Below are 115,343 nucleotides of genomic sequence, written 5' to 3'. Positions count from 1 at the left end.
AGTAAAGCCCAAAGCAGAAATAACTGATAACTGTCAGCACCGGTCTGATAAATCTGTCCAATCACGGCCAGACTTAAGCCGAGCATTAGACCCGATACAGTATCCAGACTTTGTCTTAACTTTTCCCGTGCCGCGAAACGCACACTCAACAATGCCGAACCCAGCAATAAAATTTGAGGAATAAACAGCTGGACAAACTTGGGCAACATCCACCAGTTTGCTGCCAGCAGATACACGATACTGACAGCGATCAGCGCCAGCCCAATGATTTGAAGAATTTGAATCACAGCAGGTTGAATAAATAACAGCGGGGAAAATGGACGATCTGGCGATGGTACTGTTCTGGACATGCTAATCTGTTCAATTTTTATTTGATTTCACCTTAGCATGATTTTTGCAGGATATGCCAGGCAGGAACAGTCCAAGTATGCTGTACATTTTTAAATCAGGATTTGATAAATTCCGTACCCTGCAATCATGAGCAGAATCATGCCGCACAATGCCAGCAAATGTGGATAGAGTCGAGAATGGGATAAGTGGTTGAAACCCAAATACACCACAGACAAAGTCAGAAAATCCAGGAGAATCCAGCTCAAAGTCAAAATAATTAAACTTAAATCAAGATCAGGAGTAATCCCGATAAACTGCGGGAAAAAAGCCGCAAAGAAAATAATGTCCTTCGGATTAGAAATACCAACCAAAAAACCTTGTCGAAAACCACCATGCACAGGAACTAGATTCTCCTGAGCTTGCTCCTGCTGCTTAAAAATAACTTCACGGAAAATCTGCCAGCCCAGATAGCCAATATATAAACAGCCCAGCAGCTTGATCGCATCCAGCCATTGCGCATTGATAACCAGCAAACCTTTCAAACTTAATATAGATAAAGCAATTAAAACTAGGGAGGCAAAATTGGTACCAAAAATGGTTCTTAAAGCTGCCGTATAGCCACCTTTTAAACCGGCGCTAGCAACCAGCAACATCACTGGGCCAGGTGTAGCGATCATCACCACAACAGCCAGACAATATAAAAAATATTCACTAATATTCATGCCACCCCTCAGCTATTGTTATTTTTATGCATAAAAAAAGAGGACTTAGTCCTCCTCTTGTATATGAATCAGATGCTGACTGATACCGTCTGCCCGCAGAAAAGCCAGATCATAGCTAGCGGTGGCCAAGGCCAAGATCCGGCGCTCAAACTCATCCCAGAGTGGGCGCACCTGCTTATAATGAATACCCAAACCACTATCGTCGGTAAAATGCCGATTTTTCTCACACAGCTTTAAAGCATGATACAGCTTGCGCCCTTTGGAAGCATCATCACGCAAGCGCACCCGTTTCGACAGTATAAAGGACTGTACCTTGACAAGATCGGCATGCGGTAACAGCGGCAACAGAATCTGATCCAGCTGTGCATCCAGACGCTGCCACACAGCTCGATGCTGCTCAGCACTATACGTATTCCAGTGAATCACTTCATGATTAAAACGGCGGCAACCACGACATACCGCATCACCAAATACGGTCGAGCAACGCCCTGCACATGGGGTTAAAGACGCAATACGACGATCTGAACTCAAAACACACTCCAAAGATACTGCAACTTTCAGTATCTGCATCACTGCACAAAATCCTGGGTCGGGCATGACTATACACGCTCTCCCCCATGAATTGAAGCCTGTTAAAAGACTTGCGTTTTACTCGCTTATTCACTCGAATCAAGCTAAAATATGCGCCTTTCAAATTATCATGCTACGTTGGAGTATTCCATGAACGCTACTGTAGAACAGCTTGCACCTGTAGAACAGCAAGCGACGACTGGTTGGGTTGTTGCCGCACTTTATCAATTCAAAGAAGTTCAAGATCCTGCCGATCTTCAGCAACGTCTTTTGGACCTGGTAAAATCCATCAACCTTTGCGGTACTCTAATTGTGGCAGGTGAAGGCATTAACGGTACGGTTGCAGGCGACCGTGCATCGATTGATCAAATTCACCAGTTCCTTCTAAATGAAGGTTTTAACGAAATGGAATACAAAGAATCTGACAGTTCTGAAAAGCCATTCCGTAAGATGAAAATTAAATTAAAAAAAGAAATCGTGACTTTAGGCGTGGAAGTAAAACCGCGTGATTTAGTCGGTCACTATCTTGATCCAAAAGAATGGAACGAACTGATTGCACGTGATGACGTGATTCTGGTCGATACACGTAACGATTACGAATACAAAGCCGGCACTTTCAAAGGCGCAATTGACCCGAAAACTGAAAGCTTCCGCGAATTCCCTGAATACGTGAAAAATAATCTGGAACAGCACAAAGACAAGAAGATTGCGATGTTCTGTACAGGTGGTATTCGTTGTGAAAAATCAACCTCTTTACTTCTTCAAGAAGGCTTCACTGAAGTTTATCACCTGAAAGGCGGTATTTTGAAATACCTGGAAGAAACCCCGGCTGAAGAAAGCATGTGGGAAGGTGAATGCTTCGTGTTTGATGGTCGTACTGCCGTAACGCACGGTGTTGAAGAAGGCCAAAATACCAAGTGTCATGCGTGTGGCTGGCCTTTACTTCCAGAAGAAGTTGCCCTCCCAAGTTATGAACATGGTGTCTCTTGTGTGTACTGTATTGACAAAACCTCGGAGAAACAAAAAGAAGGTTTCCGTATGCGTCAATCACAAATTTTAGCAGCAAAACGCAAACGCCTCTAATTTGGCCTTTTGTAATGAAATATATAAAAACCCTCTCCGGAGGGTTTTTTGTTTACATAAAAATCACAACAGTAATAAAACTCTTACCAATTCCTTACCAAGAACCTCATTTTTTTCCAAACAAGATTGTTAGTCTAATGATACGGTGATTTACAAGCTAAGTCTTTCATTATTAACTGAAATTTTTACTTGAAAAGGAATATAAAATGGCAGGCTCACTTGCTCGAGATTCAGACAATCTGGTTCAATTTCAACCAAAAGAAAATATAAAGCTGCAACGACTTCATCAAATTTCTGAAGAGCTTGAACAGCAGTCACATCTGTTCGTAGTTATCTTGGGAACCATTATTGGCGCAATCTTGGCGCTGTTCATTGGTTACCATATCAATACCAGCATCATGCATTTTATCCTGTTGAGTATTTTGCCGATCTGCTTGGCCTATTTCTTACGTAAAGTTTATATTTATACCCTGACACATAGCTGATTCTGTCTGATCATTTATATTCCAAGACTTTACCGCACAAAAAATACTGCTTAGGATACAGGCAGTATTTTTTATTTTGCCAATCATATGAATCTGACCGAATGGATTATTTCCGTCATGGAGCAACTGGGCTACTGGGGCATTGCCCTGCTCATGTTCCTGGATAATGTCTTCCCGCCAATCCCTTCCGAAATTATTATGCCTTCCGCGGGCTATTCCGCCTCTCAGGGCGAGTTAATACTCTTCGGGGTCATCATGTCCGGCTGTATCGGCTCTCTACTAGCAGCCGCCTTGCTATACTGGATTGGCTATAAATTTAACCATGATTCTATTTTTAAATTTGTCGATCGTTATGGCAAATATTTATTTATTAAATCAGAGGATGTGAAAAAATCACTCAGTTGGTTTGAGCATTATGGTCACCGGATTGTGTTTTTTGGCCGCATGATTCCTGCCGTCCGCTCGCTGATCAGCATTCCTGCCGGCATGAGTCATATGCCCTTCTGGAAATTTATGTTCTATAGCGCACTTGGAACCATCATCTGGACTACATTTTTGGCCTGTGTCGGATTTTATTTTGGCGAAAACCAGCAGTTGATGCAGCAAATTTTCAGTAAAGTCAGTTATGTGATTATTGCCATTGTTGCGGTAATTATTATCTGGATTTTCTACCGTAGACAGCAGCGTAAAAATCGTCCATCCTGAGGAAGATCCCTTAAGGAGATTAAAACGATGTCGCATTATCTTAAATATTTTGCCACCGTTTATCTGACCTTGGTTCTATTGGTAGGCATATTCATCTATGTATTCAATCTGGGCGCCATTCTGCTGATTCCTGCCCTGATTGCTTCTGCCTTTCTCAGTGCCCGATACTTTGTTAAGAAAGAACTTCGTTTGCCGACTCAGCAAGAGAAAAGCAAACTGGTCTGGGGCTCCACTATTATTGCCATGACATTCGGGTTTATCTTTTTAGTTGTGGTCATTTGGATGAACCCGCAGACAGATGAGATTTATAGAACCATCACCTATACAGGAAGAGGAACAAATTCATTCCTGGTGGCTGCAAGCATTGCCTTACATGCCTTGCTGTTTCATATCGCCTACAATGCTTATGCACGCTATAGTCTGGCGAAGCGTACAGGCTTGAAAGAAAATAGGGTCGAGTAGATCTCAAAGATGCAAAAAGGCCAAAGCTAAAAAAAGCACCCTGCGGTGCTTTTTTTATGAATTATTCTGGAGTGTGATACATCAGATACAATTCATTTAAGTTTTCTGGAATTTCTTCTGCAAGTTCATCCATTAACTGACCATTGCGACGGAAAGTTTCCATTTGTGGATCTTCATCATCAATGCCACTAAAGACCATGATTGGCAGAGTTAAATCCACCAGTTGCTCTTCAAATTCTTCAGTAAACCAAGCGTCTTCGTTCAGGAACATGGCATCTACAAAGCCCACACTCCAGTCACCCAGGCTTGATTCAGTGTCTGCTTCTTCAATTTCAAACGGGAACGTAATCCCTTCTTCATTGGCTAAGCTTTGACGAATAGACTCTAACCATGCTTGCACCTGAGTGATGATTTCTGCAGGCACTTTCTTTTGGTTACTATCAAAAAGTTCGTCTAACCATTTGTCGAATTTTGGGCCTACTGCAATAGCACATAAGAAACCATGGGTTGCCGCGAAATCTAGACCATGTTCATTTTGGTCACCATCTAGATATTCACTCAACAGGTCTAAATCTAAAGCACTCATCTAACATCCAAACTTAGAAAACCGAAAGGTTTAGCATAGCATTTATTCAGACTATGCTAAATCCGAATTCGTTAATCTTCGTCATCAAAATCGTCGTCATCGTCGAAGTCATAGTCAAAATCTTTGAGTTCGCGCTCTAAACGACGTTGGGTCAGTAGATCATCGATCAGACGACGTTTTTCCAACGACTCTTTAGCACTGAGCTTGCTAGAAGCCTCATCGAAATTAACATCATCTTCACCGAAGTTATCATCTAGTTCAAAATCTGTAGAAGACACTAAAACTTCCTCATGAGTGAAAAATGTAAAAGGATTTAAGCGCTATTTATCGTGCCTAAAATAACAAGTCAAGTTTTATTTGGATTTTCGTATTTTTAATTTGTAATTAGGGGTTTTTTCTGTCTCAATTGTGTGCCATGATATAATCCACCCTGCGTGCTTATGTTTTTTGATTCTCCTTTTTTGAGTCATAAACAGACACGCATGGGATGAACTTGAAAACAACAAATTCACCCCCATCTTAAATTACTGAATTTCATTTTAAATATTTTATCAGACAGCTTTCATGCTGAATTCCCTGATGAAATATGTAGGCTATTCACTAAATTTAACGAGCTTAAATCGTGCAGCATTGTACGGTTTTTTACTGCCACAGATTCAACGAAGAGTAAGCAAAAGATGAGCGATATGACTTCCCCTACTTCTCAAGTAGCGGCTCTGATTAGCCGAGGCAAAGAACAAGGTTATTTAACCTTCGCTGAGGTTAACGATCATCTGCCGGACTCCATCACAGAAAGCGAGCAGATTGAAGATATCATTCAGATGCTGAATGATGTCGGTATTCCGGTACATGATCGCGCGCCTGAATCTGATGATACGATGTTCGAAGATACTGCAGAAGCGGCGGATGAAGTTGCAGAAGAAGAAGCTGCAGCCGTACTTGCATCGGTAGAAAACGAGCCAGGTCGTACCACTGACCCTGTACGTATGTATATGCGTGAGATGGGTACAGTAGAACTTCTGACTCGTGAAGGCGAAATCAGCATCGCAAAACGCATCGAAGAAGGTATTCGTGATGTTTTGCACTCGATTGCTTACTGGCCGAATGCGGTAGAAGTGGTACTGCAAGAATACAAAGATTATGAAGCGGGCGAACGCCGTCTTGCTGACCTTTTATCAGGTTATTTAGATCCTGAATCAGATGAAGAAATTCCTGAAGTTCTAGAAGAAGAAGCGGTTCTTGCTGAAGATGAGACTGACTCGAAAAAATCGACCAAAGACGTAAAACTGGACGATGATGAAGAGGAAGAAGAAGCAGATTCTGATGATGAATCAGAAGCAGATTCTGGTCCAGATCCTGAAATTGCTAAAGCGCGTTTTACTGAACTGGAAAATGCGTGGCTGAATACCAAAGCAACTATTGAAAAACATGGTCGTGACAGCAAACAGGCTGAAGAAGCTCTTCAGGCACTTGCAACTGTATTCATGATGTTCAAATTTACCCCGCGTCTATTCGATATCATTTCTGAAATGATTCGTGGTACCCATGACCAGATTCGTGGTGCAGAACGTGAAGTGATGCGCTATGCAGTACGTCGTGGCCGTATGGATCGTACCCAGTTCCGTACCAGCTTCCCGGGTCAGGAATCGAATCCAGCCTGGTTAGATGAGCAGATTGCGAAAACACCTGCAGACCAGAAAGCTTATCTGGAAAAAGTACGTCCAGACGTATTGGCCTTCCAGCAAAAAATTGCCGATATCGAGAAAGAGCTTGGCCTTGATGTAAAAGGCATTAAAGACATTGCTAAACGTATGGCCGTCGGTGAAGCTAAAGCGCGTCGTGCCAAGAAAGAAATGGTTGAAGCGAACTTGCGTCTGGTCATTTCGATTGCGAAGAAATATACCAACCGTGGCTTGCAATTCCTGGATCTGATTCAGGAAGGTAACATCGGTCTGATGAAAGCCGTAGACAAGTTTGAATACCGTCGTGGTTATAAATTCTCGACTTATGCGACTTGGTGGATTCGTCAGGCAATCACACGTTCGATTGCGGATCAGGCACGTACCATTCGTATTCCGGTACACATGATTGAAACGATCAACAAGATCAACCGTGTATCTCGTCAGCTTCTACAGGAAATGGGGCGTGAACCGACGCCTGAAGAACTGGGCGAACGTCTGGAAATGGACGAAGTTAAAGTACGTAAAGTACTGAAAATCGCCAAAGAACCGATTTCGATGGAAACACCGATCGGTGATGATGAAGATTCGCATCTGGGTGATTTCATTGAAGACAGCAACATCACGTCACCAATTGATGCTGCAACGTCTGAAGGCCTGAAAGAAGCAACACGTGAAGTTCTGGAAAACCTGACTGAACGTGAAGCCAAAGTCTTGAAAATGCGTTTTGGTATCGACATGCCGACCGACCATACTTTGGAAGAAGTGGGCAAACAGTTTGACGTAACACGTGAACGTATTCGTCAGATTGAAGCCAAAGCACTGCGTAAACTTCGCCATCCATCGCGTTCAGAACACTTACGTTCATTCCTTGAGAATGATTAAGATTTGATACTTGATGTGGAGACTTGAAATTTGATCATCAGTCTCCATTTAAGTAGCCAAGACAGACCCAAACGCCTGCATGATTGCAGGCGTTTAAAATTAGGGGGACTACCATGTTAGACCGTACACCATCTCGTGAACTTCAAGAACATCTTTGGGTTTTCCCTATGGATTATCCGATTAAACTGATTGGCCTTGCGGGCGATGAATTGCGTCACGCTGTCATCGACATTTTTCTAAAACATTTTCCAGATTTTGAAGGTGATAGCGTAAGTATTACACCATCACGTACTGGCAAATATCACTCCATTACCGCACAACTGCGCTTTCTGGAGCTGGAACAGGTGCATGCAGTGTATGCAGATTTGGCCGCCTGCCCGCTGATTAAAACTGCATTGTAATCGAAAATACAAAAGACACGCTTCCGGGCGTGTTTTTTTATGCCTGTACAATGACTGAGCTAGCGCTTAAATATTGCAGATCTCGCCCCTATTTCATGCCGAAGCCATTATAATTATGATCAGTTTTTATAATTACTAAGGACACTCCCTGTGACTGATGTGCTGCAAAAGCCCGAGCTGATCATTCGTCAATATCACGACCTCACACCTTATGAAGATCGTTTTCTGGAAATGAAAACATTTACGGAAACCCGTGATGAACATAGCCCGGATCAATTGTGGATTTTGCAACATCAGGATGTACTGACTCAAGGTCAGGCAGGCAAACCGGAACATATTCTAATGCCGAGCAATATTCCGGTGATTCAGACCGATCGTGGTGGTCAGGTGACCTGGCATGGTCCCGGTCAATTGGTGGCTTACTTCATGTTTGACTTGAATCGTCTGGGCTGGAATGTGCGCACGCTGGTGTCTTATGCTGAAAACCTGATGATCGAATTGCTAAAAAAATATGGCATTAATGCCTATGCCAAACCGGATGCCCCCGGGGTTTACGTCGCTGAACGCAAAATTGGCTCACTTGGTTTTAAAATTCGCAAAGGCCGTAGCTATCATGGTTTGTCCCTAAATCTGGATTGTGACCTAAGCGGATTCAATACCATTAACCCTTGTGGCTATGCAGGACTGGAAATGGTACGCATGAGTGATTTGCTCGAACAACCACCCCAATTCAGCCAGTTGTGCACTGAAATTATTGAAACTTTGCGTCACAGCGGGTACTTTAAGCAAGTAACTGTCGAGCAAAGATAAAGCCTTTGCATTTCAACCCCAAATAAATTAGAGTATTTACTCTAAACTAATAATATTGAGATAGGGATCATCACGTGATTGCGACTAAATCCGTAAAACCCGCTTTGCAGCTTGCCTATGTCAAACTCATGATGGATGTGATTGGCCGAGGTCTGGTCATGGCAAGTCAGGTGGATGAAGAAATCAAACAGGAAGTAGCCCATTTTCCAGAAAATTTTACTCTTTCCATGAAAGTCTTTCCGCATGGTCCGGCCTTTGTGGCGCGGGTCACTGAGGACAAACAACTGGAACTGGTCAAAAATCTGGAAAAAGCACCTGATTTGATTATTACCTTTAAACATCTGCACCATGCCTTTTTGGTGTTTTCTTTTCAGGAAAGTACTTCACAGGCTTTTGCCCATGACCGTATGATTGCTGATGGCGATATTTCCAATGCCATTCGTCTGGTACGCTGCCTGAATAAAATGGAAGCACTGATTTTGCCAAAAATGGTGGCACAACTGGCAGTTAAAGAATATCCAAGCAATCTAAGCCTAAAAGAAAAACTAAGCGAAGCGAGCAGCATTTATCTGAAAATCGCTCAATCCTATTTGAAACGGAGTGTATAACATGGCTAAACCTTATTATGAATTTTTCTGTCCGGTCAAAGTAATTGCCGGTCATGCCGCGTTAGAACATATTCCGTTTGAACTTGCGACTTTAGGGGCAAAACGTCCGCTGATCATTACCGACAAAGGTGTACGCGCCAACAATCTGCTAGCGCCAATTGAAGCCGCATTTGAAATGGCGGATGCTGCAATTGTAGCGATTTTTGATGACGTCCCACCCGACTCTAGCTTGGGTACAGTACGCAGTGCAGCAAAACTGTATCGCGAAAATCATTGTGATGCGATCATTGCTGTGGGCGGTGGTTCAGTCATTGATACCTCTAAGGCAACCAATATTCTAGTCTCTGAAGGCGGTGATGACCTGCTGAAATATTCAGGTGCTCACAACCTGCCTAAACCGCTGAAACCGTTTTTTGTGATTCCAACCACGTCTGGTACAGGTTCAGAAGTGACCATGGTCGCTGTCGTGTCGGACACTGAAAAGAACGTCAAAATGCCGTTCGCCTCTTATTATCTGATGCCGCATGCTGCAATTCTGGATCCACGCATGACCCAGACCTTGCCGCCGCATTTAACCGCCATGACCGCAATGGATGCGATGACCCATGCGGTTGAAGCTTATACCTGCATGGCAGCCAATCCAATTTCGGATGCTTATGCGACTGCAGCAGTCAAGAAGATCAGTACCCATCTATTTAATGTACTGGACAATCCTTCCGATGCACAAGGCCGTCTGGAACTGGCTCAAGCATCGACCATGGCAGGAATTGCATTTTCCAACTCGATGGTTGGCATTGTGCATTCACTGGGGCACTCATTGGGTGCAGTGGTACACCTGCCGCATGGTTTATGCATGAACTTATTCCTGCCTTATGTGCTGGAATACAACAAAGAGGTCAATGGCGATAAAATCGCAGATCTGCTCCTGCCTTTGGCGGGTGCCGATATTTATGCACAAACGCCGGCGCATCTACGTGCTGACAAAACTATTGCAACGATTCTAACCATGCGTGACCGGATTTACAGTCTCACCAAATTACCGCGCACATTACGTGAAACCGGTAAGATTTCTGAAGCCCAGCTCGATGAAGTGGCAGAGAAAGCCCTGAATGATGGTTCCATCATTTATAACCCGAAAGAAGCTACCCTGGAAGATTTAAAATCTATCTTAAAAAAGGCTTGGTAATTACTGAAAAATAAGCCAATATAGCCGAAATTCTAGCCTGATGTTTTTTTAAACATCAGGCTTTTATCTTGCATAAGAAAAAATTCGATTTCTATTTTTGAATGGCACATTTTATGCAGGACAAAAGTCAAAAAATAGCTAGCAAAAGCCGTTCTTTTCAAGTAGATTGGCGGACTTTTATAGAAAACTGTAGGGGGGATCGTTCGTCTCAAACGATCCTTATAAATATGACTGATCCTTGATCAACGATTAAGAGGATAACGCCGTTGACTAATATCTCTGGGACTCAATCGGCAGCTAAACTGCAAAAAACGCTGGGACTCTGGCACATCATTATTATTGGTTTAGCTTATATTCAACCCATGACCTTGTTTGATACATTTGGTCTGGTATCTGAAGAAAGTAACTTCCACGTTCCCACCTCTTACATTTTTGCACTGATTGCAATTTTGTTAACCTCCTTGAGCTATGGTCATATGATTCGTCGCTACCCTTCTTCGGGTTCGGCCTATACCTATGCGCAAAAATCCATCCACCCGAACGTAGGTTTCATGGTGGGTTGGTCATCCTTGCTGGATTACCTGTTATCGCCAATGGTCAATATCATTCTGGCGGTGATTTATCTGGAAGCACTTTTCCCAGACATGAACCATTGGGTTTGGGTCATTGGTTTAACCGCCTTTATGACCGCGATTAACCTTCGTGGTGCGAGATTTGTTGCCAACTTCAACAGTATGATTGTATTCGTACAATTGGGCGTCATTGCATACTTCACCTGGATGGTTTACCAACTTCTGGAAGGTGGTGTAAATGCAGACGGCACACTGGTCAATGCAAAGTATCAATTGTGGAGTTTAGAGCCATTCTGGAATGAGTTTACGTCTGTTGCTGCCCTGATTACCGGTGCAACCTTACTGTGTTTCTCATTCACAGGTTTTGACTCCTTAAGTTCTCTTGCTGAAGAAACCAAAGATACTGAGAAAACCTTACCTAAAGCGATTTTCTTGACTGCATTATTGGCAGGTATCATCTTCATCATCAGTACTTACTTTATGCAGATCTTCTTCCCGAATGATCCAAAAACTTACTTTGAAGATATCGCTGCAACACAGCCGGATATTTTACAAGCTGTAGGTGGCGTGGCGTTTAAGACAGTCGTACTTTACTTCGCAATTGTGACAGTCATGGCTTCTGGTATTTCAGCACATGCGGGTGTATCACGTCTGATGTATGTAATGGGTCGTGATGGCGTAATCAACAAGAAGATCTTCGGTCATATTAGCCCGAAAAACTATACACCTTCATACAACATCTTAATCGCTGGTGCAGTGGCTTTAACTGCTGGCTTTATGGATCTTGATTTTGTGGTGTCGTTGATCAGCTTTGGTGCCTTAACTGCATTCAGTTTCGTCAACTTGTCGGTGATTTCACGTTATGCATTACGTGATGGTCGTACCAAGAGTGCTAAAGAGATCATGAACTTTGTCGTGGTTCCTTTACTTGGCTTCATTTCAGTCTTTGCTCTGTGGCTAGAAGTCGATGAAGCTTCGCTTAAATATGGTCTGATCTGGGCATTTGGCGGTATCTTGTACTTAGGTTATAAAACCAAAGGCTTCAAGCACCCTGCTCCTCAGCACAATGAATTTGACGATAAATAATATCGTTTTGCTTCAAATAAAAAAGGCGCTTCATGCGCCTTTTTTATGTCTGTCATGTTTTGATTTTACTAATGCAGATAGCAATCAAAACCCATCTGGGTATTGACCCGATTATTTTCATAACCCAGTTTCTCAATAAACAGACTGCGATTAGACAATAACTTTTGCTCTTCCGGACCTAAACGGGCTTTATTCTTGACGGCCAGTTGATACATTTCATCCACGACATCCTGAAAAATATCACAGACTTCCTCACGCTTGGCGGGCTTTAATTTACGCCCTCGCCAGGTCCATTGAAAATCATCTGCATCCAAGCTCTGCCCCCATTTTTCAATACGCGTATCTAAGCGTTTTTGCATGTTGAGCAAACCCTGCTGTATTTCCGCTTGAGTAATGGGTTGAACTTCCTTTGTTGCCGATGTGGCAGCACTGCCCTCTTCCGCATTCACGGAAGCCGCAACAGTTCCAAGACAACATACGATGACAAGTTTTACTAGAGGCTTCAAAGCTGCACCTTTTGTTATATTTGATAAAGTTATAAATTCAAGCATACAACGAAGTGAAAAGCAGTTTATCTATTTGTTACACAAAATAAAAAAGCCACCCAAAGGCAGCTTTTAGAATCATCACAAATTTCAGCTTAAAGCGTTTTAAAACCTTGCTGACGCCAAGCTTCGTAGACAATTACTGCAGTGGCATTCGACAAGTTCAAACTTCGGGAGTTTTCTGCCATCGGTAAACGAATCCAGTGCTTTTGCGGAAACATCATACGAACATGTTCAGGCAGACCACGAGTTTCCGGACCCATTAACAAGGCCACAGGACGGTTTAAATCCGAAGTATGCGGTGTTTCAGAACCTTTGGTGGTCAATGGATAGATTGCATCCAGCCCAATGCCTTTGCTTGCCAAATCGGCCAGACAGTCTTCGATGTTTTCCCAAATCTGCATATTGGCATATTCGTGATAATCCAGACCGGCACGTTTCAGCTTTTTGTCATCCAACTCAAAACCCAGCGGCTTGACCAGATGTAACTGTGCTCCTGTATTGGCACACAGACGAATAATATTGCCTGTATTTGCAGGAATTTCAGGCTCATATAAAACAACGTGGATCACAACTTACTCACTCAATATATTTAATTCAGACACAACATTCGTCTTGCGCTCGGGGCAAAGCAGTGCTTTGCTTATCCTCGCTCATGCCATTGCAATTGTTCACGTAAGCGTACAACTTCACCAATAATGGTCAAAGTCGGGGCTTGAATCTGATGTTCGGACACTTTGGATGCAATATCAGCAAGCGTTCCTACTACAACTTTCTGTTCAGGCGTCGTACCTTTAGAAACCAAGGCCACTGGCATGTCGGCTCGCTGACCATGAGCGATTAATTCTGCACAGATTTTCTCCAGTCCCACCAACCCCATATAAAGCACTAAGGTCTGGTTTTCATAGACCAACTCACTCCAAGGCAATTCTGGCGAACCTTCTTTTAAGTGACCGGTCAGGAAACGCACACTTTGCGCATAATCACGATGGGTTAATGGAATACCGGCATAGGCTGAACATCCTGAAGCTGCGGTAATCCCTGGAACCACCTGGAAAGTAATCCCAGCAGCGAATAGCTCTTCAATCTCTTCACCGCCACGCCCGAATATAAATGGATCACCGCCTTTCAGACGACATACCCGCTTTCCTTCACTGGCGTATTTGACCAACAAAGCATTAATCCCATCTTGCGGAACCGCATGATTGGAACGTGCCTTACCCACATAGATCTTTTCCGCGTCGCGACGGCACAGCTCCATAATTGGTGCTGAAACCAGTCGGTCGTAAATCACCACATCGGCTTGCTGCATCAAACGTAAGGCTTTTAAGGTCAACAACTCCGGATCACCCGGACCCGCACCGACCAGATAGACCTCTCCTTTCGGCTGTTGCCATTCTTGTAATGCTTGCTCGATCAGGCGATCTGCTTCCGCGATATTGTCGTTAAACACTTGCTCTTTTAGCGGACTGGCATATAAATCTTCCCAGAAAATACGGCGTTCATCCGGATTGATAATTTTAGCCTTAACCGCACTGCGCCATTTTCCTGAAAATTCAGCCAGCTTGCCCATACCATGCGGAATAGCGGCTTCTAACTGAGTACGGATCTGCCGCGATAACACGGGCGACGTACCATTCGATGCGACCGAAATGACCAATGGCGAACGGTCAATAATCGCTGGCACCATAAACCGACAATGCGGTGGATCATCGACGCTATTGACCAGGACATTTTCCGCTTCACACAGTTCAAAGACCTGACGATTGGTCTCTGCATCATCAGTCGCCGCAATCACCAGTCGATATGAACGTAATGCAACTTCAGGATGAAAAGCGGCCTGGACATATTGCCCTTGGCTATTTTGCACAATTCGCAGCAGACTCTCTTCAATTTCAGGCGCAATCACATGAATGATCGCACCCGCTTTTTGCAGGAGAAGTGCTTTACGGTATGCAATATGTCCACCACCGACAATCAGACAAGGTTGCTGTTGCAACTTTAACGAGATTGGAAAAATATCCACGAACTACCTCAAAATTTTAAATCTGACTGTCTATGCAATTTTCATGCACATTTAGGAATGCTGAGATCGACAATTAGTCGATATAAGTCGCCCCACCCATATATGGACGTAATACTTCAGGAATCTCAATCGAGCCATCAGCGCGTTGATAGTTTTCCATTACTGCAAGTAAAGTACGACCCACGGCCAGACCTGAACCATTCAAGGTATGCACAAATTCAGTTTTCTTCTGATCAGCACGGTAACGCGCTTTCATACGACGCGCCTGGAAATCACCCATGTTTGAACAAGATGAAATTTCACGGTAAGTATTTTGGCTTGGTACCCAAACTTCCAAGTCATAAGTCTTGGTCGCACCAAAGCCCATGTCACCACCACAAAGTAAAATTTTACGATATGGAAGTCCAAGTGCCTGCAAGATGCCTTCAGCATGGCCAGTCAATTCTTCAAGCACTTGCATCGAAGTTTCAGGCTTCACAATTTGAACCATTTCGACTTTGTCGAATTGGTGCTGACGGATCAAACCGCGGGTATCACGACCATAAGAACCTGCTTCGCTACGGAAACATGGCGTGTGCGCTGCATATTTCAGTGGCAGACGGTCTGCATCAATAATTTCATCACGTACGAAATTCGTCACTGGCACTTCAGCAGTTGGAATCAGATAAAACTCTTTTTCGCCCTGCAGCTTAAACAGATCTTCTTCAAATTTAGGCAGCTGACCAGTCCCACGCAATGAATCTGCATTGACCAGATAAGGCACATAGGCTTCGGTATAACCATTTTGATCAGTATGCGTATTTAGCATGAACTGGGTAATGGCACGTTGTAAACGCGCCAATGGACCTTTCAATACACTGAAGCGTGAACCAGTTAATTTGGTCGCGGTTTCAAATTCAAGACCGCCCATCATTTCGCCCAGATCCGTATGGTCTTTGATTTCGAAATCAAATTCACGCGGTGTACCCCATTTCAGGATTTCCACGTTATCGCTTTCGTCTTTACCTTCAGGCACAGCTTCATCTGGCAAGTTTGGAATAGATAATAATTTTTCTTCAAGCTCAGCTTGCAGTTCAGCCAGTGCTGCTTCAGCCGCTTTGATTTCATCACCAATCGCAGACATGCGAGTCATGATTTCAGATGCGTCGCCACCTGCTTTTTTAATTTGACCGACTTGTTTGGCACCGGCATTACGTTCAGCTTGCAGTGTTTCTGTCTTGGACTGAATCTCTTTACGGCGTGCTTCTAGGGATGCCCACTCTTCAACATTGAGTTGAACACCACGTTTTGCCAAGGCTACATTTACAGCCTCAATATTATTTCTGAGTAATTTCAGGTCGATCATAATCAATCTTTGCAGAAGAAAAAAAACTGGCTATAGTGTAAGCTCTTAACGTCAAAAAATACAGTGACCATGACCCTGGCTGCGTCCTATTAGCACAATATTTAGGAAGCTTCTTACTGCAAAATGGCTAAATATTCAGGCTGAATCACTTCATTTAAATCCGCATAGGACACTTTTAATTCAGGCATTCCTGTTGCTGCGGGAGCTAGTTCGCCTGCCGGATACACCATCACCAGACCTGTTGTATCAAAATAATAGTTATCACTCAATTTTAACTGCTGTTGTTGAATCCCTTGCGTATTCAGCCATTGAGTATTAGCCTGATACATTGCATTCAGCAATTTCTGCTCACCGCCATTTAATAACAGTTGAGACAAGGCCAAACGTTTTTTCTGTTTTAGATCAAAATTGATATATTCCACATGTTTCAGAGAAGCATTTTTGTTCCTCGCCAGATTGGAACTTTTTAAGGCAAAGGTCGCCAGATGAGCGTGCTGACCAACAAATTCCACCTTGATAAAGCGCTGATCCAGATAATGCGGCTCATCGGCTTTTTTAGGATTTTTCTGGGTAACTTTGGTGAATGCAACAGGTTCGGTATGCTGAATGCGCTCAATAAAATATTGATTAATCCAGTCAATATTGCTGTCCACCGTTTGTAGATCAAAGCGTACACAACCTTCTATTTCACATACCACTTTGGCTGCCCCTTTCACAGGAACGGTCTTGCCTTCAATCTGCACAACCCGATCTGTTTGCGCCAGCGTTGCCACTGAGCTAGATTGAGGCTGACAACCCAACATACCTACAGTGAGTAATAAAACAGCGTAAATTTCAGCAGTTTTAAATAGATTAATCTTCATCCTGAGCTCCCAAAATTTTGCAATTTCATTGACTCGACTTTTATTTATTCTAAGACGCTCTCCTGTCTAGATATAGCTGAACCTTGTAGCCTGTCCAAAACAATCCCGATGATTGGCAATAAAAAAGCAACCTCGAAAGGTTGCTTTTTCAGTTGGTTCATATTGATGCTTATTGATCAATGATGTCCGTACCTTTTGGTGGGGTAAAATTAAAGGTAGAGGCTGGAATACTGTTATTTACTTTTACATTGCTAAATTTGATATTGGTGGTTTGTCCCAATGAATCCTGCAAGATCATCAAGCTTGGTGCTTTGTTCGCGCCAAAGCTAATGGTCAGGCTTTCAAACACACCATCGGTATTTTTAGGATACAGCGTGTAATAGGTTTTACCTTTATTTGGCTGAGTCACCCGATAAGACTGCATAATCTGGCTGGTGTTTCCTGACAGCAATAAGGCCGGCGTATTGGCAACCTGCTCATCTAAGCTTTGACGAACAGCTTGCTGCAAGTCCGGATCATAAATCCATACGGTTTTACCCGTGGTTGCAATGACTTGCTTCGACGGTGCGGTCGTTTCCCAATAGAATTTACCTGGACGCGCGACTTTCATCACCCCTTTAAAGGTTTGATTCATATGTTGTGCAGTCAAACCTTTTTTCTGGGTCGCTCTCGGATTGGTCACCTTGGTGCTTTGCTCGAAATTTGCCGTCATGCTACGCACATGATTGAGTTGCTTGACCAGACTGGCTGTTGCCTGTTGCTCCGAAGCTGCCACAGGTGCAGCAAACACGGTTGTACTCATCACCGGTGCTAAAGTCACTGCACCCAGAGCCATAGCACAGACGGTTTTACGAAGCATATTCATAATTTCACCTTTATATTTTGCGTGATCGCAATTTATTTGATAGCTCATCTTAAACGAAAATTAAAAGCTAAAATGATAGAAAATAAGAACTTTTGTATTGTTATTAATTCGAAACCGGTTTTTTTGTTCATCATTATGAAGATTTCAGGACAATTTTTACATTATGGAATGTCGCTTAATCTGCCTATTAATTTTCAGGCATAAAAAAACCCACAATAACTGTGGGCTTTTTTCTATCTCAGCGAATTACGCGTCAACAGATACGTAGCGACGGCCAAATTGACCTTTCACTTCGAATTTTACTACGCCATCAGCAGTAGCAAATAATGTATGGTCACGACCCATACCAACGTTTTGACCAGCGTGGAATTCAGTACCACGTTGACGAACGATGATGTTACCTGCAGTTACAGTTTGACCACCGTAAACTTTAACACCTAACATCTTAGGATTCGAATCACGACCGTTCTTAGTCGAACCACCGGCTTTTTTAGTTGCCATGTCTATTTACTCCTCGTAATTAGCCTGAAATAGCTGTAATTTTCAACTCAGTGAACCATTGACGGTGACCTTGTTGTTTACGGTAGTGTTTACGACGACGCATTTTGATGATGCGGATTTTGTCGTGACGACCATGGCTAACTACTTCAGCAGTTACAGTAGCACCAGCAACAACTGGAGCACCGATTTGAATGCTTTCACCGTTAACAAGCATCAATACGTCATCAAACGTAATAGTCGCGCCAGTTTCAGCTTTCAATAATTCTACTTTAAGGGTTTCACCCTCAACTACACGGTGCTGTTTACCACCGCTTTGGATTACTGCGTACATAATGTACTCCAAACAAGCCCGTGTCGTCGTGCCGATAAAGGAATATATCGAACTTAAGACGTACGCCACTGGGGGGATATCTAAGGGCGAGGATTTTAAGGGATATTCAAAAAAACAACAAGCCATTTTACTGAAATAATAATGAGCAGGATGCGCTAATTATTTAACTATTAAATAATTTCTATCAAATCAAATACTCAAGATATATTCAGCAACAAAATAATACAGCAGAAATCCGGCTAGTTTGATTAATATACTCAGCCTGAAGAATAGGGCCACGCCCCCTGACCTTTCCTGATTTTTATGGCTCGAAATATGGATCGAATCTACATAAGATCTATAAAAAGCTGATTTTTAGTGGAGTTTATGCATTTCTTAGGTTTCACTCATGTTATAAATTGTTAAACTACGCCCAGCGATTTACCAGACTAGAGGTTTTCTTTCACATGACCATCGACTTTAAGCAAGACATTCTCGCTCCTGTTGCTAACGACTTTGCTGCGATGGACACATTCATTAATGAAGGAATTACCTCAAAAGTTGCATTAGTGATGGCCGTCAGCAAACACGTAGTGGAAGCGGGTGGCAAACGTATGCGCCCGATTATGTGTCTTTTGGCCGCCAAGGCGTGTGGTGCTGAAAATTTAGAACCGCACCGTAAACTGGCTGCAATTATTGAAATGCTGCATACCGCAACACTGGTGCATGATGATGTGGTAGATGAATCCGGTCTGCGTCGCGGCCGCCCGACGGCCAATGCTACCTGGAATAACCAGACTGCGGTTTTGGTGGGTGACTTTCTGATTTCACGTGCTTTTGATTTGCTGGTCGATCTGAACAACATGGTGTTGCTCAAAGATTTTTCGACCGGTACCTGTGAAATTGCTGAAGGTGAAGTGCTGCAACTACAATCCCAGCATCAGCCGGAAACCACTGAAGCGACTTATTTGAATATTATTCATGGCAAGACCTCGCGCCTGTTTGAACTGGCAACAGAAGGTGCTGCCATTTTGTCGGACAAAAACGAATTCCGTCAGCCTTTAAAAACCTTTGCCGGACATTTCGGCAATGCTTTCCAGATTATTGATGACATTTTAGATTACACCTCCGACGCGGACACGCTCGGCAAAAATATCGGTGATGATCTCATGGAAGGCAAGCCTACCCTGCCATTGATTGCGGCACTGAAAAACACCACCGGTGAGCAACATGAAATCATCCGTCGCAGTATTGCGACTGGCGGTACGGAACATCTGGAACAGGTCATTCAAATTGTCAATGAATCTGGTGCGCTGGATTATTGCCGTCAACGTGCCACTGAAGAAACTGAAATTGCAATTGATGCCTTGCAGGCATTACCTGACTCCGAATATCGTCAGGCCCTGATTAATCTGGCCAAACTGGCCCTACACCGAATTCAGTAACTTTTAAACTCGCCTATGCATATCAATTTTCTAGATCTTTTCCAAAACATGCAGCACCAGCTTGAACAACCTCGGGCGGTGCTGGATGAAAATCTTCTGATTGAACTGGTTGAAAGAATCAGACCTGAAGACAGCAGAAATACCGAAGAGATCGAAGCGAAATTCAGTGCATTTATTCGGGCTTTATTACTCACCCCGAATGCGGTTGCCACGCTTCAAACCTTTACTCTGCGGATCATTAATCGCTATAAACAGACCGGCCTCTTTTCCGATACCGGCATTTTATCTCTGGATGGATTCTGGAACCAGCTAAACCAGCGCCTTGGTGCACATGTCTTGCCGCTGATTCCTGACCATCAACAACTCCAGGAATTATTTCGCAAGGTTTTTTATCAGCGTACCGATAAATACTGGCTGGATTATTTTGATGAAGATGACTGGCAACGTTTATTTGCAGTCCTGAATCAGGGACATTCCAATCAGCCTGAAAAAACCCGAATCAAAGACCAGCTAATCAAGGCACTGACTATTTTGTCTTACCGGATCAGTGGTATTGGTCTGCACCCTGAATTTATTAATGCCCAGCCTGAACTGATGGAATATGAATCTCCTTTTCTGGTACAGAATCGTGAGATTAACGAGTTTATTCAGGAATATAAAAAACGCTATAACACAGTCACTCTAGTCGATTCGATCACGCCCCCCGATGCGTCGCAAGCGCTGGTGATGCTGGAACAATGTCATGATGTCGTGGCCAAGATTCGCCGTTCTACCAAGCGGACTGGTGTCAGTGTCAGCCTGACCTATATGCTGGCACTGCTGGAACAGTGTCTGGAACGGGTCGAAATTCTGCTGAATATGGTCATGGATGACGATGATCTGCGTTATCAATCCATTGGCCTGTTTATGGCGGACATTACTGAAGCAATTTATAGTGAACGCAGTGTGCGGGCCCTGCTGGCCACCAATAGTGAACTTTTGGCTTTACAAGTGACTGAAAATGCCAGCAAGACCGGTGAACATTATGTAAGTACCGACAAGCAAGGCTTTCTGGCCATGTACAAATCGGCTGCAGGTGCTGGTGCCATCATCGCGACAATGGCCACCTTAAAAGTTCTGATGACACGCCTCACCATGGCCCCTTTGATGCAGGCCTTTAGCTATAGCATGAACTATTCGCTGGGCTTTATGCTGATTCATGTGCTGCATTTTACCGTGGCGACCAAACAACCGGCGATGACTGCTGCCGCACTGGCGGCTACTGTACAGCAGCGTAAAGGCTCGAAAATGGCTCAAATTGCCGAGCTGGCCGCGCTGATTGTAAATATCATCCGCACCCAGTTTGTCGCCATTTTGGGCAATATTTCGATTGCGATTCCTGTAGCAGCATTGATTACCTTGTTGTGGGATTTTGCGCTGCATGAACCTTTAATGAATCATGCCAAGGCGGCCAAAACCTTGCATGACCTGAATCCTTTTACTTCGTTGGCAATTCCGCATGCAGCAATTGCCGGAGTATGTTTGTTCCTGTCCGGATTATTGGCCGGTTATTTTGACAATATGGCCGTTTATCGCAAGGTCGGCCCGCGCCTGAAAGCCCATGTGCGTTTATCGCAGCTGATGGGGCAAGAGCGTCTTTACCGTTTTGCTGACTATATCGAACGTAATCTGGGTGCATTGGCGGGTAATTTTATTTTCGGGATCATGCTCGGCAGTATGGGCACCATTGGTTTTATTCTCGGTCTACCGTTGGATATTCGCCATATCGCTTTTGCCTCTGCCAACTTTATTCAGGGCCTGATTACCATCAATGGCCCTGATATCGGCTTGATCGTGGTGTCTTTTCTGGGTGTGTTACTCATTGGCCTGACCAACTTGTTTGTCAGTTTCACTCTGACAATTATTGTAGCCTTACGCGCGCGCCGGGTGCGTTTTGAACAGTGGAAACCTTTGGCAAAACTGGTCATGACTCACTTCCTGACTCGACCTAGTGATTTCTTCTGGCCACCCAAGCAAAGCATTGAAATTGACGAAAATCATACATCGACAAAAACCCAAAACTGAGATAATTACAGTATATTTAGCAACAAATTCCTTACGAAAAAAATGGAATTCGCATTCCTTACGAAAAAAATGGAATTCGCATTCCTTACGAAAAAAATGGAATTCGCATAAAATACGCACACTTGAAAAAAAGTGTACTGACAAGTACACTTTGCTTCAGACAATTGGCCGATCTGCGAACGGTTAAAAGGACAAGGATTTTTGGCATGCATTACTTGTTACTTTTTGTCGGTATTTTATTTTTAATTTTCAGTGTGTTCATCCTGAATATTCCCGCTTTAAGCAAGCTCGACTTGCAGGCTGTGGAATGGATGAGTCTGTATCGCACCGAGTTTTGGAATCAAATTACTCAGTCCTTATCCCTAATAGGTGGCATGCCATTTGTATTATTTTTATCCACACTATGGTGTATTGCATTGCTGTGGTATAAAAAGTATACAAACGCAATTTTTATATGTATCGGAATTATCGGAGGAATTCTCCTAGCTTGGCTGTTGAAATTTGCAATTGCCCGACCCCGACCACCAGAATCCTTGCATCTGGTTGAAAGCTTTGGAAGTTCCTTTCCAAGTGCCCATAGTCTATATGCGGCTTGTCTGGCTTGTTTGGCAATTTACATCCATCGGCAACATTCCCGTTATACCCTCATCGTGATCGGTGCAGTGGTATGGATGCTGATGATGGGGATCTCAAGAGTTTATCTGGGCGTACATTTTCCTTCAGATGTCATATCCGGCTGGAGTATCAGTTTTATTTGGATTTCGTTGTGGTATATGGTCTGGATCAGATATTGCGCGGCTCACAAATAAGAAAATTTAGATATAAATCTAATTAGAGGTGGAATAATGATGTCTGCAAAGCTTTGGGCACCTGCCCTGACTGCTTGCGCATTGGCAACAAGTCTTGCACTTGTTGGTTGTAGCAAAGATCCTAAAGAGGGCCAGCAAGCTGGTGCTCAACAACAAATGCCACCGACTGAAGTCGGTGTTCTTGTTGCACAACCGCAAAGTGTAGAGCAGTCTGTAGAGCTCTCAGGTCGTACAACAGCATTTGAAATTTCAGACGTACGTCCACAAGCCAGTGGCGTGGTGCTTAAACGCTTGTTCACGGAAGGCAGCTATGTGCGTGAAGGTCAGGCCTTATATGAAATCGATTCAAGCACCAACCGCACTACAGTAGACAATGCCCGTGCAGCGATTGCCCGTGCTGAAGCCAATCTGGGCGTATTGCGTGTGAAGGAAGGCCGTTACCGTCAACTGGTCGGTACCAATGCCATTTCCAAACAGGAATATGATGACATCGCGGCACAGGTCAAACTGGCTGAAGCTGATTTGAATGCCAATCGCGCAACTTTGCGTAATGCAGAAATCAACTTGGGCTATTCGACTGTACGCGCGCCGATTTCAGGCCAGACCAACCGTTCGTCTGTGACGGCGGGTGCTTTGGTAACAGCGAATCAGCCAGAGCCATTGGTAACGATTCAGCGTCTAGATCCCATCTATGTAGATATCAACCAGTCAAGTGCCGAGCTTTTACGTTTACGTCAACAGCTTAATCAAGGCAGCTTGAACAGCTCTAACAATACCAAAGTCAAGTTAAAGCTTGAAGATGGCAGTATCTACCCGGTTGAAGGCCGTCTTGCATTCTCTGATGCTAGCGTGAACCCGGAAACAGGTACCGTGACTTTACGTGCGGTATTCCCGAACAAAAATCATCTGCTTCTTCCAGGTATGTTTGCCACTGCGCAAATCGTACAGGGTGAAGTACCGAATGCTTTCCTGATTCCGCAAGCAGCTTTGACTCGTACCCCAACAGGTCAGGCAATGGCGATGCTGGTCGGTGCTGACAATAAAGTGACGCCACGTCCAGTGACTACCGTTGGTTCTCAAGGCAGCAACTGGATTGTGACTGAAGGTCTGAATCCAGGCGATAAAGTAATTGTAGATGGTATTGCGAAAGTAAAACCTGAACAGCAAGTTGTACCAAAACCTTATCAACCTCAAGCTGCTGCGCCACAAGGTGCTGCACCGCAACAGCCTGCAACGAGCGAGAAAAAGGCAGATGATGCTAAAGAGAAACCTGAACAAAAACCTGCTGCAAATGCATAAGGAGTAATGGTTCATGGCTCAATTCTTTATTCATCGCCCGATTTTCGCTTGGGTGATTGCATTGGTGATTATGCTGGCGGGTATTTTAACCATCAGCAAAATGCCGATTGCACAATATCCAACCATCGCGCCACCGACCGTGACGATTTCTGCGACTTATCCGGGTGCATCTGCTGAAACTGTTGAAAATACAGTGACCCAGATCATCGAGCAGCAGATGAACGGTATGGATGGCTTGCGCTATATCTCGTCTAACAGTGCGGGTAACGGCTCTTCGTCTATTTCCTTGAATTTTGACCAGGGTGTCGATCCTGATATCGCACAGGTTCAGGTTCAAAACAAATTACAGTCTGCGACTGCCCTGCTGCCTGAAGATGTACAGCGTCAGGGTGTGCGGGTGACCAAATCGGGTGCCAGCTTCCTGCAAGTTTTGGCATTCTATTCGCCTGATAGCAGCCTGACCGCAGATGACATCAAAGACTATGTTAACTCGAATATTGCTGAGCCTTTAAGCCGTGTGGCCGGGGTCGGTGAAGTTCAGGTCTTTGGTGGTTCTTATGCGATGCGTATCTGGCTGGATCCAGCCAAGATGGCCAGCCTGCAAGTAACGCCAAGTGATATTGCTACTGCAATCCGTACCCAGAATGCACAGGTTGCGGTAGGTCAGTTGGGTGGTGCGCCTGCAGTTCAAGGACAAGTGTTAAATGCGACGGTAACGGCTCAAAGTCTGTTACAAACGCCGGAACAGTTCAGCAATATCTTCCTGAAAAATGCCACTTCAGGTGCGCAGGTTCGTTTAGGTGATGTTGCTCGAGTTGAACTTGGTGCAGACAACTATCAGTTCGATTCTAAATTTAATGGCAAACCAGCTGGTGGTGTAGCAATTAAACTTGCGACTGGCGCCAATGCCCTGGATACCGCACAAGCGGTTGAAGAGCGTTTAAAACAGTTACGTCCGAACTATCCGCAAGGCATGGTCGATCAACTGGCGTTTGATACAACACCATTTATTGAACTGTCGATTAAGAGTGTGGTTAAAACCCTGATCGAAGCGATTATTCTGGTGTTCCTGGTAATGTTCCTGTTTCTGCAGAACTGGCGTGCCACCATCATTCCAACCATGGCGGTTCCAGTCGTAGTATTGGGTACATTTGCCGTCATTAACATCTTTGGTTTCTCGATTAATACCCTGACCATGTTTGCCATGGTATTGGCGATTGGTCTTCTGGTCGATGACGCGATTGTTGTAGTCGAGAACGTCGAACGGGTCATGGTGGAAGAACATCTGGATCCGGTTGCTGCAACTGAAAAATCGATGAAACAGATTTCTGGCGCATTGATTGGTATTACCTCGGTGCTGTCGGCAGTATTCGTTCCAATGGCTTTCTTCGGTGGAACCACCGGGGTCATTTATCGCCAGTTCTCGATTACGCTGGTCACAGCGATGGTCTTGTCACTGGTGGTTGCCTTAACCTTTACCCCTGCCCTGTGTGCGACTCTGCTGAAACAGCATGATCCGAACAAGCCAGAAAGTAATGGTATTTTTGCGCGTTTCTTCCGTTGGTTTAATAGCAGTTTTGACAAGGTCTCTGTGAAATATCAGGGCGGCGTCAACCGCATGACCCACAGCAAGATTTTCTCTGGTGTGGTGTATGCCGTGGTACTGGGTATTATTGTGCTGTTGTTCCAGAAACTGCCTTCTTCGTTCCTACCGGATGAAGACCAGGGCGTGGTCATGACGCTGGTTCAGTTACCGCCAAATGCAACTTTGGAACGTACCGACAAAGTGGTCAGCACTATGACCAACTATTTCTTGGAAAACGAGAAAGAGCATGTCGAGTCTGTCTTTAGTGTGGCAGGTTTCTCCTTCACGGGTGTTGGACAAAACGCAGGTCTGGCATTTATTAAACTGAAAGACTGGTCAGAGCGTCACAGTCCGGAATCTCAAGTCGGTGCCATTATTCAACGTGGTATGGCGCTAAACATGATTGTCAAAGATGCGTCTTACATTATGCCACTGCAATTACCTGCAATGCCTGAACTGGGTGTGTCGGCTGGCTTTAACTTACAGCTCAAAGCTGCAAGTGGTCAAAGTCATGACCAGCTCCTTGCAGCACGTAATACGATTCTCGGTCTAGCAGCACAAGACTCGCGTCTGGCTGGTGTGCGTCCGAATGGTCAGGAAGATACTCCACAGTACCGTGTCATTGTCGATCATGCACAAGCCGGTGCATTGGGCGTGAGTGTTGCTGAAATTAACAGCACCATGGGTATTGCTTGGGGCGGTTCGTATATCAATGACTTCATTGATCGCGGTCGTGTCAAGAAAGTCTATGTTCAGGGTGAAGCTGGCTCGCGGATGATGCCGGAAGATCTGGACCAATGGTATGTGCGTAATAACCGCGGTGAAATGGTGCCATTCTCGGCGTTTGCCACAGGCGAATGGACCTACGGTTCACCACGTCTTGAGCGTTATAACGGCGTATCGTCCATGAACATTCAGGGTACACCTGCTCCGGGTATCAGCTCGGGCGATGCAATGGTGGCCATGGAAGAAATCGTGGCGAAATTACCAGAAATGGGCTTGCAAGGTTTCGACTATGAATGGACTGGTCTGTCTCTGGAAGAACGTGAGTCTGGCGCACAAGCACCATTCTTGTACGCGCTTTCACTGTTGATCGTGTTCCTGTGTCTGGCAGCCCTGTATGAAAGCTGGTCGATTCCGTTCTCGGTTCTACTGGTGGTGCCATTGGGTATTGTGGGTGCATTATTACTCACCTTTGGTGGAATGGTGCTGCTGCAAAACCCGAACCTGTCGAATAACATTTACTTCCAGGTGGCGATTATTGCCGTAATTGGTCTTTCTGCGAAAAACGCGATCTTGATTGTCGAGTTTGCGAAAGAATTGCAGGAACAAGGTGAAGAGTTATTTGAAGCGACCTTGCATGCGGCAAAAATGCGTTTACGTCCAATTATCATGACCACATTGGCCTTTGGTTTTGGTGTATTACCGCTTGCTCTGGCTTCAGGTGCGGGTGCAGGTAGCCAGCACTCAGTCGGTTATGGTGTACTTGGCGGCGTGATCAGCTCGACCTTGTTAGGTATCTTCTTTATCCCGGTATTCTACGTGTGGATTCGAAGTGTCTTTAAATACAAACCAAAACAACAAAATCAGGAGTATAAGTCGTAATGCAAAATGTATGGTCTATTACAGGTCGTAGCATTGCGGTATCTGCCCTTGCGCTTGCTTTGACGGCTTGTCAAAGCATGCGTAGTCCAGAGCCGGTTGCGCAGGCAGATATCCCGAGCAGCTATACCAATGCGTCTGGTACTTCTGTAGCAGAACAAGGTTATAAAAACTTTTTTGCCGATCAGCGCCTGTTACAGGTGCTGGATCTGGCATTAAACAATAACCGTGATTTGCGTATTGCTGCCCTCAATATTCAACGAGCTCAGCAACAGTATCAGATTACTGAAAACAACCAGTTACCGACGATTGGTGCCAGTGGTAGCGTATTGCGCCAGGACACCATGAATTCCCAGAATCGCGGTGCAGTGACGACTTATAATGTCGGACTGGGTGTAACTGCGTATGAACTAGATTTTTGGGGACGTGTCCGCAGCTTGCGTGACAATGCACTGGATAGTTTCCTGGCAACCCAAAGTGCTCGAGATGCGACGCAAATTGCCTTGATTGGTCAGGTGTCTCAAGCTTGGCTCAGCTACTCGTTTGCCAATGCCAATCTGGCTTTGGCTGAGCAAACGCTGAAAGCTCAGCTTGAATCTTTTAATCTGAACAAAAAACGTTTTGATGTCGGGATCGACAGCGAGCTTCCAGTGCGTCAGGCGCAAATTTCGGTTGAAACAGCACGTAATGATGTTGCGAATTACCGGACTCAGGTGGCACAGGCACAAAACCTGTTAAACCTGCTGGTCGGTCAGCAAGTGCCTGCGAATTTATTACCAGCACAACGCGTGACCCGCATCACTTCCAATACTGCATTGGGTTCAGGCTTGCCAAGTGATCTATTGATCAACCGTCCAGATGTTCGTGCAGCAGAATACCGCCTGTCTGCGGCAGGTGCCAATATTGCGGCAGCACGTGCACGTCTGTTCCCGACAATTAGTTTGACCGGTTCAGCAGGTTATGCCTCTACTGATTTAGGCGACCTGTTTAAATCAGGTAGTTTTGCCTGGTCATTTGGTCCGAGTCTGGATATTCCAATTTTTGATTGGGGTACCCGTCAGGCCAATATCAGTATTTCTGAAACCGATCAGCAAATTGCCTTGTCAGATTACGAAAAGTCGATTCAGACTGCTTTCCGTGAAGTAAATGATGCCTTGGCAGTACGTCAGAATATTGGTGATCGTCTGGCAGCTCAGCGCCGTCTGGTCGAAGCAACCAACACCACCTATCGCTTGTCTCAGGCACGTTTCCGCGCCGGAATTGACAGCTATCTGACTGTACTGGATGCACAGCGTGCGTCTTATGCAGCAGAACAAGGTTTGTTATTGCTTGAACAGGCCAATCTGAACAATCAGGTTGAAGTCTACAAAACCCTGGGGGGCGGCTTGAAAGTCAACACGACGGATACCTTGCCGAATACCCCGTCTGTGTCTGAACAGCGCCGTGCGGCAGAACAGCCAGCGCAATAAATTCTAGACAGATCAAGAAAAGCTCACTTCGGTGGGCTTTTTTTTATTGCATTTTCAAGGCAGTTTTCCTATTGTCATAGACCAGCAATTTATTTAGAAAACATGCACATGTTACTTAGCAATCTGGAATCTGTACCGGGTCATACCATTCGCCAGCAAATTGATGTGGTGTATGGCAGTACCGTACGCAGCAAACATGTCGGACGTGACTTACTGGCCGGCCTGAAAAATATTGTCGGTGGTGAGCTTACCGCCTATACCGAACTGCTGGAAGAATCCCGTCAGGAAGCCATGAACCGCATGATTGAAAAAGCCCGTAGTATGGGTGCCAATGCGATTGTCGGCATTCGTTTCTCGACCTCTAATATCGCCCAAGGTGCTTCTGAACTCTTTGTTTATGGGACAGCCGTAGTCGTTGATCCGATCATGCCGAAATTGCCCGACCCTTTTCCGCAGGCAGATTAAAGCATGGATGGTTTAATTCTCCAGATCATCATTTTTGCCATTCTGTTTAGTGTTGGTTTCGGTTTTGGACGTTATAACGAAGGTAAACATTTTCGTTATCTGGATGAACAGGAACAACGTCTGGCCTATATCCGGGTGAACAATAGCCGCTTCGTTGTGTCTGAATATTCCGGACAGATGATCAGCAGCAATGTGGTCATTTCCCATGATTATTTTAAATATGCGATTGCCAATGTGCAGAATATGCTGGGTGGCCGTCTGACCAGCTATGAAAGTGTAGTAGAACGCGCACGACGTGAAGCGATTGTACGTTTAAAACTGGAAGCCGAAAAAATTGGTGCGACTCAGATTATGGGCATTCGGCTCAGCACGACTGAACTCGGTATGCAAGGTGGCATGGTGGAAGTCTTTGCTTATGGCACTGCAATCCAACAACCCGCTCAATCCGTTTAAACATCAGTTCAGAAAAAATCTATTGAGATAATCACGCCTGCTACGCGATCCGCGCAGTCAAATGACTCAACTCGAATCAGTTCGACACCTTTAGGATGAAATGTCGTAGAGGAAATAACTCAGACCGTTGCAATCTTCTTTATTGCAAACGGTTCTGTGCTAGGATCTTGAGAAGTCAGCAAAATAAATATAAATGACATGATGCAGTTTCTTCAGTCTATAAAAACGGCACTTCAATCCCGTCTGTATTTCTTTATTATTTTCCCAGCCATCATTGGATTTTATCTGATTTTACAGACCCTTACCCCTTTGAGCTGGTCAAGCTGCCTATTGATCAGCTGGAATATCGCGATTTACGCTTATTTATTATTGACCATAAAAAAACTCTGGCTTATTGATCATGCTCATATTCTGCAACGCGCCATGCAACAGGATGCCAGTAAATGGATCATTCTGTTTCCGGTGATCATCACCCTGATCATGTGTTTCATTGCGATTATTATTGAAATTAATCATTTACCCAAAGATACCACCATCCGGACCGGCCATTTAATCTTGTCAATTCTGACCATTATTTCAGCCTGGTTCTTGATACATACGGTTTTTGCAATTCATTATGCGCATGACTTTTATTTGGCACTCGACAAACAGCAACAAGGTGGTCTAGATTTTCCCAATACCACCAGACCGACTTATCCAGACTTTCTATATTTTAGTTATATCATCGGGACTTCTGCGCAAACTGCAGATGTATCCATTACTTGCCAATCCATGCGGGTTTTAAATACCCTACATTTGCTTTTGGCTTACGGATTCAATACCACCATTCTGGCCATCAGCATTAATGTAACGGCAAACTTTATCAGCACTTAAAAAGTTTTTTGGATAGTGGCAGTACCCTGAAAATAGCGATCTACCGCCCAATCAGCTACCACTACCCTGCGTCTAACCTGACCAGTTTTTAAATTAGGTCAATCACAGTATTTGATTGCTTCAAGCGGTGAGACCTTTACGCAATTCATCTTCGACGATGCTGAGTTCAATTTCACTAAATTTACGAATCTCACCTTCAGCATGCTTTTCTAGCATGCCACCCAGCAAAGGCACTTTGACTTTGACTGTCCAGTTTAACTGGAACTGGATCTGGTCTTCATCTCCAGTGACTGCACGCTGACAGATGGCCTCGATCGGCAAGTTCGCACCGAGTTGTACCGTCGAAGTCATTTCATTCAGATCACTGACATCGGTACGCTGCAAACGGAATGCATCTTTGAGTAATTTTTTTGCGATATCCGGAATATTAACATCCAGATTATAAGCGCGTTTCAGGGTATACATATGCCCCTGCTTTTCCGAAACCAGGATTTCCAAGTTTTGCGCAGGAATTCGATGGCAAACTGCCTCATGCAAACGAATATCATTGGCCAAACGCTTAAATTCATCAATAGACACGCCATTGATAATTGCTTTCACGGTGAACTGATGTGCCATGCTATTTTTTCCTTATTTTTATTACGATATTCGCCTATGCCACTCTCGGCTGATGCGAATAAAAATCAGATACAGAGATGACTCTGCAATTTATATCAACTTTATAGCGGATGTCATTATTCTTTTATCGGGAAATACCGGCAATCCGGTCAATGTTTGCAACATAGTTTTACTGAAAGCTGTGACTGTTCACAGCTGATCTGTAGCTGCGCTTCGCCATAATAGATCACGGCATGAAACTCATCAGCACCATCATCCAGACCGGAAACATAGTATTCTGTACCAACCGGGAAAGCCTGCAGCCAGTCAGCCTTATAAAAATCCGAGACCGAATCAAACTGTAAATACTGTTCAGGCTCAGCTTCGATCTTCATCGCCAGAGCAATAAACTTCTGTAATTTTGCTTGATGAAAATCAATGATCATAGCGCTCCTGCCTTTTTAGTCCGGATCATTGCTCGCCAGACTCCGTACATTCTAAACGACTATTTCAAGAATAGGACTCGCGAGTCTTGAGGTTTTTCTAGCGCAAGATTATGGCTTAAAGGAGATAAATTATATGGGCTATTTCCGCCAAGAGGCAGAAAAAATCTGAGCTAAGGCATGAGATACCTTTTCTGAATTATAATGGCTTAAGTACGTAGCCTGAGATCTTCAATCGTAGAAAATGACTGAAAGTTGTGTTCTAAGCACAGTCAGAATGCAAAAGTTCCCTGCGAATTTCATGCCGGTGCTCTTCTCCAAAACGGTCGACATGTGCATAGAATACGCCATAGCGACCGACATAATATTCCAGTGACTGATCATAAAAATTCCAGAAAATAGACCATTCACCTAAATCCATCTGACGAATCTGAGTGCCACTGTGCATCGGCATTTTTTGTAATAGTTCTTGCTGTAACTGTTCGGCCTGTGCCCGATTCTCAATATGCACCTCCCGTTGAAAGAATAGCTGTGCCACATCATCAAACAGTTCCACTTCATAAGCATCCACCAGATATACTTGCTGTTCTTGCTCGATGACCTCTTGCTCTGTCATGCTGGAAATCTGTGCCAGTTTTTCCGGACGCTGACGCGCCAGATGGCGCTGAGCTTTATAGATCTTTCTGCCTACGATCCAGGCAGCATTCAACATGAATAAAACACATAACAAGAGCAGTAATTTCAGCATGGTTAATGATCTCATGTGACTAATTTTATTTTTATGGTTATAGGATCAAGATTCATTTGCATAGTCCCTTTTGACTCAGCATACGTCTATTTTTTGTACAGTGCAAACTTGAAGCTTATTTTTACTATTTATCCTCTCTGTTTGCTCATTTTTACCCAGATTCGAACTTCGATTTATTTAAAAATTGATTTACTTTGATTTGTTATTTTTAACTCTGTAATGAGATTTAAGAATTTAAGATAAACAAACAGGACAAATCAGCAACAGAACCAATCTTCACATTGATAAATCACAGCAAAGATGCTCAAAAAACTACAATATTGTTCTGTTTTTTACCCTCTTCTTTTTTATCAAATAAACCTTCACTATAAATGTTGGAGAAAATGAATAATATTATGATTCGTGAAGGGAAGGTCGAAGATATACCTCAAATTATTCAGGTCATTCACGACAGCATTCAGTCCTGTGTACTGGATCATCAGCGTGAAGAAAGCAAAATTCAAACCTGGCTAGAAAAATTTGATCATGCCAGCCTGATTGTCGATATGCTGTATAACGATTGCTGGGTTTATCTCATCTATGACAAGGTCGTCGGGTTCTTATTGGTCAGTGATACTGGAGAAATCCGGATGCATTATGTGGCCCAACACTGCCAAAGACTGGGATTTGGCACCGAGTTATTTCAACAAATGCATCGCGCTTTATTAAAGAAAAAAATTCATCAGATTGAAATACAATCTACCCAAACTGCCTTAAGTTATTATCAACACTGCGGCTTTCATCCCCATTCTGCCGAGCCAGAAGATGAATCGCGTTATCTGTATAAATATGTTTTTTAATCGGCCTCTTTTTCAATTTTTAACTGATCACGTCCGGCCTGTTTGGCGGCGTAGAGCTGCACATCTGCCGCTTTCATCAATTCATGAATATCTGCATAGCCATGTTTTTGTTCAACCCAGGCCGCGCCCATACTAACCGTAACATAATCTTTTTCATCTGGCCGATTCAGATGTTGCATACGCTGTTCCCGAATATGGTTTAACACATTTTCCAGATTTTTAAGGGCAGTTTGAACCGGCATTCCAGTGAGCAGAATCGCAAACTCTTCACCACCATAACGTGCCAGATAGCCAGACGGTGGCAAAGTGCCTTGAATAATCCTGACCAGATTTTTCAGGATTTCATCGCCTTTTAAGTGGCCATAGTAGTCATTATAATTTTTAAAAAAATCGACATCGAGCATGGCAAAAATCAAGGTATGTTGCGGCTGTTGTTGGGTCTGTATAAACTGCTGCTGGATTTCATGATTTAAGGCACGCCGGTTAAAAGCTCCGGTCAGTGCATCAATATTCATCTGCTGTTCCAGTTTGGCATTCACTTCACGCAGCTGCTGGGTACGCTCTTTGACTTTTTGATCGAGCGAATTATTGAGTGCGATCAGGTTCAGGTTTAGCTGTTCAGTCTCATAAGTTTGATGTGCATAATGTCTGGACTGCTGAAACATGATTAATAAGGCATAGATACTGGTTGAGATAAAGAACAGATGCGTGGTTTTAATTACATTGATCAGCAACAGATAATCATTCAAAAAAGTGACACAAAGGAAAATAATTGCAATCAGATTTAAACGCGAATAATGCTCTTTATAACGTAGGGTCTGATAAAAGCCATAAATAAAATTACCGATGATGACCAAGGCGAAAATCGCACTAAATAGGGCTACTCGTTCAGATATCTCAGGAGGTGAAAATAGGGTGAAAGTAATGTTAAAAACCAGTAATGCCACAGCGATATAATAAATCACCGGATTTAGATAACGTCGGTTAAACAGATGCATATAACTGAGAAAAAAGAAGGCAGCAATAAAAGTAAACAAATACTCTAAGCGGGTTCCCCACAGCCAATTAATATTGGTAAATACCGAATAGGCATAAGGTGCAGAAAACAGATTATGCAGGGCCAAAAAGACAATAAACCAGCCAAAAACAAAGATACTTTTACTGTTACGTTCTCGTGATCCCCGGAATATCGAAAATAGAATGGTAAACACCCCCACCCCAAGTACCGCGCCGCACACCATGGCAATACTCATCATGAGCTGCTGGAATTGGCGATTGATGGTAGCTGCAACGCCGATCTGCATTGGTCGTTCGAGACCGCCATGCAAGTGGGTATAATTGGAAGCCTGAATGCTTAAGGTAATATACTCAGTGTCTGGAACAAAATAGCCAATACGCGGTGCTTTCTCAGTCACCTGTTTGTCAGGTGTGGTACTGATTTCCCCGAGACGGACAATAAACTGTCCATTGACATATACCCGATAGGCGCCGTATTGGGTTGGAATCCGAATCGCGATGCGTCGCCCGAGAAATTCTTTCGGAATTTTAAAATAGCCAATAAAGGTACCGTAGCCAGAGTTTGAACCCGCTAGAGTTTTAAAAGAGGCTGGCAATTCAACTGTTTTTGACTGGAGTACGGGGCTGGGCTGAACAATAAACTGACTCGGATAAAACAGCCATTTTCCCTGCAAGGCACTAGTGCTATGTTCGGTAAAATGAACTTCAGTAATATGGTCGTGAGATTGCTGCTGAAATGACGGCGAAGGGAGTTCATCCTGAGCGATTGCTGAACTTATGATGCAAGTCATCCAGCTCAAGGCACAGACAAATACGAAAAAACAGACATTCCTTATCAAGTTATGCAAATACGTTATATCTCAAAATAATTCTTTATTATTCTTATAATCTACAAGGAATATTTTTGATTTCAAATCTTTTTAGATGTTTTTTGTAGCGTCTCCGGCACAGTCTATTTTGAAGCGACTGTACCAGAACCTTCATACATTTTTGAATAAAAAATATATTTTACATTCAGCAAGTTAAATCATTTTAATCACGTGTTTTTACATCAAACAGTTCAATTTCAAAAATCAGGTTGGAATTGGCTGGAATGACTTTACCCATTTTACGTTCGCCATAGGCCAAATGTGCAGGCACCATCAGTTTACGCTTGCCACCAACTTTCATTCCCAGAATCCCCTGATCCCAACCTTTGATCACACGACCGGTACCAATGACAGTTTCAAAATAATTACCACGGTCAATAGAAGAATCAAACTTGGTTCCATCTTCCAGCCAGCCGGTATAGTGCGTGGTAATTAAGGCACCTTTTACCGCTTCTTTACCTTCGCCTACTTTTAAATCAATAATTTCAAGTTCGTTGATCATGGTTATTTACCTGAGAGGAGCATAAAATTCAAAGCTCAGTATAAACTGGATTGCTCTGTTTTTTTAAGCTTGGGACATTGATGGGTTAAAAGCTGAGTTCCTGAATATTCTTATCATTGAGTAAATACTGGGTTAATTCTTGATGATTCTTGGCCGATCCCATCAGAATCCAGCGTCCGACAATCTGTTGATCAATTTTTTTTTGTGAGGAATGCACCACTTTTAACTCATAACGTTTAAATAACATTTCGTAGTGATCGGAATCATTCTGATCGAATGGGCAGACGATTTCATAGCTGCGTTCCTGATTCAGAGATTCAATGCCACGCTGAACATACATTAATAGAACCAGCACCGCCATGACAATAAAAGTAGCCCAAATACTTAAGAGTTCATAGCCAGCACCGACTGCCATGCCGAGTGCTGCCGTCATCCAGATGGTAGTCGCGGTGGTAATTCCAGAAATACGGTTATCATCTTTCAGGATAACACCAGCGCCCAGAAAACCCAGCCCAGTCAAGACATTGGCGGCCAGCCGGTCAGGATTGGCCACGCCTATTTTCAGGGAGATAATGGTAAATAAACAGGAACTCAGACTGACCATAATCATGGTACGCAATCCAGCAGATTTACTGTGATACTCACGCTCTGCACCAATAATTGCGCCAATCGCGACAGCTAGCAGTAAATCATAAAGTTCATGGTACATGGTGCAACCCTGCGTATTCTTATTCCTCAGATATACGCAATTTGAGCTACAGGATACAAGTCCAGACTTGCATCCTTATTTGGCCTTATTGTAACTGTTCCCACTCCACCAGCACCTGGCCCTGATCGCCAATCAAGGTCCATTCACCATCCATCACATTGAGCTGTAACTGCATGGTGCGTTCGCATAACTGTGGCAATGCGTCGGTGGTTGCGGTAGATAACTTCCACACTTCCACATTTTTTAAGATTTTTAATTTGCTGCTGCGCTTATACCATTCATCCACCGCAGAACCATAGGTGACAACTGCGACCTGCTTGCAACGCGCACTGGCCTTTTTGACTTTATCTTCATCCGGGCTACCGACTTCAATCCATTTGACCAGTTGACCGGTCAGATCTTTTTCCCAGAGTGCCGGTTCATCGGTTTCAAAAAGATCCTTGGTAAATTCCAGCGCTTCATCGGCATAGCGTGCATAGGCCAAAATACGCACCATCAAGCGTTCAATGGTTTCTGAAGGATGCAGCGCCATCGTCAGCTGATAGTCTGCATAACGATGCGTATCCATGTCCGCAATATTCAAATCAACCTTATAAATCGTCGCTTTTAACGCCATCACATAATCCTCAAATTTGGCGCCTAGCATATAAGATTTAGCGCTATTTTGCTGAACAGATTTAGGCCAATAATTCATTCAGCGCACTAGAAACAGTACCATTATTTCTCTGGATCCATACGACATTGCATCAGGGCAGTTTCAAAGGCCAGCCAATCCCGTGACTGTTGATAAATCACTTCTACCCGGTTATCAATGCCTTCATCTGCCGACTGATAATTAAACTGCTCAGGATTAAAATTAAAGCTTTTCCAGCCTTGATCCGTATTAAAAATTCCCTTGATTCTGAGCCAGTCTTTTTGTTCACAGAGCAGATCCAGCAGATCATAAAAATTGAATTGCCAGCGTTTTGGCAATTTCCAGCCCGCAACCTGATAACCCTGCGCGCTTTCTACATAATGATAAGGCATTTGCTGAATCACTAAGGGCGTATCTGCTGAACGGGTGATCTGTTGCTGTTTTAACAAAGGCTGAATCTGACGGGCGGAACCCCGATAGTCCTGCTTGATCAGTTCGATATCGAGTTGTCCATGCTCGGTGAACAACCACTGTTGGGCATAAGGTTGATATTCTGTCTGAAGTTGCGTGAGTGCTGCGTGGTCTGCGGTTGTCATCAAGTCAGTATGTGAAATCACCACAATATGCGCTGCCTTGAGTTGGTCTGCGTACAGGTTTTGCTGAGTCCAGTCTCGATCATGCAAACGTGAACCATCTACCACTGTGACCAATGCCTGCATGTTTAAATGACTCTGCCAGTGCGGTTCGGTCAGCTGTTCCAGTAATTGGCCAGGATGCCCCAGTCCGGTAGGTTCGATAAACAGACGATCCGGTTTCACTTCTGACAGCAGGCGTGACAAGGCAATCTGCATCGGCAATTGGCTACTGCAACATAGACAACCACCCAACAGCTCTTTGACCGCATAACCCTGATCTTGCGGCAATAACTGCTGGTCTACCCCAATCTGGCCGAATTCATTCATTAGCACAGCCCAGATTTCCTGTTCCGGTTTTTGCTGTAATAAATGTTTGAGTAGTGTGGTTTTACCTGCACCCAAAAATCCGGAAATGATATGGACAGGAATAGCCTGCGACGCTGACAGAATTTTCAAAATCGACTCTCAAGAGATTGAATAGAAATAGCAATACTCTGCATTATAAAGCACAGTGTGACTTCAAAATGCGTGTTCTTCGCAAACACGGCGTGAAAATCACAGAGATAAAAATTAATGGAATGATCCCAAATTACCAATTTTCTATGTTAACTTTTATTTCAAATTGGATTCTTGAAATATTCACACACACTTTCATTAAATAAAACTCCGCATAATTAACAGAAATAAAACAACTTTCTCAGTTTTGTATCTGCTGGGTTATTCCCTGCGTGTCGCTTTTGTTAATTGATTTGCTCAGTAAAATTTCAGTGCTTAGGATGGGCATCTGTCGAATTGATGTGATGGTCAGCTCGGCAGATTACATGACATGAATAAAAGGATGCCAAAAATGAAATATGCACAAATCTTACTTGCCACTACGCTTACTGCTGCTGCAGCCACCAGTTTTGCTGATAGTAAAACTACAGATGCTAAAACCACCACTGCAGAAGAAAAAGTGATTGTGACTACCCAGGAATTACCTGAATCGAATGCTCCTGTTGCAGGCGCATCTGCAGAGCAGCCTGCTGCCTCTGAAGCTGCTGCGGAAACTACGACACCTGCAAAACCTGCTGCACGTTAAGTGATTGAACAACTCGTTTAATCCTTCAATGAAGATATCAGGGACAGTAATTCTCCAGTAGGCTTTGTCCTATACTGCCCCCGATATTATTCTATGCTGAATCATGCTTGATGCTGGTTCAGCATTTTTATTGCATAAAATCTATTTATCACCATAGTCAAAACTGATCATAGAATTAATACAGGCTATCAAATTTTTATTATTTTTATAATTAAAATCAATTATTTATTTAAAAACCACCTATTTCAATCCAATATCATCCATATACTTAAGCTACTATCGCCTAACTTGTTTCTGGCTTCTAACTGTCCCTTAATAGCATCAAATGCAAGTCGATTGAGTGGACATTCGCTATGAGCAATACTAATTACACTACTGAAGTGGCAATCCTTGGCGCCGGCCCTGTAGGCTTAACCATTGCCAACTATCTGAGCAAGCAAGGCGTAGCTGTCACGATTGTCGAGTAACTGGATAGTTTGATTGATTATCCACGTGCGATTGGAATCGATGATGAATCCTTACGTACCATTCAATCTTTGGGTTTAGTCGATCAAGTCTTACCGCATACCACTCCGAATCATGCGATGCGCTTCTTGACGCCTAAAGGTCGCTGTTTTGCAGATATTCAGCCTTTAACACGTGAGTTTGGTTTCTCGCGCCGTAATGCCTTTATTCAGCCACAAGTCGATAACGTCCTACTGCAAGGCTTAAAGCAATATAAAAACACCCAAGTGCTATTTTCTCGTCAATTGACCCAGTTTAGTCAAGATGCTGACGGCGTAACACTCAATCTGCAAAATAAAGAGGGCGATGCAGAAACCATCCGCGCTCAATATCTGATTGCCTGTGATGGCGGTAATTCATATGTGCGCCGCAACCTAGGCATTGCCTTTGAAGGTGAAACCGCACCGAATCAATGGATCGTGATTGACCTTGAGAATGATCCGCTTGCTACACCACATATTTACTTATGTTGTGATCCGGTTCGTCCTTATGTATCAGCCGCATTGCCACATGGTATTCGCCGTTTTGAATTTATGGTTATGCCGGGTGAAACGCAGGAAGAACTGAGCAAACCGGAAAATATTGCCAAACTTCTTTCTAAGGTTTTACCAAGCACAGATGGTATCGAAGTGATCCGTCAGCGTGTCTATACCCATAATGCTCGTATTGCCGACAAGTTCCGTGTCGACCGTATTTTACTTGCCGGTGATGCAGCGCACATTATGCCGGTATGGCAAGGTCAGGGTTATAACAGCGGTATGCGTGATGCCTTTAACTTGGCCTGGAAAATGGCGCTGGTTGTTCAAGGCAAAGCTGGCCCAGCACTTTTAGATTCGTATCAGATCGAACGTAAAGACCATGCCAAGGCGATGATTGACCTGTCGGTGATGGCAGGTCACGTACTGGCACCACCGAAAAAATGGCAAGGTTTTGTTCGTGATGGTATTGCCTATGCCCTGAACTACATCAAGCCGATCAAACAGTACCTGCTGGAAATGCGTTTCAAGCCAATGCCGAAATATCATGACGGCGCACTTTTGAGTAACGGAGCCAAGAACTCTCCAGTCGGTAAGATGTTTATCCAGCCTCAAGTTCAACTGGCTTCGGGTGAAACCGTATTACTGGATGAAGTGATCGGCAATGATTTTGCGATTATTGCCTGGGGTGTTGATCCGAAATGGGGTCTTAGTCCGGAGACGTTGCAACAGTGGAAATCGCTCGGCGTGAAATTCATCCAGGTAATTCCTGCGGTGCAATTGCAAAATAACCAGCGCAAAGAGTATGAAGATGTCATCACTATTGGTGATATCGGCACAGATATCCGCTCGTGGTTTGGCAACACGTCTGATTCAGTTGTGATCTTGCGTCCTGACCGTTTCGTAGCTGCCCTGGCCATTCCTCAATCGATGGAAAGCACCAGCCAGCAACTGTTTAAAAAGCTTTATCTGAAATAATATTAGAGTCACTTTTCACCACGCTTCGGCGTGGTTTTTTTTATTATTTTTATATATTCCGGACAATATATAGACTGGGGAATTAGACTCGGTATTCCTGAAACCAGGGAATATCTTTCAGGGAATCACGACGAGCCATCTGCTGCAAAAAAGGTTTGAACTCGTCAAATGGCGGTAAAATTTTCGCAGAGATTGCAAAGATCAAACAGTAAGCCACATAGAGATCCGCCGCCGAGACTTTTTCACCCAACAGATAAGGATTGGCCTGCCCGATGCCCTGTTTCAGAAAATCAAATACGGCTACTTCATTCCCAAAACTTAAACTTCTCCGGTTCTTTTCAATATTTTCTGGCGACACCTGTAAATTTTTTATATCGATATATTCGGTAAAGGGTCCATGACAGAAAAACATCCATTTCAAATACGCCCCACGCTTCGGATCATCCAAAGTAGGTGCCAATCCTTTGTCACGATATTTATCTGCCAGATAGATAAAAATGGCGGCCATTTCTGAAATGACGACATCCTGATCTACCAGACAGGGAACTTTTCCCATCGGATTGATCTGTGTATACGCCTGCTGATGCATATGCCCATAGGCGACTTCCACCTGTTCAATCTGGTCTTCAATCTGCAATTCTTTCAGCAAAGGCAACAAGGTTAGGCCACGTGATTGTGGGTTATTATAAAGCTTCATCATCCTGCTTCAACCGGTTTTTTATTGTTAGATGTTCAGTATAAAGCGATTTGCAGTTCCGATTTAAAAGGATGTGCTACAGATCGTTTCTGTCGCACGGCTTTTTCGATGGGCTGATCAACGATGCAGATATTAAAAAAGGTCCACACAAAACTTTTCTTTTAATACTTTCAAAATCAGATCAATCACCACATGTTTTTGATCCTTGCGATAATTGGCATACAGTCCAATCATCGGTAACGGTTCCAGGGTCTTTTTCACCACAATATTATCGCCGAGCAATGGAATCACATAGGCCGGCACCAGACTCCAGCCCACACCCATCCCTACCAGATTGACATTGAGCAGAATATTGGTGGAATACTGCACCACATTTACCTTTAATTTGGACTGCTTAAAAAAATCCTGAATCAGCTTATGCAGTTGCGGTGAGGACTACTCATCACTAATTACAAAATCCTGATTTTCAAAACTCTTGATACTGACATAGGGCAAGGCCGCAGCCGGGGAATCTTTGGGCACAATCAAGGTTAAAGGCTCATCAAAAATGCGGATCGAATCAAACTCACTTAACTGCCCCGGATAACGGGTAAAGGCAATGTCGATCTGTCCATTTCTTCAGGCACTAAGCTGCTCTGCATCGGTCAGACTATGAAACTGTGCTTTCAGTTCAGGAAAATGCGCGCGGATATTCGGCATGATATAAGGAAAGACTTTCATTTCCGCGACCGGCACGAATCCGATATTCAGCTGATCCTGCTGTGCATTCGCGATCTGTCTGGCAGTCTGAATGGCGCGCTCTGCATGCTCAAGACTCAGTAAAGCTTCTTTTAAAAATGCCTGACCGGCTTCAGTGAGCCCGACCTTACGGTTATTCCGCTCTAGCAACTGTACGCCAACCTCACGTTCCAGATCCTTGATTTGCTGGCTCAATGAAGGCTGACCGTATTTAATTTTTCCGCGGCACGGGTAAAGTTCAGTTCCTGCGCCACCGTAACGAAATAACGTAAATGCCTTAATTCCATTTTATAACTCCAAACTTGCCGGGCGCTTATTTTGCTTTTTGGCAACATACTGACGATAAACCAATATCGTCACAATGACGAGTGCGGCACTCAAAACATAAGTAGTTTCAAAGCCCCAATAGGCAATCAATACTCCCATTGCCACGGAACCGATCGCTAAACCCAGATCAAACAGGGTAAAGAAGGTTGAAATCGCATGTCCCATACGCTGTTTGTCGACCGACTGAATGGCCAAGGTCTGCAAACATGGGAATAGTGAACCATAACCGATCCCAATAAACACCGCCGACAACCATAATATCCATTGATTGGAAATCAGGCTGACAATCACCAGACCAATGGCAAAGAAAATAAATGAAGGATAAATAACTGCACTGGGTCCCTTACGGTCATAAATCTTTCCAACCCAAGGTCTGACCAGCAACATGGACGCTGCAAAGACAATAAAGAATACGCTGGTATAGCCCAAAAGCTGCTTGGTTTCACTAAATGCAGTAATAAAACTCATGATGCCCGAGTAGGCAAAAGCGGTTAGTAAAGCCACAAAACTTACCGCCAGAACTTTGACTTCCAGAATATCCTGCAAGCTCAAGCTGGTTTTTTCTGTGCTTATAGCTTCAGGTTTTGGTAACTCTGTGATTTTGAGCATCCAACAGAAAATGAGCCCCAAAGAAATGATAACGGCAAGAATGCCAAATAAGACTTTGAAGCTGGTGAACTGAATTACGGTCAATGCCAGCAAGGGCCCAAAAACCACACCCAGATTGGTCGACATGACGAAATAGCCCATGCCCTCACCTTTGCGCTGTTCAGGAATAAATTCATTAGCGACGGGTACTGCCACCGTGGTCAGAATACTGAACCAAATACCATGTAAAAAACGCACCAGCAACAGCGACCACATGCTATCTACCAGCAAATAACTAAAGGAAAATAAGGCAAAAATCACGCCTGCACCGCGCATCGAGATTTTCTTGCCGAGCTTTTCGATGATCATGCCGGAAAATGGCCGAACCGCAATCGAAGAGGCCAAAAATAGCGTCAGCGCCAGACCCGCTTCTTTTACCGAACCGCCCAGATCTTTCATGATGTAAATCGGCAAGATGGTCAGTAAGGCAAAATAATAAACAAACAGGAAAAAATTATTGAATAAGCACAAGATAAATGAGCGATTCCATAACCGCTCAGCGCTAACTGACATAATCACCAACTCTTAAAATTTGTAGGGAAATAGCACAAACTCAGGCTTGAACAGTGACCGGATGCAAGGCCAACTCGACCAGATTCTGGATATAGTGTTCATCTGGAATCCGGTTGAAAAAAATGATCTGGTAATGAATCGGGCCGTATAAGGTATCCAGCATCAAATCAAAAGGATAATCAGCGCGGATTTTTCCCCGTTCAATCGCTTGCTGAATCAGTTGATGGGTCTGTTGCCGACGTGGCAAGAGATATTGCTGAAAGAACTCACCTGCCAGTTCGCGGTGATTGGCAATCACTACCAGCAAAGCCCGACCGACCGGATGATTCAGCGCTTGAGATAAAGAACCGAGTTGTTGAATGAGATTGCTTTTCAGGCTTTTAGAGGTATCCAGCTCAAATACCGAAGCTGTATGCTGTTTGAAAGTGTCCAGCACCAGTTCCGATTTATGTTTCCACCATCGATAAATCGTGGACTTGCCAACACCGGCACGTGCCGCTACATCTTCAATCGTCAGCTGATGATATTCACATTCTGCCAGCGCATCTGCGACCGCCTGTAAAATGCACTGCTGTCGTCGGGAACTTTTTTCATCACTGCTCATATTTTTCTACTTAACTTTTAAGATCTAAAAATCAAAACGATACGTATCGTTTTATATTAGGGTAAAAAATAACAAAGCTCCAGTGAAAAACTGAAATTGATGCAAAAAAAAGACCTTCATATGAAGGTCTTTTCTCAATCACGATTTAACTTAACTCTGTGCAGTCTTTTTATAAATGCTGCATGAAGGATGATGATTTTCTTGCAAACGCGCGACTTTACGCTGTTCTGCTGCTTCAAAACGGCAACGTTTCCAGTCATTGTCCAGGTTCAAAGCTGGAATCTGTTTTGGTTTACCATTTTCATCCACCGCAACCATGGTGAAATAACAGCTATTGGTATGACGTACCGTTCTCTTTTGAATATTCTGGGCTTCTACACGAATCCCGATTTCCATTGAAGTACGGCCAACATGATTCACACTGGCCAGAAAGGTAACAAGCTCACCAACGTGAATCGGCTCTTTAAAATTCACCTTGTCTACAGATAAGGTCACGACATAACTACCCGAATAGCGACTTGCACACGCATACGCCACCTGATCCAATAATTTCAGAATGGTTCCACCATGAACATTTCCTGAAAAATTTGCCATATCTGGCGTCATGAGAACTGACATCGTTAACTCTGACTGGTCATCCGACACTGCTGCAATTTGATCTAAAGGGGCCATCGTTTTCTTTGAACTCTTTGAATGACAAGGTTATCGTTTATTATTATAGCGTTTTTAACATGAATAAAATGTTCAATTCGGCAAATGAAGCATCACAATTATTGATATAGAAAATGTATTCATACAGAAAAAAATATATTTAATTGCTTAAAATCTCAGTTAGAAAGTTAAGTGCCAATAAATCAACACTTATTTATCTGGGGGTTGATCACACAGCAACTGAGAATTTTTCACTGTTTTAAGCTCTGAAAAAAAATAATTCAGGAAAATAAAAAGGCTCTGCGTGATTTAAAGCATCACTGGCCTGAGCATTTCCTGCGCCACGTTCTGATAACTTAAAATTTGTTGACCATCCAAGGTCGTTTCAACGGTAAAAGAACCATCCTGATGGGTCGCGGTCACTGTAAAAATATAGTGTTCGAATTGTGCCAGTTTGACCTGCTGTCCAATTTTAATATGCATCATGATGTCTACATCTGTGTAGTGATCTTTTCAAACTGCATTCTGGCATGAACATCGATGCTTTTGAATATTTGATCAACTTAAGTATACGAATAATAATATTAAAATTTTAATTTAAGACGAATAAGGCTTATTATTTAAAACAATATACTTATAATTCAATTTGTTATATTTAAAATTAATTTTATCTTTTGCGATAATTCCGACTGACTGATACACATAGGCAATCATCTTATCTTTTATAACAATCAGTTAAGCGTTACAGCCGATGATCCGTTATCCTTTTGATTGAATATCCCTATACTGCGATATAGGGATAAACAGAAATTTCAAAAAAAAGATTTATTGAGCTTGATGTTCATGTACCACAAACTGTGGAATACGATGTCCTTGAGCATAATCATGTTTTTGGTAGGCTTGTGAAATTTCCATTAACTTTAACTGGGTCGCCTCGGCACCAGCCTGCATGGTGAGTTCCCTGCCACGTACATCAAAGATATGGCCTTTTTCGCGTAAGTCCGGCTGAATCACCACATCTGCATGCTTTAATTCTTCATGCGCCAGATGTTGCTGCATAATATTGATGTTCTGGTTAAACAGTCCCCAGACATTGCTGGTTTCCGTGTGAATGGGTTGTGCCAGAATATCTACCGCAATCACAATGTCGGCTCCCAACTCACGTGCCACATCGATCGGCACCGGACTGACTAGACCACCATCTACATATTCTTTACCTTGAATGATGGTCGGAATAAACATACTCGGAATCGAGACTGAAGCACGTACCGCCTGTCCGGTATTGCCATAGTTAAAGACGACTTTCTTGCCTTCTTTCAGCGCGGTTGCTACCACAAACATTGGGATTTTCATGGCTTCAAGCGGGGTTTGATCGACCTGCAAATTGACATAATCTTCAACTTTCTTGCCATCAAAAAAGCCTTTTCTGGCTAGTTTGATATCACGGACATCATTCGGTCGCATGCTGAGGGCAATATTGCGCAGTTCAATCGCCGGTTTACCACTTGCATAAATGGATCCCACAATGCTTCCCGCACTGGTTCCAACAATAAAATCTGGTTGAATACCCGCCTGTTCCAGTACTTCCAGCGCACCAATATGCGCATAACCACGCGCACCGCCACTGCCTAGGACTAAAGCAACTACCGGACGCTGTTGGGTTTGCTTGATCTTTTGAAAATCAATTTGATTTGGACGTGCCTGAGCTTCTCCGCGTTGTGCAGCAGGTTGTAGATGACTGGTCGCCGCTTGGGCTGTCATTGGGGTCGTTTGGCAAGCACTTAGGCCAAATGTACCCAGTATCACCATACTCAACACATATTTCTGCATGCAGAGAATGTCCTCATTAATCTAAAGCAGCATAGTGTATAAACACATGCATAAATAGTCTGTAGAATTTCGTAAAACTGTCATACAGTTCAGCTACTTTATCTTCATTTTTCCCATAACTGTATGCCTTCAATCTCATTGTATCGGATTTTCCTGATTTTCCTGCAACTGGGCTGCATTTCATTTGGCGGTCCGGCAGCACATCTGGTGTTTTTTCACCGAAAATTTGTAACCCAACTGCAATGGTTGAATGACACCCAATACAGTCAACTGGTCGCTTTGGCACAACTTTTACCCGGGCCGAGCAGCAGTCAGGTGGGGCTGTCGATCGGTTATCTGCAACGGGGCTATACTGGTGCCGTGATCGCATGGCTGGGTTTTACCCTACCCTCAATGATTCTGATGACCTTGGTGGCGCTCTTGGGTCAAAGCTATTTCCATATTTTAAACTCAAACAGCTTTCATACCATCCAGTTAATTGTATTTTCTGTCATCGCCTGGGCATTCTGGCAAATGCTGAGAAGCTTCTGTAAAACGGCCTGGCAATACTCAGTCTTAATCCTTTCTGTCATATTATTGATGGTGGTTTCAGTGAGTTTTAACCAGATTCTGGTGATTATGCTGGGCGCAGTCTGTGGACTCTTGGCCGGACATTTTTCCCAATCAGATTCGAAACCCAAAGAAATTAACAAAACGGCAATCAGCTTGCCTTATATTCGATCTGCCGCTGCGCCCTATTGGCTGCTGGCATTTATCCTGCCATTTTTGCTGCTGCCCTTAGCAGGCAAATTATGGGGCCAATCGGAGCTACAATTTTTTTCTAATTTCTATCAGACTGGCTCGCTGGTGTTTGGTGGCGGTCATGTAATTCTGCCTTTGCTGCATCAGGATTTTGTCACAACCGGTTTAGTCAGTGCAGAGTCTTTTGATCTTGGCTATGCATTTACCCAGCTAATGCCGGGACCTTTATTCAGTTTTGCCAGTTATATTGGTGCTTTGCTGCCTTGGACGCCTTATGCCTGGCTGAATACATTGTTAGCGACCTGTGCAATCTTTTTACCTTCATTTTTCTTGATCTTTGCCACCTTGCCTTACTGGTCGTGGTTGATGCAGCAGCGCCATATTCATCAGGCGGTGATGGGCATCAATGCTGCAGTGGTGGGTTTGTTACTATATTTATTGTTGGATCTTTCACAACGCTATTTTAGCTATGGTTCCGACCTGGTCTTTGTCGCAGTGATGATTGCCCTGCTACGCTCAAAATTACCAGTCTGGTTCAGCCTGATTTTGGGCTTCGTGCTTTATCAAAGTTATTTAAATTTCTTTTAAATAACTTTGGCACAAAAAAGCCCCGAATGATCGGGGCTTTTTGCTTCAAGTCTTACCAGATATCTGATTTGACCTTGTCTTTAAATTTAGGATGGTTATCCAGTTTAAATTCAGGCTCTTTCACACCACGCTTCAACTGACCAGTATAGTCGCGAAGTAGCATCAGCAAGAATGGCATCAGCAACAGGATTGCGATCAGGTTGATGCTTGCCATGACACCCATGAACAGATCTGCCATATTCCAGATCAATGGCACACTGGCGATAGAACCGAAATACACCATGACCAATACAAATAAGCGGAAAATCAACATCACCCGGCTATTGTTATTGATGAACTGGACGTTTCCTTCGGCATAGGCATAGTTACCAATAATCGAAGAATAGGCAAACAGGAACAGAATCAAAGCCAGGAAGTCATCACCCCAAGCACCAATCTGGCTTTCAAGCGCCATCTGGGTCAAGGTCACGCCTTCAAAGCCTGCATTTTCATACAGACCCGAAACCAGAATAATAATCGCGGTACATGAACACACCACAAAGGTATCTACAAATACTCCGAGCATCTGTACCAGACCCTGGTTGACCGGATGTTTGACATCGGAAGCTGCAGCAGCATTCGGTGCCGAACCCATCCCTGCCTCGTTAGAGAACAGACCACGCTTGATGCCCATCATCATCGCCATAGATACCATGGCGCCAAAGAATCCACCAGCGGCGGCTTCAAATTCAAAGGCTTTACTGAAAATGAGCTGGAAGATGGATGGGAGCAGATCGTAATTGATGACCGCAATATACAAAGCCACAGCCAGATAAAGCACAGCCATAAACGGCACAAAGCTTTCCGCAACTTTCGCAATCCGTTTAATCCCGCCAAAAATGATCACCGCAGTCATCAAGACCAGAAACAATCCGACCCAGGAAATTTCCAGATTTAGGCCGCCTAATGGCAGAATCAGGTTCGCCTGATCCCAGCCCCAGGCATGAGAGGTTGCTCCGGTAATGGCATTGGCCTGAACTGCATTGAAGACAAAACCATAAGTCGTGATCAATGCAATCGCAAAGACAATCCCGAGCCATTTCTGTTTCAGGCCTTGTGTAATGTAATAAGCTGGTCCACCACGGAATTGCTGGTTTTTGTTATCTCGCACCTTGAACAACTGTGCCAAAGAAGATTCAACAAAAGCAGAACTCATGCCCAAAAAGGCAGTAAACCACATCCAGAACACGGCACCGGGGCCACCAATTGCAATCGCAATGGCGACACCCGCGACATTGCCCACACCGACCCGGCTTGCCAGTCCAGTGACAAAGGCCTGAAACGGGGTAATGCCGTGCGTATCCTGAACCTTGCCACGGCTATTTTTCATGACTTTCATGCTGTGCCAGAACAAACGAATTTGTACTGCACCGGTCATGATCGTGTAGAAAATACCAACTGCGACCAGAAACACCACCAGAAAATCCCATAAAGGGCCATTCAGGGCATTAATCCAGCCGAGTAAGGTTTCATTTAACTGATCATTCATGTCACATCCTTATGAGCCTATGACTCATCGTATCAGGCATAAAAATTATGCAAAAAACTTCAAAATCATCTGAATAACAGTAGCATTGATTAAGTCAACGAAGAACGCACCACATAATGGAACAATCAGGAAGGCCTTATGCGACGCACCATACATATTGGTAATCGCCTGCATATTGGCAACCGCTGTTGGCGTTGCGCCCATACCGAAACCACAATGCCCTGCTGCAAGTACCGCAGCATCGTAGTTTTTACCCATGATGCGGAAAGTTACAAAACCGGCATACAAAGCCATGGTGATGGTCTGTGCACCCAGAATTACCATCAGTGGTCCTGCAAGGTCAGCCAATTGCCATAATTTCAATGATAACAATGCCATCGCCAAGTACAGCGACAATGAAGCATTACCGAACACATCAATCGCGCGATCGAAAATCTGAACTTTGAAAACACCTTCCAGTACATTACGCAGGATGACACCACCCGCCAATGCCCAGACAAATGTTGGCAGTTCAAATGCAGTACCTTTACTGAAACCCGTCATAAACTCTGCAAAAGCCAAACAGCCTGCAAATAGACCCAAGGTCGTGATTGCATTATCAGCGGTAATTAAACGCACCTGATGCGGATATTCAAACGGTACATATTCGCTGGTGGTGCTGTCCATTGGCGTATTGTCACGCGTTTCAATTTGCTGATCGGTACGCGCAGTCGCCAGGTTATAACGGTTGATCAGCAACTTGGCTAAAGGTCCGCCAATAATACCGCCGATAATCAATCCAAAAGTCGCACTGGCCATACCTAGTGCCAAAGCACCTTGAATACCATGTTCAACTTCAAAAATTTCCCCCCATGCACCCGCAGTACCATGACCACCGGTTAAGGTAACTGAGCCTGCAATCAGGCCAATCAACGGGTCAATACCCAGTAATGTTGCCAGACTCATGCCGACCGCATTTTGCAAAATAATGAAAGCCGAAACAGCAAACAGGAAAATAACCAGACCGATCCCACCTTCACGCAACTTGGAAAAGTTGGCACTCAGACCAATCGAAGCAAAGAAAATCAGCATAAAGCTGGTTTGTAATTCTGCACTGGTGGTGATGCTATATCCCCACAATGAATGCACCAGCAATGAGATAATCGCCGCAACCAAACCGCCCGCAACCGGCTCAGGAATATTGTAACGTCTTAAAAAATCGATTTTATTAACCAGGAATCGGCCGAGTAACAAAACAATGACTGCGGCAATCAAGGTATAAAATGCGTTAAAAGTAAAATCCATAATTTTTTGCCCAAGATGATTTTGAATTTTTTATTGTTCTAAAAGTGAGGGAGTGCGCTAGATCTCTAGCTCGCTCATTAGATCTTTATCTGGAAATATCCTGATTTGATCTATCACCATTAGAAAAACAAACCGATTTATCATCTCTTTTAAACTTATGAATATCATCATCACGATCATATTCAACAAATGAGAGATTTATAAAAGCAACACCTTTTCTATTCCGATACTCAGTCTGTTGGAAAATTGCAGACAATTTTCAAACAGACGCGCATGTTGGTAAAAAAACTGTGTTTTAAGCTCAAAAAAACATTCAGTGCTTGATGAGTGCTTTCAACCTAAAGACTTCATTCAAGCCATCTGGAATCGCGTTATTTAAAACAGATCTTAATCACAAAATGCATGAATTAAGATGAAAAGTCGTACATTATGCTGTTTCTTTGTATCAAGTTTTATTTCTTTTTATTAGCAATAGTTAATTTACCTATAAAAAATAATTATAAATTCTCATTTTTATATGAAGATTAATCTATATTTTAATTCAAAAAAAATATTAATCTTTTACTCGACACGGAATGAAACAGGGATCTTGAAATTAAATTATCTTGATTTGCAGTCAAAATAAACCAGTTCTCTGTTTGAAATTGTTATTGTCGAATGGTTCAAGCACTTGGGTTTTAAGCCATTTTTTAAATCAAAGACCAACATTATGGGTAAATCGATTGCTATCACTGAGGCGATTTATGTTTAGCTAAAAGAATGCGAAATTTCATTCCTCAAGTCATTTTGCTGACAAATTGTTTTTTGCAGCCGGCTGAGAATGAAATTTTCCTATCCCCCGTTCTGTTTGTTTAGTTTATAGTCATTACAAACTCAATAAGGATATTCGACTGGACCCCATAATGGATCAAAATCTTGTTCATGCTGTAGATCACACCATCACCACTCGCCATTCAGTGCGTGCTTTTCAAAATACCCCCGTTAGTACTGACACCTTAAAAGAGATTTTGACGGTTGCCAGCCGCGCACCCTCAGGAACCAATACCCAACCTTGGAAGGTGTATGTGGTAACAGGCAAAAAGCGCGATGAACTCGTGCAACGTGTCTGTCAGGCACAAATGCAAATCTATGTAAATCCTGAATTGTCTCAACAGTACCAAGAAACTTTTGCCTATTATCCTGAACAATGGATCTCGCCATTTATTGAACGTCGTCGTGAAAATGGCTGGGGTTTATATGGCCTACTGAATATTCAAAAAGGCGAAAAGGAAAAAATGGCGCGTCAGCAGCTGCGTAATTTTGAATTATTTGATGCCCCTGTCGGCTTATTTTTTACTGTACATCGTTCTTTGACCATTGGATCCAAGATGGATGTTTCCATGATGATCCAGAATGTCATGCTAGCCGCAAAAGCCCGTGGCCTGGACACTTGCCCGCAGGCAGCCTGGAATCACTTTCACCCGATCGTGCTTGATCTGGTCGGCGCACCTGGTGATGAAGAGCTGGTCTGCGGTATGGCACTGGGTTATGCCGATCCAGAGCAGATTATTAACAGCTTTATCACCCCGCGCGTTCCCGTAGAGGAATTTGCCGTGTTTATCGATGAGTGATGCAAGCAGGGCTAAGCCAACTTGCTTAGCCCTCTGTTCGATCCAGCATTTTTAATATATTAGAGAACGCCCAGCATCTATGCATTTTGCAAGATTGGCATCTTTATTTTAAAAATCGCCCAAGCGGAAATACCGACAAAAACCAGCATGATCAAGGCCATATTCAACAAAGCATGCCAGATCAGAAAATTCAGTAATACACCGCCCAATAAACCACAGACAAATTGCATACTGCCCATAATCGCACTGGCAGTTCCTGCCCGCTCGCCCTGTTCAGCCATTGCCAAAGCCATGGCATTCGGACCAGTAAACCCGATAGATGCCACCACAATAAACATGCCTAACAACACCCAGAGCACAGAATCGACGTCCAGACAGCCCAGCAAGATTAACCCTAATACACCGGCAAACTGCAGGCAGGTGCCGATTTTCAGGCGCTGCAATATCGAGAATCGTCCAGCCAGACGTTTATTCAAGGTCGAAAACAGCATGATGCCGAAAGCATTGGCACCAAAGGCATAAGCAAACTGCTGCTCGGTCAGTTGATAACGATCCATCAGAATAGTCGAAGAAGCACTGATATAACAGAACATCACCGCACCGGAAAAACAGCCGGCATAGAGCGGGCGTCGAAAGCTGGGATCTTGAAAAATGCACCGGTACAAACTTATAACCTGTTGAAAGTTCAGCTTGAGACGGCGTTCTGGCTCCAGGGTTTCTTTAAATAGAAAATGTACACAGGCCAGACTCAACAGACCACAGCCCATCAGCACCAAAAAGATCATGTTCCATTCATAAAAAATCAACACCCAGGCCCCCAGACTCGGGGCGATGATTGGCGCAATCGCAGTCACAATCATCATGCTGGCAAAGGCCTGAGCTGCTGAATGCATATCCAGACGATCGCGAATTGCAGCGCGTGCCATGACCACCCCGACACAGCCACCGAGAGCTTGCAGAATTCGTGCAGCGATCAGGCTCCATTCATCCTGCGCAAAGACACACAGCAAACTTGCCACAATGTATAAACACAGCCCAAAATACAGTGGCGGTTTACGTCCAATCCGGTCACTGATCGGACCATAAATCAGTTGCCCGATCGCCAGACCGAAGAAATAAGCCGGCAAGCTATTGGAAACCATTTGGGTACTGACACCAAAATCTGCTGCCATAGCCGGTAAGGCCGAAAGATACATATCAATGGATAAAGGCCCGAGTGCACTTAAGGTCGCCAGCAAAACAATCCAGGACATGGCATAAGGTTGTTGTACTATTTTATTCGATGTCATAAGCATGAAGATTTAAAGCGCTAATATGCAGACAAATTAACACAGTGCATAGTATGATTTAGCCTGAAATGAAGATTTATAAATATACTATTTTCATTAGCCTATTCAGATTCAGCTCTAAGACTGCAGTATAAAGGACGACCTTTGAAATCTTGGCTCACTCGTCTCAAGCAAACCACCTATAACACGACCTTGATGTATAACCTGCGCATGATGACGGCATTTGCAGGTACCGCCTTTGTTCCCTATTTTATGGGACAACAATTGATGACGATCCCATTGACTTTAGGGGTGGTCGCAGCCGGTTTAAGCGATATTGATGACCGCTTTTCGGTGCGGATTTTAAATCTGCTCTACACCTACATTGGCTTCTTTATTACGGCAGTAGGCGTATATCTGCTTTTTCCTTATCCCTTGCTGTTTGCCTTGGCCTTAATTGTGTCCTGTATTGCCCTGATTTTGCTGGGTTCACTAGGGCGACGCTATGCCACGATTTCCTACGGCTGTCTGGTGATTTCCGTTTATTCCATGCTCGGGGTGGAGCTGTTTGATGAATGGTATAAACAGGCTGGTTTATTGGTCATCGGCGCGATGTGGTACGGTCTGCTGTCGACCATCAGTTTCCTGATTTTCCCTGCCCGACTGGCGCAAGACAAGCTTGCCATTTCCTATTCTGCTCTCGGTGACTTTTTATATGCCAAGTCCAATCTGTTTGATGTGGACATGACCCCGAAAAGCTATCAGCAAAGCATGATTGAACTCTCGCTTGAAAATGGGAAACTGATTGCGATTTTTAATGAGATGAAAACTGCCCTTTTGACTCGCCTGAAAGGTGACCGGGGGCAAAAAGACACCCGTCGCAGCCTGCAATATTATTTTGTCGCGCAGGATATTCATGAACGTGCCGATTCAGCGCATATTGATTATCAGAAACTGGCCAAGATTTTCCAGCATAGCGATATCCTGTTCCGCTTCCAGCGCATCATGTCAATTCAGGGCAAAGCCTGTAAGGACCTGAGTGAAAGTTTGCTGATGCGCAAACCTTATGTACATAACCAGCGCTTCAAGCATGCCTTTGATAACCTGAGACAGTCTCTGGATAAGTTACGTCAGGAGCAGCAGTATGATCAGGTCTGGATCAGTGCCCTGTTTGCGCTGTTTCAAAACCTGAAATCGATTGATGCCCAGTTACGCAACCTGGAAACCGAGCAGAATATCAAGTCCGAGCGTTTCAAACATATCGAGAACCAGCTTAGAGATGATGACCTGAAAGGCTGGGATGACATCAAGATTCGGATTAAGCAGCATCTGACTCCAGAATCGGTGCTGTTCCGGCATGCCATTCGCCTGTCGATTGTGCTGCTGATCAGCTATATTTTTGTACAGGTCAGCAATATTGAATATGGTTACTGGATTTTATTGACCGCACTCTTTGTCAGCCAGCCCAACTTTAACGCCACCAAACGGCGTTTACGTCTGCGTATTATCGGTACGTTGGTCGGTATTATCCTCGGTTATGCCATTTTATATTTTGTGCCGTCCATCGAAGGACAATTATTGCTTCTGGTACTGAGTGGGATTCTGTTCTTTGAATTGCGCAGTAAACAGTATGCACAGGCCACCGCCTTTATCACGATTTTAGCCCTGATCAACTTCAACCTGGACGGTATGGGCTATGCCGCGGCCATCCCGCGTATGATCGACACCTTGATTGGCTGTGCGATTGCCTGGTTCGGCGTCAGTTTTATTTTTCCAGACTGGAAGTTCCGGCGTTTGCCGCGCAGTATCAAACGCAGCTTGCAAGCAGAAGCGGATTATTTGAGCGAAGTGATCGAGCAGTATAAGTCAGGACGTAATAACGGCCTGAAATATCGGATTGTGCGCCGTGCTGCTCATAATACCGATGCCGAGGTAGCCTCACTGATTTCGACATTGGCCACTGAACCGGATATTGATCCGGTACAAAAATCGCTAGCCTTTGAGTTCCTTTGTCTGAACCATACTTTTATCAGTTATATTGCTGCACTGGGCGCACACCGGGAAAAAATTGAAGATCAGGACATTCTGAATTTACTGGACAAAGCTCTCGAGAACATTCGTGGTGCATTGTTGCGAGATGAAATGCCCGATTTAAGTGCGCAAAATATGATTCCCCATATTCGACAGCGCTTGGCTCAAGATCAGGAGCAAGATCAGAAATCCCTGATCATTTTGCAGCAGCTGTCTTTAATGTTCAGCATTTTAAAGCAGTTGAGTCAACTGAAACAAAGTTTGAGTCATGAGCGTGATGAACAGGCAACTGAATTAGGTTCATTATAATTTGGCTGATTTTGGAACAATATACTCACTGAATTGGTACAATTAGTGCTAAACTTTTTACAGTTTAAAATCTGCTAATTTCACTATGACCGCGAAAAATTTATACGCTTATACCCTCCAGCCTGTGAACTATGAAATTTCAGAAGCCGAGCAGCGTCATGCTCAGCTGGTGATCTGGCGTAGTACCAATAAAATTGGCATGAAAGCATGGCTGATCATGGGTGCTGTTGTTGCACTTTCTATTCTGGGCATTCTGCTCCTGAAGAACTATTCTACCGTGTTCTGCTGGGTGGCCATTGTCTGTGTGGTGTTGTATTACCTGATCCGTACCTTTGGTCTGGAATGGTATGTTAAACGCAAGATGAATGAATTTCCGGTACAGGAAATCAAAGGTGTTCGCCTGGGCGTACAACCACATGGCATCGTGATGCGTCAGAAAATGGGCATGCAAGAAGGTGTTGGGGCGATTAGCTGGAAAGACATCTATGAATGGTACAACACACCAGAATTCATGTTGGTCAATTTCAAGGTAAAAGGCCAGCAAGGTGCATATATCCTGCCGAAACGTCTGGACAGCAAAAACTTCTCTTTCGCCACGATTCGCAAGCATCTGGAAGCAGAAGTCGGCGCAGCAAAACAAATCTAAACTGTTCTTTCTTCAGTGAAAAACCTCCTGTCCCGGCATGGAGGTTTTTTTAATCTCAAAACAATAAATGATAATGAGAATAAATATTATCCTCAACACCTATAATTCGAGCTTAAACTTCAGTTATAATTTTGCCACTTTTATAGATCTCACCCTTAATCTGACGACCATGTTTAAAAAGACATTTTTCCAAATCCACTGGTTTCTGGGGATTACAGCAGGTTTAATCCTCTCGATAATGGGGGTCACTGGCGCAATCTATTCCTATGAACAACAAATATTAAAATGGATGAATAGCGACAGTTATACGGTTCAGGTTCAGCAACGTGACAAACTCACGCCTGCCGAGCTGTATCAGCACTTTAACCGTACTGCGCCTGACATGAAGATCAACAGTATTACCGTGGCACAAGATCCAAGTGCTTCGAGTACCGTGAATGTCGCTAAAGAAGGCGCACGGCGTGGTCAGAACATCATGATCAACCCGTATACTGCGGAAGTCTTACCAGAGATTAAGGGTCGGGAGTTTTTCCAGTTTATTCAGCAACTGCATCGTAATTTGACGGTTGGTCCAGTAGGTAAACAGATTACCGGTGCCTGTACCCTGATGCTGATCTTTTTTGTCTTGTCAGGTCTATACCTGCGCTGGCCGAAACGTCATTCGATCAAGCAATGGTTCTTTGTAAAACCTCAGCTGAAAGGCCGTAATTTTATCTGGGATCTGCACGCTGTTGTGGGAACCTGGGTGGTGATTTTTTACCTGATTTTAGCCTGTACCGGCCTGTACTGGTCTTATGACTGGTGGCGCAATGGCATGTTTAAGGTACTGGGTGTAGAGCGTCCGCAACCGGAAATGCAGGCCAATGCCGGCAATAACCGTGGTGAAGGACATCCAGGCGGCGAACGTGGCCCACGTGCTGAAGGTGAAGCACGCGAAGGTCTCAGCCCTGAAACTACTGTCCGTGCACTAGACCAGAGCTGGATTGGCTTTAACACTGAATTTTCAGATAAGTATTCTACCGTAACGTTTAACCTTCCAAAAAAACCGGATGGCGAAATGCAGCTGAGCTTTGTGGATCCGATCGCTCAACATGAGCGTGCACGAAACAGTGCTACTTATAATTACCAGACAGCTGAATTTACCGAAGTCGAGCTGTATGAAGATAAAAAGCTCAATGAAAAGATCATGAGCAGCATGTTACCGGTGCATCGTGGCAGCTTCTTCGGCCCGATCTATCAGTTCCTTGTCATGGTCGCAGCCTTGTTGATGCCATTGTTCTTTGTGACAGGTTGGATGCTCTATCTGAAACGTCGCAAACAAAAACGCTTAACGCTGGAAGCACGTCAGGGTGCGACTGCAGTGAACGTCGATGAAAATGCCAAACCGTGGCTCATTGCTTATGCCTCACAAACAGGGGTTTCTGAGCAACTGGCTTGGCGTACAGCAACTGCCCTACAGGAAGCACGCCAACCGGTAACCGTCAAGCCGGTACAGCAACTGACGCTTGCCGATTTACAGCAAACCGAACAGGTATTATTTGTTGCCAGTACTTATGGCACAGGTGAAGCGCCGGATCTGGCTTCTTCTTTTGAGAAAAAAATCCTGTCTGCTCAAGCTGATCTCAGTCATTTAAGTTATGCTGTATTGGCCTTAGGTTCTCAGGAATATCCAGACAGCTATTGCAGTTTTGGTCACCGTATTGATCAGTGGTTAAAACAGAATGGTGCCCAGCAGCTATTCAATACAATTGAAGTCGACAATGCCAACAACGAGCATATCCAGCAATGGAATACTGCACTGGCACAAGTCACTCGACTTGAGCTACAAGCGATGAGTATCGATAAGACCTTTGATCACTGGAACCTGAGTAAACGTGAAGTCCTCAATCCAGGTAGTCTGGGTGCGCCTGCCTTCAATATCGAACTGACCCCTGAACATGAAGCCATCTGGCAAGCAGGTGATATTGCCGAGGTTCAACCAGGGAATAGCCAAGAACATATTCATGCATTTATGCAAAAGCACCAGATTGCAGCGGGTACAGAGGTCCCATCTCTGCATCAAAGCATTGAACAGGCACTCTGGGATCGTGATCTGACTCAAGCTGAACCTTTTGATTCTCTGGATCAGCTCCTCACGCAATTACCGGCTTTGGCAACACGTGAATACTCGATTGCCAGCATTCCAAGCCAGCAGGTTTTGCGTCTGGTGGTACGTCAGCAAACCGACACGAATGGTAATCTCGGTCTGGGTTCCGGCTGGTTGACTCAACATTCAGCGCTTAATGCACCCATTGCACTGCGTATTCGCAGCAATGAGTCTTTCCACCTGATTGATGACAACCGCCCGATTATCTGTATTGGTAATGGTACCGGGATTGCGGGATTATTAAGTCTGCTCAGTGCGCGTAACCGTCAGGACTATAGCCAGAACTGGCTAATCTTTGGTGAACGTCAGCGTGAACATGACTTCTTCTTTGAAGAAACCATTCAGGCCTGGCTGCAAATGGGAACCCTGAAACGTCTCGATCTTGCATTCTCGCGCGACCAGCAGGAAAAAGTCTATGTACACCATAAACTGCGTGAACAGGCTGAAGAACTAAAAGCCTGGATTGCACAAGGTGCGGTGATTTATGTTTGTGGTAGCATCAATGGTATGGCCAGCGATGTGGATCAGGCCCTGACCGAGATTCTCGGTGAAACAATGCTAGATCAATTACGTCTGGATGGACGTTATCGCCGTGATGTATATTAAGATAACCTGATATGCTAAAAACCGGGCTCAATGGCCCGGTTTTTATTGAAGATACAAAAGCAATAATAAGAATATGAATAAGAAAAAAGGAACTCTGGATGCTCAATCAACTTAAACGAAGTCTTAGCCTGATCTTTGGCTTGATTCTATGTCTCAATAGCGTCTGGTTACTGAGCCAAGGTCAGAGGCATTTTGCTATTGCCTTGTCTACCTTCATTGGGGTGGCATTCATCCTGTATGCCTTGTTTTTTTCATCTATTCAGCGCTGGAAACAGAATTCCCGATTCAGAACCTTGTTCTGGAACAGTCTCTGGGGCGGATTTCTATTCTGGATCATCAGTGTCGCGGCTTTCTTCGCTTATATCCAGATGTCAATCAACCCGACTGTTCCGGCACGACCTGCTGCAGCGATTTTAGTATTAGGTAGTGGTATTAATCAGGGTCAGCCCTCACCCATCTTAAAAAATCGTCTGGATACCGCAGCAAAATATGCAGAACGATATCCGAAGACTTTAATCATTATGACCGGTGGACGAAATTTCTGGGAGAGACAGAGCGAAGCTGAAGTCATGCAAAGTTATATCCATACGAACTATCCGCAGCTCAACAACCCCATTAGCCTAGAAGATCAAAGCAGGAGTACCCAACAGAACCTGCAATATTCTCAGGCAATATTAAAACAGCAACATATTGATCGAAATGAGCCAATTGCGATTGTCACCAGCGATTTTCACAGCCCTCGTGCTCGCGCCATTGCCAGACATCAGGGTTATCAACAAGTCATCAGCCTGAGTGCCAGCACACCCCAGAATGTTCGCTATAATTCCTGGTTACGCGAATATTTTGCTTTGATTAGTGGCTGGCTACTGAATGAATATTCATTGTTCCAATAAACAAGCTGTTTTAAAAACAATAAATTTAATTTAAACGGATCTGCCTAGGCAAAGGCATATCCGGATTTTTAAACAGTTCAGGTTTTTGCACATAAATCTGATACAGATAATTTTTAATATCGAGTAATAATTTTTCCGGTGCCACCAGAATATTCTGTCCTTCCGGGGTCAGATCAAGCGAAACAATGGTACTTTCCTGACGTAAAAAGGGAATGACTTTCTCTACAAAATCCTTAAGACCAATTTCCTGAATCTCGTAATTTGCCCAATTGTCTTTAATCAGCAGTCGAGCCAGACCTTTACTTTGCCAGCAGGCAAATGCGCGTTGTCCGGTAGGCGTGGCACATAAGGCCCAGCCATCTTGGTAGAGTGCAAAAATGCCAGCATTAGCAACAATGGCTTCAATATATTGCTTATAAAGCTGTTGAGGATCGAAAGCAGTTTTTTGGGATTTGGTCGCGGCTTTGCGCTGATAGGGATTTCTCATAATCGTGAAATCTTAATATTATTATAATACAATCAGATTCTAAGGAATAAATCGAGTTGAAGCAAGAAGATATGGTGGGCGCTGACGGGATCGAACCGCCGACATTCTGCTTGTAAGGCAGACGCTCTACCAACTGAGCTAAGCGCCCTGAGAAAAACAACAACGTTGTTTTAAATGACGCAAGACCAACAAGGAATGTAGTCTTGGTATCTTGAAAACTCAGATCTCAGGAATCCAAGCTTTTCATCTTAAGATGGCGCAGCGGACGGGGCTCGAACCCGCGACCCCCGGCGTGACAGGCCGGTATTCTAACCAACTGAACTACCGCTGCATCGTAAGAATCTGGTGGGCGCTGACGGGATCGAACCGCCGACATTCTGCTTGTAAGGCAGACGCTCTACCAACTGAGCTAAGCGCCCTGATAAAGAGTGTCAATCTTTAGTTTATTAAATTCAGGCTCAGGGACCTCAATTTAATTTCTTTTGAAATGGCGCAGCGGACGGGGCTCGAACCCGCGACCCCCGGCGTGACAGGCCGGTATTCTAACCAACTGAACTACCGCTGCATCGCAAAAGAATCTGGTGGGCGCTGACGGGATCGAACCGCCGACATTCTGCTTGTAAGGCAGACGCTCTACCAACTGAGCTAAGCGCCCTCAAAAGGTCTATCGTATAAATGGCGCAGCGGACGGGGCTCGAACCCGCGACCCTCGGCGTGACAGGCCGATATTCTAACCAACTGAACTACCGCTGCATTTACACAATGTCGCTATTGTGGCAAACGAAAATCAAGATCTTAAAGTGGCGCAGCGGACGGGGCTCGAACCCGCGACCCCCGGCGTGACAGGCCGGTATTCTAACCAACTGAACTACCGCTGCAACTATAAGGTCTCAACATGAAAGAGCTTGGTGGGCGCTGACGGGATCGAACCGCCGACATTCTGCTTGTAAGGCAGACGCTCTACCAACTGAGCTAAGCGCCCTTTCTAAACGTCTATCATCGTTTGATGGGTGCATTATAGAGAATCTGCACAGCCTGTCAAACGCTTTTCGGAATGTTTTCCACTTTTTAGGTGTGAGTGATTAAAAAATAGGTTGTTTGTTAAAAAAAACAACACTTTTTGTTTATTTTTTAAGTCTCTACCGAAATTTTTTAATTTTCAAAATGAAAATTGAAGCGAAATTTTGTGTTTTACCCTGCGAAGTTTCAGTCTAACCACACGACATATTGCAATTCTGATTAAGGATTATACAAAGCTTTAAAATACTCGACGTTGTGTTCATGTAATCTTGTAACTGTCATTTATTTTTAAGTGGGAAATAGCGATAAATTTAAGCTTTAGAGGATGATTCAACCTGTTCTATGCCATGAAAATAGGATCTGGATCAGATTAATCAATCTTTTCTGCTGTCTCCATCAAGATCAAGCAGATTCAGCCCATAAAAACAAAATCATTTTCACATGATCTTAAAATCTAACTTTTATTCGCTTTTCGAAACATTTAGTTTTTCCAGATCTAATGTCTGTTCTGAGATATAAACCAGTGCATCTTCACTGATCAGGTCAAATAATTCAGCGACCTCCGGATTACGCATACGAATACAGCCGTGCGACAGCGGCTCTCCCATCTTTTCGGTTTCTGGGGTGCCATGAATATAGATATAACGCTGATAGGTATCGCAGCCCTCCCCTTGATTAAAACCTGCCTCAAGGCCACTCAGCCATAAAATGCGCGTCAGGATCCAATCACGCTGCGGAAATTCTGCTGCCAATTGGGGATTATAAATTTCACCCGTCGCCTGACGTGCGACAAATACACTATTTAAGGGAGCATTCTGACCAAACTTTTCAGCGACTTTGTGCCAGCCACGAGGAGTCTGGCCACTATTTTCAGTTTCGCCAATGCCATTTTTGCCACTGGAAATCAGATATTGCTTGTTTAGACGGGGCAGATACAGTTTTTGTTGGGCAAGATCAATCAGGATATCGGCTTGATCCAGATGCAAGATATTCATGACTTGTTATTCTCAGACTCTATTTTATTTGGCTCTATAGGGTTTAATTTGCTATCTACAGATTGCGGAGTTTGTAGATCTGTCTTTTCTGGGTCGACTGTATTTTGCTGAATAATGATCTGATTCGGTTCAGGGCGTCGCCATAACCAGATCGCGACGATCAGCATAGTAACATTGGTAAAGGCTTTTACGGCCAAGGGTGCTGTGGTAAACAGCATGATGATCCCGCTGATCAGCATCATGATACTGGCCAGCCATTTGGCCTTACGCGGTACAGTACCATGCGCGCGCCAATCTCTTAAGGTCGGACCATATTTAGGATGATTCAATAACCAGTCATCCATTTGCGGCCAGCCTTTGGATGCCGCCCAGGCCGCCAGAATCAAAAAGACCGTTGTTGGCATACCCGGCAGGATTGCACCGATAAAGCCCAGGATCACAAACAGCACCACCAGACTTCGCCAAAACAACACTTTCATACATCAACCCTAGCCGCAGAATTCAGATAGTATAAAGCGTTTTCCGATACTGTCCGTTGTATTTCTGCACTTTTCACAGGTTGTACTATGCCCTTTTCCAATTTAAACCAAAATCTTGTAGAAGCATGGCAACGTTATCAACATCCTCTGGTGCGTCAACTGGCATTTGCTGTTGGCAGTCCGAATATCTTGTCCCATGTTCCAGATGAACTTGAGCTCATACATCGTTTTGAACTGCATGACAGCCAAACCTGGCAGCAACATCTTAGCCGTTATCATCCACGCTTGGAATTTCTTGATCAGCATCCAGAAGAATTAATCGAATTTGTGCAGCAACTAAAAAGCACGCGTTTAGGGCTGCGTTTTGAAATGCTGGTCTGGTTCTGGTTACTCGATGATGCTTATCACCCCTATCGACTGCTTGGCCATAGTCTGCAAAAAATTGAGGGTGCCAAGACCTTGGGTGAGCTGGATTTTCTGCTATTGAATACTGCTACAGGACAAATTGAACATTGGGAAGTGGCATTGAAGTATTATCTGGCCGAAGCCGATTTTAGTCTGCCGCATTGGTATGGCCTGAACCGCACCGATACTTTAATCAGAAAAATGAAACATTTCACACAAAAACAATTCCAGTTTGATGAGGCTTTGCAGCATCCCATTCAAAAACGGTATTGCGTCCTCAAGGGACAGCTATATTTGCCTACACATCATGCCGATCAGCCAATTCCCTCATGGATCAATACCGAGCGTCGTCTGGGCGTATGGGGACAGCATATTCCTGCTGCACAGCACGGTTTCTATCGTCTGCAACGGCATGAATGGATTTATCCGCAAGCCCGGCCGAGCAGTTCAGCTGCGATCTGGTGGACAGATGGCCTCTATAAGATGGTCGATAGCAATGACTTTTATATGTATCGCAATCCGGTGCTGATCCAGCATCCATCGCATAAACCCCTATAATGCATTACATTTATTAACCGAAGCACTATGAAAACCACATATTTTTTAGCGCGTATATTTTCTACTCTAAGTCCCACATCATAATAATTTTATTATTGATTATACGGAGATGATGATGAAAAAAATTCTTGCTGCTTCATTAATGATGGCTTTTGTATTGACTGGCTGTAACACTGTAAAAGGCATGGGCAAAGATGTGTCTAAGGCTGGCGATGCGGTAACCAATACTGCTGAAAAAACTTCTGACGAAATCCGTCAAAACTAGTTTTTTCCTAAATGCTCACAGAACCCTATCTCAGATAGGGTTTTTTTATATCAGTCGTTCACATTCAAGCCTATATTCGCCTATTATAGAACCGAAAAAACTATCGACTGTTGAATACCGTATGAGCTCTTCCGCTACCCTCGATTTAAGCCTGCAACTATTACGTCAGCCTTCTGTCACACCGATTGATCATGACTGCCAGAACATCATGGCTGAACGTTTAAAGAAGATTGGCTTCAATATTGAATCCATGCGCTTTGAAGATGTAGATAATATCTGGGCACGCAAAGGCACAGAAGGTCCGGTCTTCTGTTTTGCTGGCCATACCGATGTCGTGCCAACGGGGAATCTGGATGCCTGGAACTCAGATCCTTTCTTACCTGAAATCCGTGAAGGCAAACTTTATGGTCGTGGCAGTGCCGATATGAAGACGGCTTTGGCAGCCATGGTAGTCGCAACAGAACGTTTTGTTGAAAAATATCCGAATCATAAAGGTTCAATTGCCTACCTGATTACTTCAGATGAAGAAGGCCCGTCGATTAATGGCACGGTGAAAGTGATTGAAACACTGGAAGCACGTAATGAGAAAATCACTTGGTGTCTGGTTGGTGAACCTTCAAGCACTAACAAACTAGGTGATATTGTTAAAAATGGCCGTCGTGGGTCTTTGAATGCCAATCTCACAGTCAAAGGCAAACAGGGTCATGTGGCTTATCCGCATCTGGCCGTGAATCCGATTCATACCGCCTCTAAAGCGATTGCTGAACTGTGCGACACAGTCTGGGATCATGGCAACGAATATTTCCCGGCGACGACCTTCCAGATTTCCAATATCAATGCAGGTACAGGCGCAACCAATGTTGTTCCCGGCACCATGAACCTATTGTGCAACTGGCGTTATTCAACTGAAGTGACTGCCGAAGAACTTAAATCCCGTACACTGGAAATTCTGGATCGTCATGGTGTGGACTATGATGTTTCCTGGACTTTATCTGGCCTCCCTTTCCTGACCCCGGTCGGTGACCTGGTAAATGCAGCTAAAACCGCCATTCTGAATGTGACAGGGACTGAAACCGAACTCTCGACTTCGGGTGGCACCTCAGACGGCCGCTTTATTGCGCCTACAGGTGCACAAGTTCTGGAACTTGGCGTATTAAATGCCACGATTCATCAGATCAATGAACATGTCGATATTGCAGACCTAGAGCCACTGGCTGAAATTTATGAGCAGATCTTGGTCAACTTACTTGGGAATTAAATAAATAGATGACGTAATAAAAAAGGAACTCCATGAAGTTCCTTTTTTATATTTTATAGTTTGAATTACGGCCCGATTGCAGCCTGAATATTCGTCATATTCGGAATATGGAACAGCTGTTCGTTCATGCGCACATATTGAAAGATGGCAGGATCATTCACCGGCTGATCGACATCGACCACTTCAGAAATACGGATCCGGATGGTTTTCGGCATTTCATTGCACATCAAGGCAAAGCGCTGAGTGATTTCATCACCCTCAATCACCAATGCCACCCCATTTTGACGTGAAGGATCATTCACTGCATAGACCGGCAATTGGGCTTCATGCCACTCCACTATCTTAACCTGGGTATTACTATCCAGTGCTGACAGGACAATGTTTTGTGGCAATAACATCGGATCTTTGCCATGACAATCAATAATATAGGCATCAATAAATCCGGTCGATACCGTAATCAAATGCTGAAGTTCCTGCTGGCTAATCTGATCAGCCATTTTATTGCTTGAATTGGTCTGACTCATATATTACCCCTGTTTTTCAGCAATCAGTTGTTGGATATTGGCCAACAGTTCCGCTTCCTGGAACGGTTTACCCATATAATGTGTTACACCTAGGCTGAATGCACGTTCACGATGCTTCTCACCGGTACGTGAGGTAATCATGATAATCGGCAAGTCACGGTGAATATCATGGTGACGAACCAGATTGGTCACTTCGAAACCGTCCATACGTGGCATTTCGATATCCAGCAACATCAGATCCGGTCTGACGTTTTCAAGCTGCTCGATCGCATCCACACCATCTTTGGCAGTGACAATATCATAGCCTTGACGTTCCAGCAGACGCGACGTCACTTTACGTACAGTCACCGAGTCATCGACAATCATCACCAGACGACGTGCATTGGAATTACGCGAACCATCACGCTGATCATTCAGTTGTTTGATACGCTGTGTCGCCTGAATCTGGCGGGCAACATTCTGTCCATCGAGAATCAGACAGACCTGACCATCACCTAGAATCGTAGCACCGGCCACCACTCCGACATTGGCAAACTGCTGTCCAATCGGTTTCACCACAATTTGCGCTCGTGAACCGACCAGCTGATCGACCAGCAAGGCAATGGTTTGACCACTATTACCTTTAATCAACAGCACCGGCAATGAATGACCAACATTATTCAGACGTGGAATCGGCTGGTTGCCAACAAACTCAGACAGATAACGCAGCTTATAGTTTGCGCCATCGATCTTGAAATAGTCATCTTTACTGTTGAAATAGCTTTCCAATGTGGTCGGTGCAATACGTACGATTCTGTCAATCTGCGCCAGAGAAATCGCATATTGCTGATCGCCCACTTTCACCATCAAGGCATCGCTGACCGCTACGGTCGTCGGTACGCGAATCGTAAAGACCGTACCCTTGCCCAGTTCCGAGCTCACTGACACATGGCCGCCCAGTGATTTGATCTCGCTTTGTACCACATCCAGACCGACACCACGACCAGAAATCTGGGTCACTGCTTTCGCGGTACTGAAACCAGGATGGAAGATAAATTGCAGGATTTCTTCCTGATCGATGGCTTGATCCGCTTTGATCAGATCCAGACTCAGGGCTTTTTCACGAATCTTCTCTGCATCAATCCCCTTACCATCATCACTAAAGGACACGATTACATCGGTTCCCTGACGACTGATGTTCAAGACAATCGAACCGACTTCCGGCTTGTTCAGTGCGATACGATCTGCAGTATCTTCCAGACCATGGTCAATCGCGTTACGCAGCATATGCTCAAATGGTGTGACCAGACGCTCGAGAATGTTACGATCCAGTTCACCTTCGGTATTCTGTACGATCAGTTCTGCTGGACGGTTCAAGGTGGTCGAGGTTTGACGCACGATACGCTGTAAACGCGGCAGCATCCGGTCAAACGGAACCAGGCGGGTACGCATCAGGCTTTCCTGAATCTCGGCCTGAATACGGGATTGTTGCAATAACAGTCCTTCGGTTTCGCGAATCTTGTCGGCAAGCGTACTCTTGAAGTCGACTAAATCCGATGCCGATTCTGCCAGTGATTTGGACAGCTGATTTAGAGAGGAATATTGGTCCATTTCCAACGGGTCAAAGTCGGCATAGCGCGAGTTCTCTGAACCGTGTTTGGCAATAATCTGTGATTCCAGCTCGCCTTCCATTCGACGTAACTGATCGGCAAGACGTTTGATCGCCAGTTCCATCTCGTTCAAGGTATTGCCCAGCTGCCCTAGGTCCATCTCGATACGCGAACGGTTAATCGAGTTCTCACCGGACAGGTCAATCATCTTCTCGACCAGGTCAGCAGAAATACGGATCATCTCGTTATTGCTATCGCTGGTGCCGCTATTCGCCCACTCACCCATCATCTGTGGCGGTTCAGTACCATCACCTTCAACGAAGCCAAAGTCGGTGCTGACCACCATATTATCTGTTTTCGCCAGACGCTCAGGCAATTGCGCAGTAACGTCCACATAAGCAATCTTTTTCAGACTGCTGTGCAGCTGATCAAAACCATTATAGTCACGCTGGAAAATCGCCTGTCTTAACCAGACCAGTGTTTTCTGCAATAAGCCATCATAGGCATTCGAGTTAAATTGATAGACCGCAAACTGTTCGAAAGTTGTTTCCAGCTCATAGGCAATACTGGCCACTTCTTCAACATCAATCATACGTGCACCACCCTTGATACTGTGGGCAGCACGCTGTAATTGTAGCAATAAACTACGGTCACTACGCTGATCAAACCATTGATTGAGGAGCTTCTCGGCATTGGCCAGAATCTCTTCGGATTCTTCCAGAAAAGATTCTTCAACAATCGATTTCAGTTCGTCTTCTTCAGCACGTTCTACTGGTGTGTCTTCAGTGGCCTCAGGAGATTCCAAGATTTCCAGTAATTCTTCAGCTTCAGCCAGATCAGTTGCAGGCTGTTCAGTCGTTGCTGACTCTTCAAGTTGCGGTTTAGGAATTGATGTCGCTTCGACCTCTGCAACTTTAACTCCAGTGTTCGCGCTCTCCACAGCAGCAACAGCTTGTCCAGAAACCAATGCCTGAATATTTTGCAGAATCGCAATCGCTTCTGGTGCAGGATAATCAATACCGTCTTCCCGAATGGATTGAATACGATCGGAAACGTTATCCTGAACCAGACGAATAATCTGGATTAAAGCAGGTGTTACGGCAATTTGCTGACGGATCACCCGCTCATAAATACTTTCCAGTTCATGTGCAATCAAACCGATATGCGATGCTGCGATCATGTTTGCACCACCTTTTAAGGTATGCAAATGACGCATCAGATTGTTCAGTGAGGTCGTATCATCCTGTTTTTTGCTCCAGGTATTTAGATCTTCATCAATGCCTGCCAGCAATTCATCCGCTTCTTCCAGGAAGATACTTAATAATTCTTCATCAAAATCACGATTGGTTTCAGCACTTTGCTGCTGCTGACGATCTGCAGCGATGCGTTGGCTCAAACCAGCAAAATCGACACTGCCAGTCGCGACAGTCTCAGCCACCTGTGTGGCCTCTGAGCTTAGCTCAATATTCTGATTACTAGTATCTTCAGCAAATATCTCGAGATCCTGCTGCACAAATGCAGACAGTTCACTGAGTATTTTTTGAATCTCATCATTCAGAATGACGCGCTGTCCTGCGGCCAAGGTATCAAATAAGTGAATAAATTCCTGGTGCGCCTGTGCGAACAATTCATAGGCATAATCGCTATTTAGCAGCACTGGCTTTTCAAGCAGCGCATCATAAGCCGATTTCAGATCGGCAGTGAATTCATGAATTCCCTGCGCTGCCCGGCTTTCTGTATGTGCCAGCAATTCTGCAGCCTGCTGGCTGAGTGCCTGAATATATTCCGGATAATCGACTTGGGCGCGTTTATCAAATTCAAACTCGGCATCCAATAACAGATCAATATCCAGCTCAACCAGTTTGGACACCAAGCCTTGCGTCTGAATGCTATTGGTTTCAGTAACTGCAAAGCCATAATCATTCCAGACACGCTCAAAGGTGGCGTATACCGCATCCAGTTTTGCAGTGTTGCCCTGACGTAGCAAATGCAGATAGTCACTGACAAACTCGGCATACTGAATCAGTAAAGCAGTTTCTTTTGAGGTTGAGACAATTTCATCTTGCAGCAGGGTTTTGAACAGATGCTCTACTTTAGAGCTGGCCTCAAAAATCTGGTCAATCTGCGCCATGGATGAACTGCCGCGCAAGGTATGAATCGCACGAATTAGCGCATTATAATCTTGTGATTTTTCATCTTCAGTGCGAAGGAAGGTGGCAATCGTTTCCAGATGCTCTTCTGCTTCTTCAATAAAGATCGCCACAGTTTCTTCGATATCACTGCGAACCGGTACTTCTACTGGCGCTACTGTTAGCTCAGCTTCACTTGGCTCATTGTCTGCAAGCTCAAGACCTGTCATCTGACCTTCAGCAGTCAAATGAACTGCCAATGCCAGTAATTCTTCCAATGCAGGCTCAGGCGAAATTTGTTGTTGTAATTGTTGTCCCAAGAGCACCATTGGACGCAGGTCGAGATCCAATTGCTGTACATGTTTGAATTTTGGATATAAAGCATATTGATAGACATTCAGTACCGCTTGGGCAAATTTTTGCACCGTCGGTGTTAGCTGAATCGAACCGGACAAAACCCGGTTTAAGGTATCTTCAACCGCCCAGGCCATTTCCCCTGCCGATTTTGCCCCGACCATGCGGCCTGAACCTTTCAGGGTGTGAAAATGGCGGCGAATGGTCTTCAGATTTTCTTGATGATCTGGATTAGTCAACCATTCTGGAAATAAAGCATTTAACTCAACGAAGATCTCTTCGATTTCCTCAACAAAAATTTCAAGAATTTCTGCATCTTGGTCAAGATAACTATCTTCAGGAAGCGTTGTCGTTTCAACTAAATTTTTTAATATTTCTTTCATAGCTCATGCTTCTTACGTTATGCCGCCAAGAAGGGCGCTCAAACTTAATTGTGACCGTCACGCGATACCTAACGTATGAAGTTAAGTACATCTTGTCGAGGCTTTATCTGTATTTTCTGAATGTGTCTCAACCGCGGTCAAGACACATTTCCCCATCATGTCTGACTTTATTCTGGTAGTTTAAAGTCAGATACAGATTCACGTAATGCATCGGCCATGTTTGCCAGTTCAGATACTGAACGTGCTGTATCGAAGGTTGCACTGGTGGTTTGCGAGGTAATTTCCTGTACGACATTCATCGTGGTCGCAATATGACCTGCAGATGCTGACTGCAGTTTCGCAGCATCAGAAATGTTCGCAATCAGTTTCGCCAGGTTATTCGATACCGTTTGAATCTCATCTAGTGCTACACCGGCATCTTTAGACAAGTTCGCACCACGTACAACTTCCGATGTAGTTTGTTCCATCGAAATAACGGCTTCGTTCGTATCCGTTTGAATGGTTTTTACCAGGCCTTCAATCTGCTTCGTTGCAGAAGCTGAACGTTCCGCAAGACGCTGTACTTCATCGGCTACGACCGCGAAACCACGACCTGCTTCACCGGCCATCGATGCCTGAATTGCTGCGTTTAATGCCAGGATGTTCGTCTGGTCAGCAATATCGTTAATCAAGGCTACGATGTTACCAATTTCCTGAGAAGATTCACCCAAACGTTTAATACGTTTTGAAGTTTCCTGAATCTGTTCACGAATCGTGTCCATACCCTCAATCGAGCGATGTACGACATCCGCACCGTTTGCAGCAATTTGTACTGAACGCTCTGCTACCACCGCTGATTCATCGGCGTTGGCAGATACCTGGTCAATCGACAGTGCCATTTCGTTAATCGCTGCAGAAGCACCAGCAATTTCTTGTGCCTGATGCTCAGATGCTTCAGCTAACTGGTTGGTAATGCTTTGTGTAGTTGCAGTATATTGCGCAACTTCTTGTGAAGTTTCAGTAATACGCGATACCAGGTCACGTAACTGGTCAATCGCAAAGTTAATCGAGTCGGCAATTGCACCAGTAAAGTCTTCAGATACTGTTGCATATGAACGCAAGTCACCGTCTGCAAGATCGGCGATCTCATCCAGTAAACGTAAAATCGCATTCTGGTTACGGTCATATTCTTCTTGTAAACGGCCTACACGCTGCTTATCCGACAAGCCACGCAGAGAAAGTAACTTGAATACACACAGCAAGAAACCGACTAATAATGCGATCAGAAGGACTGCCGGAACAACCGTTTTAAGACCTGAGTTACCAGATAATTTATTCAGGTTGTCCAAAAGCACATCAGATTGAGAAAAAATAGATGCGGCTGCCTGACGAACTTTTACGATCTGTGTAGAGTTTTTCAGAATAATCGCTGATGCAGATTCCAGTACGTCATCATATTCAGCCTTGATGCCTTCCAGAGATTCACGCAGGGTTGGATCAGCAATACGCTGTACACCCAGTTCAGCAGAACCATTTAACTGTGCATTCAGATAAGAACCAAAAGTTTCGGTATCGGCACTGAAGTCATCCGCAGATTCACGTGAACCATCATTACCTGTCAGTACCAAACTGATTGAACGTAAGATACGTTCTGCAATGAATACCTGGTTTTTGGCAATAACCACCTGGTTCGATGGCATATCTTGACGTGCCATCTGGTCGACCATCAAGTTATATTCCGCCTGAATCCCCGGAATCGCTTCACCAATCGCGATGTTGGTGTCGTATAACTGGTTAATAATCTTTTGTTGCGAGGTAATCAGATCAATACTGCTCGACACTTCTGTCCACTGTTTATCAACAGCTTGCAACGCATCATTGTTAGAGTGAATACTTTTAACTGTCTCAAGATTTTCAGCAAAAGCTTTTTGCGAGTTAGTGAGGTTCTTCATGGCCTCAGGCGTACCCGAAGCTGTCGCTTCAGTCGCTTGGCGCGAAATCGTTTGCGAGAGGAGACGCAAATCACCCAGACTTTGAGTGAGTTCGTTGGTACGTGGAACACTATAAAAAAGATACAATAAAGTGATCAGTGCGGCTAAAAGACAGCCTGCTGCTCCATAGATCAGCGGTTTTGATTTTTCACTATCACCAAATACACGTGATAACTGATCTACTTGCGTTTGAATCTTAGCTAAAAAAGCATTACCGCCTTTGCGGCCAGTGCTCTCACCTGTATTTTTCTTTTTAAGTTTAAAGCCCATGCAGCCTCTCCCCGGTTGACGCCTTGCTTACTTTCGAGCGCGACATTTAATTTATAAATTTTATAGATGCGTTCATAAATTTTGGATTTTGCAACAGACGACTGAATAAAAACACATGCCACTGCTGGTTGTGCTGATGGAAAAACCCCTGACAATATTCTTGTAAGTTTTTATCCAATTCAGATTTCTTCGAAAAGAAACTTTTCTTATTGAAATGTTGTATACCCAAAACTTGATCTACGACCAAACCCACATACTGGTCATTATGGTTGATGCATAATACTTTTTGAGTCGGTGAAAATTGACTGCTCTGCCCTGATACATACTGCGTCAGATCAGAAACCGATAACAGTCTTCCCCGGATATTCGCCAGACCCAACACCCATGCTTGTGTCTTGGGTACCGGCGTATATTCTGGGGGATAAATCACTTCTGATACTTCCCCCAGCGGGGCAACAAAATATTGCCCCATCATCTCAAAAGCAATGCCCGACCATCGGTTAACTTCATTGCCATTGGAAACGTAGTTTTTATTCCCCCGTTTCGCAATGCGAAGCAATTCGATAAATCCATTTGCTGCCATAGAGCTTATCCTGCATTGAGGTGCTGCTTAATTACATCTATTAATTGTTTTTCATCGACTGGTTTTGTTAGATAATCCGCTGCGCCTTGACGCTTGCCCCATACACGGTCAGTGGCCTGATCCTTGGTACTGACAATCACGATTGGAATATGTTTGGTCGTTGCACCACGTGCAATCTGACGGGTTGCCTGAAAACCATTCACACCCGGCATAACCACATCCATCAGAACTAGGTCCGGCAATTCTGCCTGTGCCATGGTGACGCCATCTGCGCCATTGGCTGCTTCAATCACCTCAAAGCCATGTTTAGAAAGAATCTCTCTAAAGCGAAAAGTTTCTGTCGGTGAGTCATCCACAATTAGGATACGTGCCATGCCAATTCCCCAAAAAAAATCAAATATTAAGCACTAATATGGTTACGGATTGCATTGAGCAATTCATCTTTACTAAAAGGTTTGGTCAGGTATTCATCTGAACCCACGACACGACCTTTGGCCTGATCAAATAAGCCATCTTTACTTGATAGCATAATCACAGGAATATTCTGGTAATTCTGAGAGTTTTTGATTAAGGCGCAGGTTTGGTAACCATCTAGGCGCGGCATCATAATATCTACAAAAACGATATCTGGATTTGCTTCGGCAATTTTTGACAAAGCCTCAAAACCGTCTACTGCAGTAATGACCTCATAACCTTCGCGTTGAAGAAGAGTTTCCGCAGTACGACGAATGGTCTTTGAGTCATCAATAACCATAATTTTTAGATTTTGGAATTTATCGTCCATTTGTTTAACCCTTCCCATTTTAGAAACTATATGCCATAAGGCTCATAGGATTATTTTATTACGATCGATAAACATTTTTAACATAAAGTCACTTGTATTATCAATGAACATTTTCTACACAAGTAGACAAAATCATTTATTTTTAATAACAGCTTCACATTTTCTTATCGTTATTGGTTTTTTTTTGACTAACGGTAGTTTTTTATTGATAAATTTAAGTCTAATATAACAAGATTATTACTTTAAAATAAGTAATTTAGTCAACTTTAAATTCGGGGAGCCAATGATGAGTCAGTTTTTAAGAAAACTTGCTGTCATTGATAAAAATAAAATGACTGGTCAATTCATTGTTGTTGTGCTGCTACTGTTACAGGTGAGCTTAACGTGCGCGAGTAGCAACCAACTCCCGCAAAAAGCCACCTGGTATCGTTATTATGACAGCAAGGGTGTGGCCAATATCAGTACTAACGTCACACCAAATCATATCCGTTATGGTTATGAAGCACTTGACCAGAATATGCAGGTCATTAAACGTGCGCGTCCTTATAATGCCGAAGCGGATATCAGACAGGCGCCACAGCGTGCTCAACAGGCTAAGCGGATTGCCGAAGATCATAAACTCAAGCGTGCTTATAGCAATAGCCAGACCGCTTTACAGAAAAAAAACGATAGCCTGGTCCAGTTAAAAAAACAGATTGATTTTCAGCAAGAACAAATGAAGCAACTGCAAAAAGATCGGGTCATGTTCGTACGTCAGGAACGTGAATATTTACGTAAAGGTAAAACCACACCGGCACATCTAAAAACCATGCTAGACAACAACCAGAAAAATCTCGTTTCCCAAAAAGAAAATATTCAGTCTTTACAAAGTCGCTATCGAAATCTGGAAGCAGAATACGACAAAATTATCGCCCGTTTAAAAGCACTTGAATAAATACAAATAGCTGGTTGTGGTTTTGATTCACAGCCAGCTAAAAGGACTCTTATGCAAACTGCACAGCATTCTCATGATTTAAATATGCCTTCCCCGCGCTCTATCCTGATCATGAGTGCACTTTGCTTAAATATGTTTTTAGTGGCTTGTGATAAAAATGAACCCGTCCAGCAAACCGAAACACCCAAATCCATTGAAGTCATTCCTCAAGATCTAGTTGCAGTTCAATCTGGCAATTCAGTTCAAAAAACTGCATTCACCGGCACCATTCGTGCAGTCAATCAAAGCAGCATACAAGCACAGGTCTCTGCTACTGCCACCAGCGTAAACGCACAGGTAGGTCAAACAGTTGCCAAGGGACAAGTGCTGGTACGCCTGAATAATCAGGACAATGCAGCTCGTCTGGCACAGGCGCGTGCGAATCTGGCCTCAACTCAAGCGCAAGCCAATCAGGCGCACAACATGATGCAGCGTAAAAAGCGTCTGCTCGATCAGGGGTTTATTTCAAAAGTAGAATATGAACAAAGTCAGGTCGATTATCAGGCCCAGCTTGAAAATGTCCGCGCCCAGCAAGCCAATGTCGATATTGCCCAGAAAGCCGATCGTGATGGCACCATGACCAGTCCGATCAGTGGCGTGATTACCCAACGTCAGGTTGAACCGGGTCAAACCGTTGCCATTGGACAAACCCTGTTTGAAATTGTCGATCCGAAACGGCTGGAAATTCAAGCACGCGTACCTAGTGATCTGCAATCAGACTTAAGACTGGGCAGTCAAGTCGAATACAACATTCAAGGTAATCCAAATCGGCTCACTGCCGTAATTGGCCGGATTTCCCCCATTGCAGATCAGGCCAGTCGCCAGATCGAATTCTTTGCCACGCCGAATGAAACCATTCCTTCGCTAAGTATCGGCTCCTTCGTTGAAGGCAACATTCTGAGTTCACAACAGATTTCTGGCCAGCTGATTCCATTAGATACTATTCAAGACATTCAGAATAAACCTTATGTCTGGGTAATTCGCCAGAATAAAATTATCAAGGTCAACATACAGGTTTTGGAACAGCGTTATAGCGATAACATTGCTGTGGTTCAAGGACTGGAAAATGGTGATCAGGTCAGCCGGGTGAAGTTTAGCGAAGCTGATCTGCAAAAAACTGTCACCCTTCGCGCCAACTAAAGCCATTCACACAGGATCATTGATATGTGGTTTACCCGAATTAGTGTGAAGTATCCGGTTTTTACCATCATGATGATGTTCTGCCTGATGGTGCTGGGGCTGGCTTCATGGCAGCGGATGGGCGTTGAAGAATTCCCTGATGTCGATTTCCCTTTTGTGGTGATTTATACCAACTATCCGGGTGCTTCTCCGGAAACGGTTGAATCGGAAATTACCAAAAAACTTGAAGATCAGATCAATACCATTTCCGGTTTAAAACAGGTCATTTCCCAGTCCAGTGAAGGCCTGTCCATCATCACCACTGAATTTAATCTGGATGTGACATCTACCACAGCAGCTCAGGACGTGCGGGATAAAATCGCTTCTGTAACTGCTGAATTTCGTGATGAGATTCAGGAGCCGATTGTAGAACGTTATGACCCGACGGCGAATGCGGTGATGTCGATCGTATTTGAATCCGACAATATGGATGTAAAAGCGCTCAGTTCTTATCTGGATCAGCGGATTGTGCCACAACTGCGCACAGTCCCTGGGGTGGGAACGGTCAATCTGCTTGGTGATGCGCAGCGCCAGATTCGGATTCAGGTGGAACCGCAAAAACTGCAAGCCTTTGGCATTGGTGTAGATAGCGTGATCAATACCTTAAAGGCCGAAAATATTGAAGTCCCGGGGGGGACGCTTAAATCGGGTAATTCGGAACTGGTCATTGAAATCAATTCCAAAGTACTGCATCCCCTCGCCTTCGGCGATCTGGTTATTGCCAATAAAAACGGCGTACCGATTTTCCTCAGACAAGTGGCCAATATTCAAGACAGTCAGGCAGAGCTGGAATCGGCTGCCTTTTTGAATGGTAAAACCGCAGTGGCAATTGATATTTTGCGCAGTTCAGATGCAAACGTCATTGAAGTAGTCGACAAGAGCTATGCAGCTTTAGAAAGTATTGAGGCGCAGCTTCCACAAGGTACCACTTTACAAGTGGTGGTGGACTCCTCCAAAAGTATCCGCGGCACCATTGGTGATGTAGCCCGAACCATTATTGAAGGTGCGGTACTGGCTGTGCTGATAGTCCTACTTTTTCTAGGTTCTTTCCGTTCAACTGTGATTACCGGTTTGACTCTGCCCATTGCACTCTTGGGCACGCTGACCTTTATCTGGGCCTTTGGCTTTAGCATCAATATGATGACTTTACTGGCGCTGTCCTTGAGTATTGGTCTGTTGATCGATGATGCAATTGTGGTGCGTGAAAATATTGTCCGGCATACCGACATGGGCAAAGATCACGTGACTGCTGCACTCGATGGCACCAAAGAAATTGGTTTAGCTGTTCTGGCCACAACACTGACCATTGTTGCCGTATTTCTGCCTGTTGCCTTTATGGGCGGAATTATTGGTCGTTTCTTCTACCAGTTCGGGGTCACGGTGAGTATGGCCGTTCTGATCTCGATGTTTGTCAGCTTTACCCTGGACCCGATGCTTTCTGCGCACTGGGCAGAAAAGAAAAAAGATCCAAATAAAAAACCAGGTCGGGTGAAACATTTCTTTAGCTGGATCTCCGGCAAGCTGGACAATCTAAGCCATGTCTATGAAAAATTATTAAAACTGGCCTTGCGCTTCAGATTGATTACCTTAATGATTGCTGCGGCTTCATTATTTGGTGCTTTGGGTTTATCCAAGCTGATTGGTACAGAATTTGTACCGGTTCCGGATAAAGGCGAAATCCGGATCAAGTTTGAAACACCGGTCGATTCATCGCTTGAATATTCACAAGCCAAACTGCAGCAGGTGGATCAGATTATTCGTCAGCATCCGGATGTCAAAGCCACTTATGGGGTGATTAATGGCGCAACTGACCGCGGTAAAAACCATGTCAGTTTACGGGTGACTGTAACGCCGCGTACCGAACGTGAAAAGACCCTGAATGACCTGAATAATGAATTCCGCCAGCGTCTACAATCGGTTGCAGGAATCAGCATTACCTCGGTGGCATCCGCCGATGAAACCGTTTCAGGTGGCCAGAAGCCGATCATGATTTCGATTAAAGGTCCGGATCTAGATGAACTGCAAAAAATTTCCGATCGCTTTATGACGGAAATGGCGAAGATTAATGGCATTGTCGATCTGGAAACTTCATTAAAAGAACCCAAGCCGACTCTTGATGTACAGATCAATCGCGTCTTGGCCAGTGATTTAGGTTTATCGGTCAATCAGATTGCCAATGTAGTGCGTCCGCTGATTGCCGGTGATGATGTCACGACCTGGCAGGATGAAAAAGGTGAAACCTATGATGTGAATCTGCGCCTGACCGAAGACCAGCGCAGCTTGCCTAGCGATTTACAGAACATGTATATCACCTCGAATAAAACTGATGCCAATAATCAACCGATTCTGGTTCCGCTTTCGAGCGTGGCCAAATTTGAAGAAAAACTGGGCGCCTCGCAGATTAATCGACGTGATCTGGCACGTGAAGTTCTGGTCGAGGCCAATACTTCAGGACGTCCTGCAGGCGACATTGGTACGGATATCAGCCGCTTGCAAGAAAATTTTGATATGCCACCGGGTTATAGTTTCGATACTCAAGGCTCCAATGCCGACATGGCAGAATCCGCAGGTTATGCCCTGACTGCGATTACCCTGTCGATTGTCTTTATCTATATTGTGCTCGGTTCGCAGTTCAACAGTTTTATCCATCCTGCGGCAATTATGGCCTCACTACCATTGTCGCTGATTGGCGTATTTCTGGCCTTGTTCCTGTTTAACTCAACCATGAACCTGTTCTCGATTATCGGCATTATCATGCTGATGGGACTGGTGACCAAGAATGCGATTCTGCTGATCGACTTCATCAAGAAAGCCATGGACCGCGGCGAAGACCGTTATGATGCGATTATTGCCGCTGGTAAAACCCGTTTGCGTCCTATTCTGATGACTACCAGCGCGATGGTCATGGGCATGGTGCCACTTTCCCTAGGGCTAGGTGAAGGTGGTGAACAAAGTGCACCGATGGCGCATGCGGTGATTGGTGGGGTAATTACCTCTACCCTGCTGACCCTGGTGGTGGTGCCGGTGATCTTTACTTACCTGGATGACTTTAAGAATTTTATGCTGCGTCAGGCACGTAAAATCATGGCATAATTTAATGCAACACAATGAGGTGACATTCCCAAAAGCTCACCTCATTTTTTATTGTATAATCCCTGCTTTAACGCTTAATTTTTTAGGACAGTTTCCATGCGCGCGAGTCGCTTTTTATTTGCAACGTTAAGAGAAACCCCGAACGATGCTGAGGTTATTTCACATCAGCTCATGCTTCGTGCCGGTATGATTCGTAAGTTGGCTTCAGGTCTATACACCTGGTTGCCGATGGGCGTTCGCGTATTAAATAAAGTTGAAGCGATCGTTCGCGAAGAAATGGACAAAGTCGGTTCACTTCAAGTCTATATGCCGGTGACTCAACCTGCATCTTTATGGGAAGAATCAGGTCGTTATGTACAATACGGTCCTGAGCTTTTACGCTTCAACGACCGCCATGGCAACCCATTTGTTCTCGGTCCGACGCATGAAGAAGTGATCACTGACCTTGCACGTAACGAATTAAAAAGCTACAAGCAATTGCCTGCAAACTTTTACCAAGTACAAACCAAATTCCGTGACGAAATTCGGCCACGTTTTGGCGTAATGCGTTCACGTGAATTCATTATGAAAGATGCCTACTCTTTCCATGCCAACCAGGAATCACTGCAACAAACCTACGACGACATGTATGCAGCCTACTGCAAAATCTTCACCCGTCTTGGTTTAGATTTCCGTCCAGTACAAGCAGATACCGGTTCAATCGGTGGTTCAGGTTCTCACGAATTCCACGTACTGGCTTCAAGCGGTGAAGATGATATCGCATTTTCGACTGAATCTGACTATGCAGCCAATATTGAAATGGCAGAAGCAGTACTTGTCGGTGAACGTGCGGCACCTACACAAGAACTCAAACGGGTAGATACACCAAATCAAAAAACCATTGCAGATGTATCAGCATTCTTGGGTACGAACCCTGCTCATTCAGTAAAAGCCTTATTGGTTCAAGGTGTTGCGACTGAAGAAGGTCAAGATGCACCTGTGGTTGCTTTATTCCTTCGTGGCGATCACGAACTGAATGAAATTAAAGCTGAAAAACATCCTTTAATTGCTGCACCTTTAACATTTGCTACTGAAGAACAACTGCAAGCCCTTGGCTTAACTGCTGGCTTTGTCGGTCCTCAAGGTCTGGTCGAAAAAGGTGTAAGCGTTATTGTTGATCTTGCAGCATCTGTATTGTCTGACTTTGTTGCAGGTGCAAATGCAGCAGATCAACACGCAACAGGTGTAAACTGGGAACGTGATGCGCAGTTCACTGAAGTTTATGACCTACGTAACGTGGTTGAAGGCGATCCATCTCCAGATGGTAAAGGTACGCTTCAAATCAAACGTGGTATCGAAGTGGGTCATATCTTCCAGTTAGGTCAAAAATACTCTGAAGCGTTGGGTTGTAAAGTTTTGGGGGAAGATGGCAAACCATTCACTGTAACCATGGGTTGTTATGGTATTGGCGTGACGCGTGTGGTGGCTTCTGCAATCGAGCAGAACTTTGATGAGAAGGGCATTATCTGGCCAACTGCCATTGCACCGTTTGAAGTTGCCATTGTGCCGATGAATGCACACAAATCTCCACGAACTATGGAAGCTGCGGAAGCACTCTATGCTGAATTACAAGCTGCAGGTTTTGACGTATTACTTGATGACCGTAACGAACGTCCGGGCGTGAAATTCTCTGATCTTGAACTTACAGGTATTCCTCACCGTATCGTGATTGGTGAAAAAGGTCTGGATGCAGGCACCTTTGAATATAAAGGCCGCCGTGACGCTGAATCAGTAAATATCTCGAAAGAAGAATTATTGGCAAAAATTGCTAAATAATTTTGCTTTCTTATAAAAAATCCCGCGTAATGCGGGATTTTTTATAACTAAACTTAGCAGAATTTATGTCCACCAAAGCAGTTCGGTTTAAAGTTCTGGCCTTGTAAAGTTAAATTAGTAAGAGGGAAATCAAGTAGCGCAGGATTTTTAATTTCCTTTACATCAAGTGCACTTCCTAGCACACAACCAAAAACCAGACTTCCACAATCTCGCACATTAGTGGTTAAATCATGGTTAATTCCTGCAATAGTTTGCTTTAAAACAGCATCTGAAATTGGCACACTATATGAAGGTGAAATACTTCCTAAATCCACTTCATCTTCCATTGCCAGCCACCACCCTTGTTTTGCTGCGACTGCTGCACCAGGCCATAAAATGCTTTGGGATTGCAAGGAGAGTGAAGCTGGATTATTTAAATATAAAGCATGAATAAGTCCGAGATTTTGTTTAACGGTAATGTCTGTCTGTAGCCCGGTTAAGTAGCCTGTAATATCTTTATCTAATTTTAATGCTCCATCCAATAATTCTGCTTTTAATGGTCCTTTAAAATCAATACGACCTACTGTCCCTGTCCCTTTTAGTACAACTTCTTTCATTCTTGTTCCTGACACTATCGTAGCAGGAATAGTAAAAGGTGCTGTTGTAGAATTTAACTGGAAAGCATAATTGCTAGATGTGTAATGTAAATCCAGAGGTAATGGTTGACCTAATATAGTGCCTTTTACCGTGCCCTCAATATTCATTCCAGTTGCAGCATAATCCATGACACGAGGAGCGGTTGTTGCAACTCCTGATGAAGATTTTGTTTTCATATAACCACTGAAACTGTTAATACCATTTGGTGTAGCACTATTTTCTGTCCCCATTGTCAATAGACCTGAAATCTTTTCCGCACTTAAACGGAAACCTAAAACTTCACGTGTAGATGCCTGATTTGGATTTTTTATGGCAAATTGTACAAATGGATTAGTAATCAGAGCTGAAGTCGCGGCACGATCCGCGCCATTCGTAGGATTACCACTTAAGGCAATATGATCAATATCAATATCACAGCCGGTTGCACCATTAACACCGCCACACCCGAGTTGTAGCTTTTTTATATTGGTATTAATTTCCATCTCGGCTTCCAGGCCTAATTTATAAAATGAGATATTACTCTGGTCATAAGTAGCTCCTAGATTATCCATCTGGTTAAATCCAGACTGAACCTCCATTGACAATAAAGCCTGCCCATTGACTTCTGAGAGCTCTTGGTCTTCCAATGAGGTTAATGCAGATACCTGACCACTTAGGCCCATCATAGCTACCACTAGACTTTTTAATATTATTTTTTTCATTTTTCTCATCCTGATTTTTAACGTGGTGTGATTCCCATCGTGCTACGAATGGTTCCACCAGTCAGTGCAATACTTGCCATGTTTTGCATATTGCCATTGGTCGCCATGGCAAAATTGGTTTTAAATGGTGTTGCAATATTATTTTCATAATTGAGTTTGACCTGATTATCCAAAGTCACTGTATCTGCACTAACACGAACTTTTGCTTTGACACCCAAATGACCTTCCATCCGGTTAAAGTTAATTGACGAAGTTTTTAATACCCCGGTTGAATCAATATCTTCATTGGTGATACTAAAATAGCTGCCCAGATTATCTTTATTTGCAGTTTCTTCTGCGGTAAGGGGTCTAAACTTAAAATTTGCATCAAATGACAGGAAGTTGGTATCTGGTGAATCGCTGGTCGGATCCACTCCTGGAATGATGAGGAGCTCGCCGTTTCCATCAAGTTTAAAAGCAATATTAGTCAGGACATCATCACGTTTAGAAAAATTATCATGAGGCACATAGCTCCCGCATTTAGCGATCGATGCATTGGTACAATTATATTTAGATCCTGGTAATTGACCAATCGCAAGCTCAGCTTTGGCTCCAATCAGCAGCTTATCAGCGCGAATATAAATACCTTCATCTTTATAACTAATAATCCCTTCTGACTTGATCAAAGCATCGATATTCCTAAAACCAGCATAATAGTTAACAGCCTCACCATGATCGCCATTCTTGCCATCAATCAATATAATCGAGGTTGTGCTTGGTAAACCGGTTTTCTTGTCAATTCCATAGCCTTCTGTAGATGCCATAATGTTATACGCAATTGCTTGCTTATTGTTTGTTCCATAAGTCGTTCCAGACAAGGCAACATTGGCATTTAAATTATAAATAGGAATACCGATTCCCCATGAACCACCATCGCCACCAATTTCCGCTAAAGAGTTATCGGATATGAAACGTGCTTTAGCAGCAATGGACTGAAAATCCATTCCACGTACGGCGATATAGGCAAAATCCTCTCCATTCGTGGTGGTACTGAGTGTCTGTTTAAGTACAGTGCTACTACTACCTAAAGTCTTTTGCATATTTTCATTGATTATGAAATCGAGACTTTTTGCAGTAATGGTATTTATATATATATTTCCAAAGTCGATATAAGCATTTTTACCGTGTAAAGCACCGGCAGCATTACGTGTAGTCAAGGGTCTGAGCTTGGAGAATTGCACAGCATGGCTTCCCTTACCGGTATGACCAATCTCAAGTGTTGTAGGTGCCATAGTTGCTGGATGCCCGGTACTATTAGTACCTGTAAAATCTGCAGACAAGCCTAGATTCAACCCACCTTCTCCGACCAGGCCACTGTAACCTGTTGCAGCTTTGTCCTGACGTTCTAGTACACCATTCACCTTGTTACTAACATCAAAAGTACCTATCTGGGTTTGATCGGCACTCATCGATAATCTTGCGTTAGTGACTGCACCCGAAGCCCCTAAACGCATAATATTTTTACGTTCATTATTTGGCGTGTTATAACGCAAGTCAATATTAACCCCTGGATTGGTCGGATTAACCCGGTCAGCCGTGATATCAGTAATATCTTCAGCACGCTTTAGATCCACATAATGATCTTGACTGCCATTTCGTGTGGTCAGTACCACGCCTTCATCCGGGTCAATGTACATATATCCTTGACCCGCGAAGTTAAAGTTAAAGTCATTCAAAATCAGACTATTTTCACCTAATTTATGACTAATCGTGGCATTTTTAAGTTGAAAATCGATACTAGCAATTGAATCTTTATTAAATAGACCTGCACTGGTTTGTAATAGCACACTAAGCGGTGTAGAGGTACTAATCCCTAATGCCCCCAAAGTTTGATTAGATTGAGTACCCGTAGTCCGAATACTATTCGCAGATTGACTACATGGATTGGTCGTACAGGCGATCTTTACCAATTTTAAATCTGCAGTGGCTTGAAACGGTGAAACACTTGCAGCTAGCCGAAGTCCTGCCCCTTGTGAAGTGGCACCTACATCTATTTCAAGTTGACTAATGATTGGTTTATTATCTTTTCCAATAATCTCAACATTATGTAGACCTAAACCCATTTTAGTGTTGGCAGTTGGATTTGGATCATACCAATTGGCTTGAGCAATACTGGCTTTAGAAATTTCATGAGTAATCACCATACCATCTTGTCCAGTGACTTCACTCAATTCCTGCTCTTCAATAGTTTCAAGTGCATAACCTTGTTGTATAAGACACATGCATACCGTTAGCAATTTCAACTTTATTGTTGTTTTTTTCATTTATATATCCTTATGCTGTACTTGACGTTGTTACTAACAACGACTTTGTGCTCCACCTGTACAGTTATAACCAAATATTTTCAAATTGCCTGACGTATGCAGATTTCCATGAACGTTCAACCCCATAAATCCTTTTTCAGCACCTTGATCAAACGAAGGAACATCTTGGGGCGCGGTTGTATAAGTTCCATCGGCATTATAGGTACGCCCTGTATACGTACTATAAACACCTGTATTGGCATAACCTTCCAAGGCGCCAGCACCTGTACCCGTTTCAATGGAAACTGTATTAAAGCCTAAATTACGGATCTTTAAAGGCTGGTGATCATAAAAGGTAATTTGCATCGCCGTTTGTGGTTCATTACGATGATTAATGATGGTTGTTCCATCGATCGAAAACTTATCAATCTGAATCGTGCCTTGAATGCCTTTAAAGACTAACCACTTTTTATTTCCATTGGCATCGACATGGTTATTCGGCGCTATTGCCAGACGGCAAAATTGTTTTGTTGCTCCACAAGCGGTGGGATCTAGAACATAAAATACTTCTAGCGGGTTGCCACTTCCATCAAGCCGAGAAATTTTATCTTTACTTAAATCTGTCGCATAAACATGGTTTAAAGATAAAGTCCAGTTAAGATCAGCTCCACCCTGCCCCACTGTATTGGTTAGTGCTTGCTGATCAAGGGCTTCCAATCCGGCAAGACTGGCCATAGAAGTACATAATAATGCACAGAGTGTTACTAATTTGGACATTCTTATACTCCCTTAAAGACCAGTTGTTCTAATTTTCAGATGCTGAATCAGGACACCATCAATGACAGCAGATCCAAAATTCTTACTTACACCCTCAGTATTTTTAAATACGATTCCTGTTGAATTCACACCATCCTTGGCACGCAGCATATTTGTTCCTGAGATACGCTCTGTAGTCCCTATTGAGATACTACTGTGAGTCGCATTACGCCCTTGATAAAGTGCGGTGGTATCTGACACATTATTTTTAATCGGTGTACCACAACTATAGACATTACAGGTCGAACCCTTTAAATCTGTTGTACCAAATCCGCCCCCATAATTTTGATAAATTTGATTATAAATAGCAGGAATATTGGGAATACGTGTCACTTCTAAAATAATATTATTGCCTTCTGAACCGACAACGAAAGGCTGGTACATATTACCAAGCACCAAGTTAATATTTGGACTATAGAGATATAAACCCTCAGAATCATGAAATATAGGAGCATCACTTCCATTCAAGGCCGGGGTTGGAACATTACCATCAAGTGCATCTGTTTTTGCTGCGGTACTGAGACGAATACCTTTACTGTTAAGATTACTATCGCTACTGCTTAGAGTTTCTGGTCGATCATTGGTATTCAGACGAACAATACTCGCCATACCCAATGTTTGGCTGTAATTCTTATTGTCAGATTCTAAGGTTTGAAATAACCGAACTTGCGAGCCATTAAAACTCAGACCATTGGCAACAAATTGGGTTCTTAATCGGTAATCCGTATCAAGTCCTGATGTTGGCCCACCTGTTATAGGATCTACAGCATTCGAGGAGTTAAGCTCACGTGCAAAAATATCACTCCAGAAGCCCAGCTTGATATTATTATCACTTTCAACCCCTGCGATTGGACTTAATGGGGCTTCCAAAGCAATATAGCCTACATCTTTAGCAGCGTCCTTAAACTGTGTGACGTTTTCAGTTCCTGCCCGAAATAACCAGGGATTATCTGCTGATCCCCAGCTGAAACCCTGATTACTGTATCGTGTGCTTAAAGAACCATCACTTTTCGATAATGCCAGACCATAAATAAATACATCGGCTTTAGTTCTTAAAGTGCTCACAGAGCTTTTAGCAGCTTCAGTTTTAGCAGCCTGATCTGCTCTAGCAATGATTTCAGCCATAGCAGCACTATCTGCATCCTTCATTATTCCGGCTAAAGCAGCTTCCAATTTTTTATCGTAGTCTGCTTTAATTAGTGCAAGAATTCTTGCATCTACAATTGCTCCAATAATATTCTGCCTATCAACCGCCGTACTCCATTCAGTATTTGGAATCTGCTGATTAGCATTTTGCCCATATAGAAATTGAATCATTTCAAGGGTATTTAAATTTGCATATTCATCAGACTTATTTGGTCGCAGTGGCGTTAATTCATATTCTGTTGTGCCATCATGCTTGATATCATAATCAATACCTGGTGAGGTATTACCTGCACCATTATAATAATCATCACGACGTTGGTCATAATAGGCTTTCATAAAGTCTGTATTATAATAATAATCAACTAATTCTTGCTTAAATGCGTCCCGGTTAGCTTGTGTGTCATAAGTATTCTTAATCGTATTATAGTTATCATTATAAAAATCAGTTTTTAAGGTATCAAAGGCTTGCTGATACTCAGTTGCATAATTCTGCGTTCTTTCAACATGAAAAGCATTATCATATGTAGATTTATAAACTTTGTCGTATACACGCTGCCCAAGTTGGTTGTAATTCTCACCCGTCGGGATAATACGAATAAAGCCTGTATCTGCTTGTCCGGGGTTTTCAATGCCTCTGGCATAACTAGAACTAGCAGAAAGATCTTTAGGACCTTGAAACACCATTTTAAAATCATCAAGTACCAGCGCAACACCCTCACCGGTGGTGTCAGAAAGAGAAGAATCTGATAATTCCTGCATCGCATATGCAGAAGGCAACAGGCTGAAACCGATTGTCATCGCCAAATAACTTTTGCGAAATTTAAATATATCTTTGATTTGAGTCATCTCACTCTTTCCTTTTTATTCGATGCTCCGCACCTTATGCTTCAGCTTCCCAGCCGCCAATCTTTGATTTTTTATAATGCATTGCATCTTTTTTATGGTTATGCGGAATCCATTATGCTGATTTTTAATACAGATGCCAAAGCCAATTAGGCGAAAAATAGCAGTTTCCGATGAATGAAAATCTCAAAAAAATAAACGGGACATAAAGTCCCGTCATTCAATATTTTAAAACAATTAGGTCTTCGGCAAAGTAACGCCTGTCTGACCTTGATATTTACCACCACGATCTTTATATGAGGTTTCACAGACTTCATCAGATTCAAAAAATAGCATCTGCGCTACACCTTCACCTGCATAAATACGCGCAGGAAGATTAGTAGTATTTGAAAACTCTAAAGTGACATGTCCTTCCCACTCTGGCTCAAGCGGAGTCACGTTGACAATGATGCCACAACGCGCATAAGTCGACTTACCCAAGCACACGGTCAAGACATTACGTGGAATGCGGAAATATTCGATGGTACGCGCCAAAGCAAACGAGTTAGGCGGAATGATACAAACATCCGACTCGATATCAATAAAGCTGCGTTCATCAAAGTTCTTTGGATCAACAATTGCAGAATGCACATTGGTGAATACTTTAAATTCACGTGCACAACGCACGTCATAACCATAGCTGGATACACCATACGAAATCAGCTTTTGACCATTTTCATCCAAACGTACCTGGTTTTCTGCATACGGTTCAATCATGCCGTGTTTTTCGCTCATTTCGCGAATCCAACGATCAGACTTAATTGCCATTGATATAATCCAAAAATCTTAAAAACAAGTTATTACGACGTACTTTAACTGAAATTGACACTAATGAAAATAAGTGAAAGTCTTAGAGCTGAAGTTGCCAAAAAATTGCTGATTGAGATCAGCTTATAAACTTAAAAGTGCAGAATAACTTAAAGGAATAGAAAAGCTCATTAGTACCAGCGAAGCCGTTTTTTGCAAGTTTTTCTGATTGAGCCAGCGGCTGTTTTTTCTGGCCAGGATTGAGCCTAAAAAAGTCCAGAAGAATGCAATCGGAATCAGCAGAAGCAAGAAAACAAGCATATGAGTCACGTAATGTTGACTGCTTTTCCAGACAATGACAGGAAAAATAGCTGAGGCAAATAAAAGTGCTTTAGGATTAAGCAAGGTTGCCAAAAATAATTCTCGTGCGCGAATCGAGACATTTTCAAGATTTTCGCTTATTTCTGCAGTCCGCCATAATTTCACAGCGAGAAATAGAATATAGCCAGCACTAAAAAGTTTGAGAATCGTCGGTAAAAGCGGAAGATGAACGGAAATTTTTCCGATCAGAATGCCCCATAAGCTAATGGCAATCAGATAACCAAAGGCTTCCGCAGGAATTAAACGAAATGTTTTTTTAAATCCGACCTGAATGCCTGAAGATGCCAATAAGGTATTGGTTGGGCCTGGTGTTAAAAGAATGGTTGCCACTAAACCAATAAAAAACCATGAAATCATAGTTTGACCTCGCTCTAATCCGAGTAGCATAGAAGAATTCGGTCAGTGCTGCAAAAAAATAATTGTAAGAGAACATATGATCTAAAATTTAAATTTATTTATTTTAATTAATTCAAATGTTTATATAAGCTTTCAGGATAAACACCCGATAGTCATTTCAGTCAATTTCGATCATTTAAATCGAGCTAATTTTAAAAATAAGAAATAAGAAGCCCTAGCTTTTAGCTAAGACTTAAATATCTGAATTGTCTATAGAATTAGAAAATTCGGCTATGGTCTTTCTCTGCTTTAGGTAACTGCGCTGCAATTTTCTCTGCAATCAGCATATAGCTTTCTGCAGCAGCATCTCCCGCGATCACTGACGGCGTTCCAGCATCGGCATTTTCACGAATTTTAGCATCCAAAGGTAAACGGCCCAATAATGGGACTTGATATTGCTCAGACAGTTTATCGCCACCGCCTGTACCAAAAATCTGTTCCTCAAAACCACAATTTGAGCAGATATGGGTCGACATGTTTTCAATCACGCCCATGATCGGAATCTGCACGCGGTTAAACAATTCAATGCCTTTGGTCGCATCCAGCAAGGCCACGTTTTGTGGCGTTGTCACAATTACTGCGCCCGTTACCGGAATACGCTGCGCGAGAGTTAACTGGATATCACCTGTGCCAGGTGGCATATCAATCATCAGCACATCAAGGTCTGGCCATAGGGTCTGATTGAATAACTGCATCAATGCACCCGTGGCTTTTGGACCACGCCAGGCGACTGGAGTATTGTGATCTCCAGTTAAATGGCCAATTGATAATACCGCCATCCCATAGGCTTCGATAGGGACAAACTGCTCTGCTTCGATCATTGGCGTTTTGCCGGCATTGCCGAGCATAGTCGGAATACTTGGGCCGTAAATATCGGCATCTAGTACGCCTACGCGCAGGCCTAATTTCTGTAGAGCCAAAGCCAGATTTACAGTCGTGGTCGATTTACCTACGCCACCTTTACCAGATGACACCAGAATCACATTTTGAATCCTTGGGTGTTTTGGAACATCACGCTGTTGCGGCGCAGCTTTTTGAATAGGTGGATTATTTGGATCAGCTTCTTCTGTTTTTGCAGGCTGTGCCGACGCATCAACCACAGGGGGAAGATTGGGTTTTGCTTCCGCTTTAGACTCGCTTGAACAGTTTTCACCTTCAGCATGGTTATGCCCGCAACCCCCTTCTTTCTTATGTCCAGTTTTCTGCTGAATCACATGCATATTCAGTTCTTGAATACCACATTTTTGCAAAGCTTCCGCCAGTTCATCATGAATCTGTTGCAGCTGCGCTTTTTCTTCTGGATAGGTATTCAAAGTGATTTGCAGAATCTCACCCTGTACATTGACCTGCGTAATACGATCTTTCAAGGCATTGCTGGAATTTGGCAAGATATAGTTTTGCAGTACGTTTTGCACAGCTTCTTCGTTCACCTCCTTGGAAGGCGAAAAAACCGATTTAAGCGAAGAAAGCCAAGACATAGGTTACTCCAAAAATGTAGATCGACATCTGAATCGCTTAGTTTAACGGGGTTTTAGGCGAAGGTTAAGCACTGTATTGGAGAAGATGAAACAGATATCTTCAATTTCCAACCATTTTACTCGGTTTTGTGAAATATTTTATGGAATCTTGGTGAATAGAAATAATGAAAGAAAAGAGAGATGGACTATTTTAATGTAATAAATTTTTTTTATTTATCTCGAGCGTGTTAAGCCACTTTAACCTTCTATGATTAAAGTGGCTTAACGATCACAGACTATTTATGATTTTTATTGTTTTCAGATTTGTCCTGTTGATCCTTGGTATTTTTATCCTGATCTTGTTTCGATTCATCCTTTTTAGACTGAGAGTTGCTTTCTGAATCTGTATCTTTGGCATCTTGCTGCTGATCAGAATCACCTTCCTTCGATTGATTATCTTTCATTTTATTCATCGTATCAGTTGCCATCTGTTTCAGCTCAGCGAACTTAACCGAGGCTTCGCTGAATAAGTCTGTGATTTTCTGTCTGGTATCTTCAAACTTATGCATGGCTTCATCTTTTAAATTTGCCATACCTGCCTGCTGATCGGTCTGACCATCTTTAGCATTTTGTTTATCTGACTTGTTAGATGACTTATCTTGAGAGGTATGATCCGCTTTGGCTTTTTTCGCATCATCCGAACCTTGCTCAGCATTTTGCTGGTTGTCAGATTTGCCATGTTTCAGCTCATTCAGAAGCTTTTCACCTTTTTGCAATAGCTCTTCACCAATCGCTATCGCTTTGGCTTTTAAGTCATCCATCTTAAAGCTTTCAGTTTTTTTATCAGACTGATTCTCTTGAGAACTGTCTTTTTGCGCTGATTGCTCAGCATTTTCCTCTTTACCGTTATGCTGGGTATCAGACTTCTGATCAGCATGGGTCTGGGCACTTTGCCCGTTCTTATGTTCCTGATTGTGCTGTTTATCTATCTCATTTTGCTTTTGCTCTTTTGCAAGCTGATCATTCAATTCGCGTGCATGTTGTTCTTTATCTTGATTTTGCTTCGACGTATTATTTTGGTTCTGCTGAGTCATGAGGTACCCTCCTTAGGCATATCATATAAACAATCAGCCATTTTTTAGCACAAAGCATCACGCGAATCGGGCGAAGTAAGCAAACTGCAACAAAGCCTGTACATGTTGTTGCTATTGTTTGCAGAATGTAGCATGAGCTGAGTTAAATCCGTATTGCAAGGTTATATGCTAAGGACGATGCAGGTTTTTGTATTCGGTTTTCCAAGTCCATCTATTCGCAGGGTTTCAGCAAAGCATTTCTTTGTAATCCCCTCGGCATCATGTAAAATTATGGCCCATTGCATAATGAATACGAATGAGAGAGTGAATCCGTGCGTAAAATTTTAGTCACCAATGCCCTTCCTTACGCCAATGGCCCGATTCATATGGGTCACTTACTTGGCTATATCCAAGCAGATATTTGGGTACGTGCCATGCGCGCGATGGGTCATGATGTGACTTATGTCTGTGCGGATGATGCTCACGGAACTGCGATCATGCTGCGTGCCGAAGCGAATGGCATTTCACCTGAAGCACAAATTGCCAATGTGCAAAAAGAACACATTCGTGACTTTGACGGTTTTGGTGTGCATTTCGATCATTATGATTCTACGCATAGTGATACCAACCGCGCCCGTGCTTCAGAAATCTATATCAAAAACCGTGAAGCTGGCAATATTGCTGTTCGTCCTGTAACGCAGTTATTTGATCCTGAAAAAGGCATGTTTCTATCAGACCGGTTCATTAAAGGTACCTGCCCGAAATGTAAGGCTGAAGATCAATATGGCGATTCATGTGAAGTCTGCGGCACGACTTATAACGCAACTGAGCTACTGAATCCAAAATCGACTTTAAGTGGTGCAACACCTGTTGAAAAATCATCTGATCATTACTTCTTTAAATTGCCAAATTTTGGTGAATACCTGCAAAAATGGACTCGTGATGAAGGTCGCCTGCCAGTATCGATTGCCAACAAGCTGGACGAATGGTTTGAAAATGGCTTGAACGATTGGGACATCTCACGTGATGCGCCATACTTCGGTTTTGAAATTCCAGATGCACCAAACAAATACTTCTATGTGTGGGTCGATGCGCCAATTGGCTATATGTCAAGTTTTGAAAACTACATCAAGACCAAACGTCCTGAGTTGAATTTTGACGATTTCTGGAAAAAAGATTCTGAAAATGAAGTCTATCACTTCATTGGCAAAGACATCGTATATTTCCATGCCCTGTTCTGGCCGGCAATGCTTGAAGGCGCTAACTACCGTACGCCATCAGGCTTATTCGTAAATGGTTTCTTGACGGTAAATGGCCAAAAGATGTCTAAATCTCGCGGCACCTTTATTAAAGCAGAAACCTACTTAGAGCATTTAAACCCTGAATATTTACGCTACTACTTCGCGTCGAAACTTTCTGACAAAGTTGAAGATTCAGACTTAAATCTGGATGACTTCGTACAAAAAGTAAATTCAGATCTAGTCGGTAAAGTGGTGAATATTGCCAGCCGTTGTGCGAAATTTATTAACACCAAATTTGATAACAAGTTAAGTGCGACATGTGCTGAACCTGAATTAGTACAAAGCTTTATTGATGCCGGTAGTTCAATTGCTCAAGCTTATGAAGCACGTGAATTCTCTGCGGCGATTCGTGAAATCATGGCACTGGCAGACAAAGCCAACCAGTACATCGACGAGAAAAAGCCTTGGGCACTTGCTAAGCAAGAAGGTCAGGAACAACAGGTTCATGATGTATGTTCTGTGGGGATCAACCTGTTCCGTCAATTGGCAGTTTACTTGGCTCCTGTATTGCCGACACTAGCTCAACAGGTTCAAGATTTCTTGCAACTTGAAAGCTTCGATTTTGCTTCTCGCGAAACCATTCTAGTGGGTCATGAAATTGCATTGTTCCAACCGTTGATGCAACGTGTAGATCCAAAAGCTGTTGCTGCCATGGTGGATGCATCTAAAGATTCTTTAGCTGCCCCTGCTGCTGAGCCAGCTAAAGCTGAAAAGAAAAAAGAGAAGAAGGCTGAGAAAAAACCTGAATCTAAAGTGGGCGAAGCTGAAGTTATTGGCATCGAAGACTTTATGAAAGTTGACCTGCGTGTGGCTGAAGTTCTTGAAGCTGCAATGGTTGAAGGTTCTGACAAACTTCTTCAATTGACTTTAAATGTCGGTGAAGCTGAGCCACGTAATGTGTTCAGTGGTATTCGTGAGTTCTATAAACCTGAAGACTTAAAAGGTAAACTGGTGGTGATGGTGGCAAACCTTGCGCCACGCAAGATGCGTTTTGGTATTTCGAACGGTATGGTACTTGCTGCCGGTAATGGCGAAGGTGTTTGGGTGATTTCACCTGAATCGGGTGCTAAACCGGGTGATAAAGTTTCTTAATTTTAGACACTTATAAAAAGCCCCGCTATATTTTAGCGGGGCTTATTCTTTTCTTAACAATATAAAGCTTATGACAAATTTTAATGACTTTTTAAAAAAATTAAATTTAGACAACAATCCATTTGCATTTTTTACAACAGAAAATGAGTTAAAACAATCCGTCGATATATTTACCCCTGTAAATGACTATGAAAGTATTTTATCCAACTTTTCCTCTGACAATTCTTTAATCATTTTAGGTGATCGAGGGGCTGGAAAAACTGCCCTTTTAAAAAACTTAGAGTCACGAATTGACAGAAAAAAGATAATTTCAGTCTCTATTACAGATTTTTCTGATTTACCATTACACTTTGATTCAAAAGACTTTTATCAATTTTTAATTACAAAAATTTCTCTACAATTATTCTCTTCTCTTGCCAAGGAAAAAAACCGAATAAATAAACTCGATCAAGAAGATAAAATATTACTAAGCTACTTACTTCAAAACTTTGTACCTCAAGTTTCAAAAGCATACTTAAGAGATCAAATTAAGGCTATTCAAATTCCCTGGTATAAATTAACTTATAAAAGATTTGAAAAAATTATAAGAGATCTTTTCAATTACGGTGCTACTGCAGCAAATACACTCGTCGATGATTTTTTATCTAAACATTTTTCGGGGCTTCCTCCAATCACAGAAAATGTCAAAATTAAGGAATATTTTCCTGAACTAGATATAAACTTTGAAGAAAATTTTTTAGACCAAGATATCTCTTATTTCCTTATTGAAAGAATTTTAAAGATTGTAGAAAAATTACAGTTTAGTAAAGTAATCATACTAATTGATCGAATTGATGAAGATCAAAGATTCGAGAATGATGCCGAACTAATTGCAAACTATACTAAATTAATCTTAACTGACGAAAAATTACTACTAACGCCAAAATTACAGATTATTTTTACAAGTTGGACAACTCCGTTTAATTTTATTAAGCAATATGTACGAACTCAAAAACATAGTTGCACTATTATTAATTGGTCAAATTCAGACTTAGAAAATGTCCTAAATAATCGTTTAAAAGTTTTTTCTAAAAATAAAATTTTTAATTTCAAAGAACTATTTGCAGATGATGTTAATCAAATTTTAAAATTAGCAAATTCAACACCTCGCGACCTTTGGCATATTTTTTCTAATTTACTAAGAATCCAATATGATAAAGACTCACTTAGCAATAGAATTGAAAAATCTTCAATAGGCTTTGCTTTAAGTAGATTTATTAAAAATTTCAATTATTTTGAATACTATCCAAAGAAAACGAATGCACGCTCTAACTCTATGGATATTTTTTCGTATATAGATTTGCTACTTAAATTAGATGGAAATACTTTTAATGCTAAACAATTAAAAGAAAAAAACCAACTTCAACATTCAACTGCTCAAAGCTATATATCTAGTATGGAAAAAATGGGATTAATTAATTTGAGTAATCCTGATAGTGGTTCGGCTCAATATACAATTAAAGATCCTAAAATTTCATATGCACGTGAAAAAGGAATCAAAATTTATCGTAGTTAAAGTGTGATAACCATGCGACCTGGATTTCGCTCGTTCGTTAGGGGTACACAGACGTGCCTTCTAACGAACAGAAGGGTTTTGTTACTTTTGCCCTAACAAAAGTAAATAGGAAATATACTTCGACGGTTGTTAATGTTTTTCTAAAAAATCTCATAATAAAACCTTCATACGATCAAAAAAAGCCTCTATTTCTAGAGGCTTTTTTATTGCTGGGTCACTTAGCCTTGCAACACAAATTCCCAAATCACATAACCCAGTCCAAAGCCCAGTAGTGAATATAAGGTAATAATGAAAAATACAAAGCTGGCATTGTTTTTTCTTTTCCAAAAACTCATCGCGACACCCAAAGCTTGTTCGTAATACCCCATGTTAACGAGCTTTTCATAAAAAGTGAAATGTATCTAAGCATTTTATTTATAATAATATTTTCATTAAAAATAAATTCTTTACTTTCAAAAAATCAATATACAGATTCAGACTGATTTTTTAGTACAGATGCCAAATCAGCACTTCCATTTTAAAAAATGGTAAATATATTCATATTCTTTTTTGCTGGCATCCGTGCTAATACATAGAATTGACTTTAATTACATAAGAATAGCTATGAAATACTTCACTTCTTCTCTCGTCGTGTCATTGCTTGCTTTAGGTTCAATGGCGGGTATCTCTCAAACACATGCACAATCCGTTTCTAGCACCCAACAACAAAAACAGGTTCCCGGTTATTATCAACATAACTTCGGGGATTACCAAATTACTGCCCTGCTAGATGGCACCAATTATCTGTCCAAAGCCTTATTTAAAGATATTCCAGCAGCTCAAGCCGACCAGATATTGAAAAAATACTACGTCGATCAAGCTAAAGGCATCCAAACCTCCGTGAATGCCTTTCTGGTCAATACAGCCAAGGAAATGGTTCTGGTCGATAGCGGGACTTCAAGCTGTAATGGTCCACACCTAGGTTCAGTGTATTCCAATTTAAAGGCTTCAGGGCATAAACCTGAACAGGTCAATGCCATCCTGCTCACGCATTTACATCCAGACCATGTATGCGGTATAAGTAATAATAGTGTTGCCAATTTTCCCAATGCCAACATTTATGTGTCTCAAGCTGAACTGGATTTCTGGATAAATCCCACAACGGTAGAAAAATTACCAAAAGCCAAGCAGGCAGGTTTTTTGGGCACAGTCGATAAAATCAAGAAAGCCATTGCACCCTATCAGGCCAAGAATCAGCTCAAAACCTTTAAAACTGGCGATCAAATCCATGCTTTCGATGTTATCAGTTCGGCTGGACATACACCGGGGCATTTTGGTTTTAGCTTAAAATCTAAAGGTCAGCAGATGGTGTTTATTGGAGATATTGTGCACTCACATACGCTGCAGTTTGATCGCCCACAGACCGGCGTTGACTTTGATGTCGATCCGAAAAAGGCGATCGAAACCCGCTTAAAATATTTTGCTGAATATGCGAAAAATGGTCAGACGGTAGCAGCACCACATTTGCCATTTCCGGGGATTGGACATATTTATTCTAAAGACAATAAAAGCTATCAATGGATTCCGGTACATTTTAAAGATTAATTGAATACTTCAATAATTTTATCTAAGCATGAAACCCTAATTTTTTAGGGTTTCATTTATTTTAAATATCCTTCAGCCAGATTCCCTATGACTTGGTAAATTTAAAACTTGAATGACGCTTTGAAATTTAAAAGCAATAGTTTCGTTTATTTTTAAATTTTTTCTTAAAAATCTTTTACTTTTTACGTGCACCTTTAGCATGCTTTTTTAGCACCGTTTTTCTTACGATAAATATAAACACCTAAAAATATAATATAAATCTGAATTTTATGAACTCTCGCCATGTCTTAGTTTGGTGCAAAAAAATAGTAACGTGCTTTATATCGAGTCTTATCAATTTCAAGAAATTCTTCATCAAAATTTCCCTTGCTTAGCCCTCTTCTACAATCAATTTGCCTCTATATACTGATTTTCTTTTGTGATCCCGCGCACTAAATTGGAACGCACCATGCAAAATATAGACTTATTATTTCTTCTTCTCGGTGCAGTTCTAGTGCTTGCCATGCATGCTGGATTTGCTTTTTTAGAGCTTGGAACAGTTCGACATAAAAACCAGGTCAATGCCCTAAGTAAAATTCTAACCGACTTTGCCATCTCCGCCATCGCCTATTTTTTAGTGGGCTACTATATTGCCTACGGTCAGCACTTTTTCCATGATGCTGCAACCTTATCTGCCGATCATGGCTACAATCTGATGCGCTGTTTTTTCCTGTTGACTTTTGCTGCAGCAATTCCAGCGATTATCTCTGGAGGGATTGCAGAGCGTGCCAAAATGCGTTCACAGGCTTTAGCGACATTATTTCTGGTTGCGCTGATCTATCCGTTTTTTGAGGGTATGATCTGGAATGGCAACCTTGGTTTTCAGGATTGGCTGACCCATGCATTTGGTGCAAGTTTTCATGATTTTGCCGGCTCAGTTGTCGTTCATGCAATGGGCGGCTGGATGGCACTTGCCGCAATAATCCTACTTGGTGCGCGTCATGGCCGTTACAAAAATGATGGCCGGATCACCGCGCATCCTCCTTCATCAATTCCTTTTTTGGCTTTGGGTTCATGGATTCTGATTGTGGGATGGTTCGGCTTCAATGTCATGAGCGCGCAGCGGCTGGATGCCATTTCTGGACTGGTCGCTATTAACTCTTTGATGGCCATGGTCGGTGGAACAATAGCAGCCAAAGTTGCGGGGAAAGATGACCCCGGCTTTCTGCATAATGGTCCCTTAGCAGGTCTGGTGGCGATTTGTGCAGGATCAGACGTCGTTCATCCGTTGGGTGCTTTTTTTATCGGGATCAGCGCCGGCATTATTTTTGTGAAACTCTTTACCTATACCCAAAATAAACTCAAAGTGGATGATGTATTGGGGGTTTGGCCTTTGCATGGCGTTTGTGGTGCTTTTGGCGGATTAGCTGTGGGTATCTTCGGTCAGCAATGGCTTGGAGGAATGGGAGGAGTGTCTTTAATTTCACAACTCATAGGTACAGTGCTGGCGATTGTCATTGCTTTGGCGGGTGGTTTTTTGGTGTATGGCCTGCTTAAGGTTTTGATGGGTATTCGCCTGACTGAGGAAGAAGAGTTCAATGGTGCAGACTTGTCGATTCATCGTATTTCTGCTAATTCGGAAGAAAATACTTTTTAATAGACATAAAAAAAGCCTCTACGACTAGGGGCTTTTTTTATTTATAAGCAGAGCATCTAGATGAAGTAATTACTTCATACCAAAAATTAATTTTAAGCCAAGTACCGTCATAACTGCGCCTGCTGCGCGGTCAAACAAAGCCTTAAACTTCAAATAAACACGACGTGGCTTTTCCGCAGATAATGCAACTGCGACTAGTGAACACCAGCCTGCATCAATAAAGAAACATAAGACAGGCAAAACAAAATAAAAATACGTTGGAATTTCTTTGGGCAATAACGCGGTAAAAATACTGGCCAGCACAATCGCAATTTTGGGATTGGACAACTGTGTGATTAAACCAGTGGTAAAAGCACGGCGTAAAGACATCTGTTTGCTAATGGTTGTATCCGCTTCGATCGGATCTTTGGCATGTTTAATGATTTTAAACGCCAACCAAAGTAAATATAAACCACCACAAATTTTTAAGGCCAGATAAGCTGAAGGTACAGCTAGTAAAAATGCCTGCAAACCGAGAACCGCCAACAGACCAAAAATCGCTGCACCGAGACCAGTACCCAATGCAGTAAATAAACCATGTTTACGTGAAATGGCAATTGAGTTTTTTGCCACATAAATAGAAGTCGGCCCGGGGCTCATTGCGCCTAACATCAGGGCAAAAGCAATCGAACCTAAAATCCAGAATGATTCCACGAGATAACCTGACTTAAAAATTGAAGGGCTATTTTAAGCAAAAACCTGACGATTTGCTGTAAAAATTTCTGGATTTGTCATGAATTTCAACTATAGCAATTACTTAAGGTTTTAACTGATCCTGAGCACTCAAATGCTTGTCTAGCAGTTGATAATCCTGCTCATGTACAGGTACGCCACCAATAATCATGGTGCGGGTTTCTGTTTTAGGTTTATTCATCGCATCATCACAGCCCGACAGACTGAGCAGCATGCCGACCCACACAGCATAGGATAATATTTTCATTATTCTACCCTCCTCAGGGTTTCCTCTGTTTAGATTAGCATTGTTATTTAAATTATCAGCAGAATATTTGTGACAATCTACAACCAACTCCATAGCTCTCAGCGAATAATGGCTTATTGAAAAGCTCTGATTTTTAGCACTTCCGCTATAATGTTTTAATAACCTACTATCTTAATGTCTATGTTTGAAAAAATTGCTCAAAATATTCCAGATCAACAGATTAATTTTCACGATATTACTTTAACAATACGTCGTCTGGATCTGGTGCATCCGCAAATTTCGGGCAACAAGTTTTTTAAACTGAAATACAATTTTCTTGAAGCCAAAAGACAGGATTATCAGCATATTCTGAGTTTTGGAGGTGCTTATTCCAATCATATTGCCGCTACTGCATTTGCCGCACAGCAGTTTGGTTTTCAGAGTGTTGGTATGATTCGAGGTGAAGAACTGGCTGATCACCCATTGAATCCAACATTAGCCACCGCCCAGCAATTCGGGATGCAGTTGCATTTCGTCAGTCGTGATGAATATCGACGCAAGCAACAGCCTGAGTATTTGGCCGAACTCGCTCAACAATTTCCTGAACATTATATTATTCCTGAAGGTGGAACCAATGCTTTGGCGATTCAAGGTTGTCAGGAAATATTAAAAGATGGCGATGCGCAATTTGATGTGATTTGTTGTGCAGTAGGCACCGGTGGCACCATCAGTGGATTGATCGAAGCCAGTCATGGGCATCAACAGGTTTTAGGATTTTCTGCACTGAAAGGTTCATTTTTAAAAGATGAAATCGCTCAACTAACGAATAAAACCAACTGGAATATTCTCGATGATTATTGCTGTGGTGGCTATGCCAAAACCAGTGCAGCCTTGATGCAGTTTATCCAGGATTTTGAAGCGGAATTTGCAATTCCACTGGAGCAGATCTACACGGCTAAAATGCTGATGGGGATTTTTGATCTAATCGAGAAAAATTATTTTCCGGCTGGATCAAAACTGTTGGTGATTCATACTGGTGGTCTGCAAGGCCGTCATATTCCCTTTGGTTTTACAGCAACCTAAGCTTCAATCGGTTGATTATTATTTAAGGCAATTAACCCTTTGACCAAGCGGTAGATATGCCAGATAAAGACCAGAAATACAATCAGGAAACCAATCAAGATCACAGTCAATAAGCCACCGACGATATAGCCCAGCAAACTGATCCAGAAGGTTTTAATTTGCCAGTCGACATGACTTTCCAGCCAGGTACCGCGCATTTCATCACGCTTGATATAATTCATCACAATCGCAATAAATGGGGTCAGACCAACAAGAAAAAATCCTAAAATATAAAGAATATATGTAATCAGATTATATTGTTTTAAATCCTCCGCGCTTGCCATTCGCTTTTCCTTGTTATTATGTTTTTAGTTTGTACAAAAACTATGCATGAGTTTTAGATAGCTTTCAAATATTTTATGTTTAAAATACGCTGTAAATTTGCAATCACGGAACTGATTTTTCTGGAATAGAGAAAGCTGAAATAAAATTGTCTATAATGCTTCACTTTTCTTCTCCCTTGAGTGTGTGATGTCTTCCAAGCAATACGATGTTCTAGTCATAGGTGCCGGTGCGTCAGGTTTAATGACGGCGTATATGGCTGCGCAACGTGGGCGTAAAGTCGTGGTGGTGGAAAAAGCCAACAAGGTTGGCAAAAAAATCCTGATGTCTGGCGGTGGTAAATGTAATTTCACCAATCTGGAAGTCGAACCGAGCAATTATATTTCACACAATCCACATTTTGTGATTTCAGCTTTAACGCGTTATACCAACTGGGACTTTATCGGCTTGGTTTGTGAATATGGCATTGCTTATGAAGAGCGCAAACATGGACAGCTGTTTACCTTAAATGGTGCAAAAGATATCTTGTCGATGCTGCTGGCAGAATGTGATAAAACCGGTCTGGTCGATATTAAGACCAGTTGCGAAGTGAAAGCAGTGAATCCAGTCGATGATCAAGGCTTTCAGGTGGCGACCTCACTGGGATATTTTGAAGTTGAATCTGTCGTCGTGGCATCTGGCGGTTTATCTATTCCTACGCTTGGCGGTTCAGGCATTGGCTATGAGATTGCAAAACAGTTTGGACATCACCTCTATCCGACTCGTGCCGGACTGGTTCCATTTACCTTCTCTGACGGATTTAAAGAAGTGACCACGCGCTTAAGTGGTAATGCCGTAGAAGCAACACTCTCTAATGAACTTAACAGCTTTACCGAAGCCCTCTTATTTACCCATCGCGGTTTGAGTGGGCCGAGTTCCCTGCAACTTTCTAACTACTGGAATGTCGGTCAAAGCTTTAAGGTTGATTTCTTACCGAGTGTAGACTTACTGGATTTCTTTAAAGCAAAAAAACAAAGCCAGCCCAAAGTCTTATTACGTACACTCCTCAATGAATATTTACCGAAAAGTGTGGTGGCTGAATTACAAATTCTGATCTGGACTGAAAGTGCTGAAACTGCCATTGGTAATATCAGCGATGATAAGCTGGAACAGATTGCGGCACGTCTGCATGGCTTTGAAGTGAAACCTTCAGGAACAGAAGGCTACCGTACGGCGGAGGTGACTTTGGGTGGTGTAGACACCACGGAAGTATCCTCAAAAACCATGGAAAGTAAAAAGCAGAAAGGCTTGTATTTTATTGGTGAAGTACTGGATGTTACCGGACATTTGGGCGGTTATAATTTCCAATGGGCATGGTCATCGGCACATGCCGCATCGGAATATATTTAATCAATAGATAATCTGGATTGCTACTTAACTCATTCCAGATAATCTGTTTTAAACAGGTTAAGATTGGCCGTATTGGTTAGACGGTCAATCGCCAGCTGCATTTTTTGAGCTTCTCGCAGACATAGCGGTAAGTCATCTGCTGAAGATGCCATGAATTTATGTTGCAGTGCTTTCCACATATTGTTGATCTCCTTTTCTTTATATTTTTAATGCAAGAAAAATACCAAAATCATTTTAGTATTCACTTGAATATTCTATATTTTTTAAAAAATAAATTCTATTCCTAGCGACTGAGCAGGATTGACTTCTCAGTTAAATTCGTCTGCCTCTGGTATTTTCTTATCCAGCTCCCGCTCAGACTGCTCGTCCTGCTTGCTCTTTACAAAAATAAATCGATAGGCAGCGGTAAAAAAGCCAATCGTAATTCCTGCAATGACTAAAGGCGCCAGAACTTTGTTAGGTTTCTTGGTATTCATTCATTTTTCCTTATGACTGAACAAAATCGACCACATGAGCGTGGTCGATTTTGCTTAAAAATAAAAGGTTATTTCAGGTCATCTTTTTTCTGAGTTGAACGGTCAATATCGACATCTGGCTCTTTTTCTCCGGTTGAACCAAATGGATTATTGGCTGGTGGATGAGTCGGATCGACTTTTACTGAATCTGGTACGGCCTGATCCGCATCCGGATTGACAGGATCAATACCTAATGACTCATCATCCTGTGGTGCAGTGGTAAGGATTGCCGGGGTAGTATGGGATAAATCCGTACTCATAGGCGTACTCTTGTCTGAATCCTGATTTGGCACGATGCCTGCTCCTGGAGTTGTGATTGAGGAATCGCTAGTACCCGTAGCAGTTTGCGAACCACCAGAGGACTGGCTCATTGAGCTATCTGTAGAACTCATACCCATCGCCGCACCTGTAGTACCTGACATGTCGGCTGCACTTGTACCTGTGGTCTTGCTACCTAATCCAGAAAATATGCTGTTCTCAGCTTTTTCTTTGACTGGATTGGGTTCTTTAGCTTCTCGTTTGGCTTTATCAATCAAATCTGTGAGTACACGCTCCGCAGGTTGACGACCACCCAAACCAAATGCCAAGGCAAATGCCACTGCTACAGCACCCAAAGTTAGACCAAATGCCAAGTTAACAATTGAATCGGCAATACCCATGGCACGCAGACCCATTGCCACAACGAGTCCCATGATCAGAACACGAACCAGATTGGCTAACCAGCGTGAGCTGTTATATTCACCACGTTGTACGATATTCGCAACAATATTTGCCAGCCAGAAACCGATTACCAGAATCACCGCACCGAGCAGGATATTGGCACCGAAGTAGATGAACATTGCAATAAGACCACTGATCTGTTCAAAGCCCAGACGGTTCGCTGCTTCAGATACCGCAAATAGCATGGTGAATAAAACGATCAGGAAACCGACTACACTGGAAAGTTTAGTCGTGCCTAAAAAACGCTGGATATCCAGTTTGGCAGGAATTTCATCAACACCTGTACCGGCAACTACTTCAACTACCAGACGTGCTACCAGTTTAGAGACCACATACGCCAGAATCAGAATCAACGCAGCAGCGATAATATTCGGAATGGCATTCATGATTTCATATAGCATGGCTGTAGCAGGCTGAGAAATGGCCTCGATACCCAATGCTTCAAATGCAATGATCAGCGCCGTAATGATCACCACGGCGAAGATAAATGAACCAATCACCTGAGAAACATTCGAGTTTTTGAAGATGCCTACTTTTTCAGCATGTTGCTGTACGTTCAGACTGTTTAATAGTCCTTCAACAATACCGCGCACAATTTTCGCCAGGATATAACCGACAAAAATGATGACTGCAGCAATGAAGATGTTTGGTAAGTAACTAACAACATCGGTCAGCATATTCTGAACTGGTAACAGCAGACCGTTGAGACCCAGAATAGACAGCACGATTGGCAAGAACAGTAATAAAATTAACCAGTAAGCAATTTCACTGATGTTTTTACTAATCGGACTGACACCGACTTCAGCACTGAGTTTTTCATCGAGTTGCGTTCGGTCTAGCAGTTTTTGTAGCCCTATCTTCACCAGATTGGCCACAATCCAACCTATGAATCCGACTGCAATTGCACCTAGTAACTGCGGGATAAATAACAGGAACTGCTGGATCATATTACTGAATGGACCGCTGACACTGGTAAGATTGAGCACGTTCAGCGCACCAATCACGGCAATAATCAGAATAATCCAGAACACGACGCGGGCGATAATGCTCTCCACATTGGAGTGATGACCTGTCGCCGTATTTAAATGTGTATTGGTGCCCAGTTTTTGCAAGAGCTTTTTAACGCCTGCCGAGACCAGTAACGCAATTATCCAGCCAATTACTAATATGGCAATTGCACTAAGAATGGGATGGAACTGATCCCAATAGTACATGGCATCGAAGCCACCACGCGGGCTTCTCATATAATCATTCATGTTGTTCTACCCTCTTTGTTATTAAGCTATTTATCTGAAATCGGGGGCATCTCCCTGAAACAATCAGCCCCTTCTTTTTCCGGATTCATATTAGATTTGATGTTTTCAGGCTCAAGCCAGGTAGATGGCACTACCTTAAAACATCACCATCCATTGCAAAAAAGCCCCAGTGGTTCACTAGAGCTTTTCAGGTATTTTCAGTTATTGAGTCGCCTGTCCATCAGTCGCAGTTGCTGTTGCTTCTGTGCCATCACCCACGGTTGCTGTAGCTTCCGTTCCATCATTCATGGTGGCGGTGCCTTGTGTAGGCTCACCGACTGGAGTTGAATTATTTGGGGTAGCAGGCTGTACATTCGGATTTGGATGTCCTGTAGGAGCATCATTCGCATCTGGATTCATGTCAGCAAACATATAGAACAGTAGTGCGAGTAAAAAAATACCGACCAAAATCAAGATATAAACAGGGATACGCTTTTTCTGCGTCACGTCTGCCTGATGATTTAAAGGTGGTTTTTTATTGAAATCATCGACCATAACCATCCTCACTCTTTGTTATTCATAAGTAGATTTTTAGAATAACAAGCTGTGAATAGGGCTTCTGTGACAAAACATGGTGAGATGGTGACGGGATGTAAGTCACTAATCCATCAGAATTCTCTGCTAGATGCTACTTTAAAATAGCCGTTTGGCTGGGCTATGTTGCATATCGACTGGGGTTTCGTGTTCATCTTTCAACTGCACCCCTGAAAGCTGTAACTCACAGGATTTACGCATCAATGCGACCAGTCGCTGGATAGCTAGTGGATAGGCCAAGCCCGCAGAACGGACATTGGAAATACAGTTGCGCAAGGCATCATGACACCCTTTAAAAGCATTATAAGTGTAATAAATTCCCATACTATCGGGTGAGCTCAAACCCGGCCGTTCGCCAATTAGCATGACCAGCATTTTCGCCTGTAAAATTTCTGCCAATTCATCACCCAGTGCCACACGACTGCCACGGGCAATCACTAAGGGGGCAATCTGCCAGCCTTGTTCTTTGCATGCCTCTAGCAAGGCCGGAATAAAATGCAGGCTATTTTCCTCAATGGCACGTGCTGATAGTCCATCTCCCAGCACAATGGCTACATCCCAATGTTGCTGATGTTCGGCCCGGTATTGCTGCAATATCGTTTTGGACTGTTCTGAAAGCACACGCCCAAGATCGGGACGTTTAAGATAAAGATCTTTCTCTACCGCCTGGCTTTCAATTTCCAGAATAGGCAGTCCCGTTTTAGCTAAGCCAGATTTTAAGAATTCAACATCAAGTGGCTTCAGTACCGCATCTTTAGCTTGCGCATGTGCCAACTGAAATTCCAGACTTGGTCGAGTCGGCAAGCTGCCCCCAGTTCGACCTAAGGCAATCCGTGCATCAGTAAAGGCTTTTAATTTCTGCCAGGGATTATCCTGTAATTGGGACTCAAATTTCACATCGGCAATCAGTTTCATAGTACTTCCTCAAGACAGGATTAGACGTGAAAATTGCTTCGGCAACTCTGTTGGCCAGTGCAGCTGATTAGACTGTTGCCCCAAAATTCCCTGATGCTCCAGCCAGTAGTCAAATTCGGGTGCCGGTTTTAATCCCAGTAATTGCCGGATGTAGAGCGCATCATGAAAGGAGGTCGTCTGATAGTTCAACATCACGTCATCTGAACCGGGAATACCCATGATAAAATTCAATCCGGCATTGGCAAGCAAGGTCAGCAGTATATCCTGATCGGCATCGGCATGATTGGTGTAGCAAATATCACAGCCCATTGGCACACCGAGCAGCTTGCCACAGAAATGATCTTCCAGCCCGGCCCGGATAATCTGCTTGCCGTTATACAGATATTCTGGCCCGATAAAGCCGACTACAGTATTGACCAGCAAGGGATTAAACTTACGCGCCACGGCGTAGGCACGCGCTTCCAGGGTCTGTTGATCCACGCCATGATGGCCATTGCTGGATAAGGCACTGCCCTGTCCGGTTTCAAAATACATGACATTTTGGCCCACTGTGCCGCGTTGCAGGCTTAAGGCAGCTTCATAGCCTTCCTGCAGCAGCGCCAGATTGATACCGAAACCAGTATTGGCTGTTTAGGTTCCCGCAATGGACTGGAACATCAGATCAATCGGAACATTTTTATTTGCCAGCTGAATGCCAGAAGTAATATGGGTCAAAACACAAGATTGAGTCGGAATCTCATATTCCTGAATGACATGATCGAGCAGTTTGAGCAGCTCAGTCAAATTCTGCAGATTATCTGTGGCCGGATTAATCCCGATCACGGCATCACCATTGCCATACATTAGTCCATCCAGAATCGAAGCTGAAATGCCTATCAGATCATCAGTCGGGTGGTTCGGCTGCAAGCGGGTAGAAAGATGCCCTGCCAGCCCGATGGTATTTCTGAACCGAGTCACTACTCGGCATTTTTTTGCCACCAGAATCAGATCCTGATTGCGCATGATTTTACTAACCGCTGCGACCATTTCTGGAATCAGGCCCATTTTTAAAGCAGCAAGTTTTTCTGTGGTGGCATCTGCACTCAGCAGCCAGTTACGAAAATCCCCCACAGTAAAATGCGAGATCGGATAAAAAGCATCGGCATCATGTTCATCCATAATCAGGCGGGTGATTTCACCCGCCTCATAAGGAATCACAGCTTCATGCAAAAACTGCTGTAACGGTACTTCTGCCAGACACATTTGTGCAGCGATACGCTCGGTTGCATCCACGGCCGCAATCCCTGCCAGCTGATCACCAGAACGTTCAGGGGTAGCCTTGGCCAATAAGGTTTTTAAATCCTCAAAGACATAATGCTGACTGGCCACATTGATCTGATACAGCATAAGCGTATTCTCCCTGCAAGATGGTTTAATTCAATTCCTTTTCTGCTGCCTCGATACGCGCAAATTCTTCTTCCGGCGTACCGGCCACCAGATGATGACGGCTATACAGCAAGAAATAGAGAATCAGTGCCACGTAAATGGCAGCTGCCATTAGCCAGACTTTTGGATCGACCAAGAAGCCTGCGACCACTGCAATGGCTGCAAGCACTAAAGCAATCAATGCTGTGGCAATGCCGCCCGGTGCCTGATAAGGACGTGCCAGATTTGGTCTGGATAACTTAAGTTTGATATATGACATCATCAAAACATAGGAAATCGTAGCACCAAAGACCGCCATCAGAATCAGCAGATCACCTTCACCTGAAAGGGATAGCAGGAATCCAATAATGCCCGGAATAATAATGGCCAAATAAGGTGCATGATTGCTGTTGGTTAAAGAGAGTTTTTTCGGTAAATAACCGGCACGTGAGAGTGCAAAAATTTGACGGGAATAGGCATAAATAATCGAGAAGAAACTGGCGATCAGACCTGCCAGCCCGACAAAATTCAAAAAACTCGCCATCCAGGTATTGGCACCATAGACTGCCACCAAGGCGTCCACCAGCGGTACACCAGAATCTTTAAGCGTATCTGCACCTGCTGCGCCAGGACCGAGCAACAAGATACTCAGGGCAAAGAATGCCAGAATCAGCATGGAACCAATCAGACCACGCGGTAATGATTTGGCTGGCTCTTTGGCTTCCTCGGCTGCCAGCGGCACCCCTTCAACTGCCAGAAAAAATCAGATCGCATAAGGCACTGCTGCCCAGATGCCCAGATAACCCAATGGCAGGAAACTGCTTGCACCCGCAGTTCAGTATTGACCGCAATATCAAACAGGTTTGCACTATTAAAATGAGGCAACATGCCAAAGATGAACACCATTAAGGCGACCGCAGCAATTGCGGTAATCACGAACATGATCTTGAGTGCTTCACCAGCACCTTTCAGATGCAAGCCCATAAAAACCAGATAGCTCACCAGATAAATGATCCAGCCGCCAATACCAAACAAGGCTTCGCAATAGGCACCAATGAAACAGGCAATTGCTGCCGGAGCAATGGCATATTCAATCAGGATGGCACTCCCGGTCAGATAGCCGCCAAAGGGACCAAAAGCAGTACGAGCAAAACTGTAACCCCCACCTGCAGTCGGCAGCATGGTCGACATTTCGGACATGGCCAGACACATACACAGATACATAAATGCCACTACAATGGTCGCAATAAACATGCCTCCCCAACCCGCCTGTGCCAGACCAAAATTCCAGCCAGCGAAGTCACCGGAAATTACGTAAGCTACTCCCAGACTGACGAGAAGCAGCCAACACCTACGGCGCCTTTCTTGAGCTGGCGCAAGGCAAAATAATCTTCCTGTACTTCTGTTTCAGTCACACTGGTATCAATCACACTTTTTGACTCTGACATAGCAACCTCGTTGTTTTTATCATTGTTCCCTGAAGATATGCATAAGCCATACCAGTTCCGCAGGCTTTAGTGAAGACGGTTGAGACGCTGCCTTTCAGCGCTGAAATGCGTTATAATTATCCACCTTCTCATTTATACACCCGAGTTATATGGCGTATCGTCAACAAAGTGTATCGCTTGATCTTGATACTGACGTCACACATCAATGCATGCTGCACTACAGCCGCGATCAGCATCTGATTGGAATTATTGAATTTAGTAAGCCAAGCTTCCTGCTTCGCTGGCAGGATCTGGAATATTTCCGTCGTCGTACCGAAGAATTTTCCGTGATGCCTTTTCCGGACTGTATCAATGCGATGATTATCGATATTCGAGATGTAACGGCATGGCTGGATAATGAAGTGCCGATTATTCCATGGCGTTTACTGGAAGAAGACTGTCCAGTGCGCCTGGTGGTGCCTGCAGACCGTATTGAGCACTATGCCGGATTTTTTGAACCGACCTGGCTCAGTCCCGATGTCGAAACCGCCATTCAGGAAATCCGTGAATCAATGGATATGTTTGTGCATTAAGCTTGAATCGAAAAAACCTCCGCAATGGGCAATGCTGTTTACTTAAGCATTTGAATCATTTTGGAATTCATTAGAGAATCCGATGTCAGGTTTGGCATCGGATTTTTTTATGGTATTTCATCAGGATATTTTAGATCTTAACAATCTGTTTAAGCTCTCGAATCTGAGTACTTTTATTCACAATATCCCCGTTGAGTGGGTCAAGTCCACACTCAGGTTGAGCAGTCCCGCGACTATTCGCAGGCGGTGCTTGCCTGCGGATCAAGTACTTTGGCTGGTTCTTGGAATGGCGATTTTCCGTGATGTCCTCATCCATGAAGCAGCAAGAAGACTCAATATTTGCACTCAGTGGTTAGCCTCTTATGACTTGCTGACGCGCATTAGTCTAACCAATACACGTAAACATCTTGGTGCAGATTCTGTGGAGTGGCTATTTCACCAGACCGATCAGCACTGGGGACAAGAGCATTATCCGGCTGGGCTGTCGGAACTTAGACAGGGATAGGTAGTTTGTTTTAGAGAGGCCTACAAGGCTTCGGAGAGTCAAAATGTTAAAAAACCGTTATCCCTTAGATCACAATGCCGCTCCTGTTAAAGGAACCGCATTGCCTTCAAGCAGGGGGTTTTGCTCATAAATCCTTCAACCTTACCAGTAATTCTCGACCGCAATATTTCCTTCACCACGACGGTTCATGGTCAGGCCACGAGCTTTTAAGGCTTCTTTGGTATCATCGACCATATCCGGGTTACCACAAAGCATGACATGCGTCGTTTCCGGATTAAACGCGATACCTGCTGCCTTTTCCAGCTCACCATTGGCAATCAAAATCGGTAAACGGTCGTGCAAAGGTGCATCAGGCTCACGGGTAATAATCGGGATAAACTTAAAACCGGTATGTCCTTCACCAAAGGTCTCGGCGATTTCCTGAATCCGGTCTACATAAGCGAGTTCTGCCCGGGTGCGCACACTATAAACCAGATTGATTTTTTCGTATTTGCTCCAGGTTTCAAAGTCTTGCAACATACAAATAAACGGTGCCAGCCCCGTGCCGGTACCCAGTAACCACAAGTCTTTAGGCAAAGGCAATTGATAACGTGCCAGAGTCAGATAACCATAAGGAATTTTTTCCAGATGCAGCTCATCCCCTACTTTGAGGTGCTGTAAATTGGAAGTAAATTTACCTTCTGGAACGACAATCGAGAAAAACTCCAGAGTTTCATCAAAAGGAGATGACACTACCGAATAGGCACGAACCACTAGTTCATCCCCCACTTGTAAACCAATACGCGCAAACTGCCCTGCAGTGAATTTGAAATGTGCCGGGCGTGTCATCGTAAAACTAAATAATGTATTGGTCCAACGGTGTACAGATAAAACTTTTTCTCGGGTAAATTTTTCAATTGACATGATTTCAACGTGGCATGAAAGACTGTGCTCATGGTAGCATGGCAACATAATTTATTAATATTTTTTAAATGTTAAGGCTCTACTCATGCGCATGACTTTACGCCAATTGGCTGTTTTTGTAGCAGTGGCACAAGAGGGTACCGTAACGAAGGCTAGCGATGCCGTCAAGCTTACACAAAGTGCGGCTAGTATGGCTTTAGCAGATCTGGAAGATGGTCTGGGTGCTCCACTATTTGACCGTCTAGGCAAACGTTTACAGCTAAATGACCTAGGGCGCTTTCTTCTCCCTCAAGCCCTGGAAATTTTAGGTCGTTGTGAATCTTTTGAACAAGTCGCTAAAGGTGAGCTTCAAAGTATCGATTTACGTTTGGGTGCAACCCTGACGATCTCAGATTACCTGATTCCTGACCTGATGGCCGATTTCTTGAAAATCAAGCCGCAAGCACATTTACAGCTTCAAGTCGGTAATACCCGTCAAATGATTGAAGCGGTGAATCAGTTCCAGCTGGATCTGGCCCTGATCGAAGGATCTTGTCATCTGCCACAATTGCAATGTATCCATTGGCGTGATGATGAGCTGGCTGTGTGCTGTGCGCCAGACCACCCTCTTGCGCAATCGAACCGTGAACTAACCGCTGAAGATTTCAAATCTGTAGAATGGATTTTGCGTGAAGAAGGTTCAGGTACCCGTGAGGTGTTTGACCATGCCATCTTGAAAGATGTACCAGATGCCAATATCCGTCTAACACTCGGTCATAATGAAGCGATTTTAAAAATTGTAGCGGGCGGAATCGGTATGTCCTGTATTTCCAAACTTGCGATTGAGCCTTTACGTGAAAAAGGTCAATTGGTGATTCTGGATACACCATTCTGGTCGCTGACTCGTCCGCTGTTCATGCTGGTACATCGCCAGAAATATCAGGGTCCAGGTCTGAGAGCCTTTATGAATTTTTGTGAAAGCTAAAATATTATAAGCACCTTCAGGTGCTTTTTTATTTATCGACGATATCCAAATTGATCCTCACATGGAATACCATCGCCATCACCATCCATTTTCGTACCTGAACAATTTCTAATAAAGAACACCGCTTCTTCATAGGAATTCATTTGAGGACAACGTGTACGACCATCACATTTAAATTGAGATACAGGTTGCGAAGCCATTTCTGAAGTTTTCAGATTAACGGGGGCACTTTGGCTTCTTAACTCAGTGCCTTGATTTTCCAGGTTCTTCCTGCCCTGCTCAGATAATCCTTGCATAGGTAGATCACCTTGCGCTGCTCGCTGCTCAGCGACAATTCGTTGCTGTTCTACCATCAGTTCCTCAAGCTTTTGCTGTTTTTGAGCCTGGTAGCTTTGGTATTTGTTATAAACAAGAACAGCAAGAATCAAAATAATCACCAGTCCTGATATTGTGATTATTTTTGATATCGTTAATGACTTTGTCTTTTCATAACGTGGAGAAGCTTTGCTTTCAATATCTCCATGTAGATCATTGTGTTGCGTAACAGGCGCTTCTTGCTTAATATCCAAGCGAACAATATGCTCTGCCTTAAATTTTCCATTATCTTCTACAATTAAAAACTTTAATTTTTCCCCAATTTTTGGCGGAATATTTTTATTGGGAAAGTCTTTGACATGGAAAAATAAATCTTTGGATTGCCCTTCGATCTGAATAAAACCAAAACCACGATCTTCGTTATAGGTTTTGATTTTCCCCTCTTGAAACATAATTCGCTCTTATCTTTAATATTTTTTATGATTGTAATCAAAAAGAGACTGAAAAGCTTTTGTCAAATTCTCTAAAGCAGAAACAAAAAACTAGAAGTTTTTTTATGACAGAAGAATAGATCCCTAGTTAAAAGTAAAAAAAGAAAATTTCTTTTTTATTTATACTTCGCCAAAAATCATAAAGCCAACAGCTGATGCCAATGCCAGCCATAGGGTCGGACTAAAGAAAATTGAATTACGTACCGGAACAGACACTGTAGGTGCCAAGGATTGCAAGGCGACGACTTCTGGCATAAATTCATCCTGCACTTTAATATCCAGACGTACCATGTTGTCTAAGGTCATGCTTTCTTGGTGGGGAATGATTCTAAATTTAAGCCGATCTCCAATTTGTGGCTCAATTTCAGGCGAAGGTAAATCCTGTAACTTGAAACTTAACTCTTGAGCTTCCCCTACCAACTCCAAAGTACCCATACCACGTTCGGAATCGTAAGTTTTAATTTTTCCATCCCTAAACATGACACTTTTCTCTATAGACTTCATTTAATTTGTATTCTAAGCCCAAGGAAATGTTCAGCATTGTTGCTGTTCGGTGGATTTTTTATGTGTTATCTGTCTCTTTAAATATGTAAGCGGTGGTGCTATAAAAAAAGAGGCTCGAAAGCCTCTTTTTAAATGTGATTAAAAAAGATTAATTATGAGAATAATCCATTAACCACGGAAGTTATTTAACAATGCCGATGTAATTGATTTATTGTGTGTTGCCACTTTGGTTTTTTTAGCTTTCTTTGAGTTGTCTTCGACACGTTCAATCTTGATCGCTTTGTACTTATCGCCATTTTCAACAACATTAAATTTCACGCGTTCATTACGTTTTGGCTCGCCTTCTGCCGCAGGGAAGTCTGAAATATGGAAGAATACATCTCCCTCAGCGCAGCCAATAAAACCGAAACCTTTGGCAGGGTCATACTGTTTGATTTTGCCCTGATACAATTCATCTTTCATGCTATTGTCCTATCCTGAAAATGCCCTGTCTACATTATATAAAAAAGAGGCTGTAGTAGCCCCTTTTTTCATCATATTCAAAAATTAGTCTTTTTGAACTGAACCAAAGATTTTATCCCCAGCATCGCCAAGACCTGGAACGATATAACCATTTTCATTTAAACCATTATCGATAGAAGCCGTAAAAATCACGACATCCGGATGCGTAGCTTCTACGCGCTTAATGCCTTCTGGTGCAGCAACCAGAACCATCACACGAATGTCTTTACAGCCGCTGGCTTTCAGTACATCAATTGCAGCCACTAAAGAAGAACCTGTCGCCAACATTGGATCAATGATCATCGCGATACGGTTTTGTACGTCTGGAACCAGTTTTTTATAATAGGTACGTGCTTCCAGAGTTTCTTCATCACGCTCTAAACCAAGTACCGATACTTTTGCACTTGGAATCAGGTTCAGGAAACCGTCGAGCATGCCAATACCGGCACGTAGAATTGGCACAACCGTGATTTTTTTACCCGCAATACGGTCAACTGTAACAGCACCATTCCAGCCATCAATGTCATGTTCAACCATTGGCAGGTCTTTAGTTGCTTCATAAGTTAGAAGCATGGTCACTTCTTGAGCTAACTCACGGAAATTCTTGGTACTGATATCTGCACGACGGAGTAAACCAAGCTTATGTCGAATGAGTGGATGACGGATTTCATGGATTGCCACGGGAGAACACCTAAAAGGTTAAAGATAAATTTCCGCTATTATAAAGGCTTTTATTGATTTGTATAAATAAAAAAGCCCCCAATCATGGAGGCTTTTTTGTAATAACGTCAATCTTTGCAGATATTAGTTAAAACCACTTTGAACCAAA

The 115,343-nt window shown here is 43.3% G+C and carries 103 protein-coding genes, 8 tRNA genes and 6 pseudogenes (2 of these 117 running past the window's edge); 44 read left to right on the top strand and 73 right to left on the bottom strand.

What is annotated here, in order from left to right; genetic code table 11:
- The 3 genes from MWG72_RS01105 to MWG72_RS01095 form a co-directional block, all read right to left on the bottom strand.
- On the bottom strand, positions 1–350 hold the 5' end (the start) of the coding sequence (locus MWG72_RS01105) for a DUF2157 domain-containing protein (protein WP_247143060.1). 1,456 nt of this gene lie to the left of the window's left edge; 350 of the gene's 1,806 nt are visible here — the first part of the coding sequence; it begins with the start codon at positions 348–350; its stop codon lies off the left edge, out of view.
- A gap of 90 nt (positions 351–440) precedes the next feature.
- Positions 441–1,052 carry a LysE family translocator gene (locus MWG72_RS01100; RefSeq protein WP_247143059.1) on the bottom strand — a complete coding sequence of 204 codons (612 nt, stop codon included), beginning with the start codon at positions 1,050–1,052 and terminating at the stop codon, positions 441–443.
- A gap of 45 nt (positions 1,053–1,097) precedes the next feature.
- Positions 1,098–1,583, bottom strand: a complete 486-nt coding sequence (locus MWG72_RS01095) for a DUF1289 domain-containing protein (RefSeq protein WP_247143081.1) — start codon at positions 1,581–1,583, stop codon at positions 1,098–1,100.
- Positions 1,584–1,772: 189 nt separating this feature from the next.
- Between MWG72_RS01095 and trhO the strand changes: the two genes are divergently transcribed.
- From trhO to MWG72_RS01075, 4 genes are all read left to right on the top strand, one after another.
- On the top strand, positions 1,773–2,705 hold the full coding sequence (gene trhO / locus MWG72_RS01090) for an oxygen-dependent tRNA uridine(34) hydroxylase TrhO (RefSeq protein ID WP_004645789.1): 933 nt from the start codon (positions 1,773–1,775) through the stop codon (positions 2,703–2,705).
- Positions 2,706–2,911: 206 nt separating this feature from the next.
- Positions 2,912–3,190 (top strand): hypothetical protein, encoded by a 279-nt coding sequence (locus MWG72_RS01085; protein WP_005103989.1) that lies wholly within the window; start codon positions 2,912–2,914, stop codon positions 3,188–3,190.
- 87 nt (positions 3,191–3,277) lie between these two features.
- Positions 3,278–3,895, top strand: coding sequence for a DedA family protein (locus MWG72_RS01080; RefSeq protein WP_005103990.1), 618 nt, complete (start codon positions 3,278–3,280; stop codon positions 3,893–3,895).
- Positions 3,896–3,922: 27 nt separating this feature from the next.
- The gene (locus tag MWG72_RS01075; RefSeq protein WP_213687555.1) at positions 3,923–4,357 is read left to right on the top strand and encodes an ABZJ_00895 family protein; all 435 of its coding nucleotides are present in this window, start codon (positions 3,923–3,925) and stop codon (positions 4,355–4,357) included.
- A 61-nt stretch (positions 4,358–4,418) separates the two neighbouring features.
- Here MWG72_RS01075 and MWG72_RS01070 read toward each other — a convergent pair whose 3' ends face one another.
- A complete protein-coding gene (locus MWG72_RS01070) occupies positions 4,419–4,943 on the bottom strand; it encodes a YecA/YgfB family protein (protein WP_004280621.1) in 525 nt (174 codons plus the stop codon).
- Between the two features lie 71 nt (positions 4,944–5,014).
- A complete protein-coding gene (locus tag MWG72_RS01065; RefSeq protein WP_004280622.1) occupies positions 5,015–5,221 on the bottom strand; it encodes a PA3496 family putative envelope integrity protein in 207 nt (68 codons plus the stop codon).
- A gap of 351 nt (positions 5,222–5,572) precedes the next feature.
- On the opposite strand from MWG72_RS01065, the gene rpoD reads away from it, so the two are divergent.
- The 6 genes from rpoD to MWG72_RS01035 all read left to right on the top strand — a co-directional run bounded on the left by rpoD (position 5,573) and on the right by MWG72_RS01035 (position 12,170).
- The gene (gene rpoD, locus MWG72_RS01060) at positions 5,573–7,507 is read left to right on the top strand and encodes an RNA polymerase sigma factor RpoD (protein WP_224215688.1); all 1,935 of its coding nucleotides are present in this window, start codon (positions 5,573–5,575) and stop codon (positions 7,505–7,507) included.
- A 113-nt stretch (positions 7,508–7,620) separates the two neighbouring features.
- Complete coding sequence (locus tag MWG72_RS01055; protein WP_004280625.1) at positions 7,621–7,908, top strand: YbeD family protein; 288 nt, start codon at positions 7,621–7,623, stop codon at positions 7,906–7,908.
- Positions 7,909–8,058: 150 nt separating this feature from the next.
- Entirely contained in the window at positions 8,059–8,718 is a 660-nt protein-coding gene (gene lipB / locus MWG72_RS01050; RefSeq protein ID WP_247143058.1) for a lipoyl(octanoyl) transferase LipB, read from the top strand.
- A 74-nt stretch (positions 8,719–8,792) separates the two neighbouring features.
- Positions 8,793–9,326 carry a hypothetical protein gene (locus MWG72_RS01045; protein ID WP_004645797.1) on the top strand — a complete coding sequence of 178 codons (534 nt, stop codon included), beginning with the start codon at positions 8,793–8,795 and terminating at the stop codon, positions 9,324–9,326.
- Between the two features lies 1 nt (position 9,327).
- A complete protein-coding gene (locus MWG72_RS01040; RefSeq protein WP_004280629.1) occupies positions 9,328–10,512 on the top strand; it encodes an iron-containing alcohol dehydrogenase in 1,185 nt (394 codons plus the stop codon).
- 266 nt (positions 10,513–10,778) lie between these two features.
- Positions 10,779–12,170, top strand: coding sequence for an APC family permease (locus MWG72_RS01035; RefSeq protein ID WP_004731900.1), 1,392 nt, complete (start codon positions 10,779–10,781; stop codon positions 12,168–12,170).
- A gap of 68 nt (positions 12,171–12,238) precedes the next feature.
- Here the strand turns inward: MWG72_RS01035 and MWG72_RS01030 are convergent, their stop codons facing one another.
- The 8 genes from MWG72_RS01030 to rplU all read right to left on the bottom strand — a co-directional run bounded on the left by MWG72_RS01030 (position 12,239) and on the right by rplU (position 18,646).
- Entirely contained in the window at positions 12,239–12,721 is a 483-nt protein-coding gene (locus MWG72_RS01030; RefSeq protein WP_338149381.1) for a hypothetical protein, read from the bottom strand.
- An 89-nt stretch (positions 12,722–12,810) separates the two neighbouring features.
- Positions 12,811–13,287, bottom strand: a complete 477-nt coding sequence (locus MWG72_RS01025; RefSeq protein WP_005106302.1) for a tRNA (cytidine(34)-2'-O)-methyltransferase — start codon at positions 13,285–13,287, stop codon at positions 12,811–12,813.
- A gap of 71 nt (positions 13,288–13,358) precedes the next feature.
- Complete coding sequence (gene cysG / locus MWG72_RS01020) at positions 13,359–14,741, bottom strand: siroheme synthase CysG (RefSeq protein ID WP_247143056.1); 1,383 nt, start codon at positions 14,739–14,741, stop codon at positions 13,359–13,361.
- A gap of 73 nt (positions 14,742–14,814) precedes the next feature.
- Positions 14,815–16,086, bottom strand: a complete 1,272-nt coding sequence (gene serS / locus MWG72_RS01015) for a serine--tRNA ligase (RefSeq protein ID WP_247143055.1) — start codon at positions 16,084–16,086, stop codon at positions 14,815–14,817.
- Positions 16,087–16,199: 113 nt separating this feature from the next.
- Positions 16,200–16,949, bottom strand: a complete 750-nt coding sequence (locus MWG72_RS01010) for an RsiV family protein (protein ID WP_247143054.1) — start codon at positions 16,947–16,949, stop codon at positions 16,200–16,202.
- 169 nt (positions 16,950–17,118) lie between these two features.
- Complete coding sequence (gene lolA / locus MWG72_RS01005) at positions 17,119–17,814, bottom strand: outer membrane lipoprotein periplasmic chaperone LolA (RefSeq protein WP_247143053.1); 696 nt, start codon at positions 17,812–17,814, stop codon at positions 17,119–17,121.
- A gap of 246 nt (positions 17,815–18,060) precedes the next feature.
- Positions 18,061–18,315: a 50S ribosomal protein L27 gene (rpmA, locus tag MWG72_RS01000; RefSeq protein WP_004280639.1), complete on the bottom strand. Its 255-nt coding sequence runs from the start codon at positions 18,313–18,315 to the stop codon at positions 18,061–18,063.
- Positions 18,316–18,334: 19 nt separating this feature from the next.
- Complete coding sequence (rplU, locus tag MWG72_RS00995) at positions 18,335–18,646, bottom strand: 50S ribosomal protein L21 (RefSeq protein ID WP_004280640.1); 312 nt, start codon at positions 18,644–18,646, stop codon at positions 18,335–18,337.
- 446 nt (positions 18,647–19,092) lie between these two features.
- On the opposite strand from rplU, the gene sdsA reads away from it, so the two are divergent.
- The 9 genes from sdsA (at position 19,093) to MWG72_RS00950 (ending at position 30,689) form a co-directional block, all read left to right on the top strand.
- A complete protein-coding gene (gene sdsA / locus MWG72_RS00990; RefSeq protein WP_005265900.1) occupies positions 19,093–20,070 on the top strand; it encodes an All-trans-nonaprenyl-diphosphate synthase in 978 nt (325 codons plus the stop codon).
- A 15-nt stretch (positions 20,071–20,085) separates the two neighbouring features.
- Positions 20,086–22,134 (top strand): site-specific recombinase, encoded by a 2,049-nt coding sequence (locus MWG72_RS00985; protein ID WP_247143052.1) that lies wholly within the window; start codon positions 20,086–20,088, stop codon positions 22,132–22,134.
- Between the two features lie 206 nt (positions 22,135–22,340).
- Positions 22,341–22,943 (top strand): phosphatase PAP2 family protein, encoded by a 603-nt coding sequence (locus MWG72_RS00980; protein WP_224215645.1) that lies wholly within the window; start codon positions 22,341–22,343, stop codon positions 22,941–22,943.
- Between the two features lie 36 nt (positions 22,944–22,979).
- The gene (locus tag MWG72_RS00975; RefSeq protein WP_004280644.1) at positions 22,980–24,242 is read left to right on the top strand and encodes an efflux RND transporter periplasmic adaptor subunit; all 1,263 of its coding nucleotides are present in this window, start codon (positions 22,980–22,982) and stop codon (positions 24,240–24,242) included.
- A 13-nt stretch (positions 24,243–24,255) separates the two neighbouring features.
- Positions 24,256–27,432, top strand: a complete 3,177-nt coding sequence (locus tag MWG72_RS00970) for an efflux RND transporter permease subunit (RefSeq protein WP_005263559.1) — start codon at positions 24,256–24,258, stop codon at positions 27,430–27,432.
- Positions 27,432–28,898 (top strand): multidrug efflux RND transporter AdeIJK outer membrane channel subunit AdeK, encoded by a 1,467-nt coding sequence (adeK, locus tag MWG72_RS00965; RefSeq protein WP_247143051.1) that lies wholly within the window; start codon positions 27,432–27,434, stop codon positions 28,896–28,898. Before MWG72_RS00970 ends, adeK begins: the two co-directional genes overlap by 1 nt.
- A gap of 108 nt (positions 28,899–29,006) precedes the next feature.
- Positions 29,007–29,363, top strand: coding sequence for a YbjQ family protein (locus MWG72_RS00960; RefSeq protein ID WP_005104015.1), 357 nt, complete (start codon positions 29,007–29,009; stop codon positions 29,361–29,363).
- Between the two features lie 3 nt (positions 29,364–29,366).
- Complete coding sequence (locus tag MWG72_RS00955; protein ID WP_004731922.1) at positions 29,367–29,816, top strand: YbjQ family protein; 450 nt, start codon at positions 29,367–29,369, stop codon at positions 29,814–29,816.
- A gap of 198 nt (positions 29,817–30,014) precedes the next feature.
- Positions 30,015–30,689: a DUF1345 domain-containing protein gene (locus MWG72_RS00950; protein ID WP_247143050.1), complete on the top strand. Its 675-nt coding sequence runs from the start codon at positions 30,015–30,017 to the stop codon at positions 30,687–30,689.
- A 120-nt stretch (positions 30,690–30,809) separates the two neighbouring features.
- Here the strand turns inward: MWG72_RS00950 and MWG72_RS00945 are convergent, their stop codons facing one another.
- The 3 genes from MWG72_RS00945 to MWG72_RS00935 form a co-directional block, all read right to left on the bottom strand.
- Positions 30,810–31,307 (bottom strand): DUF2505 family protein, encoded by a 498-nt coding sequence (locus MWG72_RS00945; protein ID WP_004280652.1) that lies wholly within the window; start codon positions 31,305–31,307, stop codon positions 30,810–30,812.
- Positions 31,308–31,456: 149 nt separating this feature from the next.
- The gene (locus tag MWG72_RS00940) at positions 31,457–31,732 is read right to left on the bottom strand and encodes a hypothetical protein (protein WP_247143049.1); all 276 of its coding nucleotides are present in this window, start codon (positions 31,730–31,732) and stop codon (positions 31,457–31,459) included.
- Between the two features lie 259 nt (positions 31,733–31,991).
- Positions 31,992–32,477: a hypothetical protein gene (locus MWG72_RS00935; RefSeq protein WP_247143048.1), complete on the bottom strand. Its 486-nt coding sequence runs from the start codon at positions 32,475–32,477 to the stop codon at positions 31,992–31,994.
- 371 nt (positions 32,478–32,848) lie between these two features.
- On the opposite strand from MWG72_RS00935, the gene MWG72_RS00930 reads away from it, so the two are divergent.
- Positions 32,849–33,316 carry a GNAT family N-acetyltransferase gene (locus MWG72_RS00930; RefSeq protein ID WP_247143047.1) on the top strand — a complete coding sequence of 156 codons (468 nt, stop codon included), beginning with the start codon at positions 32,849–32,851 and terminating at the stop codon, positions 33,314–33,316.
- On the opposite strand, the gene MWG72_RS00925 is transcribed toward MWG72_RS00930, so the two are convergent.
- The 5 genes from MWG72_RS00925 to MWG72_RS00905 form a co-directional block, all read right to left on the bottom strand.
- Positions 33,313–35,124 carry a sensor domain-containing diguanylate cyclase gene (locus tag MWG72_RS00925; protein ID WP_247143046.1) on the bottom strand — a complete coding sequence of 604 codons (1,812 nt, stop codon included), beginning with the start codon at positions 35,122–35,124 and terminating at the stop codon, positions 33,313–33,315. The genes MWG72_RS00930 and MWG72_RS00925 overlap by 4 nt on opposite strands.
- Positions 35,125–35,365: 241 nt before the next feature.
- The gene (locus MWG72_RS00920; RefSeq protein WP_004280661.1) at positions 35,366–35,704 is read right to left on the bottom strand and encodes an FKBP-type peptidyl-prolyl cis-trans isomerase; all 339 of its coding nucleotides are present in this window, start codon (positions 35,702–35,704) and stop codon (positions 35,366–35,368) included.
- Between the two features lie 85 nt (positions 35,705–35,789).
- Positions 35,790–36,413 (bottom strand): MgtC/SapB family protein, encoded by a 624-nt coding sequence (locus tag MWG72_RS00915; protein ID WP_004731934.1) that lies wholly within the window; start codon positions 36,411–36,413, stop codon positions 35,790–35,792.
- A gap of 85 nt (positions 36,414–36,498) precedes the next feature.
- Positions 36,499–37,029 carry a YaeQ family protein gene (locus tag MWG72_RS00910; protein WP_044108573.1) on the bottom strand — a complete coding sequence of 177 codons (531 nt, stop codon included), beginning with the start codon at positions 37,027–37,029 and terminating at the stop codon, positions 36,499–36,501.
- Between the two features lie 101 nt (positions 37,030–37,130).
- Positions 37,131–38,138 (bottom strand): CobW family GTP-binding protein, encoded by a 1,008-nt coding sequence (locus tag MWG72_RS00905; RefSeq protein WP_005265917.1) that lies wholly within the window; start codon positions 38,136–38,138, stop codon positions 37,131–37,133.
- A gap of 391 nt (positions 38,139–38,529) precedes the next feature.
- Between MWG72_RS00905 and MWG72_RS00900 the strand changes: the two genes are divergently transcribed.
- Both MWG72_RS00900 and MWG72_RS00895 read left to right on the top strand, forming a co-directional pair.
- Positions 38,530–38,763, top strand: coding sequence for a hypothetical protein (locus MWG72_RS00900; protein WP_004645811.1), 234 nt, complete (start codon positions 38,530–38,532; stop codon positions 38,761–38,763).
- Between the two features lie 353 nt (positions 38,764–39,116).
- Positions 39,117–40,721: pseudogene (locus MWG72_RS00895) on the top strand (bifunctional 3-(3-hydroxy-phenyl)propionate/3-hydroxycinnamic acid hydroxylase).
- Positions 40,722–40,803: 82 nt separating this feature from the next.
- Here MWG72_RS00895 and MWG72_RS00890 read toward each other — a convergent pair.
- From MWG72_RS00890 to MWG72_RS00860, 7 genes and pseudogenes are all read right to left on the bottom strand, one after another.
- Positions 40,804–41,418 carry a glutathione S-transferase family protein gene (locus tag MWG72_RS00890; RefSeq protein ID WP_247143080.1) on the bottom strand — a complete coding sequence of 205 codons (615 nt, stop codon included), beginning with the start codon at positions 41,416–41,418 and terminating at the stop codon, positions 40,804–40,806.
- A gap of 132 nt (positions 41,419–41,550) precedes the next feature.
- Positions 41,551–42,443 (bottom strand): annotated as a pseudogene (locus tag MWG72_RS00885) (LysR substrate-binding domain-containing protein).
- 1 nt (position 42,444) lies between these two features.
- Positions 42,445–43,644 (bottom strand): MFS transporter, encoded by a 1,200-nt coding sequence (locus tag MWG72_RS00880; protein WP_005104033.1) that lies wholly within the window; start codon positions 43,642–43,644, stop codon positions 42,445–42,447.
- 40 nt (positions 43,645–43,684) lie between these two features.
- Complete coding sequence (locus tag MWG72_RS00875) at positions 43,685–44,248, bottom strand: TetR/AcrR family transcriptional regulator (protein WP_247143045.1); 564 nt, start codon at positions 44,246–44,248, stop codon at positions 43,685–43,687.
- Between the two features lie 150 nt (positions 44,249–44,398).
- Entirely contained in the window at positions 44,399–44,920 is a 522-nt protein-coding gene (locus MWG72_RS00870) for an acyl-CoA thioesterase (protein WP_004280680.1), read from the bottom strand.
- Between the two features lie 288 nt (positions 44,921–45,208).
- Positions 45,209–45,385 (bottom strand): hypothetical protein, encoded by a 177-nt coding sequence (locus MWG72_RS00865; RefSeq protein ID WP_004731959.1) that lies wholly within the window; start codon positions 45,383–45,385, stop codon positions 45,209–45,211.
- Between the two features lie 339 nt (positions 45,386–45,724).
- Positions 45,725–46,729, bottom strand: a complete 1,005-nt coding sequence (locus MWG72_RS00860) for a patatin-like phospholipase family protein (RefSeq protein ID WP_180086344.1) — start codon at positions 46,727–46,729, stop codon at positions 45,725–45,727.
- Between the two features lie 123 nt (positions 46,730–46,852).
- On the opposite strand from MWG72_RS00860, the gene chrA reads away from it, so the two are divergent.
- Positions 46,853–48,058, top strand: a complete 1,206-nt coding sequence (gene chrA / locus MWG72_RS00855; RefSeq protein WP_044111504.1) for a chromate efflux transporter — start codon at positions 46,853–46,855, stop codon at positions 48,056–48,058.
- 52 nt (positions 48,059–48,110) lie between these two features.
- Here the strand turns inward: chrA and MWG72_RS00850 are convergent, their stop codons facing one another.
- Positions 48,111–49,586 (bottom strand): alanine/glycine:cation symporter family protein, encoded by a 1,476-nt coding sequence (locus tag MWG72_RS00850; RefSeq protein ID WP_005252633.1) that lies wholly within the window; start codon positions 49,584–49,586, stop codon positions 48,111–48,113.
- Between the two features lie 45 nt (positions 49,587–49,631).
- On the bottom strand, positions 49,632–50,870 hold the full coding sequence (gene gltS, locus MWG72_RS00845; RefSeq protein WP_004731964.1) for a sodium/glutamate symporter: 1,239 nt from the start codon (positions 50,868–50,870) through the stop codon (positions 49,632–49,634).
- A 902-nt stretch (positions 50,871–51,772) separates the two neighbouring features.
- On the opposite strand from gltS, the gene MWG72_RS00840 reads away from it, so the two are divergent.
- Entirely contained in the window at positions 51,773–52,480 is a 708-nt protein-coding gene (locus MWG72_RS00840; RefSeq protein ID WP_247143044.1) for a nitroreductase, read from the top strand.
- Between the two features lie 77 nt (positions 52,481–52,557).
- Here the strand turns inward: MWG72_RS00840 and MWG72_RS00835 are convergent, their stop codons facing one another.
- The gene (locus tag MWG72_RS00835; protein WP_044111501.1) at positions 52,558–53,775 is read right to left on the bottom strand and encodes a multidrug effflux MFS transporter; all 1,218 of its coding nucleotides are present in this window, start codon (positions 53,773–53,775) and stop codon (positions 52,558–52,560) included.
- Between the two features lie 138 nt (positions 53,776–53,913).
- Here MWG72_RS00835 and yccS point away from each other — a divergent pair, with 138 nt between their 5' ends.
- From yccS to MWG72_RS00815, 4 genes are all read left to right on the top strand, one after another.
- Positions 53,914–56,088, top strand: coding sequence for a YccS family putative transporter (yccS, locus tag MWG72_RS00830; RefSeq protein ID WP_184412404.1), 2,175 nt, complete (start codon positions 53,914–53,916; stop codon positions 56,086–56,088).
- Between the two features lie 85 nt (positions 56,089–56,173).
- Complete coding sequence (locus MWG72_RS00825) at positions 56,174–56,734, top strand: YcxB family protein (RefSeq protein ID WP_004280696.1); 561 nt, start codon at positions 56,174–56,176, stop codon at positions 56,732–56,734.
- Positions 56,735–56,903: 169 nt separating this feature from the next.
- Positions 56,904–59,486, top strand: a complete 2,583-nt coding sequence (locus tag MWG72_RS00820) for a PepSY domain-containing protein (protein ID WP_247143043.1) — start codon at positions 56,904–56,906, stop codon at positions 59,484–59,486.
- A gap of 98 nt (positions 59,487–59,584) precedes the next feature.
- Positions 59,585–60,379 carry a YdcF family protein gene (locus MWG72_RS00815; protein WP_005104046.1) on the top strand — a complete coding sequence of 265 codons (795 nt, stop codon included), beginning with the start codon at positions 59,585–59,587 and terminating at the stop codon, positions 60,377–60,379.
- A 25-nt stretch (positions 60,380–60,404) separates the two neighbouring features.
- On the opposite strand, the gene MWG72_RS00810 is transcribed toward MWG72_RS00815, so the two are convergent.
- From MWG72_RS00810 to MWG72_RS00760, 11 genes and pseudogenes are all read right to left on the bottom strand, one after another.
- Entirely contained in the window at positions 60,405–60,866 is a 462-nt protein-coding gene (locus tag MWG72_RS00810; RefSeq protein ID WP_005104048.1) for a DUF2750 domain-containing protein, read from the bottom strand.
- Positions 60,867–60,938: 72 nt separating this feature from the next.
- Positions 60,939–61,014, bottom strand: a tRNA-Val gene (locus MWG72_RS00805).
- Between the two features lie 106 nt (positions 61,015–61,120).
- Positions 61,121–61,197, bottom strand: a tRNA-Asp gene (locus tag MWG72_RS00800).
- 12 nt (positions 61,198–61,209) lie between these two features.
- A tRNA-Val gene (locus MWG72_RS00795) sits at positions 61,210–61,285 on the bottom strand.
- Between the two features lie 69 nt (positions 61,286–61,354).
- Positions 61,355–61,431 (bottom strand) — tRNA-Asp (locus MWG72_RS00790).
- Positions 61,432–61,445: 14 nt separating this feature from the next.
- A tRNA-Val gene (locus MWG72_RS00785) sits at positions 61,446–61,521 on the bottom strand.
- A gap of 21 nt (positions 61,522–61,542) precedes the next feature.
- A tRNA-Asp gene (locus MWG72_RS00780) sits at positions 61,543–61,619 on the bottom strand.
- A 48-nt stretch (positions 61,620–61,667) separates the two neighbouring features.
- Positions 61,668–61,744: transfer RNA gene (locus MWG72_RS00775), tRNA-Asp, on the bottom strand.
- A 28-nt stretch (positions 61,745–61,772) separates the two neighbouring features.
- Positions 61,773–61,848 (bottom strand) — tRNA-Val (locus MWG72_RS00770).
- Positions 61,849–62,347: 499 nt separating this feature from the next.
- Positions 62,348–62,881: a cell wall-recycling L,D-carboxypeptidase ElsL gene (elsL, locus tag MWG72_RS00765; protein WP_247143042.1), complete on the bottom strand. Its 534-nt coding sequence runs from the start codon at positions 62,879–62,881 to the stop codon at positions 62,348–62,350.
- 125 nt (positions 62,882–63,006) lie between these two features.
- Positions 63,007–63,360 (bottom strand): annotated as a pseudogene (locus MWG72_RS00760) (YbaN family protein); the annotation flags it as partial.
- Between the two features lie 87 nt (positions 63,361–63,447).
- Between MWG72_RS00760 and MWG72_RS00755 the strand changes: the two are divergent.
- The 3 genes from MWG72_RS00755 (at position 63,448) to dapE (ending at position 65,846) form a co-directional block, all read left to right on the top strand.
- Complete coding sequence (locus tag MWG72_RS00755; RefSeq protein ID WP_247143041.1) at positions 63,448–64,323, top strand: DUF1853 family protein; 876 nt, start codon at positions 63,448–63,450, stop codon at positions 64,321–64,323.
- 112 nt (positions 64,324–64,435) lie between these two features.
- Positions 64,436–64,588, top strand: coding sequence for an entericidin A/B family lipoprotein (locus MWG72_RS00750; protein WP_004280704.1), 153 nt, complete (start codon positions 64,436–64,438; stop codon positions 64,586–64,588).
- Between the two features lie 121 nt (positions 64,589–64,709).
- Complete coding sequence (gene dapE / locus MWG72_RS00745) at positions 64,710–65,846, top strand: succinyl-diaminopimelate desuccinylase (protein ID WP_005106258.1); 1,137 nt, start codon at positions 64,710–64,712, stop codon at positions 65,844–65,846.
- A 65-nt stretch (positions 65,847–65,911) separates the two neighbouring features.
- Here dapE and MWG72_RS00740 read toward each other — a convergent pair whose 3' ends face one another.
- From MWG72_RS00740 to pilG, 6 genes are all read right to left on the bottom strand, one after another.
- Complete coding sequence (locus MWG72_RS00740) at positions 65,912–66,370, bottom strand: hypothetical protein (protein WP_247143040.1); 459 nt, start codon at positions 66,368–66,370, stop codon at positions 65,912–65,914.
- A gap of 3 nt (positions 66,371–66,373) precedes the next feature.
- On the bottom strand, positions 66,374–70,825 hold the full coding sequence (locus MWG72_RS00735) for a hybrid sensor histidine kinase/response regulator (RefSeq protein ID WP_247143039.1): 4,452 nt from the start codon (positions 70,823–70,825) through the stop codon (positions 66,374–66,376).
- A 167-nt stretch (positions 70,826–70,992) separates the two neighbouring features.
- Positions 70,993–73,065: a methyl-accepting chemotaxis protein gene (locus tag MWG72_RS00730; protein ID WP_247143038.1), complete on the bottom strand. Its 2,073-nt coding sequence runs from the start codon at positions 73,063–73,065 to the stop codon at positions 70,993–70,995.
- 46 nt (positions 73,066–73,111) lie between these two features.
- On the bottom strand, positions 73,112–73,648 hold the full coding sequence (locus tag MWG72_RS00725; RefSeq protein ID WP_004280709.1) for a chemotaxis protein CheW: 537 nt from the start codon (positions 73,646–73,648) through the stop codon (positions 73,112–73,114).
- Between the two features lie 5 nt (positions 73,649–73,653).
- Positions 73,654–74,022 (bottom strand): response regulator, encoded by a 369-nt coding sequence (locus MWG72_RS00720; protein ID WP_004280710.1) that lies wholly within the window; start codon positions 74,020–74,022, stop codon positions 73,654–73,656.
- Positions 74,023–74,048: 26 nt separating this feature from the next.
- Positions 74,049–74,432: a twitching motility response regulator PilG gene (gene pilG, locus MWG72_RS00715; RefSeq protein WP_004280711.1), complete on the bottom strand. Its 384-nt coding sequence runs from the start codon at positions 74,430–74,432 to the stop codon at positions 74,049–74,051.
- 286 nt (positions 74,433–74,718) lie between these two features.
- On the opposite strand from pilG, the gene MWG72_RS00710 reads away from it, so the two are divergent.
- The 4 genes from MWG72_RS00710 to MWG72_RS00695 all read left to right on the top strand — a co-directional run bounded on the left by MWG72_RS00710 (position 74,719) and on the right by MWG72_RS00695 (position 81,492).
- On the top strand, positions 74,719–75,366 hold the full coding sequence (locus tag MWG72_RS00710) for a hypothetical protein (RefSeq protein ID WP_005247844.1): 648 nt from the start codon (positions 74,719–74,721) through the stop codon (positions 75,364–75,366).
- 51 nt (positions 75,367–75,417) lie between these two features.
- Complete coding sequence (locus MWG72_RS00705) at positions 75,418–76,545, top strand: efflux RND transporter periplasmic adaptor subunit (RefSeq protein WP_247143037.1); 1,128 nt, start codon at positions 75,418–75,420, stop codon at positions 76,543–76,545.
- Positions 76,546–76,569: 24 nt separating this feature from the next.
- Positions 76,570–79,677 carry an efflux RND transporter permease subunit gene (locus MWG72_RS00700; protein ID WP_247143036.1) on the top strand — a complete coding sequence of 1,036 codons (3,108 nt, stop codon included), beginning with the start codon at positions 76,570–76,572 and terminating at the stop codon, positions 79,675–79,677.
- 96 nt (positions 79,678–79,773) lie between these two features.
- Positions 79,774–81,492, top strand: coding sequence for a proline--tRNA ligase (locus tag MWG72_RS00695; protein WP_247143035.1), 1,719 nt, complete (start codon positions 79,774–79,776; stop codon positions 81,490–81,492).
- 53 nt (positions 81,493–81,545) lie between these two features.
- On the opposite strand, the gene MWG72_RS00690 is transcribed toward MWG72_RS00695, so the two are convergent.
- The 8 genes from MWG72_RS00690 to MWG72_RS00655 all read right to left on the bottom strand — a co-directional run bounded on the left by MWG72_RS00690 (position 81,546) and on the right by MWG72_RS00655 (position 92,030).
- Positions 81,546–82,829, bottom strand: coding sequence for a hypothetical protein (locus MWG72_RS00690; protein ID WP_114541003.1), 1,284 nt, complete (start codon positions 82,827–82,829; stop codon positions 81,546–81,548).
- A 17-nt stretch (positions 82,830–82,846) separates the two neighbouring features.
- On the bottom strand, positions 82,847–85,132 hold the full coding sequence (locus tag MWG72_RS00685) for a hypothetical protein (protein WP_247143034.1): 2,286 nt from the start codon (positions 85,130–85,132) through the stop codon (positions 82,847–82,849).
- 33 nt (positions 85,133–85,165) lie between these two features.
- Complete coding sequence (locus MWG72_RS00680) at positions 85,166–85,888, bottom strand: hypothetical protein (RefSeq protein WP_247143033.1); 723 nt, start codon at positions 85,886–85,888, stop codon at positions 85,166–85,168.
- Between the two features lie 12 nt (positions 85,889–85,900).
- Complete coding sequence (locus tag MWG72_RS00675) at positions 85,901–87,919, bottom strand: hypothetical protein (RefSeq protein WP_247143032.1); 2,019 nt, start codon at positions 87,917–87,919, stop codon at positions 85,901–85,903.
- Between the two features lie 234 nt (positions 87,920–88,153).
- A complete protein-coding gene (dcd, locus tag MWG72_RS00670) occupies positions 88,154–88,723 on the bottom strand; it encodes a dCTP deaminase (RefSeq protein ID WP_004280726.1) in 570 nt (189 codons plus the stop codon).
- Positions 88,724–88,846: 123 nt separating this feature from the next.
- The gene (locus MWG72_RS00665) at positions 88,847–89,440 is read right to left on the bottom strand and encodes a LysE family translocator (RefSeq protein ID WP_213687586.1); all 594 of its coding nucleotides are present in this window, start codon (positions 89,438–89,440) and stop codon (positions 88,847–88,849) included.
- Between the two features lie 257 nt (positions 89,441–89,697).
- Positions 89,698–90,957: an iron-sulfur cluster carrier protein ApbC gene (gene apbC / locus MWG72_RS00660; protein ID WP_247143031.1), complete on the bottom strand. Its 1,260-nt coding sequence runs from the start codon at positions 90,955–90,957 to the stop codon at positions 89,698–89,700.
- Between the two features lie 275 nt (positions 90,958–91,232).
- Positions 91,233–92,030 carry a putative sodium/potassium/calcium exchanger gene (locus MWG72_RS00655; RefSeq protein ID WP_247143030.1) on the bottom strand — a complete coding sequence of 266 codons (798 nt, stop codon included), beginning with the start codon at positions 92,028–92,030 and terminating at the stop codon, positions 91,233–91,235.
- A gap of 311 nt (positions 92,031–92,341) precedes the next feature.
- On the opposite strand from MWG72_RS00655, the gene metG reads away from it, so the two are divergent.
- Both metG and MWG72_RS00645 read left to right on the top strand, forming a co-directional pair.
- Positions 92,342–94,402, top strand: a complete 2,061-nt coding sequence (gene metG, locus MWG72_RS00650; protein ID WP_247143029.1) for a methionine--tRNA ligase — start codon at positions 92,342–92,344, stop codon at positions 94,400–94,402.
- A 70-nt stretch (positions 94,403–94,472) separates the two neighbouring features.
- Positions 94,473–95,957, top strand: coding sequence for a P-loop ATPase, Sll1717 family (locus MWG72_RS00645; protein WP_247143028.1), 1,485 nt, complete (start codon positions 94,473–94,475; stop codon positions 95,955–95,957).
- 218 nt (positions 95,958–96,175) lie between these two features.
- Here MWG72_RS00645 and MWG72_RS00640 read toward each other — a convergent pair whose 3' ends face one another.
- Complete coding sequence (locus tag MWG72_RS00640; RefSeq protein WP_086044934.1) at positions 96,176–96,292, bottom strand: hypothetical protein; 117 nt, start codon at positions 96,290–96,292, stop codon at positions 96,176–96,178.
- A gap of 268 nt (positions 96,293–96,560) precedes the next feature.
- Between MWG72_RS00640 and MWG72_RS00635 the strand changes: the two genes are divergently transcribed.
- Both MWG72_RS00635 and MWG72_RS00630 read left to right on the top strand, forming a co-directional pair.
- Positions 96,561–97,541: an MBL fold metallo-hydrolase gene (locus MWG72_RS00635; RefSeq protein WP_191112549.1), complete on the top strand. Its 981-nt coding sequence runs from the start codon at positions 96,561–96,563 to the stop codon at positions 97,539–97,541.
- A 448-nt stretch (positions 97,542–97,989) separates the two neighbouring features.
- Positions 97,990–99,177: an ammonium transporter gene (locus tag MWG72_RS00630; protein WP_005247869.1), complete on the top strand. Its 1,188-nt coding sequence runs from the start codon at positions 97,990–97,992 to the stop codon at positions 99,175–99,177.
- 69 nt (positions 99,178–99,246) lie between these two features.
- Here MWG72_RS00630 and MWG72_RS00625 read toward each other — a convergent pair whose 3' ends face one another.
- Together MWG72_RS00625 and MWG72_RS00620 are read right to left on the bottom strand one after the other, a co-directional pair.
- Positions 99,247–99,870: a LysE family translocator gene (locus MWG72_RS00625; RefSeq protein WP_004280739.1), complete on the bottom strand. Its 624-nt coding sequence runs from the start codon at positions 99,868–99,870 to the stop codon at positions 99,247–99,249.
- Positions 99,871–99,973: 103 nt separating this feature from the next.
- Positions 99,974–100,156, bottom strand: a complete 183-nt coding sequence (locus MWG72_RS00620) for an NF038215 family lipoprotein (RefSeq protein WP_085064447.1) — start codon at positions 100,154–100,156, stop codon at positions 99,974–99,976.
- 180 nt (positions 100,157–100,336) lie between these two features.
- Here MWG72_RS00620 and MWG72_RS00615 point away from each other — a divergent pair, with 180 nt between their 5' ends.
- Positions 100,337–101,218 carry a 1-aminocyclopropane-1-carboxylate deaminase/D-cysteine desulfhydrase gene (locus MWG72_RS00615; protein ID WP_247143079.1) on the top strand — a complete coding sequence of 294 codons (882 nt, stop codon included), beginning with the start codon at positions 100,337–100,339 and terminating at the stop codon, positions 101,216–101,218.
- Here the strand turns inward: MWG72_RS00615 and MWG72_RS00610 are convergent.
- Positions 101,215–101,541, bottom strand: a complete 327-nt coding sequence (locus tag MWG72_RS00610; protein ID WP_247143027.1) for a DUF4870 family protein — start codon at positions 101,539–101,541, stop codon at positions 101,215–101,217. The genes MWG72_RS00615 and MWG72_RS00610 overlap by 4 nt on opposite strands.
- A 187-nt stretch (positions 101,542–101,728) precedes the next feature.
- On the opposite strand from MWG72_RS00610, the gene MWG72_RS00605 reads away from it, so the two are divergent.
- Positions 101,729–102,928 carry a BaiN/RdsA family NAD(P)/FAD-dependent oxidoreductase gene (locus MWG72_RS00605; RefSeq protein ID WP_005247873.1) on the top strand — a complete coding sequence of 400 codons (1,200 nt, stop codon included), beginning with the start codon at positions 101,729–101,731 and terminating at the stop codon, positions 102,926–102,928.
- Between the two features lie 29 nt (positions 102,929–102,957).
- Here the strand turns inward: MWG72_RS00605 and MWG72_RS00600 are convergent, their stop codons facing one another.
- From MWG72_RS00600 to eat, 7 genes and pseudogenes are all read right to left on the bottom strand, one after another.
- Positions 102,958–103,107, bottom strand: coding sequence for a hypothetical protein (locus MWG72_RS00600; protein ID WP_005247874.1), 150 nt, complete (start codon positions 103,105–103,107; stop codon positions 102,958–102,960).
- Positions 103,108–103,236: 129 nt separating this feature from the next.
- Complete coding sequence (locus MWG72_RS00595) at positions 103,237–103,404, bottom strand: hypothetical protein (protein WP_005106221.1); 168 nt, start codon at positions 103,402–103,404, stop codon at positions 103,237–103,239.
- Between the two features lie 68 nt (positions 103,405–103,472).
- Positions 103,473–105,419 (bottom strand): mechanosensitive ion channel, encoded by a 1,947-nt coding sequence (locus tag MWG72_RS00590; protein WP_005247875.1) that lies wholly within the window; start codon positions 105,417–105,419, stop codon positions 103,473–103,475.
- A gap of 201 nt (positions 105,420–105,620) precedes the next feature.
- Positions 105,621–105,953, bottom strand: coding sequence for a hypothetical protein (locus MWG72_RS00585; protein ID WP_247143026.1), 333 nt, complete (start codon positions 105,951–105,953; stop codon positions 105,621–105,623).
- A gap of 138 nt (positions 105,954–106,091) precedes the next feature.
- The gene (eutC, locus tag MWG72_RS00580) at positions 106,092–106,907 is read right to left on the bottom strand and encodes an ethanolamine ammonia-lyase subunit EutC (RefSeq protein WP_005247876.1); all 816 of its coding nucleotides are present in this window, start codon (positions 106,905–106,907) and stop codon (positions 106,092–106,094) included.
- 9 nt (positions 106,908–106,916) lie between these two features.
- Positions 106,917–108,293, bottom strand: a pseudogene (locus MWG72_RS00575) (ethanolamine ammonia-lyase subunit EutB).
- Between the two features lie 25 nt (positions 108,294–108,318).
- Positions 108,319–109,759, bottom strand: a pseudogene (eat, locus tag MWG72_RS00570) (ethanolamine permease).
- A gap of 149 nt (positions 109,760–109,908) precedes the next feature.
- Between eat and MWG72_RS00565 the strand changes: the two are divergent.
- Both MWG72_RS00565 and MWG72_RS00560 read left to right on the top strand, forming a co-directional pair.
- Positions 109,909–110,331, top strand: coding sequence for a hypothetical protein (locus MWG72_RS00565; RefSeq protein ID WP_180086381.1), 423 nt, complete (start codon positions 109,909–109,911; stop codon positions 110,329–110,331).
- Positions 110,332–110,440: 109 nt separating this feature from the next.
- Positions 110,441–110,803 (top strand): annotated as a pseudogene (locus MWG72_RS00560) (transposase domain-containing protein); the annotation flags it as partial.
- A gap of 174 nt (positions 110,804–110,977) precedes the next feature.
- Here MWG72_RS00560 and MWG72_RS00555 read toward each other — a convergent pair.
- Entirely contained in the window at positions 110,978–111,739 is a 762-nt protein-coding gene (locus tag MWG72_RS00555; protein ID WP_004280760.1) for a ferredoxin--NADP reductase, read from the bottom strand.
- Between the two features lie 85 nt (positions 111,740–111,824).
- Here MWG72_RS00555 and gigC point away from each other — a divergent pair, with 85 nt between their 5' ends.
- Positions 111,825–112,703 carry a LysR family transcriptional regulator GigC gene (gene gigC / locus MWG72_RS00550; protein ID WP_247143025.1) on the top strand — a complete coding sequence of 293 codons (879 nt, stop codon included), beginning with the start codon at positions 111,825–111,827 and terminating at the stop codon, positions 112,701–112,703.
- 32 nt (positions 112,704–112,735) lie between these two features.
- Here gigC and MWG72_RS00545 read toward each other — a convergent pair whose 3' ends face one another.
- The 5 genes from MWG72_RS00545 to nuoN form a co-directional block, all read right to left on the bottom strand.
- Positions 112,736–113,470 carry a cold shock domain-containing protein gene (locus tag MWG72_RS00545; RefSeq protein WP_247143024.1) on the bottom strand — a complete coding sequence of 245 codons (735 nt, stop codon included), beginning with the start codon at positions 113,468–113,470 and terminating at the stop codon, positions 112,736–112,738.
- A 159-nt stretch (positions 113,471–113,629) separates the two neighbouring features.
- Entirely contained in the window at positions 113,630–113,989 is a 360-nt protein-coding gene (locus MWG72_RS00540; RefSeq protein ID WP_247143023.1) for a hypothetical protein, read from the bottom strand.
- A gap of 192 nt (positions 113,990–114,181) precedes the next feature.
- Positions 114,182–114,475 (bottom strand): cold shock domain-containing protein, encoded by a 294-nt coding sequence (locus MWG72_RS00535; protein WP_004732065.1) that lies wholly within the window; start codon positions 114,473–114,475, stop codon positions 114,182–114,184.
- 84 nt (positions 114,476–114,559) lie between these two features.
- Positions 114,560–115,195 carry a uracil phosphoribosyltransferase gene (gene upp, locus MWG72_RS00530; protein WP_004280765.1) on the bottom strand — a complete coding sequence of 212 codons (636 nt, stop codon included), beginning with the start codon at positions 115,193–115,195 and terminating at the stop codon, positions 114,560–114,562.
- Positions 115,196–115,318: 123 nt separating this feature from the next.
- Positions 115,319–115,343: the final stretch of an NADH-quinone oxidoreductase subunit NuoN gene (nuoN, locus tag MWG72_RS00525; RefSeq protein ID WP_005247890.1), read on the bottom strand. The gene runs 1,520 nt beyond the window's last position; the window shows 25 of its 1,545 coding nt (coding positions 1,521–1,545); the start codon falls outside the window, past its right edge — the gene reads right to left on this strand; it ends in the stop codon at positions 115,319–115,321.

Origin of the sequence: Acinetobacter lwoffii, assembly GCF_022967985.1 — a bacterium.
Classification (GTDB): Bacteria; Pseudomonadota; Gammaproteobacteria; order Pseudomonadales; family Moraxellaceae; genus Acinetobacter.
The sequence above is the reverse complement of the archived record's forward strand: the minus strand, read 5'-3'. Positions and strand labels throughout refer to the sequence as shown.

Coding starts and splice junctions, on each gene's coding strand:
- MWG72_RS01100 (WP_247143059.1), bottom strand. CDS start 1,052: ATGAATATTAGTGAATATTTTTTATATTGTCTGGCTGTTGTGGTGATG.
- trhO (WP_004645789.1), top strand. CDS start 1,773: ATGAACGCTACTGTAGAACAGCTTGCACCTGTAGAACAGCAAGCGACG.
- MWG72_RS01085 (WP_005103989.1), top strand. CDS start 2,912: ATGGCAGGCTCACTTGCTCGAGATTCAGACAATCTGGTTCAATTTCAA.
- MWG72_RS01080 (WP_005103990.1), top strand. CDS start 3,278: ATGAATCTGACCGAATGGATTATTTCCGTCATGGAGCAACTGGGCTAC.
- MWG72_RS01075 (WP_213687555.1), top strand. CDS start 3,923: ATGTCGCATTATCTTAAATATTTTGCCACCGTTTATCTGACCTTGGTT.
- MWG72_RS01070 (WP_004280621.1), bottom strand. CDS start 4,943: ATGAGTGCTTTAGATTTAGACCTGTTGAGTGAATATCTAGATGGTGAC.
- MWG72_RS01055 (WP_004280625.1), top strand. CDS start 7,621: ATGTTAGACCGTACACCATCTCGTGAACTTCAAGAACATCTTTGGGTT.
- MWG72_RS01040 (WP_004280629.1), top strand. CDS start 9,328: ATGGCTAAACCTTATTATGAATTTTTCTGTCCGGTCAAAGTAATTGCC.
- MWG72_RS01030 (WP_338149381.1), bottom strand. CDS start 12,721: ATGCTTGAATTTATAACTTTATCAAATATAACAAAAGGTGCAGCTTTG.
- serS (WP_247143055.1), bottom strand. CDS start 16,086: ATGATCGACCTGAAATTACTCAGAAATAATATTGAGGCTGTAAATGTA.
- MWG72_RS01010 (WP_247143054.1), bottom strand. CDS start 16,949: ATGAAGATTAATCTATTTAAAACTGCTGAAATTTACGCTGTTTTATTA.
- lolA (WP_247143053.1), bottom strand. CDS start 17,814: ATGAATATGCTTCGTAAAACCGTCTGTGCTATGGCTCTGGGTGCAGTG.
- rpmA (WP_004280639.1), bottom strand. CDS start 18,315: ATGGCAACTAAAAAAGCCGGTGGTTCGACTAAGAACGGTCGTGATTCG.
- rplU (WP_004280640.1), bottom strand. CDS start 18,646: ATGTACGCAGTAATCCAAAGCGGTGGTAAACAGCACCGTGTAGTTGAG.
- sdsA (WP_005265900.1), top strand. CDS start 19,093: ATGACCATCGACTTTAAGCAAGACATTCTCGCTCCTGTTGCTAACGAC.
- MWG72_RS00985 (WP_247143052.1), top strand. CDS start 20,086: ATGCATATCAATTTTCTAGATCTTTTCCAAAACATGCAGCACCAGCTT.
- MWG72_RS00980 (WP_224215645.1), top strand. CDS start 22,341: ATGCATTACTTGTTACTTTTTGTCGGTATTTTATTTTTAATTTTCAGT.
- MWG72_RS00975 (WP_004280644.1), top strand. CDS start 22,980: ATGATGTCTGCAAAGCTTTGGGCACCTGCCCTGACTGCTTGCGCATTG.
- MWG72_RS00970 (WP_005263559.1), top strand. CDS start 24,256: ATGGCTCAATTCTTTATTCATCGCCCGATTTTCGCTTGGGTGATTGCA.
- adeK (WP_247143051.1), top strand. CDS start 27,432: ATGCAAAATGTATGGTCTATTACAGGTCGTAGCATTGCGGTATCTGCC.
- MWG72_RS00960 (WP_005104015.1), top strand. CDS start 29,007: ATGTTACTTAGCAATCTGGAATCTGTACCGGGTCATACCATTCGCCAG.
- MWG72_RS00955 (WP_004731922.1), top strand. CDS start 29,367: ATGGATGGTTTAATTCTCCAGATCATCATTTTTGCCATTCTGTTTAGT.
- MWG72_RS00950 (WP_247143050.1), top strand. CDS start 30,015: ATGATGCAGTTTCTTCAGTCTATAAAAACGGCACTTCAATCCCGTCTG.
- MWG72_RS00945 (WP_004280652.1), bottom strand. CDS start 31,307: ATGGCACATCAGTTCACCGTGAAAGCAATTATCAATGGCGTGTCTATT.
- MWG72_RS00940 (WP_247143049.1), bottom strand. CDS start 31,732: ATGATCATTGATTTTCATCAAGCAAAATTACAGAAGTTTATTGCTCTG.
- MWG72_RS00935 (WP_247143048.1), bottom strand. CDS start 32,477: ATGCTGAAATTACTGCTCTTGTTATGTGTTTTATTCATGTTGAATGCT.
- MWG72_RS00930 (WP_247143047.1), top strand. CDS start 32,849: ATGTTGGAGAAAATGAATAATATTATGATTCGTGAAGGGAAGGTCGAA.
- MWG72_RS00925 (WP_247143046.1), bottom strand. CDS start 35,124: ATGACTTGCATCATAAGTTCAGCAATCGCTCAGGATGAACTCCCTTCG.
- MWG72_RS00920 (WP_004280661.1), bottom strand. CDS start 35,704: ATGATCAACGAACTTGAAATTATTGATTTAAAAGTAGGCGAAGGTAAA.
- MWG72_RS00915 (WP_004731934.1), bottom strand. CDS start 36,413: ATGTACCATGAACTTTATGATTTACTGCTAGCTGTCGCGATTGGCGCA.
- MWG72_RS00910 (WP_044108573.1), bottom strand. CDS start 37,029: ATGGCGTTAAAAGCGACGATTTATAAGGTTGATTTGAATATTGCGGAC.
- MWG72_RS00900 (WP_004645811.1), top strand. CDS start 38,530: ATGAAATATGCACAAATCTTACTTGCCACTACGCTTACTGCTGCTGCA.
- MWG72_RS00890 (WP_247143080.1), bottom strand. CDS start 41,418: ATGAAGCTTTATAATAACCCACAATCACGTGGCCTAACCTTGTTGCCT.
- MWG72_RS00880 (WP_005104033.1), bottom strand. CDS start 43,644: ATGTCAGTTAGCGCTGAGCGGTTATGGAATCGCTCATTTATCTTGTGC.
- MWG72_RS00875 (WP_247143045.1), bottom strand. CDS start 44,248: ATGAGCAGTGATGAAAAAAGTTCCCGACGACAGCAGTGCATTTTACAG.
- MWG72_RS00870 (WP_004280680.1), bottom strand. CDS start 44,920: ATGGCCCCTTTAGATCAAATTGCAGCAGTGTCGGATGACCAGTCAGAG.
- MWG72_RS00865 (WP_004731959.1), bottom strand. CDS start 45,385: ATGATGCATATTAAAATTGGACAGCAGGTCAAACTGGCACAATTCGAA.
- MWG72_RS00860 (WP_180086344.1), bottom strand. CDS start 46,729: ATGCAGAAATATGTGTTGAGTATGGTGATACTGGGTACATTTGGCCTA.
- chrA (WP_044111504.1), top strand. CDS start 46,853: ATGCCTTCAATCTCATTGTATCGGATTTTCCTGATTTTCCTGCAACTG.
- MWG72_RS00850 (WP_005252633.1), bottom strand. CDS start 49,586: ATGAATGATCAGTTAAATGAAACCTTACTCGGCTGGATTAATGCCCTG.
- gltS (WP_004731964.1), bottom strand. CDS start 50,870: ATGGATTTTACTTTTAACGCATTTTATACCTTGATTGCCGCAGTCATT.
- MWG72_RS00840 (WP_247143044.1), top strand. CDS start 51,773: ATGGATCAAAATCTTGTTCATGCTGTAGATCACACCATCACCACTCGC.
- MWG72_RS00835 (WP_044111501.1), bottom strand. CDS start 53,775: ATGCTTATGACATCGAATAAAATAGTACAACAACCTTATGCCATGTCC.
- MWG72_RS00825 (WP_004280696.1), top strand. CDS start 56,174: ATGACCGCGAAAAATTTATACGCTTATACCCTCCAGCCTGTGAACTAT.
- MWG72_RS00820 (WP_247143043.1), top strand. CDS start 56,904: ATGTTTAAAAAGACATTTTTCCAAATCCACTGGTTTCTGGGGATTACA.
- MWG72_RS00815 (WP_005104046.1), top strand. CDS start 59,585: ATGCTCAATCAACTTAAACGAAGTCTTAGCCTGATCTTTGGCTTGATT.
- MWG72_RS00810 (WP_005104048.1), bottom strand. CDS start 60,866: ATGAGAAATCCCTATCAGCGCAAAGCCGCGACCAAATCCCAAAAAACT.
- elsL (WP_247143042.1), bottom strand. CDS start 62,881: ATGAATATCTTGCATCTGGATCAAGCCGATATCCTGATTGATCTTGCC.
- MWG72_RS00755 (WP_247143041.1), top strand. CDS start 63,448: ATGCCCTTTTCCAATTTAAACCAAAATCTTGTAGAAGCATGGCAACGT.
- MWG72_RS00750 (WP_004280704.1), top strand. CDS start 64,436: ATGATGAAAAAAATTCTTGCTGCTTCATTAATGATGGCTTTTGTATTG.
- dapE (WP_005106258.1), top strand. CDS start 64,710: ATGAGCTCTTCCGCTACCCTCGATTTAAGCCTGCAACTATTACGTCAG.
- MWG72_RS00740 (WP_247143040.1), bottom strand. CDS start 66,370: ATGAGTCAGACCAATTCAAGCAATAAAATGGCTGATCAGATTAGCCAG.
- MWG72_RS00735 (WP_247143039.1), bottom strand. CDS start 70,825: ATGAAAGAAATATTAAAAAATTTAGTTGAAACGACAACGCTTCCTGAA.
- MWG72_RS00730 (WP_247143038.1), bottom strand. CDS start 73,065: ATGGGCTTTAAACTTAAAAAGAAAAATACAGGTGAGAGCACTGGCCGC.
- MWG72_RS00725 (WP_004280709.1), bottom strand. CDS start 73,648: ATGGCAGCAAATGGATTTATCGAATTGCTTCGCATTGCGAAACGGGGG.
- MWG72_RS00720 (WP_004280710.1), bottom strand. CDS start 74,022: ATGGCACGTATCCTAATTGTGGATGACTCACCGACAGAAACTTTTCGC.
- pilG (WP_004280711.1), bottom strand. CDS start 74,432: ATGGACGATAAATTCCAAAATCTAAAAATTATGGTTATTGATGACTCA.
- MWG72_RS00710 (WP_005247844.1), top strand. CDS start 74,719: ATGAGTCAGTTTTTAAGAAAACTTGCTGTCATTGATAAAAATAAAATG.
- MWG72_RS00705 (WP_247143037.1), top strand. CDS start 75,418: ATGCAAACTGCACAGCATTCTCATGATTTAAATATGCCTTCCCCGCGC.
- MWG72_RS00700 (WP_247143036.1), top strand. CDS start 76,570: ATGTGGTTTACCCGAATTAGTGTGAAGTATCCGGTTTTTACCATCATG.
- MWG72_RS00695 (WP_247143035.1), top strand. CDS start 79,774: ATGCGCGCGAGTCGCTTTTTATTTGCAACGTTAAGAGAAACCCCGAAC.
- MWG72_RS00690 (WP_114541003.1), bottom strand. CDS start 82,829: ATGAAAAAAATAATATTAAAAAGTCTAGTGGTAGCTATGATGGGCCTA.
- MWG72_RS00685 (WP_247143034.1), bottom strand. CDS start 85,132: ATGAAAAAAACAACAATAAAGTTGAAATTGCTAACGGTATGCATGTGT.
- MWG72_RS00680 (WP_247143033.1), bottom strand. CDS start 85,888: ATGTCCAAATTAGTAACACTCTGTGCATTATTATGTACTTCTATGGCC.
- MWG72_RS00675 (WP_247143032.1), bottom strand. CDS start 87,919: ATGACTCAAATCAAAGATATATTTAAATTTCGCAAAAGTTATTTGGCG.
- dcd (WP_004280726.1), bottom strand. CDS start 88,723: ATGGCAATTAAGTCTGATCGTTGGATTCGCGAAATGAGCGAAAAACAC.
- MWG72_RS00665 (WP_213687586.1), bottom strand. CDS start 89,440: ATGATTTCATGGTTTTTTATTGGTTTAGTGGCAACCATTCTTTTAACA.
- apbC (WP_247143031.1), bottom strand. CDS start 90,957: ATGTCTTGGCTTTCTTCGCTTAAATCGGTTTTTTCGCCTTCCAAGGAG.
- MWG72_RS00655 (WP_247143030.1), bottom strand. CDS start 92,030: ATGACTCAGCAGAACCAAAATAATACGTCGAAGCAAAATCAAGATAAA.
- MWG72_RS00645 (WP_247143028.1), top strand. CDS start 94,473: ATGACAAATTTTAATGACTTTTTAAAAAAATTAAATTTAGACAACAAT.
- MWG72_RS00640 (WP_086044934.1), bottom strand. CDS start 96,292: ATGAGTTTTTGGAAAAGAAAAAACAATGCCAGCTTTGTATTTTTCATT.
- MWG72_RS00635 (WP_191112549.1), top strand. CDS start 96,561: ATGAAATACTTCACTTCTTCTCTCGTCGTGTCATTGCTTGCTTTAGGT.
- MWG72_RS00630 (WP_005247869.1), top strand. CDS start 97,990: ATGCAAAATATAGACTTATTATTTCTTCTTCTCGGTGCAGTTCTAGTG.
- MWG72_RS00620 (WP_085064447.1), bottom strand. CDS start 100,156: ATGAAAATATTATCCTATGCTGTGTGGGTCGGCATGCTGCTCAGTCTG.
- MWG72_RS00615 (WP_247143079.1), top strand. CDS start 100,337: ATGTTTGAAAAAATTGCTCAAAATATTCCAGATCAACAGATTAATTTT.
- MWG72_RS00610 (WP_247143027.1), bottom strand. CDS start 101,541: ATGGCAAGCGCGGAGGATTTAAAACAATATAATCTGATTACATATATT.
- MWG72_RS00605 (WP_005247873.1), top strand. CDS start 101,729: ATGTCTTCCAAGCAATACGATGTTCTAGTCATAGGTGCCGGTGCGTCA.
- MWG72_RS00600 (WP_005247874.1), bottom strand. CDS start 103,107: ATGTGGAAAGCACTGCAACATAAATTCATGGCATCTTCAGCAGATGAC.
- MWG72_RS00595 (WP_005106221.1), bottom strand. CDS start 103,404: ATGAATACCAAGAAACCTAACAAAGTTCTGGCGCCTTTAGTCATTGCA.
- MWG72_RS00590 (WP_005247875.1), bottom strand. CDS start 105,419: ATGAATGATTATATGAGAAGCCCGCGTGGTGGCTTCGATGCCATGTAC.
- MWG72_RS00585 (WP_247143026.1), bottom strand. CDS start 105,953: ATGGTCGATGATTTCAATAAAAAACCACCTTTAAATCATCAGGCAGAC.
- eutC (WP_005247876.1), bottom strand. CDS start 106,907: ATGAAACTGATTGCCGATGTGAAATTTGAGTCCCAATTACAGGATAAT.
- MWG72_RS00565 (WP_180086381.1), top strand. CDS start 109,909: ATGGCGTATCGTCAACAAAGTGTATCGCTTGATCTTGATACTGACGTC.
- MWG72_RS00555 (WP_004280760.1), bottom strand. CDS start 111,739: ATGTCAATTGAAAAATTTACCCGAGAAAAAGTTTTATCTGTACACCGT.
- gigC (WP_247143025.1), top strand. CDS start 111,825: ATGCGCATGACTTTACGCCAATTGGCTGTTTTTGTAGCAGTGGCACAA.
- MWG72_RS00545 (WP_247143024.1), bottom strand. CDS start 113,470: ATGTTTCAAGAGGGGAAAATCAAAACCTATAACGAAGATCGTGGTTTT.
- MWG72_RS00540 (WP_247143023.1), bottom strand. CDS start 113,989: ATGTTTAGGGATGGAAAAATTAAAACTTACGATTCCGAACGTGGTATG.
- MWG72_RS00535 (WP_004732065.1), bottom strand. CDS start 114,475: ATGAAAGATGAATTGTATCAGGGCAAAATCAAACAGTATGACCCTGCC.